91 protein-coding genes, 1 tRNA gene and 2 riboswitches (1 of these 94 cut by a window edge) are annotated in these 115343 nt (G+C 30.1%); of the genes, 54 read left to right on the forward strand and 38 right to left on the reverse strand.

The genetic code is table 11. From position 1 onward, the window contains the following. Positions 1 to 69 precede the first annotated feature (69 nt). The 6 genes from HALO113_RS06770 to HALO113_RS06795 all read left to right on the forward strand — a co-directional run bounded on the left by HALO113_RS06770 (position 70) and on the right by HALO113_RS06795 (position 6256). Complete coding sequence (locus HALO113_RS06770; RefSeq protein ID WP_159778296.1) at positions 70 to 837, forward strand: glycosyltransferase; 768 nt, start codon at positions 70 to 72, stop codon at positions 835 to 837. Between the two features lie 33 nt (positions 838 to 870). Beyond that, on the forward strand, positions 871 to 1950 hold the full coding sequence (locus tag HALO113_RS06775; protein ID WP_159778297.1) for a radical SAM protein: 1080 nt from the start codon (positions 871 to 873) through the stop codon (positions 1948 to 1950). A gap of 3 nt (positions 1951 to 1953) precedes the next feature. Beyond that, positions 1954 to 3477, forward strand: coding sequence for a radical SAM protein (locus HALO113_RS06780; protein ID WP_159778298.1), 1524 nt, complete (start codon positions 1954 to 1956; stop codon positions 3475 to 3477). 10 nt (positions 3478 to 3487) lie between these two features. Further along, positions 3488 to 4141, forward strand: a complete 654-nt coding sequence (locus HALO113_RS06785) for a methyltransferase (RefSeq protein WP_159778299.1) — start codon at positions 3488 to 3490, stop codon at positions 4139 to 4141. 73 nt (positions 4142 to 4214) lie between these two features. Next, on the forward strand, positions 4215 to 5525 hold the full coding sequence (locus HALO113_RS06790) for a serine hydrolase (protein ID WP_159778300.1): 1311 nt from the start codon (positions 4215 to 4217) through the stop codon (positions 5523 to 5525). Continuing rightward, positions 5525 to 6256 carry a nicotinamide mononucleotide transporter gene (locus HALO113_RS06795; protein WP_159778301.1) on the forward strand — a complete coding sequence of 244 codons (732 nt, stop codon included), beginning with the start codon at positions 5525 to 5527 and terminating at the stop codon, positions 6254 to 6256. The genes HALO113_RS06790 and HALO113_RS06795 overlap by 1 nt, the downstream gene beginning before the upstream one ends. Here the strand turns inward: HALO113_RS06795 and HALO113_RS06800 are convergent. Beyond that, positions 6251 to 7276, reverse strand: a complete 1026-nt coding sequence (locus HALO113_RS06800; protein ID WP_159778302.1) for a LacI family DNA-binding transcriptional regulator — start codon at positions 7274 to 7276, stop codon at positions 6251 to 6253. The genes HALO113_RS06795 and HALO113_RS06800 overlap by 6 nt on opposite strands. Before the next feature lie 270 nt (positions 7277 to 7546). On the opposite strand from HALO113_RS06800, the gene rplM reads away from it, so the two are divergent. The 6 genes from rplM (at position 7547) to HALO113_RS06830 (ending at position 14620) form a co-directional block, all read left to right on the forward strand. Continuing rightward, positions 7547 to 8002 carry a 50S ribosomal protein L13 gene (gene rplM / locus HALO113_RS06805; RefSeq protein ID WP_159778303.1) on the forward strand — a complete coding sequence of 152 codons (456 nt, stop codon included), beginning with the start codon at positions 7547 to 7549 and terminating at the stop codon, positions 8000 to 8002. After that, on the forward strand, positions 8002 to 8388 hold the full coding sequence (gene rpsI, locus HALO113_RS06810) for a 30S ribosomal protein S9 (RefSeq protein ID WP_159778304.1): 387 nt from the start codon (positions 8002 to 8004) through the stop codon (positions 8386 to 8388). The genes rplM and rpsI overlap by 1 nt, the downstream gene beginning before the upstream one ends. Before the next feature lie 189 nt (positions 8389 to 8577). Next, the gene (rpsB, locus tag HALO113_RS06815; protein ID WP_159778305.1) at positions 8578 to 9342 is read left to right on the forward strand and encodes a 30S ribosomal protein S2; all 765 of its coding nucleotides are present in this window, start codon (positions 8578 to 8580) and stop codon (positions 9340 to 9342) included. A gap of 141 nt (positions 9343 to 9483) precedes the next feature. Next, positions 9484 to 10308, forward strand: coding sequence for a translation elongation factor Ts (gene tsf, locus HALO113_RS06820; RefSeq protein ID WP_159778306.1), 825 nt, complete (start codon positions 9484 to 9486; stop codon positions 10306 to 10308). An 86-nt stretch (positions 10309 to 10394) separates the two neighbouring features. After that, the gene (locus tag HALO113_RS06825) at positions 10395 to 14066 is read left to right on the forward strand and encodes a TraB/GumN family protein (RefSeq protein WP_159778307.1); all 3672 of its coding nucleotides are present in this window, start codon (positions 10395 to 10397) and stop codon (positions 14064 to 14066) included. Further along, positions 14066 to 14620, forward strand: a complete 555-nt coding sequence (locus tag HALO113_RS06830; protein WP_159778308.1) for a DNA-3-methyladenine glycosylase I — start codon at positions 14066 to 14068, stop codon at positions 14618 to 14620. The genes HALO113_RS06825 and HALO113_RS06830 overlap by 1 nt, the downstream gene beginning before the upstream one ends. Before the next feature lie 396 nt (positions 14621 to 15016). Here HALO113_RS06830 and HALO113_RS06835 read toward each other — a convergent pair whose 3' ends face one another. Next, entirely contained in the window at positions 15017 to 15436 is a 420-nt protein-coding gene (locus tag HALO113_RS06835) for a hypothetical protein (protein WP_159778309.1), read from the reverse strand. 934 nt (positions 15437 to 16370) lie between these two features. Between HALO113_RS06835 and HALO113_RS06840 the strand changes: the two genes are divergently transcribed. From HALO113_RS06840 to HALO113_RS06860, 5 genes are all read left to right on the forward strand, one after another. Next, a complete protein-coding gene (locus HALO113_RS06840; RefSeq protein ID WP_159778310.1) occupies positions 16371 to 17810 on the forward strand; it encodes a hypothetical protein in 1440 nt (479 codons plus the stop codon). Positions 17811 to 17843: 33 nt separating this feature from the next. After that, positions 17844 to 19769 (forward strand): class I SAM-dependent DNA methyltransferase, encoded by a 1926-nt coding sequence (locus tag HALO113_RS06845; protein ID WP_159778311.1) that lies wholly within the window; start codon positions 17844 to 17846, stop codon positions 19767 to 19769. Between the two features lies 1 nt (position 19770). Beyond that, the gene (locus HALO113_RS06850; protein WP_159778312.1) at positions 19771 to 20817 is read left to right on the forward strand and encodes a restriction endonuclease subunit S; all 1047 of its coding nucleotides are present in this window, start codon (positions 19771 to 19773) and stop codon (positions 20815 to 20817) included. Between the two features lie 242 nt (positions 20818 to 21059). Continuing rightward, complete coding sequence (locus HALO113_RS06855; RefSeq protein WP_159778313.1) at positions 21060 to 21590, forward strand: hypothetical protein; 531 nt, start codon at positions 21060 to 21062, stop codon at positions 21588 to 21590. Further along, entirely contained in the window at positions 21574 to 21753 is a 180-nt protein-coding gene (locus HALO113_RS06860; RefSeq protein WP_159778314.1) for a hypothetical protein, read from the forward strand. The genes HALO113_RS06855 and HALO113_RS06860 overlap by 17 nt, the downstream gene beginning before the upstream one ends. 571 nt (positions 21754 to 22324) lie before the next feature. Here HALO113_RS06860 and HALO113_RS06865 read toward each other — a convergent pair. Both HALO113_RS06865 and HALO113_RS06870 read right to left on the reverse strand, forming a co-directional pair. After that, positions 22325 to 22942, reverse strand: a complete 618-nt coding sequence (locus HALO113_RS06865) for a recombinase family protein (RefSeq protein ID WP_159778315.1) — start codon at positions 22940 to 22942, stop codon at positions 22325 to 22327. Between the two features lie 171 nt (positions 22943 to 23113). Beyond that, entirely contained in the window at positions 23114 to 23362 is a 249-nt protein-coding gene (locus tag HALO113_RS06870) for a helix-turn-helix domain-containing protein (protein ID WP_159778316.1), read from the reverse strand. A 98-nt stretch (positions 23363 to 23460) separates the two neighbouring features. On the opposite strand from HALO113_RS06870, the gene HALO113_RS06875 reads away from it, so the two are divergent. Beyond that, the gene (locus tag HALO113_RS06875) at positions 23461 to 24051 is read left to right on the forward strand and encodes an SHOCT domain-containing protein (RefSeq protein ID WP_159778317.1); all 591 of its coding nucleotides are present in this window, start codon (positions 23461 to 23463) and stop codon (positions 24049 to 24051) included. Between the two features lie 156 nt (positions 24052 to 24207). Beyond that, positions 24208 to 24372, forward strand: coding sequence for a MerR family transcriptional regulator (locus tag HALO113_RS06880; protein ID WP_159778318.1), 165 nt, complete (start codon positions 24208 to 24210; stop codon positions 24370 to 24372). Between the two features lie 114 nt (positions 24373 to 24486). Here the strand turns inward: HALO113_RS06880 and HALO113_RS06885 are convergent. Beyond that, positions 24487 to 24559 (reverse strand) — tRNA-Phe (locus tag HALO113_RS06885). 120 nt (positions 24560 to 24679) lie between these two features. Between HALO113_RS06885 and HALO113_RS06890 the strand changes: the two genes are divergently transcribed. From HALO113_RS06890 to aat, 9 genes are all read left to right on the forward strand, one after another. Continuing rightward, complete coding sequence (locus HALO113_RS06890) at positions 24680 to 25417, forward strand: type III pantothenate kinase (RefSeq protein WP_159778319.1); 738 nt, start codon at positions 24680 to 24682, stop codon at positions 25415 to 25417. Beyond that, on the forward strand, positions 25410 to 26663 hold the full coding sequence (locus tag HALO113_RS06895) for a hypothetical protein (RefSeq protein WP_159778320.1): 1254 nt from the start codon (positions 25410 to 25412) through the stop codon (positions 26661 to 26663). Before HALO113_RS06890 ends, HALO113_RS06895 begins: the two co-directional genes overlap by 8 nt. A gap of 22 nt (positions 26664 to 26685) precedes the next feature. Continuing rightward, positions 26686 to 28056, forward strand: a complete 1371-nt coding sequence (locus HALO113_RS06900) for a lipopolysaccharide assembly protein LapB (RefSeq protein ID WP_159778321.1) — start codon at positions 26686 to 26688, stop codon at positions 28054 to 28056. Position 28057: 1 nt separating this feature from the next. Continuing rightward, positions 28058 to 28621: an LPS export ABC transporter periplasmic protein LptC gene (gene lptC, locus HALO113_RS06905; protein ID WP_159778322.1), complete on the forward strand. Its 564-nt coding sequence runs from the start codon at positions 28058 to 28060 to the stop codon at positions 28619 to 28621. Positions 28622 to 28858: 237 nt separating this feature from the next. Next, a complete protein-coding gene (locus HALO113_RS06910; protein ID WP_159778323.1) occupies positions 28859 to 30127 on the forward strand; it encodes a hemolysin family protein in 1269 nt (422 codons plus the stop codon). A 97-nt stretch (positions 30128 to 30224) separates the two neighbouring features. After that, complete coding sequence (locus HALO113_RS06915) at positions 30225 to 32318, forward strand: peptidylprolyl isomerase (protein ID WP_159778324.1); 2094 nt, start codon at positions 30225 to 30227, stop codon at positions 32316 to 32318. Between the two features lie 371 nt (positions 32319 to 32689). Further along, positions 32690 to 33565: a flavin reductase family protein gene (locus HALO113_RS06920; RefSeq protein ID WP_159778325.1), complete on the forward strand. Its 876-nt coding sequence runs from the start codon at positions 32690 to 32692 to the stop codon at positions 33563 to 33565. 11 nt (positions 33566 to 33576) lie between these two features. Beyond that, positions 33577 to 33954, forward strand: a complete 378-nt coding sequence (locus HALO113_RS06925) for a DUF3127 domain-containing protein (RefSeq protein WP_140999188.1) — start codon at positions 33577 to 33579, stop codon at positions 33952 to 33954. A gap of 80 nt (positions 33955 to 34034) precedes the next feature. Beyond that, positions 34035 to 34691, forward strand: coding sequence for a leucyl/phenylalanyl-tRNA--protein transferase (aat, locus tag HALO113_RS06930; protein ID WP_159778326.1), 657 nt, complete (start codon positions 34035 to 34037; stop codon positions 34689 to 34691). On the opposite strand, the gene HALO113_RS06935 is transcribed toward aat, so the two are convergent. From HALO113_RS06935 to HALO113_RS06985, 11 genes are all read right to left on the reverse strand, one after another. Then, complete coding sequence (locus tag HALO113_RS06935) at positions 34680 to 35390, reverse strand: HesA/MoeB/ThiF family protein (protein WP_159778327.1); 711 nt, start codon at positions 35388 to 35390, stop codon at positions 34680 to 34682. The two genes, aat and HALO113_RS06935, sit on opposite strands and share 12 nt — an antisense overlap. Positions 35391 to 35437: 47 nt before the next feature. Next, entirely contained in the window at positions 35438 to 36574 is a 1137-nt protein-coding gene (gene thiH, locus HALO113_RS06940) for a 2-iminoacetate synthase ThiH (RefSeq protein WP_159778328.1), read from the reverse strand. 39 nt (positions 36575 to 36613) lie between these two features. Next, a complete protein-coding gene (locus HALO113_RS06945) occupies positions 36614 to 37384 on the reverse strand; it encodes a thiazole synthase (protein ID WP_159778329.1) in 771 nt (256 codons plus the stop codon). Next, positions 37371 to 37994 (reverse strand): thiamine phosphate synthase, encoded by a 624-nt coding sequence (locus HALO113_RS06950; RefSeq protein WP_159778330.1) that lies wholly within the window; start codon positions 37992 to 37994, stop codon positions 37371 to 37373. Before HALO113_RS06950 ends, HALO113_RS06945 begins: the two co-directional genes overlap by 14 nt. Continuing rightward, a complete protein-coding gene (locus tag HALO113_RS06955) occupies positions 37987 to 38742 on the reverse strand; it encodes a hydroxymethylpyrimidine/phosphomethylpyrimidine kinase (RefSeq protein ID WP_159778331.1) in 756 nt (251 codons plus the stop codon). Before HALO113_RS06955 ends, HALO113_RS06950 begins: the two co-directional genes overlap by 8 nt. After that, positions 38709 to 39302: a thiamine phosphate synthase gene (locus tag HALO113_RS06960; protein ID WP_159778332.1), complete on the reverse strand. Its 594-nt coding sequence runs from the start codon at positions 39300 to 39302 to the stop codon at positions 38709 to 38711. The genes HALO113_RS06955 and HALO113_RS06960 overlap by 34 nt, the downstream gene beginning before the upstream one ends. Positions 39303 to 39384: 82 nt before the next feature. Further along, the gene (thiC, locus tag HALO113_RS06965; RefSeq protein WP_159778333.1) at positions 39385 to 41208 is read right to left on the reverse strand and encodes a phosphomethylpyrimidine synthase ThiC; all 1824 of its coding nucleotides are present in this window, start codon (positions 41206 to 41208) and stop codon (positions 39385 to 39387) included. 41 nt (positions 41209 to 41249) lie between these two features. Beyond that, positions 41250 to 41456 carry a sulfur carrier protein ThiS gene (gene thiS, locus HALO113_RS06970; RefSeq protein ID WP_159778334.1) on the reverse strand — a complete coding sequence of 69 codons (207 nt, stop codon included), beginning with the start codon at positions 41454 to 41456 and terminating at the stop codon, positions 41250 to 41252. A gap of 65 nt (positions 41457 to 41521) precedes the next feature. Continuing rightward, positions 41522 to 41619, reverse strand: a riboswitch (TPP riboswitch). A gap of 874 nt (positions 41620 to 42493) precedes the next feature. Continuing rightward, positions 42494 to 43033 (reverse strand): STM3941 family protein, encoded by a 540-nt coding sequence (locus tag HALO113_RS06975; protein WP_159778335.1) that lies wholly within the window; start codon positions 43031 to 43033, stop codon positions 42494 to 42496. A gap of 80 nt (positions 43034 to 43113) precedes the next feature. Beyond that, on the reverse strand, positions 43114 to 44190 hold the full coding sequence (locus tag HALO113_RS06980) for an RHS repeat-associated core domain-containing protein (protein ID WP_255477917.1): 1077 nt from the start codon (positions 44188 to 44190) through the stop codon (positions 43114 to 43116). A gap of 181 nt (positions 44191 to 44371) precedes the next feature. Beyond that, positions 44372 to 44803, reverse strand: a complete 432-nt coding sequence (locus tag HALO113_RS06985; protein ID WP_159778337.1) for a hypothetical protein — start codon at positions 44801 to 44803, stop codon at positions 44372 to 44374. Between the two features lie 153 nt (positions 44804 to 44956). Between HALO113_RS06985 and greA the strand changes: the two genes are divergently transcribed. Together greA and HALO113_RS06995 are read left to right on the forward strand one after the other, a co-directional pair. After that, positions 44957 to 45433 (forward strand): transcription elongation factor GreA, encoded by a 477-nt coding sequence (gene greA, locus HALO113_RS06990; RefSeq protein ID WP_159778338.1) that lies wholly within the window; start codon positions 44957 to 44959, stop codon positions 45431 to 45433. Between the two features lie 2 nt (positions 45434 to 45435). Beyond that, on the forward strand, positions 45436 to 45825 hold the full coding sequence (locus tag HALO113_RS06995) for an HIT family protein (protein WP_159778339.1): 390 nt from the start codon (positions 45436 to 45438) through the stop codon (positions 45823 to 45825). A gap of 32 nt (positions 45826 to 45857) precedes the next feature. Here the strand turns inward: HALO113_RS06995 and HALO113_RS07000 are convergent, their stop codons facing one another. Further along, positions 45858 to 47012 (reverse strand): PAS domain-containing sensor histidine kinase, encoded by a 1155-nt coding sequence (locus HALO113_RS07000; protein ID WP_159778340.1) that lies wholly within the window; start codon positions 47010 to 47012, stop codon positions 45858 to 45860. An 846-nt stretch (positions 47013 to 47858) separates the two neighbouring features. Here HALO113_RS07000 and HALO113_RS07005 point away from each other — a divergent pair. Next, positions 47859 to 48293 (forward strand): hypothetical protein, encoded by a 435-nt coding sequence (locus HALO113_RS07005; RefSeq protein ID WP_159778341.1) that lies wholly within the window; start codon positions 47859 to 47861, stop codon positions 48291 to 48293. Between the two features lie 625 nt (positions 48294 to 48918). Here HALO113_RS07005 and HALO113_RS07010 read toward each other — a convergent pair. From HALO113_RS07010 to ahcY, 5 genes are all read right to left on the reverse strand, one after another. Then, the gene (locus tag HALO113_RS07010; protein WP_159778342.1) at positions 48919 to 49959 is read right to left on the reverse strand and encodes a GMP reductase; all 1041 of its coding nucleotides are present in this window, start codon (positions 49957 to 49959) and stop codon (positions 48919 to 48921) included. A gap of 133 nt (positions 49960 to 50092) precedes the next feature. Further along, the gene (locus HALO113_RS07015; protein WP_159778343.1) at positions 50093 to 51016 is read right to left on the reverse strand and encodes a GYDIA family GHMP kinase; all 924 of its coding nucleotides are present in this window, start codon (positions 51014 to 51016) and stop codon (positions 50093 to 50095) included. A 95-nt stretch (positions 51017 to 51111) separates the two neighbouring features. Continuing rightward, positions 51112 to 52428, reverse strand: a complete 1317-nt coding sequence (locus HALO113_RS07020) for a hydroxymethylglutaryl-CoA reductase, degradative (protein ID WP_159778344.1) — start codon at positions 52426 to 52428, stop codon at positions 51112 to 51114. 33 nt (positions 52429 to 52461) lie between these two features. After that, the gene (locus HALO113_RS07025; RefSeq protein WP_159778345.1) at positions 52462 to 55725 is read right to left on the reverse strand and encodes a PAS domain S-box protein; all 3264 of its coding nucleotides are present in this window, start codon (positions 55723 to 55725) and stop codon (positions 52462 to 52464) included. Positions 55726 to 56154: 429 nt separating this feature from the next. Continuing rightward, the gene (gene ahcY, locus HALO113_RS07030; RefSeq protein WP_159778346.1) at positions 56155 to 57471 is read right to left on the reverse strand and encodes an adenosylhomocysteinase; all 1317 of its coding nucleotides are present in this window, start codon (positions 57469 to 57471) and stop codon (positions 56155 to 56157) included. Between the two features lie 187 nt (positions 57472 to 57658). Here ahcY and HALO113_RS07035 point away from each other — a divergent pair, with 187 nt between their 5' ends. The 13 genes from HALO113_RS07035 to HALO113_RS07095 all read left to right on the forward strand — a co-directional run bounded on the left by HALO113_RS07035 (position 57659) and on the right by HALO113_RS07095 (position 69990). After that, the gene (locus HALO113_RS07035; protein WP_159778347.1) at positions 57659 to 58279 is read left to right on the forward strand and encodes a 4'-phosphopantetheinyl transferase superfamily protein; all 621 of its coding nucleotides are present in this window, start codon (positions 57659 to 57661) and stop codon (positions 58277 to 58279) included. A 5-nt stretch (positions 58280 to 58284) separates the two neighbouring features. Further along, positions 58285 to 59004: a geranylgeranylglyceryl/heptaprenylglyceryl phosphate synthase gene (locus tag HALO113_RS07040; protein ID WP_370519345.1), complete on the forward strand. Its 720-nt coding sequence runs from the start codon at positions 58285 to 58287 to the stop codon at positions 59002 to 59004. Then, on the forward strand, positions 59001 to 59609 hold the full coding sequence (gene pnuC / locus HALO113_RS07045) for a nicotinamide riboside transporter PnuC (RefSeq protein ID WP_159778348.1): 609 nt from the start codon (positions 59001 to 59003) through the stop codon (positions 59607 to 59609). The genes HALO113_RS07040 and pnuC overlap by 4 nt, the downstream gene beginning before the upstream one ends. After that, on the forward strand, positions 59585 to 60550 hold the full coding sequence (locus HALO113_RS07050) for a DUF4301 family protein (protein ID WP_370519346.1): 966 nt from the start codon (positions 59585 to 59587) through the stop codon (positions 60548 to 60550). The genes pnuC and HALO113_RS07050 overlap by 25 nt, the downstream gene beginning before the upstream one ends. A 50-nt stretch (positions 60551 to 60600) precedes the next feature. After that, positions 60601 to 61104: a DUF4301 family protein gene (locus tag HALO113_RS07055; protein WP_370519377.1), complete on the forward strand. Its 504-nt coding sequence runs from the start codon at positions 60601 to 60603 to the stop codon at positions 61102 to 61104. Next, on the forward strand, positions 61097 to 61498 hold the full coding sequence (arfB, locus tag HALO113_RS07060) for an alternative ribosome rescue aminoacyl-tRNA hydrolase ArfB (RefSeq protein WP_159778349.1): 402 nt from the start codon (positions 61097 to 61099) through the stop codon (positions 61496 to 61498). The genes HALO113_RS07055 and arfB overlap by 8 nt, the downstream gene beginning before the upstream one ends. Before the next feature lie 105 nt (positions 61499 to 61603). Then, a riboswitch (TPP riboswitch) is annotated at positions 61604 to 61698 on the forward strand. 100 nt (positions 61699 to 61798) lie between these two features. Beyond that, positions 61799 to 64030 (forward strand): TonB-dependent receptor, encoded by a 2232-nt coding sequence (locus tag HALO113_RS07065; RefSeq protein WP_159778350.1) that lies wholly within the window; start codon positions 61799 to 61801, stop codon positions 64028 to 64030. 132 nt (positions 64031 to 64162) lie between these two features. After that, positions 64163 to 64558 (forward strand): hypothetical protein, encoded by a 396-nt coding sequence (locus tag HALO113_RS07070; protein ID WP_159778351.1) that lies wholly within the window; start codon positions 64163 to 64165, stop codon positions 64556 to 64558. Between the two features lie 5 nt (positions 64559 to 64563). Further along, on the forward strand, positions 64564 to 65235 hold the full coding sequence (locus HALO113_RS07075; RefSeq protein WP_159778352.1) for a hypothetical protein: 672 nt from the start codon (positions 64564 to 64566) through the stop codon (positions 65233 to 65235). A 12-nt stretch (positions 65236 to 65247) separates the two neighbouring features. Continuing rightward, positions 65248 to 66930 (forward strand): hypothetical protein, encoded by a 1683-nt coding sequence (locus HALO113_RS07080; RefSeq protein ID WP_159778353.1) that lies wholly within the window; start codon positions 65248 to 65250, stop codon positions 66928 to 66930. A gap of 52 nt (positions 66931 to 66982) precedes the next feature. Beyond that, entirely contained in the window at positions 66983 to 67624 is a 642-nt protein-coding gene (locus tag HALO113_RS07085) for a hypothetical protein (RefSeq protein WP_159778354.1), read from the forward strand. Positions 67625 to 67636: 12 nt separating this feature from the next. Continuing rightward, positions 67637 to 68800, forward strand: a complete 1164-nt coding sequence (locus HALO113_RS07090; RefSeq protein WP_159778355.1) for a hypothetical protein — start codon at positions 67637 to 67639, stop codon at positions 68798 to 68800. A gap of 83 nt (positions 68801 to 68883) precedes the next feature. Further along, a complete protein-coding gene (locus HALO113_RS07095; protein WP_159778356.1) occupies positions 68884 to 69990 on the forward strand; it encodes a hypothetical protein in 1107 nt (368 codons plus the stop codon). A 19-nt stretch (positions 69991 to 70009) separates the two neighbouring features. On the opposite strand, the gene HALO113_RS07100 is transcribed toward HALO113_RS07095, so the two are convergent. The 3 genes from HALO113_RS07100 to HALO113_RS07110 are packed head-to-tail and all read right to left on the reverse strand — an operon-like array spanning position 70010 to position 75619. Continuing rightward, positions 70010 to 72181 carry a hypothetical protein gene (locus tag HALO113_RS07100; RefSeq protein ID WP_159778357.1) on the reverse strand — a complete coding sequence of 724 codons (2172 nt, stop codon included), beginning with the start codon at positions 72179 to 72181 and terminating at the stop codon, positions 70010 to 70012. Between the two features lie 3 nt (positions 72182 to 72184). Further along, positions 72185 to 72775, reverse strand: coding sequence for a hypothetical protein (locus HALO113_RS07105; protein ID WP_159778358.1), 591 nt, complete (start codon positions 72773 to 72775; stop codon positions 72185 to 72187). A 30-nt stretch (positions 72776 to 72805) separates the two neighbouring features. After that, the gene (locus tag HALO113_RS07110; protein WP_159778359.1) at positions 72806 to 75619 is read right to left on the reverse strand and encodes a leucine-rich repeat domain-containing protein; all 2814 of its coding nucleotides are present in this window, start codon (positions 75617 to 75619) and stop codon (positions 72806 to 72808) included. Positions 75620 to 75749: 130 nt separating this feature from the next. On the opposite strand from HALO113_RS07110, the gene HALO113_RS07115 reads away from it, so the two are divergent. Beyond that, positions 75750 to 76754, forward strand: coding sequence for an ankyrin repeat domain-containing protein (locus HALO113_RS07115; RefSeq protein ID WP_159778360.1), 1005 nt, complete (start codon positions 75750 to 75752; stop codon positions 76752 to 76754). Positions 76755 to 76764: 10 nt separating this feature from the next. Here the strand turns inward: HALO113_RS07115 and HALO113_RS07120 are convergent, their stop codons facing one another. The 7 genes from HALO113_RS07120 to HALO113_RS07150 all read right to left on the reverse strand — a co-directional run bounded on the left by HALO113_RS07120 (position 76765) and on the right by HALO113_RS07150 (position 84996). Continuing rightward, entirely contained in the window at positions 76765 to 77400 is a 636-nt protein-coding gene (locus tag HALO113_RS07120) for a response regulator transcription factor (protein WP_159778361.1), read from the reverse strand. A gap of 6 nt (positions 77401 to 77406) precedes the next feature. Beyond that, the gene (locus HALO113_RS07125; RefSeq protein WP_159778362.1) at positions 77407 to 79533 is read right to left on the reverse strand and encodes a tetratricopeptide repeat-containing sensor histidine kinase; all 2127 of its coding nucleotides are present in this window, start codon (positions 79531 to 79533) and stop codon (positions 77407 to 77409) included. 62 nt (positions 79534 to 79595) lie between these two features. Further along, entirely contained in the window at positions 79596 to 80039 is a 444-nt protein-coding gene (locus HALO113_RS07130) for a LexA family transcriptional regulator (RefSeq protein ID WP_159778363.1), read from the reverse strand. Further along, the gene (locus HALO113_RS07135) at positions 80033 to 81295 is read right to left on the reverse strand and encodes a Y-family DNA polymerase (protein ID WP_159778364.1); all 1263 of its coding nucleotides are present in this window, start codon (positions 81293 to 81295) and stop codon (positions 80033 to 80035) included. The genes HALO113_RS07130 and HALO113_RS07135 overlap by 7 nt, the downstream gene beginning before the upstream one ends. A gap of 66 nt (positions 81296 to 81361) precedes the next feature. Continuing rightward, positions 81362 to 82306, reverse strand: a complete 945-nt coding sequence (locus tag HALO113_RS07140) for a DUF3078 domain-containing protein (protein ID WP_159778365.1) — start codon at positions 82304 to 82306, stop codon at positions 81362 to 81364. 2 nt (positions 82307 to 82308) lie between these two features. Next, on the reverse strand, positions 82309 to 84081 hold the full coding sequence (locus HALO113_RS07145) for a 1-deoxy-D-xylulose-5-phosphate synthase (protein ID WP_159778366.1): 1773 nt from the start codon (positions 84079 to 84081) through the stop codon (positions 82309 to 82311). Positions 84082 to 84117: 36 nt separating this feature from the next. Further along, positions 84118 to 84996: a hypothetical protein gene (locus HALO113_RS07150; protein ID WP_159778367.1), complete on the reverse strand. Its 879-nt coding sequence runs from the start codon at positions 84994 to 84996 to the stop codon at positions 84118 to 84120. Positions 84997 to 85056: 60 nt separating this feature from the next. On the opposite strand from HALO113_RS07150, the gene HALO113_RS07155 reads away from it, so the two are divergent. The 7 genes from HALO113_RS07155 to HALO113_RS07185 all read left to right on the forward strand — a co-directional run bounded on the left by HALO113_RS07155 (position 85057) and on the right by HALO113_RS07185 (position 101480). Beyond that, the gene (locus HALO113_RS07155) at positions 85057 to 85497 is read left to right on the forward strand and encodes a nucleoside deaminase (protein WP_159778368.1); all 441 of its coding nucleotides are present in this window, start codon (positions 85057 to 85059) and stop codon (positions 85495 to 85497) included. 66 nt (positions 85498 to 85563) lie between these two features. Beyond that, entirely contained in the window at positions 85564 to 91068 is a 5505-nt protein-coding gene (locus HALO113_RS07160; protein WP_159778369.1) for an alpha-2-macroglobulin, read from the forward strand. 20 nt (positions 91069 to 91088) lie between these two features. Beyond that, entirely contained in the window at positions 91089 to 93452 is a 2364-nt protein-coding gene (pbpC, locus tag HALO113_RS07165; RefSeq protein WP_370519349.1) for a penicillin-binding protein 1C, read from the forward strand. A 72-nt stretch (positions 93453 to 93524) separates the two neighbouring features. Then, positions 93525 to 96437 carry a histidine kinase gene (locus tag HALO113_RS07170; RefSeq protein WP_159778370.1) on the forward strand — a complete coding sequence of 971 codons (2913 nt, stop codon included), beginning with the start codon at positions 93525 to 93527 and terminating at the stop codon, positions 96435 to 96437. A gap of 2 nt (positions 96438 to 96439) precedes the next feature. Then, positions 96440 to 97192, forward strand: coding sequence for a LytTR family DNA-binding domain-containing protein (locus HALO113_RS07175; protein WP_159778371.1), 753 nt, complete (start codon positions 96440 to 96442; stop codon positions 97190 to 97192). A 95-nt stretch (positions 97193 to 97287) separates the two neighbouring features. Further along, a complete protein-coding gene (locus HALO113_RS07180; protein WP_159778372.1) occupies positions 97288 to 99861 on the forward strand; it encodes a LamG-like jellyroll fold domain-containing protein in 2574 nt (857 codons plus the stop codon). 518 nt (positions 99862 to 100379) lie between these two features. Next, positions 100380 to 101480, forward strand: coding sequence for a DUF4407 domain-containing protein (locus tag HALO113_RS07185; protein ID WP_159778373.1), 1101 nt, complete (start codon positions 100380 to 100382; stop codon positions 101478 to 101480). Between the two features lie 91 nt (positions 101481 to 101571). Here HALO113_RS07185 and HALO113_RS07190 read toward each other — a convergent pair whose 3' ends face one another. The 6 genes from HALO113_RS07190 to HALO113_RS07215 all read right to left on the reverse strand — a co-directional run bounded on the left by HALO113_RS07190 (position 101572) and on the right by HALO113_RS07215 (position 111435). Continuing rightward, positions 101572 to 101787 carry a hypothetical protein gene (locus HALO113_RS07190; protein WP_159778374.1) on the reverse strand — a complete coding sequence of 72 codons (216 nt, stop codon included), beginning with the start codon at positions 101785 to 101787 and terminating at the stop codon, positions 101572 to 101574. 7 nt (positions 101788 to 101794) lie between these two features. Further along, positions 101795 to 106354 (reverse strand): T9SS type A sorting domain-containing protein, encoded by a 4560-nt coding sequence (locus HALO113_RS07195; protein WP_159778375.1) that lies wholly within the window; start codon positions 106352 to 106354, stop codon positions 101795 to 101797. 128 nt (positions 106355 to 106482) lie between these two features. Further along, positions 106483 to 107658 (reverse strand): glycosyltransferase, encoded by a 1176-nt coding sequence (locus HALO113_RS07200; protein WP_159778376.1) that lies wholly within the window; start codon positions 107656 to 107658, stop codon positions 106483 to 106485. 14 nt (positions 107659 to 107672) lie between these two features. Further along, positions 107673 to 108836, reverse strand: a complete 1164-nt coding sequence (locus tag HALO113_RS07205; protein ID WP_159778377.1) for a glycosyltransferase — start codon at positions 108834 to 108836, stop codon at positions 107673 to 107675. Between the two features lie 33 nt (positions 108837 to 108869). Continuing rightward, positions 108870 to 110069, reverse strand: a complete 1200-nt coding sequence (locus HALO113_RS07210; protein ID WP_236554616.1) for an oligosaccharide flippase family protein — start codon at positions 110067 to 110069, stop codon at positions 108870 to 108872. A gap of 190 nt (positions 110070 to 110259) precedes the next feature. After that, positions 110260 to 111435, reverse strand: a complete 1176-nt coding sequence (locus HALO113_RS07215) for a glycosyltransferase (RefSeq protein ID WP_159778379.1) — start codon at positions 111433 to 111435, stop codon at positions 110260 to 110262. Positions 111436 to 111618: 183 nt separating this feature from the next. Here HALO113_RS07215 and HALO113_RS07220 point away from each other — a divergent pair, with 183 nt between their 5' ends. Both HALO113_RS07220 and HALO113_RS07225 read left to right on the forward strand, forming a co-directional pair. Beyond that, positions 111619 to 114708, forward strand: a complete 3090-nt coding sequence (locus HALO113_RS07220) for a hypothetical protein (protein WP_159778380.1) — start codon at positions 111619 to 111621, stop codon at positions 114706 to 114708. Beyond that, a protein-coding gene (locus tag HALO113_RS07225; RefSeq protein WP_159778381.1) for a hypothetical protein crosses the window boundary here: on the forward strand, positions 114705 to 115343 show its 5' portion. The gene runs 600 nt beyond the window's last position; 639 of the gene's 1239 nt are visible here — the first part of the coding sequence; the start codon lies at positions 114705 to 114707; its stop codon lies off the right edge, out of view. The genes HALO113_RS07220 and HALO113_RS07225 overlap by 4 nt, the downstream gene beginning before the upstream one ends.

The following is a 115343-nucleotide window of genomic DNA, read 5'->3' on the forward strand; positions in this document are numbered from 1 at the left end:
ATCAAATACAATCGCTTTATTAATTAATTACATTTTATTGCGTATCTACTTTCATAAAAAAATGAAAAAATGAAAATTAGTATTATCACCATAACATACAATCGCGCAAATTTGATAGGAGAAACAATTGAAAGTGTTTTAAATCAAACTTATCAAAATTTTGAACATATTATTATTGATGATGGTTCAACTGACAATACAGAAGAAGTTGTAAAAGGTTATAATGATGAGAGAATACTATATTTCAATTATCAAAAGACATCTAATTTGAGTACTTTAAGAAATTATGGTTTAAAACATTCCTCAGGTGATATAATTTCAATTCTTGACTCTGATGATTTATGGTTAAATAACAAACTTGAATTAATTATAAATATTTTTAAAAAAAACAATGAGATAAAGGTTATAACTCATAATATTAAATATTTCAAAAATATAAATTCTCCAAAAAAGGAGTATTACAACTATGAATCAGATTTCTTTAAAAACATTTTATATGAAGCAATGATGTTTAAAATTTTACCCTTCCCAATTATTATTTTTAAAAAAGAAATTTTAAATGAAATTACTTTTTTAAATAATTTTTATAAAGAAGGACTACAAGATTTTTTATTTAGAGTTGCTGCAAATTACAAGGTTTATTTCATTGCTAAACCATTAACTTTAATGAGACTTCATAATGGGAATACACATAGTAATATCAAAAACATTCCTTACTATTCAAATTATTTCTTTTCAACGACAAAGCTGCTTCTAAATAGAAAAATTAACTTAAATTTATTTATTAATGGAAATTACTTGAATTTAAAAAATTTAATAAAATATTTAATAAAGTAGACTAACATTAAATTCAATAATCTAATTTAAAAAATGATTCTAAAATCCTTTAAAAGAATTAATCAAGAGCTATCTCCTAAAAACTATTTTTTTGGACCAGAATGGATTGTACTTGGTGTAAATAATGTATGCAACTTACATTGTAAAATGTGTGATGTAGGAACGAAAACTTTAGAAACAAATTTTGCTCAAAATTTAATTGGAACGCACCCTTTAAATATGCCACTTGATTTAATAAAAAAAGTGATTGATCAAGTAGCAATACATTATCCAAAAGCAAAATTAGGTTATGCTTTTACTGAACCATTAGTTTATCCCCATTTAGAAACTTCATTACAATACGCTAAAGAAAAAAATATAAAAACTACAATTACAACCAATGCATTAACATTAAAACAAAATGCAAAAAGATTAGTTGATGCTAATTTAGGAGAATTATACATTTCATTAGATGGACCAGAAGAAATACACAACAAAATAAGAGGTCATAAAAAATCATTTCAAAAAGCAATTGAAGGAATTGAAGATATTTTTAAACTTAACCCAAAACAACCTGTCTCAGTATTTTGTGTAATTACTGAATGGAACATTGGTTACTTAAAAGAATTTATTGCGTTTTTTAAGGATTTTCCATTAAAAGAAATTGGTTTTATGCATACAAATTTTACTCCTCAATCTGTTGCAGACAATCACAATTTGATTTGGAAAACAAAATATAAAGCCACCGCATCAAATATTGACGAAATAAATATTGATAATTATAATTTAGAATTGCTTTGGAATGAAATTCAAGAAATAAAAAATGAAAAAACTTCCTTTAAAGTTATATTTTCTCCCGAAATTAGCTCTAAAGATAAATTAATAGAGTTCTATCACAACCCTGAAAAAATTATAGGAAAGAGATGTAATGATGTATTTTCAAATATTATGATTAAATCTGATGGAAGCGTAATTCCTTCTCACGGAAGGTGTTACAACTTAAATCTTGGCAACATTTATAACAATTCGTTGAAAGAAATTTGGAATACTAATGTATTAAAAGAATTTCGTTCTGATTTAATAAAAAATAATGGACTACTTCCTGCTTGTAGCAGATGTTGTAGCGCTTTTTAAATTATGGGAAATAACAAAACCATTATATTCAACCCTAAAAGTGCCAATGCGAAACATCGCATTCCAAATTCTATTTTACAGGTAGGTGCTTCCATTCATGGAAAATATGATTACGTTTTTGTAGATGGAAATTTAGAGAAAAATCCGTGGCAAACCATTGAAAACTATCTAAAAACAGGCGAATTTAAATATTTTGGTGCTACTGTAATGCCTGGTCCACAATTACGTCAAGCCATTCCATTTACAAAAAAAATCAAAGAACAATTTCCTCATATTGTTACGGTTTGGGGCGGTTATTTTGCATCCAACCAATATAAAGTTTCTTTAGATTCTGAATATGTAGATTATGTTATTAACGGTCCTGGTGACAATACTTTTCCAGAATTAATTCAAACTTTAGAAAATAATCAAAAGGAAAATTTAATACTCATCAAAAACTTAATCTTTAAAAATGAGAAGGGTGAAATCGTAAAAACTGCTGTTGAAGCACTACTCGATCAAGATACTTTGCCAAAATTTCCTTATGAATATCTCAATACTTTTTATCCTGTAAGAAATTATTTAGCAAAAACGTTTATGGGGCATAAAACATTATCGTACCATTCTAGTATGGGATGCCCATTTTCCTGCTCTTTTTGTGCAGTTGTGCCCATATATAATGCCAAATGGAAAGGGATGTCTGCTCAAAGAATTTATGAAGATGTACTTTATTTTAAAGAAAAATACAATATTGATGCCATTGAATTTCACGACAACAATTTCTTTACCTCTAAGAAAAGAGTGTTAGAATTTTCAGAATTAATTTTAAATGATAACATTAGTTATTGGGGCGAGGGAAGAATTGACACCATCAATATGTATAGTGATGAAGACCTAAAACTCATGCGAAAAGCGGGTTGCAAAATGATTTTCTTAGGTGCTGAAACGGGTAATGATTTGATTTTAAAACAAATGAATAAAGGTGGAACACAAACGGGACAAATGATTAAAGATTTTGTACTTCGAATGAAACATGCCGACATTGTTCCAGAGCTTTCTTTTGTTTTAGGTATGCCTGCCAAAACAGAGCAAGAAGTGTACAAACAAATTTTATGGGATATTAATTTTATCAAAGAAATTAAAGTAATTAACCCTAATGCGGAAATAATTATTTATTTATACAGTCCTGTTCCTACTGAAGGTTCAGAATTGTACCAACAAATTTTAGATGCTGGTTTTTCTTTTCCTGAAAAACTTGAAGATTGGATTTCACCAAGTTGGGAAAATTTTGATTTAAGGAAAAACCCTTTAACTCCTTGGTTAAAACCTTATATGATTGATACCATTAAAAATTTCGAAACCGTTTTAAATGGATATTATCCTACAGCTTCTGACTTTAGGATTAAAGGCTATAAAAAAAGACTACTAAAATTAGTGTCTGGGATTCGCTATAAAACCAATTTTTATCATTATCCTTACGAAATAAAAATACTCCATAAACTTTGGAAATACCGTCAACCTGAAATAGAAGGATTCTATTCAGAATGATACAAATCACATGAGAAAATTTATTAAAAAAATAACACATCCGTTTTTAAAATATGCTTTAAAAGTATATTATCATAAACCTAGAAAATATTGTTATGATTCGATTTGTGTTCAAGTCCATCCAAAAGTTTTTCCTCCTCATTTAACCTTTAGTACTAAAATACTATTAGATTTTATTCAACCACTAGATTTAAAAGACAAGACGTTTTTAGAATTAGGTTGTGGAAGCGGTATTATTGCTCTAATCGCAGCAAAAAAAGGTGCATTAGTTACTGCCACAGATATCAATCAAACGGCACTTAATTATTTGGATAAAAATGCAAAAAAAAACAATTTAACTGTCGAAATTACCTATTCTGATTTATTTGATTCGATTACAAAACATTCTTTTGATTATATCATAATAAATCCACCATATTATCCAAAAAAACCAAAAAATATAAAGGAAAATGCTTGGTTTTGTGGAGAAAATTTTGAGTATTTTGAAAAACTTTTCCACCAATTGCGTAATCGGAATAATTTACAAAACATTTTTATGATCTTATCAGAAGATTGTGATTTAAAAAAAATTAAAAGCATTGCCTCAAAAAACAATTTTACATTTCATCTCGTTGAAAGCAAAACTGTTTTTAAAGAAAAAAATTATATTTATTTGATAAATTAAGAGTATAATTTCAATTTAAAAGTAACATTATAAGCATTACCTTTACTAATAATAAAACTAGCATTACACACTCATGAAAAAAATAGTATTCCTTTTTCTATTTATCAACGTTTCTACTTTTGCACAAATACAACCAAGATTACAACGCATAGATAGTTTACTGCATTATTTAGAATCAAATAATAAATTTATGGGTTCGTTAGCTATTCGTGAAGGAGAAAACATCGTTTTTTCAAAGGCCTATGGATATCGTAATCAAGAAATAAAAGAAAAAGTCGATTCAAATACAAAATATAAAATTGGCTCTATTAGTAAAACTTTTACAGCCATTATCATTATGCAACTTATAGAAGAGAAAAAGTTAAAATTAGAAACTCCTCTAGCTACTTTTTTTCCTAAAGTAAAAAATGCAGAGAAAATTACAATCTCTCAATTATTACATCAGCGCACAGGAATTCCAGATTATATTAATCAAGATTCCTTAACAAAAGAAGAATTAACCGCTCCCGATATTAAAGAAGCCATCTATACTAAAATAGAAAATTACGATTCTTTATTTGAACCCGACAGCAAATTTCAATACAGCAATTCCAATTATTATCTTTTAGGAGGTATTATTGAAAAGGTAACCAAAAAGTCATACCGCGAAAATATTGAAAAAAGAATTTGCCATAAAATAGGTTTAAAAAACACCTATTATCCAACAGAAAAAGTACAAACTAATTTTAACGAAAGTTATTCCTATATCTTTAAAGATAACCAATGGAAAAAAGTAGAAGAATGGGATTTTGATACCGCTTTTGCAGCTGGTGCTCTCATTTCAACTCCAAATGATTTAACGTTATTAATGGAAGCTTTATTCCAAGGTAAATTAGTAAAAAAGACAAGTTTAGAAGCTATGATTACTATTAAAGAAGGCTATGGGAAAGCGTTATTCCAATTTCCCTTTGGAGAAAGACGTTTTTATGGTCATTCAGGTGGTATTGAAAGTTTTCGTTCCAATGTAGGTTACTATCCAACAGAAAAATTAGGTATTTCGTTAATCGTTAATGGAGATAATTACAATATCAACGACATTATGATTGGTATTTTAAGCATCTATTACAAAATACCCTACCCTTTTCCAAGTTTTGAAAAAATCAATCAAACGCTCATAAATAAATATTCTGGCACCTATGCTTCCAAAGATATTCCTCTAAAAATCACCATTTTTGAAAAAGAGGGAGAACTTTTAGCACAAGCTACAGGACAAGGTTCGTTTCCACTGACTCTAAAAGACGAAAAAACATTTATTTTTGCACAAGCGGGAATAGAAATCATATTCAGTGAAAACACGCTTGAATTACATCAAGGCGGTGGAAAATTCAACTTTACAAAAGAATAATGTTTATAAATCTACATTTATCAAATAATTTAATTACAAAAATAAAAGCAATTACTAATAGTAACTATCTAGATATTATTGGTCTTGCTATTGTTATAACCGCATCGTTAACACTTAACTATCACAAAACCATCTTTAATTTTACTTTTAATCATAAAAATTATACTTTTTTCTTAGGATATATTTCTATTGTTAATACTTGTCTTTCAATGATTGGTAATAGATTAGTTACTAAGAAAAATAATATTGGTAATTTTATAACCACTTGTAATACATTCTTAAGTGGTTCTATTGATTATTTATTAGGAAATGTAGGGGCTATTTTAACTTATCCTGTAAGTTTTATAGGAAATTATCTTGTTTTCAATGCTTGGAAAAAAAGTAAATTTCTTAGAAAAATAGATTTTATTTTTTACAAAAATATCATTCTAGGTTTTATTTTGTCGTTTACTTTAAATTTTTTAGCATTCAAATATTTATCCTCAACCGAATTGAATATCAAACTATTTTTTGCCGTTTCAATTCCAGCCGGACTAACATTTGGAGGAACATTTAATACGGCAAGAATGTATCCAGACAACTGGTTATTATGGCAAATTTATAATTTCACTAAATTAATCCAAAACCTATTATTATTAAATATAGCCAACTCGGCAAAGTATATTTTTTATTTATTCAATGCAATTATTGGATATATAACATGGCGAGATGATAAAGCCAAACAATTATAATTTTCTAGTAGAATCTCTTTGACGCAACTCTGTTTTTATAACTATTGTTTTATAGTCAAAGGTTTCATCCTCCTTTGCATTCAAACGATCAATTAATAAGGTAGCCGATTTTTCTCCTATTTCAGGTGCATGCTGACTTACAGTAGAAAGACTTGGCGTTAATCGACGCGACCAAGTACCATCTGCAAATCCAATTATATTTAATTCGTCAGGAATTTGATATCCATTTTGAAGCGCTAACTTCATGGCTTTAGTAGCAGAATATTCATCAACAGCAAAAATGCCATCTACATCTTTAGATTGCAACAAGGTTTTTATTCTTTCATCAAAATTCTCATCTTCATCTCCAATAAGGATTAAACTATTCTCCAAAGCTACTTGATTTAAATCCAAAGCTTTTCTATAACCTTCAAAACGTAATTTACCAACACTTAAATTATCAATTGTTGAAAGTAAAGCAATTTTTTTACATCCAATTTTTATCAAATGTTGCGTGGCATCAAATGCAGAATCTAAATCATCTACTATAACTTTATCCGATTTAACCAAATCAGTAATTCTGTCAAACATAACAATGGGAGTCCCACTTTTAATAATAGAATTATAATGTTGAAAGTTTTTTGTAGTTTGTGTTTCTTCAGCCATCGACAAAATAAAACCATCTACAGCACCATTATTCAACATTTCCATTAATTGTTTTTCTCTTTCCAATGATTCATTTGAAATGGCAGTCACAATATTATACCCTCTTTTTCGAGCCACTTCTTCAATACCACTAAAAACTTTAGCAAAAAAAGAATTTAAAATATTAGGAATAATTACTCCAATCGTATTTGACTTTTGATACTTCAAATTTTTCGCCATCAAATTAGGCTTATAATTCTTTAGTGCTGCAAACTCTTTAATTTTATCTTTTGTAGCTTGACTAATTTCTTGGCTATCACTCAATGCCTTAGAAACAGTAGAAACACTTACTCCTAATTCTTTTGCGATTTGTTTTAAAGTTGCTTTAGCTTTCATGAATACAAAAGTTTTTTTAAGTACAAATTATTTATTTAATAAATATCAAATTAATTCAAAATATGAATTAAAAATTACTTTGTAAAAATAACAATTTATATCAAGTTAACTAATCCTATTTTATTCAATTACCAAATTGATTTACTATCAACACATTAGTTATTAAATAAAATAAAAATATTATTGCAAGACCATTTGCATTTATAAGAAATAATTGTACTTTTGCACTCCCTTAATTGGGAATGGAATGTTTAATTTAAATAAATTATTGTGAACACATTAAGCTACAAGACAGTATCAGCTAATAAAGCAACTGCTCAAAAAGAGTGGATTGTAGTAGATGCTGAAGGTCATAACTTAGGTCGCTTTGCTTCTAAAGTAGCTATGCTATTAAGAGGTAAATACAAACCAAGTTATACACCACACGTTGATTGTGGAGATAACGTAATTGTTATCAACGCAGAAAAAATCAACCTTACTGGTAACAAGCTAGACGACAAAATCTATTTGCGTCATACAGGTTACCCAGGAGGTCAAAGAACTTTAACTGCTAAAGTACAGCAACAAAAAAATCCAGCTGTATTAGTAGAAAAAGCTGTAAAAGGAATGTTACCTAAAAACAAATTAGGAGCTGAATTATTCCGAAATTTAAATGTATATGTAGGTACTGAGCACAAACATGAGGCTCAAAAACCTAAAACCGTAAACCTAAACGATCTTAAGTAATGGCAGTTATTCACAAAATCGGTAGAAGAAAATGTGCTGTTGCACGTGTTTATGTTACAGAAGGAACAGGAAAAATTACTGTAAACAAAAGAGAATTTACAACTTACTTCCCAACTGCTACTTTACAATATAAAGTAATGCAACCTTTAGCAATGACTGAAAATGCAGGAAACTTTGATGTAAAAGTAAATGTATATGGCGGAGGAACTACAGGACAAGCAGAAGCTGTGAGAATGGCTTTAGCAAGAGTAATGTGTGAAGTTGAAGCTGAAAACAGAGCTATTTTAAAACCAGAAGGATTATTAACTAGAGATCCTAGAATGGTTGAGCGTAAGAAATTTGGTCAGAAAAAAGCACGTAAGAGATTCCAATTCTCGAAACGTTAATATTCGAATATTATCCGAATATTTTTTTCAACAAATTATTACAATTAAAATTGAATTTAAAAACAAGTTGTCGATATTCCTTATTAAAAAGGGAATTAGTTTAGCATCTAAATGAAGCCTAAAGCCTAAAGCTGAAAGCTTGAAGCCAAACGGAACATTGCTATAACACGGAACGTAAACTATTACACAATGGCAAACAAAATTGACGTTAAAGAATTATTAGAAGCAGGTGTACACTTTGGACACATGACTCGTAAATGGGATCCAAACATGGCTCCTTACATTTATATGGAACGTAATGGTATTCACATTATCAATCTATATAAAACTGCAGCAAAAATCGAAGAAGCTAACGAAGCTTTGAAAAAAATCGCTGCATCAGGAAGAAAAATATTATTCGTAGCTACTAAAAAACAAGCTAAAGATATCGTTGCTGAAAAAGCAGCAGCTTGTAACATGCCTTACATCACTGAAAGATGGCCAGGTGGTATGTTAACTAACTTCATCACTATTCGTAAAGCGGTTAAAAAAATGGCTTCTATCGATAGAATGAAAAAAGATGGTACTTTTAATACACTTTCTAAAAAAGAAAAATTACAAGTAGATCGTCTACGTGCTAAATTAGAGAAAAACTTAGGTTCTATCGCAGACATGTCTAGACTACCTGCTGCTCTATTTGTAGTAGACGTTAAAGCTGAACACATCGCAATAAAAGAAGCTCAAAAATTAAACATTCCAGTTTTTGCAATGGTTGATACAAACTCGGACCCACGTCCTATTGATTTTGTTATTCCAGCAAATGATGATGCTTCTAAATCAATTGAAAAAGTTCTAGGATTAGTTTCTAGTGCTATCATTGAAGGTCTTTCTGATAGAAAGTCTGATAAAGATGAAGAGCAACCAGTTAAAGAAGTAGAAGCTGTTCAAGCTCCTAAAACTGAAACTGAAGAATAAATATAACAAATTCCAATATTAAGATTCCACATTCCAAAAAATCGAAAACAATTGTTGATGATTTAATAAAGTTGGAATTTGGGTTTTGAAATTGGAATTTCTTTTTTTTACAAAAAAATTTAATCTTAAAATAAAAAACATATGGCAACAATTACTGCTGCAGACGTAAATAAATTAAGAACTATTACAGGTGCTGGTATGATGGATTGCAAAAAAGCACTTGTTGAAGCAGATGGAGATTTTGATTTAGCTATCGAAAACCTTCGTAAAAAAGGACAAAAAGTGGCTGCAAACCGTTCTGATAGAGAATCTACAGAAGGTGCTGCAATTGCTGTTGTAAATGCTGACAAAACTGCTGGTGTTGTAATCACATTAAACTGTGAAACAGATTTCGTAGGTAAAAACGAAAGTTTTATAAAATTAGCTACAGATTTAGCAAACCAAGCTTTAAATTATGCAACTAAAGAAGAATTATTAGCTTCTGATTTCAATGGAATTACTGTTGCTGAAAAATTAATTGAGCAGACTGGTGTAATTGGAGAAAAAATCGAAATCGGTTCTTTTGAAAGATTAGAAGGTGCTTTCGTTGGTTCTTACATTCATGCTGGTAATAAAATTGCGGTTTTAACATCTTTATCTGCTAATGTAGAAGGTGCTGAAGAAGCTGCAAGAAACGTTTCTATGCAAGCTGCTGCAATGAACCCAATCGCTTTAAACGAAGCTGGTGTTGATGCTGCAATCATCGAAAAAGAAATTGAAATCGCTAAAGAACAACTAAGAGCTGAAGGTAAACCAGAAGCCATGTTAGATAACATTTCTAAAGGTAAAATTCAACGTTTCTATAAAGATAACACTTTAGTTAATCAAGATTATATTAAAGATAACTCAATGAATGTAGCTTCATATGTTAAATCAGTAAGTGGAGATTTAACTGTTACAGGATTTAAAAGAGTAGCTTTAGGTTAATATTTTAACTAACTCAATAATACAAAACCTCAATCTAACTTCTGATTGAGGTTTTTTTATGATATATTTGTTTAAAATATATTATTTTGAAAAAAATTACCATTATAGTTACATTCTTTATTTATTGTTGTTTATTTAGTCAAACTGAAAATAGCATGCTATGGGAAATCAGTGGAAATGGTTTACAAAAGAAATCCTTTCTATATGGTACTATGCATGTAAGCGACAAAGTATCCTATAACTTATCTGATTCTTTTTTTGATGCATTATTAAATTCAGATATTGTAGCCAATGAAAGCAATCCTGAAACTTGGGGAACCGTTTCTAATTTAATGAAAGAAAAAGAATATTTATATTCGGGTCAATTATACAGTTCTTTTTACATAAACCCTATTAGCAAAAGTAAAATTATTGCTATGTTTAATAATAAAAGTCATTTCTTTTATAATTATTTATCATTATCAGAAAACAAAAATGCTGATTATGAAGAAAACGCTGTATTAGACATGTTTATTAGTCAAGCAGGCAGAAAGTATGGAAAAGAAATTACAGGCCTAGAAGATGCTGTAGAATCTATGATTCCACTATTACAAATTAATGCTACCGATGCCACACCTAAAGAAGAAAATATTCAACTGTTATACAAAATTTTAAAAAGAAAATCATTTGGTGAGGCCACAGTAGATTTCTACAGAGAGAAAAACATTACCATTTTAGATTCTATTTATAAACTTGCCTTTTCTAAAAAAGCTCATGAAGCCTTAATTATTAATCGCAATAAAGTTATGGCCGACAGCATTGCTTCCATTTCAAAAAGAGGTAGTCTTTTTGCTGCTGTAGGCGCAGCACATCTAGCCGGTAAAGAAGGAATTATCAATCTATTAATTCAAAAAGGATATACCGTAAAACCCATTTTTAGTCAACTTACTGCAAAGGGAGAAAAACAAAAAAAACAGATAGAAACGTTTTTTAAAAAACCTATTTTTACCCTTTTTACCTCACCAGACAAAATGCTAGAAATTCCATTATTAGCCAATGAAATTACTGAAGAAGGTGTCATAGGTTCACCAGATTATGCAAATGGAGGTTTAATTAGAATTATTAGAAATAATCACAATTATTTCATAAAGCCTAAATCCGATTTTTACAATCCTAAATCGTTAGACAGCCTATTTTATGAAAACGTTCCAGGTACTATCTTAAATAAAGAATATGTAGAAAAAAACAGTTTATCTTACTACGATATTAAAAACAAAACAAAGACAGGTAATTACCAACATTACCGTTTTTATATTACTCCATTAGAAATTATAATGATTTCTATGTCGGGATTAAATAATTATACTACACTTTTTGAAAATGAAGTATTTGAAAAGATTAATATAAAACCTATTTCTAACACTTGGGAAGAATTAAATATACCTAATAGTTCATTTACAATAAATTTACCCAGTTTTTATACTATTAGCGAACATGAAAAAAACAAAAGCAACAATTACAACGTCCAATCCTATCTAAAAGAAGATGATAGCTATTATTTTGTCATGGAACGCAATTTAAATGATAATCGCACATTGGAAAATAATGAATTTGAACACAAACAAATTCACTATCAATTTTATTTACAACATGATATCGATTCTACACAAACACGCTTTGAAAAGGAGGCTTTTCTTTCAGAATCTCAAATTGGTTCCAAAAAAATACAATTAAAATCAATTATTTTTGGAAATAAATACTATCTATTAGGAACGGTTAAAGCTTCAGAAACTAACAAAAACTTATTTTTTAATTCATTCCAATTAAAAAAACCTGTTAATAATGAGAATTTCATCATTTATCAGGATAGTATTGCGAATTATAAAATTAATATTCCCGAAAAGGAAAACAAAAAATTATTCTTAAATATCAGAAAAGATATTGCTCCTGATTCCAATCCTTTATCAGCTCAATTTAAAGATTTTACTTTCAAATCTGAAACAGGAAAAACAGTTTCGTTAGAAATAAATAAATTTCATACCTATGAGACTATTAAAAATTTAGATTCCATCAAAAAATTTTTCAAAAATTACACCTTGAATTTGCAAGATAATATGTATCAATACGATGATTATAATTATGATGATTTTGATTATGATGATGATTATGCAAGCAATGGAACTTCTCTATTAAGCTATCATATGTATTCCAAAAAAGGTTTTAAGATGAGTAACTGGTGGAATTTATTTAGAAAGGATAAACCAATTTCATTTGTTCTTAATGAAAAAGAAACAACATCCAAAAATAAATATACTTATGAAGCGCTAGTTACTAATAAAAAAGCCTCACAAGCAGTAAAATACAAACTAATATTCGATACTGATCGATATTATATTTTACAATCTTTAGTACCCAAAGATTATAAAAATGATGATGTTTTTATTGAGAATGCTTTTAATAGCTTTGAGATTTTACCTTTTGAAAAAAAGAATAGCCTCTTTGAAACAAAAATTAATCGTTTCATTACCGATGCTTCCAGTTCTAATGACACATTAAGAAAAAATGCTTTAAATTCTATCTATAAACTGGAATTTGAAGAATCAGATTTTGATGTAATTACTTTTTTTATAAATAAATTTAACTTTAAAAAAACAGAATTATACGCAAAGAATCATCTAATTAAAAAAATTGGATTCTTAAAAAATGAAAGAGTTCTACCCTATTTAGAAAAAATTTACAAACAGGATAATAGTAATTCAGAAACACAAATTAATGTTTTAATAGCGTTATCTAATAATAATACCAAAGAGAGTTATCAAAAAATAATTGAATTACTAGAATACGACTTACCCGTTTCTGACAATCAATATGATATTACAAGCATGTTCAACAACTTCAGCAACAACCCTGAACATGCTAAAGAATTATTTCCTAATATTTTTCAGTTTTACAGTATTAAAGAATATCAAAATCCTTTACTCTCATTTTGTCATGAATTATTAGAGCAAGACTTTATAAATATCAAAAAAATAAAAGCGTTTAACAAAATGATTTTAACCAATGCAAAGTTAGAGTTTAAAAGAGTTAAAAGCTGGAAAACAAATAATTTATTAGAAGAAGACGAAAAAGATCCAGATGATTATTATGAAGAGAATGCACCCGTTGAAGACATAATTATTTTCTTAAATATTATTTACAAATACCCTAAAGACAAAAACACTATCGATTTTATTGAAAAAATTAAAAACCTAAATATTCCTGAATTAAACATAGAATTGTTGCGTCTTAAATTTGTATCCAATACAATTGAAAATAAAGATATTAAAGACGGATTATTAGATAAAAATTTGGCTTTTATAACTATCCAACTTATGGCCAACAAAAACATGCCTATAGAGCTAGAAAATGACAGTATTGCTTTAGCCGCTTTACACAATTTTTATACAATCAAAAAAACAGATTCTATAGCCTTTATTTCTAAGAAAATAACAGATTATGAAAACAAGAAAATAATTTTCTATTTTTATTCTGTTAAAGAAAAAGAGGACACTTCCTTTTCAAAAAACATAAGAACTATTGCCTTTTTCATGAACAATACTAAAATTGACCCTACTGCTTTCTCTACATTTTATGTAAAAACTATTGAAGAAGATGAAAATGAAGAAGACAAACTAGAAGCAATCATTAAGGAATCTTTAAATAGCCATCATTTTAGAGCTAGTTATGAAAAAGAAAAAGAAGAGCTTTATAATCCAAATAATTTTTACGAAGATTTCTAATGAAAACAAGATGCGCTTGGTGTGAAAAAGACGATTTATATCGTGCTTATCACGATAACGAATGGGGAAAACCAGTTTATGACGACCCTACACTATTTGAATTTTTAATTTTGGAAACGTTTCAAGCAGGCTTAAGTTGGTACACGGTCTTAGCCAAACGTGAAAATTTCAGAAATGCTTTTGACCAATTTAATCTAACCAAAGTAGCGCAATATGATGAAACAAAAATCGAAGCACTTTGTCAAGATACAGGTATCATTAGAAACAAATTAAAAATTAAAGCAGCTGTAACCAATGCGCAAGCTTTTATAAAAATACAAGAAGAATTTGGTAGTTTTTCCGAATACATTTGGGGCTTTGTGGATGGCAAACCCATCGATAACAAACCGAAAACCTTAAAAGAGGTTCCAGCCACTACTCCATTATCAGATGTACTAAGTAAGGATTTAAAGAAAAGAGGTTTTAAATTTGTGGGTTCTACTGTAGTGTATGCCCACATGCAAGCCACAGGAATGGTTAATGATCATATAGCAGATTGTTTTACTAGGAAATAACGTATTTTTTTTAAAAAGTCTTATCTATGAAAGAAAATGACTTTGTTATAAATAGCCAAAATCAGGCTGTTTTTTACTTAAAAAGGCTTCAAAAGCATCAAAAATAGCAAAAAAAGCGCCATTTTTATACATTTTTAAATCGCATGATATTATAAAAAATAATATTTAAAGCAATTTGACTATTATACCAACTGCGCAAGGTCTCCCTACTTAGAAAACCGGAATAAAGTAACGACACTACAAAATAAAAGCAACTCGTCAAAAGAGTTGCTTTTTGTTTTTATTATTTAGCGCAAAGTGAGGACACTTTGCTCAGCACCAAACGTTTTTAAGGAACACTTCGCTCAGCTGGGGTTTATCATATATTTAAATCTTTAATTTTTTCAAAGGTTACACTCAATGAAGATGAGTTTCGCTATTGTTGGGTAAGTTTTCAATAAATATAACAATATCGTTATTTATATAGGTTAACTGATTATTAATAGTTAGCTTATAATTGTTATTATCTCCATAAATTTCGAAGTAAAAGCTTTCATACGAAACATTGTTGTATAGCTTACAAAGATAATGAGTAAAAGTATCTCTATTATTAATTTTGCTTGGAGTATCAATTTCTTTAATTAAATTAACTAACTTTCTTAAAGCCTTTTTGTCTCTAATATCCCACGAATGTACTTTTTTATGATTATCATATTTGACTACTTTGAAATTATCATAATTCCTTTCATCTATATTGATTAAAAATTTATAAGTTCTATAAGTATTATAGGATAAAACACAAAAAGAACTTATACATAAAATGATTAATATCATCATATAAATATTAATATGTTTAATCTTACTATTCTTAAAAACACTTTTTTTTAATGTCAACAATAGTAGCAAAAAAATGAAAAAAGCTAAAATATAACTAATAATATGATACTTCATTTTCAATAAATTTAATTTTTACAATTTTTCTTTATCAGATTGATTGATTTGTTCTTCACTTTTATGAGGTGTAAAAATTGTAGTTGTGGTTCCTGAGGCAGAGTACCCTACTGATGTACTTAGAGGAGAAATACTTAATCCATAACCATTATAAGTATGTCCAATAATATAATTCCCTCCTACATTTACTCCTGCTTCAGTCGGAATATTTACATTAAAAGAGTATTCAACACCTTCTAAATCAAAAAGATGAAGCTCCTTTCCGTATTCTTTATTATAAAATGCATTAATATTGAAAGCGTCTAATGAGAAAATTTTTATTTCATTAGAAACTTCTGTACCTAAACTATAACCAGCACCAAAACCGTCATCTGCATGGAAAATTGATAAACTATATATTCATTTATTTTTTATTTTATAAATCCAAACCAGTATTAACCCAGCTGAGATAAGTATTGAATGAAAACGTTAGGAGCTACGCATTCTAAGAAAAAATAAGTAAAAATAAGTAAAAATATAAAATAATCAACAAACAAACTTATACCTATTTATGTATGGATTTTTGGTTTTTTGTGCCATAAATTCTACCGTTAAATAAAAATCCCTTGAAAATCATTATATTTTCAAGGGATTTAATTTTTTAAAGTGGTACCTCCAGAAATACACTACTAAAGTTTCATTTGGTTACAAAAAACTACAACAAGTATCATTTACAGCTTGTTACATAAGGGTTTGAAAAATTACAAGTTTCAAATAATTTCAAATAATTTCGTTTTATATTACAAAATTACGCCGTAAATTACGCCGTTATTTTTGATGTATGAAAAATATAAAAATAAGATACTACTTAGAACCGAAGGCAAAAATCGTAGAAGAAAGAACTAAGCTAGAACTAATAATGGCAGAAATCAACTACGGTTATGCTGAAATTAATAAGAGCGGAAAAAAAAGACATAAACCTGCGCGGTTTTCGTTACAAGAAAGTATTAAGCCGTCCAATTTTGGAAAACCAGAAACAAATTTCAAATTTGATGACGCTGTTTTCAAAAAGGCAAATAAAAATAATGCTACGGTAAGGAATAGAATATTGAATTTTGAAACTGCTCTGAACGAAATAGCTAGTAGTCACATTATAGCAAATACGTTGCCTACTCCAACTGAATTAAAAAAAAGTTTGGCTGAACGTTTACGAACTGAAGTGATACAAGAACCAAAAGATGATATACTAAGCTATTTGTATCGTAAAATTGAAAAAGAAAAAGCCGATAGTGAAAAGTCAAAAAAGAACAGTAAAAGAGAAAACACTATTAAAACTTATGCTACTGTTAGTCACTTATTAGAAAAGTATCAAATAGCAACTGGAGAAACATTACTATTTGAATCGTTGGATGAAGCTAAATACTGGAAAATTTGGGATACGCTGGATGATATATTAAAAGGGGATGTAGAAGTTTACAATCCGAATCAACCTAAAAAGCAAAGAAAACAAAGTTACGGTTATTTAGTTTCAAGTATAAGAAAACATCAGCGAACACTATTAACAACTTTGAAAGAAGCTATGGAAGACGGTAACAAAATAGCTTTAGACGTTTATAATAAAAATTTGATGTTAAAAAATGTTGAGGCTTCAAAAGATTTTTACATAGAGATTGACGAATTAAAAAAGATTATATCTACAGATGTTTCTTTTGACAGCAAATTACAAATTGCTAAAGAATATATAATTATTGCATGTTTATCAGGAATGCGTTTTGAAAGCATGTATGAAGCTCAAAAGTCTAAATTACAACATTGTAATGATGTAGGCTATAATTTTAGTTATATACATAGTAAACAAAACAAAACCTCAACAGAAGTTTATGTTCCTTTACTAAAACCAGTTCAAGAAATTGTTAATTTGAAAGACGGTTTTCCAATTATACCAAAAAACGCAATAATTAATAAGCATTTGAAAAAACTTTTCAAGCACTTAAAATTTAATAAATTGGTAGAGGTAAAAAAGGTAACGTATAGAAATGGAATTTTAACTTCAAAAAAACCAATAAGCGATTTAATAAGTACACATGACTGCAAAGGGACGTTTTATACTAATTTGTATTCATTGAATATATCCGAAAGAGTTATAGATAATATAACGCATCCTGATAAAAAACCAAAAAATGCGATGGCTCGAGTTTACAATAAAACATCGATGCTATCTAAGGCAAAAATGTTTGTTGATGAGGTTTCTAAGGCTAGTTCTGATGTTTACACCTTTTAGTTTATATTTGCATAACTCTAACCATTATTTACCATGAGTAAAAAAGAAAAAAACCTTGATATTTTTATAAGTAAACTCTTAGATAATGCTAAAATTAAGTATAGTGCTGATGGAAGCAGTATAAAAGAAATTAATGATGCTTTAAAAACTGCATCAAAAAAAGGGACAGGTAGAGTTGGCTTCCCTGAGTTTGTTGGAATTTCAAATGATTTTATTATTGTTATTGAAGATAAAGCTGAATTAGATAAACAAGCAAATTATTCTGATGAAGATGAAACTAAATTAGCGACTGATGTAAAGTCATTAAAAGATTTTGCAGAAAATGGAGCATTACACTATGGTAAACATATCGTTGAAAATACTAATTTTAAAAGAATATTTGCTTTTGGTTGTTCTGGAGATGAAAAGCACCATATTATTCGCCCTATCTTTATAGATCAAAATGGTTATAAACTTTTAAAACCAGTTGAAAATTTTGAAAACTTTTCTACAGAAAATATTGAAAAATATTATAAAGAACAGGTTTTAGAAGAAACACCAGCAGAGATTTTAGAAAAAGATGCCTTAATTGCTAAGGCAAAAGAGTTACACGAATTTTTAAGAAATTACGGACAGCTAGGTGATGATGAAAAACCTTTAGTGGTTTCTGCAATTTTGTTAGCATTAAGCGATCCTAACTTTAAAACTGAAAATCTAACAGGTGATACAGTTAGAACAGATGGGCAGAAAATATTTTCTGCTATAGAAGATTATATGAAGCGTGTTGAAGTTACGCCTGACACCAAAAAAGAAAAAGTTTTAAATCAGTTTAATATAATAAAAGATAGAACCCTACTAAATCAGGTAGATGATAGACTGAAAAACAAAAATCAGAAGGAGGAATTAGCTAAAACACCATTAAAATTTTTTACCGAATTTGTTGAGAAAAATATTTTAGCTTCGGTTAAAGCCAATACAAGTGAAGACGTATTAGGTTTATTTTATGGTGAATTTATTCGATTTAGTGGTGGAGATGGACAAACTTTAGGGGTTGTTCTTACTCCAAGTCATATAACAGATATTTTTTGTGATTTAATTGATTTAAACTCTAACGATAGAGTTTTTGATCCTTGTTGTGGCACCTCAGCTTTTTTAATTTCTGCATTACACAAAATGTTGAAACAAGTTAAGACTAAAGAAGAGCAAGATAATATCAAAAAAAATCAATTGCACGGAATAGAAATTAGAGAAGATATGTTTTCAATTGCTACTACCAACATGATTTTAAGAGGCGATGGTAAAAGTAATTTAGAAAATAAAGATTTTTTAAAAGTAGCTGTTAGCGATTTACGCAGACAGAATTATTCTGTTGGCTTTATGAACCCTCCTTATTCCCAAGCCAAAGGAAAAGATACAGCACATTTATCAGAAATTCATTTTATCGAGCATTTGTTAGATGGGTTGGCTGATAATGGGCGTTGTGTAATTATTATACCGCAATCTACTATGGTGGGTAAAACTTCCGAAGATAAAAAAGTAAAAAAACGTATTCTTTCAAAACACACTTTAGAAGGAGTTATTACTCTTAACAAAGAAACTTTTTATGGTGTGGGTACAAACCCTTGTATTGCAATTTTTACAGCACACAAGCCACATTCAGAAAAGAAATTTTGTAAATTCATAAATTATGAAGATGATGGTTTCGTAATTCGTAAACATGTTGGATTGGTTGAAACGGAAAGAGCGAAAGAGCGAAAAGCACATTTACTTAATTGTTGGTTACACGATGCTCCAGCTGAAACTAAATTTATGGTAAAAACTACAATAGATCCAGAGGATGAATGGTTACATTCGTTTTACTATTTTAATGATGAAATACCTAAAGTTGAGGATTTTGAAAATACTATAGCAGATTATCTTACTTTTGAGTTTAATATGATGATGCAAGGAAAAAGTTATTTGTTTGAAAATACTAAATAATATGAATTTAGATATTAAAAGCGTTAAGTGGAAAGAATTTTTGATTAGTGAAATATTCGATATAACTGGAACAGTAACAACCCATCCAAGTTTATTGAAAAAAGGAGGCACAACACCAAGAATAACATGTGCAGCTACTAATAATGGTTTTGATAACACTTATAAGAATGCCCCGACAGAAAAAGGAGGTGTAATAACTATTGATTCTGCTACAGTTGGTTATGTTAGTTATCAGCCATATGATTTTATTGCAACTGATCACGTTGAAAAGATTACACTCAAGAATCAAAAAATAATTAACAAATATCTGGGGGCTTTTTTAGTTGGAGCAATTAGCTCTGCTACATTAAATAAATATGGTTATGGTTATAAATTTTCTCAAACACGTATAGCTAAACAAAAAATTTTATTGCCTGTAAATGTAAAGAAAGAGCCTGATTTTGAATTTATGGAATTTTTCATAAAACAAAAAGAGCAAGAAAAATTTCAAGAATACCAAAATTATTTGAAGAGAAAACTAAAAGAGTTAAAAGGCTATAAAGAAGTTCCATCTATTGATAAAAAAGAATGGGCAGAATTTTATTTAAAAGAAATTTTTAATGAAATTCAAAGAGGAAAACGTTTAAAGAAAGCAGATCACAAGAAAGGTAAAATTCCTTATGTTTCTTCAACAGGACTTAATAATGGAGTTGATGGTTATGTGGGGAATAAAGAAAAGGTTAGAGTTTTTTCAAACTGTTTAACTATAGCAAATAGTGGTAGTGTAGGAGCCTGTTTTTATCAGCCTTTTGAATTTGTTGCAAGTGACCATGTAACTCAATTAAAAAATGATGCTTTTAGCCCATATACGTATAAATTCATTTCTTCTATTATTAAAAGATTGGGAGTAAAATACAGTTTCAATCGAGAAATGAACGATACAAGAATAAAAAAGGAGAAAATTATGTTACCTACGAATAAACTAGGAGAACCTGATTACGAATACATGGAGAACTACATAAAACATCTAGAATACATTAAGTTAAAGGAGTATTTGAATTTTAAATAGAAAATTATAAACAGTTTAAAAACCAGTAATAAAAAAATTACTGGTTTTTTTATGCTTAATGCTTTCCTTTTTTTGATTTGTTATTATGTTCTAATTATAGCAATTGAAAATTATTTTCAACTTTTTTGAAGTTTTCTGGCTTTTTGGAATTTTCCAACTATTTATTTAGAAATAAGGATACATACAGGGAATTAGGGATGTTTTCTAATAGGTATGGTTATATAATTAAAAAAGATAAAAGTATGATAACAAATGATTATTTGAGAGTTGCAGAGGTAGCAAAGGAAAAAAACATAACAACTAGAACAGTTAGAAATAAAATTAAAAAGTTAATTGGTGTTGTGGGTGATAACAAAATTATAAGAGAGAGTAATGAAGAATACAGAATTCATAAGTCTATTATAAATATGTTTGAACCTGAGAGAGTTCATCAAATAAAGTATTCTGCAATTACAATTGATCCGATTTTCAAATATACAGTTGAAGATTTGAAAAAAATTATGGATTGGATTATGGAGTTAATTAATGAAGATGAGGTAGAGATAAATTACAGCATCGAACAAAAAAAAGCAAATGGTAATAATCATTTGCATATCTATACGGAGAAATCCGTAAGCACTAAGTTTCTGAAGTGTGCAAAGTTTGCTATTCCTAAAATGAGTTATCACATCGCTGAAGTTTATGATTTAGAGGGATGGAAATCTTACATGCAAAAGGAAACCGATATAATAAAGTTGTTAAAAAAAAATGAAAAAAATGAAAAAAACAATTGAGATTAATGATTTAAAAAAAAATCAAAAACTAAGAAAAAAACTGGTTAATTATTGTTTATTAATGTACGAGCAAAATGCAATAATTCAAGATGATTACTTGATAATGGAGTACAATTGGTTGTCTAAAAATAATAAATTAGAAGATTTATTTAATGTAAAGTAATGGAACCGTTTCCGCTTATTAATTCATTCTTTTTTAAGTCAAAAAAGTATATAACCAGCATGTTATGTGTGAAATTTCTGGTATTTTTTTGTCTTTTAAACAGGTTTAATAACACGTTAATAATCAATGAGTTATTGATTTTACTATGTGTTTGATAGAGTAATGTTGAAAAAAGTTGCTTTGTCAATGAATTTTGAGAGATTTTAAAATTTTTTTTAGAAAAAATATGCAAAATACTGAGATAGAAGGTAAAATTCAGGTTCTACAAAAAGAAATTTCTGTAACAACAGATCCAGTTAAAAAATCAATTTTGCAAAAAGAATTGCAAATATTAAATTTTAGAAAACAAATTGATTTTTGTAAGAATAAAATAAAGCAAATTAGAAATAGTATGTAAAATGAAAGAGTTTAAGGTTAAAATTTGGGTAGGTGGTCGCCGTTCGGAGGTTAATGTTAAGGCGACTAATGGAACTAGTGCGATGAGTGTAGCAAAACGCTTGTTTCCTGATGCCCGAGTGATTACAGCACAGCAGTTAAAATAATAAATCCCGAAGCAATTCGGGATTTTTTTTTAAGCTACTAATTTTCTTATTTTTTGAATAGTTCCGTTTGACTTTCCTGTCAGCTTCATCGTATTTCTAACACTTTGCCCTTGTTTAAGGAACTTCACTACATCGGCATGTTCTTTTAGGAGTTGATTATTGTCCTTAGTTGAGCCTTCTTTTCTGCCAAGTTTACCACCATCTCTGATAAATTTCTCACGACCGCTATTCAATCGCTCTTTTATCATTGAAAGTTCTAAACTCGCAAAAGTTGAAGCAATACTTAACATAGTTTGAACCATACCGTTAATTTCTCCTGATGGTAAAAGTGTATGTAGTTTAAAGTTGTCGATTATGATGTTAATCTTGTTTTCGTTGCATTTTTCTAAGAATAAGGCAAACGAAGAAATTTTACGAGAAATTCTTGAAATTTCGATTGCAATAATATGCTTAACATTGTGTTTGATGGCATAATCCAAAATTTCAGCATTAACTTCATCATTTTTCGTTCCACTTTTATAGTAAGTGAATTCCTTTACGATTTCGTATTGACTAGAATATGTTGAGGTTAATTGTTCCGATTGACGGTAAACGTCCTGACGATTTTCGTTTGTTGAACAACGGCTAATAATGATTGCTTTCTCCATGGCTTATAAATTAAAATAGTTTATGTTTATATGTATATCAAAAATAATAAATAAAATTTATTATACAAAATAAATCAAAGAATAAAAATGATACAAAAAAGTGTACTAATTAAAGTTATTATAGATTTAAAATGATACACTTTAAGGAGTGATACAATATTTAAGTAGTTTTTATTCTGGTAAATCTATTTCTTTAAAAAATTCTGCTAAACTTACTTTTAAAAGTTTGCAAATTTTGATTAGGGTTTTAATTTCAAAATTAACTCCTTGTTCTAATCTCCAGTATGCGGATCTACTCATTTCTAAGTCATAAGCTATATGTTCATAGTTTTTATAACCTTTTTCTTTACGCAGAGATTTTAATCGGTTTGCAATTGCAATATATTCTGGTTCCTTTTGTGGACTTGATTTTTTTTCCATAATCAAATCTCAAAATTTTGTAGTTTATGAGGTACTCTAAAATATAGTGTACTATATATTAGAATTTTTATATTTTTGTCTTAATCAAATTTTAAAAAATGGTAGTTAGAAAAATTAATTTCGGGAATGGTTACATTAATGTTACTGAAGATACAGTTTCATATTATTTAGGCAATAGTCACCAATCAATTGATCGTAAATGTATTGGTACAATAAAGTCAAATAAAAAAACTTTTTTACTCAAAAATTCATGGACTTATTCTCTAAGAATCGTATTCTTTGGTGTTATCGCTTTAATTTTTAGTTTAATTACAAGTATTAGTTTTTTGACTTATGTTGGAATAGCGATATGTGTTTATGGCTTTTTGGCTTATTTAATTTTTATTTTATTTAGTATGCTTGGTATGCATCAAATTTCAAATTTTTTAATCGAAATTATTTTTGGGGTAAGAGGATATGAGGTAATGATTGAAAATACTTGTGGAGGTAAAAATATTTTATTCAATATACATAAAGAAGACAAAAACAAAGTTAATTCAATTGAACAATACAGATTAGATAAAACAATTATTGAAGATAAAAAAGATAACCCTTTAGAAGAGTTGGAAAAATTATCCGAACTCTTTAACAAAGGAATTTTAACAGAAGAAGAATTTAATGCTAAGAAGAAAATACTTTTGAATCTTTAAAAGTTAAAACTTGGGTTTGTCAAAATATTAAAGTATTTTTGTTAGGGTCTGTTGTCTTTATGAAATGTATGCAAGGTTTTTGAATTAACAACAGAATATTACCTGAAACTATTTCAGATGCAATAATGTACTTGCATAAGCTAATTTCTTAATTGTATGAATTCATTACTAAATAGTAAGCAAGTAATGGAATTATTAAACATTAAAAGTGAAACTACTCTAATTAAGTACGAACGTGAAGGAATAATTAAAGTAGCTCGTAGGTTTGGTAATCAAAAAAGATATTCTTTTAAACATATTCAAAAAATATTAGGAGAATGAAAAAGGGAGCGAAGGCTCCTTTTTTAGTACATGGAAATTACGCCGTAAATTACACAGTTAAAAGAAAAAACCCTTGATAATCATTTGAAAATCAAGGGTTTGTAAAATTTAAAGTGGTACCTCCAGGAATCGAACCAGGGACACACGGATTTTCAGTCCGTTGCTCTACCAACTGAGCTAAGGTACCTTTTGTATTCGGAAGAATTACTTCCTGAATGCGGGTGCAAATATAGAACCCTTTTTGTAATTTCCAAAACATTTTTTTAAAAAAATCAATTTGTATATTTGTCAATTCAAAAAATAAAAGATGCTTTTAACTATCGATATTGGAAATACAAGAATTAAATGTGCTGTTTTTGAACAAAATACGCTTCTTGAAAAATTTGTTTTTGACGAAAATGAAGCTTTAATTTTTTTTAAAAAAATTTTTAAAAAATTTAATAAAATCACTTTTTCTATCTCCTCTTCGGTCGGAAAATTAGAAAAAGAGTGTTTCGATTTCATAGAAAAGCACTCTAAATTAATTGTTATATCACATACAACATCATTCCCATTTAAAAATTTGTACGCTACACCTACGACCTTAGGAATTGACCGTATGGTTTTAGTTGCTGGTGCTTGCCTAACATTAAATGATAAAAATTGTCTAATTATTGATGCTGGCACCTGTATCACTTATGATTTTATGGATTCAAATAAAAATTATTATGGTGGTGCAATATCTCCTGGATTAAAACTAAGATATAAAGCCTTGCACAATTACACGGCAAAATTACCGTTATTAGATAAAGAAGAAGTAGATTATTTTATTGGCAGTTCTACAAATGAGGCAATACATTCTGGTGTAATAAATGGTGTGGTTTATGAAATTGAAGGTTTTATATCACAATATTTTCATAAATATCAACATTTAACAATAATTTTAACAGGTGGAGACGCAGATTTTTTGGCTAAAAGATTAAAAAGCACCATATTTGCCAATTCAAATTTTTTATTAGAAAGTTTGAATCAATTATTTAATTATGTACAAATAAAAAATGATTAAAAAATTTATAGTTTGTTTAACACTATTAAGTGGTGTTTTGGCTTTTTCTCAAAGGAATACTTATTCCCCATATTCTTATTATGGTTTAGGTGAAGTTAAATTTAGAGGCACTCAGAATGCTCGTGCTATGGGAGGTTTGGGGATTGAAGGAGATAGCATAAGTCTTAACTTGTTGAATCCTGCTTCCTATTCGCACTTAAAATTAACCTCTTTCGCTGTGGGAGCAACTACCTCATTTGCTAACTTAATTAATGAATCTAACACAAGTAAAGCAAAAAGTACTAACTTAGATTATTTAGCGATTGGAATTCCCATGGGTAAATTTGGAGCTTCATTTGGCTTAATACCTTACAGTGCAGTGGGATATAATGTTTCTAATGTAGGCGAAGATGAGTTTGGAAATCAAACCATAAAAACTTATACAGGTACAGGAAATATAAACCGTTTTTTTGCAGGTGTATCTTATTCAATTAACAAAGATTTAAGCATTGGTGCCGATTTTCAATATAATTTTGGAAATATTGAGACTCAAACTATAGAAGGCATATCAACAGTTCAGCTCTTAACCAGAGAGAAAAATTCATCTCAGATTTCAGGAACCTCATTTAATTTTGGAGCTCTTTACAATAAGAAAATTTCTGATAAATACCATCTTTATACAAGTTTGACATATTCTCCTGAAGCAAATTTAACTTCTAAAAATCAGAGAAATCTTGCAACAGTTGGCTATACCGCAAATGGAGCTGAAGTGATTTATAACAATCCACTTGATATACCTGTTGGCAATACAACTCAAACTATCCCTTCAAAATTTGCTTTTGGACTTGGTGTTGGTGAGAAAAACAAATGGATGATTGGTTCAGAAATAACTTTTAGAAACACTAGCTCTTTAACTAATAGATTTGAAGATTATACTTCTGGGACTTATGAAAATTCACAAAAGTACAGCATAGGCGGTTATTATATTCCTAAGTACGATTCTTTTTCAAGTTACTTAGAAAGAGTGGTTTACAGAGCGGGATTTAGATATGAAAATACAGGCTTAATTGTAAAAGAAAAAAGTATTAAAGATTATGGCATGAATTTTGGATTTGGATTACCACTTGGTTATTCAAAAATCGATTTGGGTTTAGAATACGGAGTAAGAGGAACCAAATACAATAATCTTATTAGAGAAAATTACTTTAATATTAGTGTAGGGTTATCATTAAGTGATAAATGGTTTAAAAAACGTAAAATAGATTAATAATTTTTAGAATAATTATAAAATGAGAACTAAATTATCTTTGTTATTTGTAGTTGCTGCAGGATTTTTTGTTAATGCTCAAAACAACGAAGCTTGTACGGAAACATTAAGTTTAATGGCTTCATCTGTAAAAGCAAAAGACCCATCTGGATATGAATATTTGACAACTTTAAGAAAAGATTGTCCCTCTTTTGATAAAAGAGTATACTCTTATGGTGAATTTGCAATTAAACAAAAAATTGATCAAACTTCAGGTGCTGAAAAAGAAAAATATGTGCGTGATTTAATGAAATTTTATGATGAAAATTATAAATATTTCCCTTCTGAAGGTGTTGGAGCTGATATGAAAAAAGGTTTGGCTTTATTTAATTATAAGTTAGGAACAAAAGAAGAGATTTTCGGTCTTTTCGATAAAGCTTTTACTTCTGATAAAGCAAACTTTGATTCTACAAGAGGTTTATATGCTTACTTTGAAATTTTCGTAAAAGATTACGAAGCAGGTAATAAAGGTATTGAATTACAACAAGTATTTGATAAATATGATGATATTTTAGAAAAACTAAATGAATTAGAAAAACAATATTCTGAAGAAAAAGATATTTTAATCTCTAAAGAAGAATCTGGACAAACATTAGACAGTAAAGAAGCTAAAGCTAAAAGCAGAGTGGAAGCTAATTTAGAAGATATTGCAACTGTAACTTCAAGTATGGATGCTATTATTGTGCAATTATCTACTTGTGATAAGTTAATTCCTTTCTATCAAAAATCGTTTGAACAAAACAAAACAAACAAAGTTTGGTTATTAAGAGCTGCTGATCGTTTAGAAGCGAAAGAATGTGATAGCGATCCGTTATTCTCAAAAATCTCTGAAGCCCTTTTAAAAGTTGATCCTAGTGCAGCAGCCTATGAAAAACAAGGAATTGTAGAATACCAAAAGAAAAATACGGCTAAAGCTGTTGAATATTTAAACCAAGCAGCAGAAATGTATACAGATAACACTAAAAAAGCGAATGTGTACATGAAAATTGCTACAATTTATTCAAAATCAAATAAGAGCCAAGCAAGAAATTATGCTAAGAAAACACTTTCTGTAAAACCTTCTTATGGTAAAGCTTATTTATTAATTGCTCAATTATACGGTAGCAGTATTAACGACTGTGGTGGTGATCAATTTGAAAAGAGAGCAATGTATTGGTTAGCTGCAAACTATTGTGATAAAGCAGCTGCTGCAGACTCATCTTTAAAAGCAACGGCTTCTAAAATGGCTGCAGGTTACAGAGCTTCTGCCCCATCAAAAACAGAAATATTCACGCATCCTAGTGGAAATATGTCTGGAAAGAGAATTGCTTTCAACTGTTGGGTTGGCGAAAGTGTAACAGTTCCTTCATTGTAAAATGAACAAAAGAAAAATAAATAAATTACTTAATATAGTCATGATACTTGGTGTCATGGCTATATTTTTTTCTTGTGAAGGCTCAATAAAAGATGTCCAAAAAATTAAACGATCCTCCTTTTTTCCCAGTGGTGAAGCAGATTCAATTAATTTAAAATACACCGATTCTGGAAAAATAAAATCTGTTTTAAGAAGCAAAAAGATGCTTGATTATAGCAATATTGAAAATGGATTTACTGAATTTCCTGAAGGCGTTTTAGTAACCATGTTTGATGAAAACAATAAAACCACAATCATTGAATCGAATTATGCTATATCTTACAAAAAGACAGATATAATTGATTTACAAGGCAATGTAGTTATTACTTCTCATGATGGAAAAAAATTAGAAACTGAACAATTGTATTTTGATCAAAAAAACGAATGGTTTTTTACTGAAAAGCATTTTAAATATTCCGATGGGACTGGTGGTTTCTTACAAGGCCCAGGTGTTGATTTTAGCAAAGATTTTAAAATCTTTAATATGCAAACAACCAATGGGGAAATTAATAATGTAGAGGAGTAATATGTTTTGTTATTGAATAATTTAGTATTTTTGAAGAAAATTATTAAGATGAAATACACTAAATATATTCAATATGTTTACCTTTTATTTGCTGTTTTCTTTATTTATGATGCAATAACAAAATATCTGAATGGCAAAAATTATTTTTTAAGTCTTCTATTCGTTGGATTAGCGATTTTTATGTTTCTATTTAAAAGAAGATTTTATAACAAATACAATAACGGTCAAAAATAACAAATGGAAATAGCCATAATTGTTATTTGTTTATTGCTTTCAGCCTTTTTCTCAGGTATGGAGATTGCTTATGTTTCTTCCAATAAGGTATTCTTATCTATTGAAAAGAAGCAAAACAATTTTAATTCCAAGATTCTATCAAAACTTATAGAAAAGCCGTCTCAATTTATCACCTCCATGTTAGTAGGAAATAATGTGGTATTGGTAATTTATGGAATTTATTCAGGAGACATACTAATGGATTGGATTGGCATGTTAAAATATGAATTTTCCCCATTTGTAAGTTTGCTGATACAAACCATTCTGTCAACAGCAGTTATTTTAATGACAGCAGAGTTCTTACCAAAAGTATTTTTTCAAATCTATGCTAATTCCTTTATAAAATTATTTGCTGCCCCAGCATATTTGTTTTATTTATTGTTTTATTGGGTTTCAAAATTTATAATTTGGATTTCAGATTTTATATTGAAACGATTTTTTAAAACGGATGGAGATCAAGTACAAGATTATTTTAGTAAAGTAGAGCTTGGAAATTACATTAGTGAACAAATGAATAGTATTTCCGATGAAGATGAAATTGATTCTGAAATACAAATTTTTCAAAATGCTTTAGAGTTTTCTGATCTAAAAGCTAGAGATATTATGACTCCAAGAACTGAAATTTCTGGATTAGATATTCTTGATTCGGTAACTGATTTAAAGGATTTGTTTGTTACTACGGGCTATTCTAAAATTGTAGTATATCAAAACTCTATCGATGATATTATTGGTTATGTACATTCCTTCGAATTGTTTAAAAAACCAAAAACAATAAAATCAGTAATGATTCCTATCGAATATGTGCCAGAGACTATTTATATTAAAGATTTATTAGATATACTCACAAAAAAAAGAAAAAGTATGGCTGTCATACTAGATGAATATGGAGGAACATCGGGTATTGTAACCGTAGAAGATATTATTGAGGAACTTTTTGGAGAAATAGAAGATGAACATGATTTAGATGAAGAATTAATAGATGAAAAGATTGAAGAAGGTGTTTATCTTTTTTCTGCACGATTAGATGTAGAATATATTAATGAGAAATATAATCTTGAAATTCCTGAAAACGATTCTTATAGTACATTAGGTGGGTATATTGTTCACAACACGAAAGAAATACCGCAAAACAAAGAAAAAATTAAGATAGAAAACTTTGAAATAACCATTCATTCTGCCTCAAATAAAAAGATAGAATTGGTTCGACTTTCTATCCTAGAAGAAAAACAATAAAAAAAACATAAAATTTTAATAGAAATTATAACTTTTCTATTTTATTATTAAATAGATAATTGTATTTTCGCCCACTGAATTAAATTAATATATAAAAATGGCAGTTTTAAATAATATTAGAAAACGTTCTGGATTACTTATCATTATTATTGGTCTTGCACTAGTTCTATTCTTACTTCCAGAGTTATTTAAAAATGGTTTTAGCTCAAACGACAATAACGTTGGTGAAGTAAATGGTACTGATATTGTTGCTCAAGATTTTATGAGAAAGACCGCTCAACTTGAAAAGCAAAGTCAACAAGGGCAAATGAGTGCTACTCAAGCAATGAATTCTGTTTGGGAACAAGAAGTGAGAAGCATCATTGTAAAAGAACAAATTGAAAAAATTGGTTTAGGAATTGGTAAAGAACAGTTAATTAATGTTATTAAAGCTAATCCTTATTTCGCTCAAAATCCTCAATTTTTAAATGAGGCAGGTAAATTTGACGAAAATAAATTTAAAGAATTTGTAAAGTCTATTAAAAATGATCCTAATCAAGATCGTTGGGCACAATGGCAAGAATTTGAAAGAGAAGTAGAAAAGTCAACAATTGAACAATTATACTATAACTTGCTAAAAGGTGGTGTTTATACAACCCAAGCAGAAGGAAAATTTAAGCATGTATTAGATACTAAAAAAGTAGATTTTGATTATGTTACCGTTTCATTTGCAACTGTAAATGATGATCAAGTAAAAGTGTCTGACGATGAAATTATGGCTTACATGAAGAAAAATTCAAAAAAATACAAATCAGATAATACAAGAAGTATTGATTATGTATTCTTTGAAAACAAACCTTCAAAAGAAGATGAAAAAGCTTTAGAAACTCAATTTTATGGTTATATTAATGGAAAAGTAGATGGAACAGATACTGTACCGAGTTTTAAAAACATCAAAATTGAAAATGTAGCTCAATTTGTAAATGCTGAATCTGAAACACCTTTCGATTCTACTTATGTTACTAAAAATAATCTTCCTATTGAATTTCAAGAGCAATTATTCAATTTAACTAATGGTGAAGTATTTGGGCCTTATGTAAACAATGGTTACCAATCTTTATCAAGAATGATGGGGAAAAAATCTAATGCAAGTGCAAAAGCAAGTCACATATTATTAGCATATCAAGGAGCTCAAAGCTCATCTGCTACAAGAACTAAAGAAGAAGCTCAGGCTTTAGCGAATAGTTTATTAGCTCAAGCAAAAGCTAATCCAAATGGTTTTGCAGCTCTTGCTCAAGCTAATTCTGATGATCCAGGATCAAAAAATAATGGTGGTGAGTATGACAATATTACTCCTGGCCAAATGGTACCTAAATTTAACGACTTTGTATTCAATAATGGTGTGGGTACTATTGGAGTGGTTGAAACTGATTTTGGTTTCCACGTAATTAAAGTATTAGCTAAATATGATGCAATACAATTGGCAACCATCACTAAGAAAATTGAGCCATCTGAAAAAACAATAGATGGTAATTATGATAAAGCTAGTAATTTTGAAACAGATGCAGCAGGTAAAAACTTTGAAGAAGTTGCTAAAAAAGCAAATGCTACAATTGTACCTGCAACTAACTTAAGACCTTCAGACGAATATGTTCAAGGATTAGGTGCACAAAGAGAAATTGTTCGTTGGGCATTTAATGAAGATACAAATAAAGGAGATATTAAACGTTTTGAAACTGCTAATGGTTTTGTTGTAGCTTCTGTAAAAGACAAAAACGAAACAGGTTTATTAAGTATGGATATCGCTAGACAATCTGTGGGAGCTATCTTAAGAAATGAGAAAAAAGCTGAAATCATCAAAAAGAAAATGAGTGGTGCTTCATTAGAAAATATCGCTAAAGCAACTGGTGGTTCAGTAATTACTATTACAGATGTTGCTTTAGGAAATCCAAGCATTGCAAATATTGGTTCAGAGCCAAAAGTAATAGGAACAGCTTTCAATTTAGAAGCAGGAAAAACTTCTGGATTAGTAGTAGGTAACAGTGGTGTGTTCATGGTGAAAACTAAAAAAATAACCAATGCTCCTGAGACTAAAGATTTCTCTACTTTAGTAAGCCAAAAACAAATGCAGGAAGCAAATTCGGCACAACAAAGAGCTTATCAAGCGTTAAAAGACAAAGCTGATATAACAGATAATAGAGGTAAATTCTAATTTACTATTTAGTTAAAAATAACAAAAGCCCTTGTATCTTTTATACAAGGGCTTTTTTATTAATATTATTTTCAACCCAAGAATTGCTTTATATTTTGTTATAATATCCTAAAACAGGATAAGATGGCTTAAAATCATTTTTTTAATAATAAAAGAACTCTCGTTTGTTTTTTACTTGTTAAAGTATAGTTTAATTTATTTGGGTATTCTTCTCATTAAATTACTGCTCTAAATATTTTTAATTATAAAATTGTTTGTGTGATTATTAATTAAGTAGATTTAATACTTTTCTGTATTTTTAAAGAGTTAGTTCAAAAATCCATTTGGGTTGGTCTTAAAAATATGTAAATTTGTAAAAATCTTAGTTACGAATGATATCCATAAATCCAAAAGACGTTACACCTGCTAAATTACAAGGCTATTTGCAAGGAGCGGTAGCACCTAGACCTATCGCATTTGCAAGTACTATTGATGAAAATGGCAATCCAAATTTATCACCATTTAGTTTTTTTAATGTTTTTAGTGCCAATCCACCGATATTAATTTTTTCTCCAGCAAGAAGAGTACGGGATAATACGATTAAACATACTCTTATTAATGCACATAGTACCAAAGAAGTAGTGATTAATGTGGTAAATTATGATATAGTGCAGCAAATGTCACTTTCAAGCACCGAATATCCTGATGGTGTTAACGAATTTGAAAAAGCGGGTTTAACAATGCTTCAGTCTGATATGGTAAAGCCTTTTCGAGTAGCAGAAAGTCCCGTGCAATTTGAATGCAAAATAAACGAAATTATAGCATTAGGAAATGAAGGTGGAGCTGGAAATTTAGTGATTTGTGAAGTAGTAAAAATACATGTTTCGGAATCGATTTTAGATGCAAATGGAGGTATCGATCAGCATAAAATTGATTTGGTGGCACGATGTGGAGGTAATTGGTATTCAAGAGCCAATAGTGGCTTGTTTGAAGTTGAAAAACCACTTTCAACTATGGGAATTGGAGTAGATGCTATTCCAGAGTTTATTAAGAAAAGTACAGTTTTCTCTGGGAATGATTTAGGAATTTTAGGAAATGTCGAAAGTATTCCAAACGAAGAAGAAATTACTATCTTTGTAAACGAAAATTTCGGAGTAAAAGCCGTTTTGAGTAGTGATGATGAAATCAAAAAACACGAACTTGCCAAGCAATATATTGATAAGAATGAGGTCTTAAGCGCTTGGAAAGTATTATTAGCAAATAAATAAATTTATAAGAAATGGAAGTAACAGGAAGAGTAAAAGTGATTAACCCAGTGCAACAGGTTAGTGCAACATTTAAGAAAAGAGAGTTAGTGGTTACCACAGAAGAACAATATCCACAACATATCATGATTGAGTTTACTCAAGATAAAACAGATTTATTAAATAATTATACACCTGGGGAACAAGTTAAAGTATCTATTAATTTAAGAGGTAGAGAATGGGTAAATCCACAAGGTGAAACTAAATATTTTAATTCTATTCAAGGTTGGAGAATTGAAAAATTACAAGCTGAAGCACCGGTAACTGGGCAAATGCCTCCAATGCCAGCTGCAGATGCTTTTGAACCAGCTACCAATTTTAATGAAGAAGAACACGACGATCTTCCTTTTTAAAAACAATACTATATCAAGTACAAGTCAGAAGTTTTAGTGAACACTATAATTTCTGACTTTTTTAATACTACCTTTTTAACATGCATTTTTTAACAAAAGACATTTATTTTCCACCCGTAGAGGAAGCTTCACCTGAAGGCATATTGGCTGTAGGTGGAGATTTATCCTTAGAGCGTCTTTTGCTAGCTTATAAAAGTGGTATTTTCCCTTGGTTTGAAGAGGATGAACCTATTCTTTGGTGGGCACCTGAGGAACGTATGGTGTTATTTTTTGAAGATTTGAAAATTTCAAAAAGTATGCGAAACGTACTCAATCAAAATAAATTTAAAGTCACATTTAACACGGCTTTTAAAGAAGTGATTTCCAATTGCAAAAAAATAGTTAGAAAAGACCAACCGGGCACTTGGATTACAGATGAGATGGTGGAAGCCTATTGTAAACTACATGAAATAGGAGTGGCTAAAAGTGTCGAAGTATGGTTAGATAAGGAATTAGTAGGTGGTTTATATGGTGTCGATTTAGGGCATATCTTTTGTGGTGAAAGTATGTTTTCCAAAGTTTCCAATGCAAGTAAAGTTGCGTTTATTCATTTGGTAAAGTTTTTGGAACAAAACAACTATCGCATTTTGGATTGCCAAGTCTATAATGATCATTTAGCCTCATTAGGTTGTGTGGAAATCGATAGAGATGATTTTATGATGGTTTTGCAGCATGGTATTTCCAATTTAAAAACGTAGCTTCCTAAATTGCCATTCCAAAGTATTCAACACAATCAATTCATTAGTTAAACAAGGTAAATTGGTAATCACCTTTAAGGTTTCATGAGCCATCATTGTACCAATAATACCTGGTAAAGTACCTAAAACACCATTCAAACTACAATTAGGAACATCTTCTGGATTGGGTGGTTCTGGGAAAATATCCCTTAGGTTTTTACTTCCTTTATGATTGAACACAGCAATTTGTCCTTCAAATTTTAAAATGCTACCATAAACTAATGTTTTTCCTAGTTTTACACATGTATCGTTCACCAAATAACGCGTACTAAAATTGTCACAACCATCTATAATTATATCAAAATTGGAAAGAATGGGTTCACAGTTAGCTATTGTCATTTTTTCATTAAAAACTTTATAGTTTATGTTCGGATTCAACTCTTTCAATAGTTCTAAGGAAATAGTAGCTTTAGGAGAACCAATCTGATTTTCGCGATATAAAATTTGACGGTGTAAATTGGATAATTCAATCACATCAAAATCAACAATACCAATTGTACCTACACCTGATGCTGCCAAATATTGTAGAATAGGGCAACCTATGCCACCAGCTCCAATTACTATTATTTTTGCTTTTTTAATTTTTTCCTGACCTTCGTTTCCTATTTCAGGAAGTTGCATCGGTTTGGTGTAACGTAAATAATCTTGAATAGTAAGCATTTTTCACTCTTAATTTATTGGTTTTTTTATATCGTAATGTTAACACTTTAGACTTTAAGACTTTCTTCTTGATGACTATAGGTTCTATCCCAATCTTTCCAAACTGGTTCGTATCCTTTTTGTTTGATGATAGCAGCGATTACATCAGCCGAACGCTCATCGCTGGTTTCAAATTGTTCCAACGATTGTTTGTCTACACTATAACCTCCAGGATTGGTCTTTGAACCCGCGCTCATAGTAGTTGTTCCAATAGGAATAATATGATTTCTGAAATTCTCATTTTCTCGAGTTGAAATGGAAATTTCTAAATCGGGATTCCAAATACGATAGGCACAGATTAATTGCGTAAGGTCTTTATCATACATGATAAAATTAGGTTCAATAATACCTTCAGCAGGTCTAAGTCGAGGAAAGGATACCGAATATTTAGTTTGCCAATAGGTTTTCTGTAAATAATCGATATGTAAAGCATTAAAGAAACTATCGGTTCGCCAATCTTCCAAACCTAATAACACTCCTAATCCTATTTTATGAATGCCTGCTTTTCCAATACGATCGGGAGTTTCTAAACGAAATTCGAAATTCGACTTTTTCCCTTTCGGATGATAGTGCTTGTACACTTCTTGATGATAGGTTTCTTGGTAAACCAAAACAGTATGCACACCCGCTTGATGTAAACAATGATATTCTGATTCACTAAGTGGCTGTACTTCTACCGAAATAGTTGCAAAGTGTTTTTTAATAATTGCGATGGCATTTAAAAAATAGTGGATGTTAACGGTGTAATTGGCTTCTCCTGTAACTAATAAAACATGATTGAAACCGGCTTCTTTTAAGACTTCAATTTCTGCTTTTATCTCATTATCCGTTAATGTTTTTCTTTTAATCTTGTTGTCCAAACTGAAACCACAATAGGTGCATATATTCTGACATTCGTTGCTTAAATATAAAGGAGCATACATTTGGATGGTTTTTCCAAAGCGCTGTTTGGTTAACAAATGGCATTTTTGAGCCATTATTTCTAAATAATCGGAAGCAGCTGGAGCAATAAGATGCAAAAAATCGGTTAGTGTGCACTTTTCTTTCGAAAGGCTTTTTTCCACATCAGCAGCGGTAGTTTGATATATCTTATTTTGAATGGTTTCCCAATCATACTGTTTGAATATTTCTGTAAAGTTGCTCATCTGTTTTGGTTTAGAATAGATAACGAATTGTATAGATTTTTATTCATTTAAGAATGCCGTTAAGGGGCTCGAAGCTTGCGCTAGATTAGAAATTTGACCTAATTGAGCCTCATATGCTTTTCTACCAGCAAATACAGCTTCTTTAAAGGCTTCGGCCATTAGTTTTGGATTTTGTGCCACCGCAATGGCTGTGTTTACTAAAACCGCATCGGCTCCTATTTCCATGGCTTTTGCTGCATCTGATGGAGCACCAATACCCGCATCTACAATTACAGGGACTTTACTTTGTTCGATAATAATTTCTAAAAAATCAATTGTTTTTAAACCTTTGTTGCTTCCAATTGGCGAACCTAAAGGCATAACAGCTGCTGTTCCAGCATCTTCTAAAAGTTTGCATAAAACAGGATCAGCATGAATATAAGGTAACACAATAAAACCATCTTTTGCCAAAGCTTCAGTAGCTTTTAAGGTTTCAATGGAATCGGGTAATAGGTATTTGGGATCGGGATGAATTTCTAATTTTAGAAAAGAGGTTTCAAAGGCATCTCTTGCCAATTGAGCGGCAAGAATAGCCTCTTTTGCATTTCGTGCACCAGAAGTATTGGGTAATAAATGAATATGCTTGTAGTTCAAATGAGAAAGAATGGCATCGGTTTCTGTTTCAAAATCGACTCTTTTTAACGCTACAGTTACTAATTCGCTTTCGGAAGCCAAAATAGCTTCTTCCATTTGTTGGTTGGAACCAAATTTACCCGTTCCTAAAAATAAACGGGAAGAGAAGGAAGTAGTTCCTATTTTAAATGTTGACATATATTTTTTCGTTTAGTGTTGTTATAAGTGATGGGTTTTGGGTAAGTAAACCAGAAAGTGCCACTCCATGAAGACTTGTTTCCATTAGTAAATCGATATCTTCTAAAGTAATACCACCTATGGCTATTACTGGTGTAAAAATGTTTTCTTGTTTCATTCTCTGAAGCAGTTTTTCATAGCCTTCTAATCCTAGAATGGGACTTAATTTTTCTTTGGTAGAAGTAAAACGGAAAGGACCAAGTCCAATGTAATTGCAGTTTTCATTTACTCTTTGTTGCATATGTTCCCATGTATTAGCCGTACCGCCAATAATTTTTTTATCTCCTAAAATATTTCTTGCAACCTTAATGGGCATATCATCTAATCCTAAATGAACTCCGTCTGCGTCTAACTGATAAGCCAAGTCAACCTTATCATTAATAATAAAAGTGGCTTCATACGATTGACAAAGAACTTTGGTTTGTTCTGCAACGCTATAAAAATCTTGGGCATTGGCATTTTTAAAACGCAATTGAACCCATTGACAGCCATGATCTAAAACATTTTTAATGTTTGAAAGTTGTTCTTCTATGGTGTTTCCTTGTGAAATATACTGTAGTTTGTTATGCATAATGATATCCTAATAAAGTGGGATTGGAATTGAGATAGTTTTCAATATATAATTTGGCTTTTTTACAGGAAAAGTATAGATCTTCTCCTAAAGCAAGATGTGCGGCAATTGCAGTCGCTAAGACACACCCAGTACCGTGTTTTTCATAAAAGACCTTATGGGTTGGCGGTATACTTATTTTTTTATTTGCAATGAATAAATCATCTGTACCCGTGTTTTCTTTGTTATGACCTCCTTTTAAAAGTACAGCACAATAGGCTGAAAGTGTGAATGTTCCGTTTTCGATGCTGCATCCAAAAGGAATTAATTTTACAATCTCTTGATAATTCGGTGTAATTATATCTACTTGTTTGAGTATATGGTGCAATTGCTTTTGATTTTCAATCTTTAAAAAGTCAAAAGCAGTACTGGAGCGCAAAACCGTATCCCAAACGATTTTTACTTCTGGAACCCATTTTTTGCAACTCAATACGACTGCTTCTAAATAGTCTAAAGAAGGTACAATGCCTATTTTAATTACGGAAACAGGATAAGTTTCTAAAAGTAAACGTATCGATTCCAGCACAAAATCTAGGGGTATCCATGTGGTTTTTATAAAGGTACTTTCGGTTTGAATTGTATTTGCTGTTAAAACGGATAAACCATATACTTGAAGTAGTTCCAATGTTTTAATGTCTGCTAAAACACCAGCCCCTCCAGAAGGATCAAAACCCGCTATGGTAAGTAAGTATGGACAATTTTTTGACATTTTTTGAAATTTTGAATAGGGTTGGTACTGTTCCAAATTGTGCCAAGCAAAGCCACGTCATCGAAACCTTGTGTAAGGGTTGCTACTATATTTTCGGCTGAAATTCCTCCTAAAGCAATCCATTTGGTTTTCCAATTGTTTCGTTCTTTTGTTTGCTTTAAGAGGTTTTGACTAGGTTTATAATCGGTTTTAGAAATACTAGGATAAATCGGACCTATAAAAGCATAATCATAGGATTCAGCTAAGTTGTTAAAATCAGTTATTGTATGTACGGAAGTAGATAAAAACGGAACTGGTTTTTGATAGGTATCGGAAATTGTTTGTCTTACTTTTTCTGTAAAATGTAGCCGTTCCAACTGAAATTCTGCAACTAAATTATAGTGTTGATGCAATACCAATTTAGAATGGTATTTTGAATCAATAGCAGCTATATAGCAACGTAATTCTTCTTCTGAAGCATCTGGTTTTCGAATGTGAAACAACTCCATGCTTTCTTCAAAAAGAGCATGGATGATGTTTATTTCATTCACTATTTCCGTTGGATTTGAAATTACTATCATGATTTTTCTTTTATTAAATCTAAGTTCTCGATACATTTTTTATTCCGTTTCTCTCCATAAAAAACACACGAACTGACGATTGCTACAAATAAAGTTCCTTTCCGTTTTCGATAAATTCTTCCGACATTTCTTGCATGCCTTTCTCGGCTGCTGCGGTATCTCTAATTTCTTGAGAAATCTTCATAGAGCAAAATTTGGGACCACACATCGAACAAAAATGGGCTACTTTAGCACCGTCTGCAGGTAAGGTTTCATCGTGAAATTCTCTAGCGGTGTCTGGATCGAGTGCCAAATTGAACTGGTCTTCCCAACGAAATTCAAATCGGGCTTTACTCAAAACATTGTCACGATATTGTGCTCCTGGATGTCCTTTAGCTAAATCGGCTGCATGAGCGGCAATTTTATAGGTAATTACACCATCTTTAACGTCTTTTTTATTAGGTAAACCTAAATGTTCTTTCGGAGTTACATAACACAACATGGCACAACCATACCAACCAATCATAGCGGCACCAATAGCAGAAGTGATATGATCATAACCTGGAGCAATATCGGTTGTTAAGGGACCTAAAGTGTAAAAAGGAGCTTCGGAACAATGTTCCAATTGTTTGTCCATATTTTCTTTTATCAGGTGCATGGGTACGTGACCCGGACCTTCAATAAAGACTTGGACATCATGTTTCCATGCTATTTTAGTCAATTCGCCCAATGTTTCTAATTCAGCAAATTGAGCAGCATCATTAGCATCAGCAATAGAACCCGGACGGAGACCATCTCCCAAAGAAAAGGCAACATCGTATTGTTTCATGATTTCGCAAATTTCTTCAAAATGCGTATATAAAAAGTTTTCTTGATGATGGTACAAGCACCATTTGGCCATAATAGAACCGCCACGGGAAACGATACCTGTTACCCGATTCGCAGTAAGGTGAATATAACGGAGTAAAACACCTGCATGAATGGTAAAATAAGAAACGCCTTGTTCTGCTTGTTCAATTAAAGTATCTCTAAATATTTCCCAAGTTAAATCTTCAGCCACGCCTTTTACTTTTTCTAAGGCTTGATAAATAGGTACTGTTCCGATGGGAACTGGAGAGTTACGAATAATCCATTCTCTAGTTTCATGAATATTTTTACCTGTGGAAAGATCCATAATGGTATCGGCACCCCAACGACATGCCCAAACTGCTTTTTCAACTTCTTCTTCAATGCTAGAAGTGACCGCACTGTTTCCGATATTAGCATTAATTTTGACCAAAAAATTTCTTCCTACAATCATAGGTTCGCTTTCTGGATGATTGATATTGTTTGGAATAATGGCACGCCCAGCGGCTACTTCACTGCGTACAAATTCGGGAGTAATTTTGTTTTTAGGCGTATTGGCACCAAAACTTTCGCCTGCATGTTGGCATTGTATGGCTTTGGATTGGTTTTCTTGTTGTTCAATGCGTTGGTTTTCGCGAATTGCAATATATTCCATTTCTGGAGTAATGACGCCTTTTTTAGCATAGTACAATTGCGTTACATTGGCTCCTTTTTTAGCACGCATGGGTTTGTGTAAGAATTCGAAACGCAAATGGTCTAGTTCAGGATTGTATAAGCGTTCTTTACCATATTCAGAAGAAATTTCGGTTAATTCTTCTACATCACCTCGGTCTAAAATCCATTGTTCGCGTAAACGCGGCAATCCTTTTTTAACATCGATTGTTGTATTCGTATCGGTATAAGGACCTGAAGTATCATAAACGGTAATGGGTGGATTTTTTTCCACACCTCCTTTGGCTAATTTAGTATCAGACAACGTAATTTCGCGCATGGCTACTTTTATAGGGTGTAATTGTCCATCGATGTATACTTTTTTAGAGTTGGGAAACGGGGTACGTGATATTTTTTCTTCGTTTGTCATAATTTATTTAGTTGAAAGATTGAAAGATTGGAATAACGCTATTAACCACCTTGAGTAGCTGTAATAATTAGAATTGTATCTGTTGGAGAAAGAAAATAATGTTCCCATTGATTTTTGGGGACCACCATTTCGTTTACGGCAATAGCAATGCCGTTTTGTTTCGTAGGAAGTTCGGCATCGATTAATTCTTGAATGGTAAGCGATGGGCGATCGAAGGTTTTGTTTTTGTTGTTGATTTTTAATTCCATTCCTGAGTGATTTTAGTATATAGGTATACTTTAGGAATGGCTATAACGGTACAAAAATATGTACCAGAAGTCATCTTACTTTTCCCTACGCTAGTATGAACTAGATCAGGTTCAGAGGGTAAAATCTCAGCCTGTAACATTACAGACACCCCTAAAGTGTGAAACAAATGTAGTGAAATGAAATGAAAAAAAATGGAAAACGAAATAAAATAACAAAATAATAGCAAGTGGTTTTATTTGTTTTGTAAGTACCAATTTTAAGTTTTTATAGAATTACAAGTGCAACAAGGCATCCTCCTATAGTATTTTTGAAATATACAAGTGCAACAAGGTACATTACTATAGTGAAGGCTACTATTACAAGTGTAGTAGTATATACTCCTATAAGAAGTGCTTACAAGACGGTTTTACTTTAGATAGGTGTTGATGACTATTTTAAAATAACAAAAGCCACTTGTTATGTGGCTTTGTCTTTTTATTGTGCTACGAGGTCTCCTGACCTCGTAGAGCGTGTACGTTTTATTTAGAACTCTTCGGAGAGCTGGTCTTATCTTCTCCTTCTTTAGAAGTTGTGCAAAAAATAGCAGAAGTTTTAAATGTCTCTATAGATACTTTAGTATTTGGACAAAAAAATGCCGAAGACGATATAAACGATAAAGAATTAGCTACTTTGTTTAAAAAGTACAGCATTTGTCTGATAAACAAAAAGAAACCGTTAAAGACCTTATTACTACATTTGTCTTTCAAAAAGATATTCAAAAACAGTTTTCTTAAAACTTTACAACAACACTATAAAACAACAAAAGCCACATTGCTGTGGCTTTTTGTTTTTATATTGTGCTACGAGGTCAGGAGACCTAGTAGAGCGTGCAACTAGTTGTCAAAATGTTCAGAAAAATATATTCTTAAAAAAACAAGAATAGCCATTATTAAGACAAACCATTTAAAAAATTTTAAATTGTTAATATAACTTTTTAATAAATGGTTATTGACGTTTTCTTCCATTTGAAAAGACTTTTCTGGGTATTTCTTTTTATTTAATTAGAACTCCTTGGAGAGTTGGGTGCTCTTTTAGATTTTTTATAAGCCTGCATAATTTTTTTTTCAAGATAATCAATATCACATTCTAGAAGAGCACTTGAAATTATAATACTATTTTTATAATCCCAATTATGCGACCATCGAAGAAATTTTTTTAACAAGTTATTGTTGACTCTTTGAATAATACCTTTTTTTAAAAAAATTTGAATACAATTTTTCTTAATTCTTTTGATTTTATAAATTTCGTCCCATCGTATTTTTCCAATAGTTTCATATTTTGAATTATCAATAAAAAATTCTTCAGTAATGATTAGTGCATAACTTCTTGGTACGAGATTTAAAAAAGAATATAATAATGCCAAAAAATACATCATTGCAATTATTCCAAGCAGAGTTATGTGCCATTCTTTCATTAAAAAATTTCGAATAAAAATCTTTGGTTCTAATATAAACCAGATGGATATAGATAGCATTACTATAATAAATAAAATTCCAAAAACAATTCTTTTCTTATTAAAATTAATTCTATTTTCCATTTTTCTTATCTAAATAAATTATTCCAGCGAGAGCAAGTTATTAAAAATAAATTTTACCATTGTTAAACATTCTACTAGAATTACCAAACTGGCATAGCAGTTGTAAATGTGCCTTTAACCGTTCCGCTTTTAGGTTTAGAAAGATCTTCATAAATCTCCTCCATTTTTTCTTCCCCAACAGCACTACCAACAACAGCTCCAACAAATACAGTAACAATAACTCCAGGACCTGTTTTAATACCTAACAATCCTAGAGTTCCTCCTGCTATAGCTCCACCTAGCCATCCTCCTCCAAGATTTCCTACGGCACCTGCTACTTGTTTATTTCCTTCATGTGTGTTTGTTTGATAACCATAATAAATTTCAGGAACTTCTAAAGCAGCAGAAACTCCCCATGATCCCCAATTAGTACCTTTTGCGGCAAAACCATAACCAGTCGTCCCATTAAAATAAAATCCCTTTAAATTATGTAGCCCTCTCATATTTGGTTTCCAATAAAATCCATTTCCGTATTTTGCTGTACTAAGAACTACATATCCTCCTTTTTTTGATAATCCTTTAAAATTTTCACTTAAACCAGCAAGTAATTCATCGAGATATTCCAAATCTCCTTGACCTCCATATGTATAGACTGTATATGGTACTGCTAGTGGTAGTGGTACAAGTTTATTTTCAAAATTATTAAAATCATAAGGTTTCATCCACTCACAACCATAACCATAACCGCTTAAAGAGAAATTCGACATCAAATCTGTAAAATTATTCTGACTGCTTCCTCCATAAACTGTAATTTCAGGTAAGTTTATTGTGCCTCCGTTTAAAGCTCCTGCTTCTGCACTAATCCAAGGACCATACACAGTTCCACTTCCATTGCTCAATTGATGTTCTTCAAGACCTTCAAGCTCAATAGAATCTATTAACCTATTTCCGCTAAACTGATACGGAGTATACCATGGATATTTTTTCTCAAGCGGATCCGTTGCAAAAAACCTACCCACTCTCGGGTCATGCATTCTAAAAGTGTAGTTTAAACTATTTCCTTCCCCTTTTAGCTCGTCATCTTTTTCTTGTCCTTGGAAGCCGTAACGGTAGGCTGGGCTTGAGTAAGTGCGGCCTGGCAAGGTCATTCCAAAAGGATAGTAGTCATTATGCTTGATACACTACTTTTAACAATATCTTAAGCGATTTTAAAAAGTATAAAAACGACACTTTTTAGCAATTTTCGACACTTTTTGAAGCACTTTTTAAGCAAAAATCAGGTCGTTTTTTAGGCTATTTATAAGAACGTTTTGTCTCTCAAAGATTAGACTTTTTTTAAAATGGTTTACAGGTTTTAAACTAATTATAAACTCTTAAAGTAGAAGCGTTAACTTGTTGCACTCGGTATTGTTTCATTGGATATTCTTTTCCAGGTGCCTGACCAGTAAAAAAACTATATTCTGCATCATCACAAGCACAAACTGCTTTAATTCCATTTATAGTCATTGTAGAACAATTACTTAATGATTGATTTGGACAAGCTGCATCAAATGCTACATAATTATTACTTCCTGCATTAAATACAAAGACACCTCTTATACCAGCTATACCAGAATTGATATAAACAGAATTACTCACAAATTGTAGATTGTTATACTGTGGCAAATTAAGATTAATTGTCAAATCAACTGGGTAATCTGGCAAATAGGGATTATTGTTATTAATTGAATCGTCTTTATTGCAACTTAAGAGTAAAAAATATAAAAACAGATATAAAAAGTTTTTTTTCATTTTATAGAAATATTTAAAAACCAAATGTAATTTATTTAAATTTGACGAACTAATAAAGAATCATAAATTAATTTTAAAAAATAATTATTATCTTTGCATAAAGGAATCCCGCTTTTGTGGGATTCTTTCTATTTATATATAAACGATGAAGTTATGAGTACAGTATCTTATTATACAGCAGACGGTTTAAAAAAACTTAGAGAAGAGTTAGATCAATTAAAAAGTATAGAACGTCCAAAAGCATCTCAAGCAATTGCTGAAGCGAGAGATAAAGGAGATTTATCAGAAAATGCAGAATATGATGCTGCTAAAGAAGCACAAGGTCTTTTGGAGATGAAAATTGCTAAAATGGAAGAATTGGTTGCAAATGCCCGTTTGATTGATGAATCGCAATTAGATGTTTCAAAAGCTTTGGTTTTATCTACAGTTAAGATAAAAAATCAAACTAATGGTATGGAAATGAAATACACTTTAGTTGCTGAAAGTGAAGCCGATTTAAAAACAGGAAAGATTTCTGTAACTTCTCCAATTGGGAAAGGACTACTTGGTAAAAAAGTAGGTGAAATTGCTGAAATTAAAGTGCCAAATGGGACTTTAAAATTTGAAATTTTAGAAATTACAAGAGAATAGTTATGGCTTCCATTTTTACAAAAATCATTAATGGAGAAATTCCATGTTATAAAATTGCAGAAGATGAAAATTTTATTGCTTTTTTAGATGTGAACCCTAATGCTAAAGGACATACTTTATGTGTACCTAAAGTAGAGATTAATAAGATTTTTGATATGGAAGAAGAATTATATTTAAAATTAATGTCTTTTTCCAGAAAAGTAGCAAAAGCTATAGAAAAAACAATTGAATGTAAAAGAGTTGGTGTTGCCGTAGTTGGGTTAGAAGTGCCGCATGTTCATGTACATTTAATTCCATTACAAGACATGGATGATATGCGTTTTCAAAGAAAAGCTAGTTTAGAAAAAGTAGAATTTCAAAATATTGCACAAGCGATAACAGAAAATTTATAATATAAATCCCGATAAGTATCGGGATTTTGTTTTTATAGCACTTCTTTTTTATAACTCACTTGAATGGTAGTGCCTTTTCCGATTTCAGAATGAATTACCCTAATATTCCCTTTGTGATATTCTTGTACAATTCTTTTAGTAAGTGATAAACCCAATCCCCAACCTCTTTTCTTTGTTGTAAATCCGGGTTCAAAAATTTTATTGAATTGATTTTTAGGAATTCCTTTTCCTGTATCGGTTACTCTAATACGTACTTTGTTTTTGTCTTCCGAAATTATTATTTCTAATTTTCCTTTTCCCTTCATAGCATCAATGGCATTTTTAACTAAATTTTCAATAGTCCAGCTATGTAAAATGGGATTCATTGGAATAAGAATAGGATATTTAGGCCCTTTAAAGAAAAAATCAACATGATTGGATGTTCTCGATTGTAAATAATCGAAAGAATTCTTGGTCTCCTCCACAATATCTACTCTTTCCAAAACAGGTTCGCTACCAATTTTTGAAAAACGATCCGTTATCGTTTGCAAACGGTTAATGTCTTTTTCAATTTCTTGAATGGTTGTAGGTTCAATGTGCTCTAATTTTAAAATTTCTAACCAACCAATTAGAGAGGATAATGGTGTGCCTATTTGATGTGCTGTCTCTTTAGCCATACCAGCCCATAATTTGTTTTGAGTTGCCATTTTTGTAGCTCTGTAAAAATTATAAACAACCGCACCAAAAAGAATGATAATTAAAACTAAGGCAATAGGATAATATTTTAATTTATTTAAAAGTGGAGAATTACCATAGTAAATTAAGCGATAATCATTATTAGAAAGTGCCATTTTTATTGGCTGATTTTCCGATTTCATTTTTTCAAAAAGTCTTCTCAATTGAATACTGTCTCCTGCTATTTCAGGATCAATATTATTATTATTTAAAATGATTTCTTCGCTATTTACTTCAATCATAGGGTTAGAGCCATTAGAACGAATAATATCAAAAGGTAAATCTACATCTGTATTTTCATCAGCATTTGCTAAGGTTTTTTGGGCAGAAACCCATAACTCCATTTTTTTACGTTCATCATTTTTGAAAATTTGAAAGAACACATAAGTATTCCATAAAATAATGATAACGATTAAAAAAGAAGCTAAGATGATAAACCAACGAGTTATGTTTCTTTTTTCAGAAAATTGCATATTTAATATTTGTAAGTAAAAATACTAAAAAATGTTCTGACTATAATGTTTGAGAATCTAATAGATTTACATCTCACTTTAATTTTGAAATGTCTATTCCTGCGTGAAATAAATAATTTTTCATGAATTTGAGATTAAGATCATCAAAAATGTTGAACTTCTTTAGAGCCTTTATTAGACCACTATGTACATCATTCTATTTGAAGTAATTTAACTAAGTTTAAGGAGAAGACAGAGGACTAATGCGCGATATAAGTCACAAGCTTAGCGGAAATGTTAGTTCACCTCTGTTTTCCTTTGAATAAATTTAGTGATTTTTTAAAATGTAAAGTAAAGGCGGAAATGCTTTCCGTCCCCACAAAGTAAATAAAACAAAAAGCCACTTCACTGTGCTTTTGTAATTTTAAAAAAGTCATCTCTACCTATCTAAAGTAAACTTGTTTTTAAGCACTCACAATAGTAACCTACTTTACTACACTTGTACCTAGTATCACACACAGTTGTAACCTACTCTAATACACTTGTAATTAGTATCACTTACAGCAGTAACCTACACCCCAGCTAAGCTAAGTGTTCTTTAAAAACGTTACGTGCTGAGCTAAGTGTTTAGGCTCCGCAAAGTCTCCCGACTTTGCGGTCTAATTAATTATAGTTTTTAGTTAATATGCTACAATAAAAGAAAATGCATTAATTAAGTATTTAAGTCAATGATTTTTTTATAATTTAGCTCAAATTCGGGAGACTTTACGCAGCTGGGAAAATATGATGATAATGGAGTTGAAAAACGAAATATTCTGTTAAAAAAGAAAATATTGGGCGTGAAGTTGATATTAAAAATTATGTAGAATGATAAAATATTTAGCAGTATTGTTAATTTTCCTATTGGAAATTAATAACTTTAATGATGAATTTTATACTTTTCGTGTTTTTTTAAATAATGAACCTGTAAAAAACGGATATATCCATTTTTTATCTAACGACGAGTTAATAAATGATATTAGCACAATTGGTTTAGATCTTGAAGAAAAATATAATAAGAAATGTAAAATAGATAAAAATGGTTTTCTAAAAATTAATAAAAAATACTTACAAAAAAAACATAATAATATTGGAAAAGACTCAATGAGATGTATAGTTAGGTGTGGTCATGATTTTGGAGTTTGGGAAAAATTTAAAATTTCTGACGATACTATTAAAATCAATATTATTTTCTCAGAATATAAGGATTGCTTTATGTCAAGAAAAGAAAGTGATATTGTACTAAAAAAGTGTGTAAAGTAAAAGTTTAGTAATTTTAAATTACAGATAAAAACTTACAACTTTATGAACTTTACGCACAATTAAATTTCGGAATTATTACTGGATATTGCAAATTCAGATAACGGCAGTAATTTACTTTTTCAAATGACTTTAGAAACTGATGGCTCGGATATGCCCAGATAACTATGTTTTAACCCGATAGCTCGGATATATCACCACAACATTAGCGCGGATTTATAATCCGTGCCTACAATCAAAATAAAACAAAAAGCCACTTCACTGTGGCTTTTGTTATTTTAAAAAAGTCATCAAAACCTATCTAAAGTAAAACCGTCTTTTAACTAATTCCTATAGTAACCTACGCTACTACACTTGTAAATAGTACCACTTACCATAGGTGTATGCTTTGTTGCACTTGTAAATTTCAAAAATACTGTAGGTGTATGCTCTCTTGCACTTGTATATATAAAAAATACTGTAGGAGTATACCTTGTTGCACTTGTAAACAACATCACAAACTGTAGTAGTATGACTGTTGCACCGCTACTGCGTAATTTATTCGTGTGGTAAATGGAAATAAAAGAAGCTGAAACAAGTTCAGCTTGACAAGATTTTGCTTTTTGGATAGGCTTTTGTTATTTTGAAATCATGAATTATATACCCTATTCTCCTGCTCGGCTACGCGAATGAAAGTCGTGCGTTTGGTGAGCTCTTTTAGTTTAGCAGCACCTACATAAGTACAGGTACTTCGTAAACCTCCTAAAATGTCTTGTATGGTATCTTCTACTTTGCCTCTAAAAGGTACTTTTACAGTTTTTCCTTCACTGGCTCTATAGTTGGCCACACCACCTACATGCTTTTTCATAGCGGTTTCCGAACTCATGCCATAAAATTGCTTGTACTTTTCTCCTTTTATTTCAATCACCTCTCCTCCACTCTCTTCATGACCGGCAAGCATCCCGCCGAGCATTACAAAATCGGCACCTGCTCCAAATGCTTTGGCCACATCACCAGGAATAGCACAACCACCATCGCTAATAATTTGTCCACCTAAACCATGAGCCGCATCGGCACATTCTATAATGGCAGATAATTGAGGATAACCAACTCCTGTTTTTACGCGTGTGGTACATACCGAACCGGGTCCTATTCCTACTTTAATAATATCGGCACCGGCTAATAAAAGTTCTTCTACCATTTCACCTGTTACTACATTGCCTGCAATAATAACTTTATCTGGAAACTGCTTTCGGGTTTGTTTGACAAATTTTACAAAGTGCTCGGAATAGCCATTGGCTACATCAATACAAATGAATTGCAGTTTTGGGAAACGTTCGAAAATGGCTTGTACCTTTTTTTCGTCTTCTTTACCTGTCCCTGTACTGACTGCAATATAGGAATACAAATCATTTGGGATTTTGTTGAGAAATTGCGCCCAATCGTCTAAAGTATAATGTTTATGAATCGCTGTAAAAATATGGTGTTTTGCCAAAGCCAAAGCCATTTCAAATGTACCTACTGTATCCATATTCGCTGCCATGATAGGTACACCACTCCACACATACGAACTATGCAAAAATTTAAAATTGCGTTGCAAATCTACTTGTGCTCTACTGCTTAAGGTGGATCTTTTAGGACGAATCATTACGTCTTTAAAGCCTAATTTTAGGTCGGTTTCTATTCTCATTTTTGGAGTGCTTTGTTCAAATGTAGGTTTTTCTTTTGAGATGGACAAAAGCATTCATCCAACTTCACAACAAAGCCTAAATTGTTGAAAATCTTACACTTTTAGGAATAGAAAATATTTGACAAAAGAAACCTTAGTTACCCAATACCATGTCTTCGTAACTCAAAATGGTTGGATAGCCTTTGGCTACAAAATAATCGGTTGGTTCGTTTTTAGAGAGTACCATTACAAAATCACCTCCCCAAGCTCCTAGACTTTTAACCACACCTTTAAAATCGGGGAAGAGTTGTTCTTTTACCGTTTCGGTTTCTAACACATCGCTCATAATGGCTTGGTGTTTTTCCATAAGTAAAGCAAAATCGCGACCTTCTTGAACCGTTAAGGCTTCTTGCGTAATGGCATTGATTTTTGCAATTACTTTATCTACGCGATGTTGTTTATTGATATAATTAGAAATCGCCGATTTACTGCTTTGCTTTTTATTCAAATAAACAAAGTAAATGTTTTCTTTAAAAGGCGGATTAAAAGCAACCACCTCAACGGTAGGTTTACCATTTTCAATAGTGTACAATATAGGTTCGCCATTTTGAGCGCAGGCTACATCGTAACCACTACCACCAAAGCTTTTTTGTAATAATTCGAAAGCATCGATTTCTAGCCAAAAGCCAATATTATTTATTAAAGTAGAAGACGTTCCCAAGCCCCAAAGTCGTGGAAAAGTAAGATGAGTTGTAATCGTGTAGCCTTCACTTTCCAAGATAAAGCTTGGGTTTTGAAGAAAAGCTTGATGTAGAATTTCTAATAAGGTATTTTTAATTTTGGAATGAGACTCTTGAAGGTCTTTGGTTTGAATGGCTTCAAAAGTAAGTGTATCTTGAAACCAAATCGTACCGTCAGAATCGTAACTTGTCCAATGCATTTCTTTGTTGCTACCTTCATTTACAACTAAATTTTGTCCGAACTTAGTAGGTACAGCCAAAGCTTTAGCTCCATCCAGAACCACATATTCCCCTGTAAGGAGTAGTTTTCCGTTACTGTAAAATATTTTTTCTTGCATGATTGTGTTTTTAGCCCTGATGGAAGCGGCATCCTGTCATTGCGCGGAACGAAGCAATGACAGATATAGCGTACAGCAGGAAATAGCTCCAAAAATTAGTGGCGTAAACTTTCTAAATAATCCACCACTAAACTATGGGAAATCGTGGTGTTTTTGAAATAATCCAATACTTTTATTTTTTCTTCTTTTGTGGCTTGATGTTGATTCAAAATGTTATTAATATGCATTTTCATGTGCCCTTGCTGAATACCTGTAGTGGTTAACGAACGAACGGCAGCAAAATTTTGAGCCAAACCCGTTACCGCTACAATTTGCATGAGTTCTTCTGCACTTGGATTGCCTAACATTTCCAATGAAAATTTTACCAAAGGATGCAAACTCGTGAGTCCGCCAATGGTTCCTAAAGCCAAAGGTACTTCAATCCAAAAGGTAAAAATATCGTTTTCAATTTTAGCATGAGACAAACTGCGATATTGCCCAGACTGACTTGCGTAAGCATGCACTCCTGCTTCCACCGCTCTAAAATCGTTTCCAGTAGCTAACACCACCGCATCGATTCCGTTCATGATGCCTTTGTTGTGCGTTACTGCTCGGTAAGGTTCGATTTCCGCAATATTGACCGCTGTCACAAACTTTTCAGCAAATTCACGAGGGTTGATGTTGGCATCCTCACTCATTTGATCAACCGGGCAAGAAACCTCAGCACGCACCACACAATTCGGCACATAATTACTTAAAATACTCATGATTACCTGAATGTTTTTTTCAGTTTCAGTAAACGCTTCGTAATCGTGGGCTTCGTTTTCTAGTGTTTTAGCAAATTGCTCTAAGCAAGTGTTGATGAAATTGGCACCCATACTATCTTTGGTGTTAAAAGTAGCATGCAATTGATAGTAATTCGGTAATTCGTGTGTTTTATTTTTTAATTGGATATCCAAAATACCACCACCGCGTTTTTGCATATTTTTGGTAGCATTTTCGGTAGCTGCAAAAAATTGAGGTTTAATCGTATTGAAAAAAGTTTCTAATTTTTCAAATGCTCCTTGGAACAAAAAATGCACTTGTCCTATCTTTTCTGTATTGATAACCCTTGCTTTAAAACCTCCTCTTTCTCCCCAAAATTTAGCTGCTTTAGCAGCAGCAGCCACAACCGAACTTTCTTCAATAGCCATAGGAATCGTGTAGCTTTTACCATTAATACTAAAATTAGGAGCTACCCCATAAGGCAAATAGAAATTGGTAATGGTGTTTTCAATAAATTCGTCGTGAAGCTTCTGTAAGGCTTCATTAGAATTCCAATATTGGGTAACAATTTGTTTAGCTTCTTTAGGATTTACAAAATAAGCACTTGCAATCCATTCGATTTTTTCTTCTTTAGTAAGCTTAGAAAAACCTTTTATATTTTGCGTCATAAATGATTCATTCTTTTTGTAGAGACAAAGATACTAAACGGAAATATTATGCACGGTTTTTATCCATTTTATTATCGTTTTTTCAAAATATTCTTTATCGATTGGTTTTAGTATAAAGTCGTTCATTCCAATGTCTAAACATTTTTCTTTTTCACCTGTAATAACACCAGCGGTTAACGCAATAATAATGACATCTTTATTTACTTTACGTATTAATTCTGTAGCTTCATAACCATTCATTACAGGCATTTGTATATCCATTAAAATAATTTCTGGTTTGGCTATTTTGAATACATCTACTGCATGCAATCCATTAGAAGCTTCAGAAATAACCGCGTTTGGAAAGGCCTTAGAAACTAAGGTTTTTGTCAATAACATATTGACTTTATTATCTTCTACAATAAGGATATTAATTTTATTTTTGTCTGAACTTACCAGATTTAAATTATTCATATCCTTATCTGAAAATGGATTATTTATTTTGTTAAGATAATTATGAAGAACACCTATTTTTAAAGGTTTAATAATATTATGCACATTCTTAAAATCTTTATTAGAAATAAAATCTGAAGTGGAGTTTTGCATAATAATCAGATGCTTGTTTTCATTATCCCCTACCATTTCGATTACTTGATTAGTATATTTTTTATTTAAAAATTCATAGTCGATAAGTATGAGGTCGTATTTCTCTTCTGAAATTTCACCAAATAGTTCTTCTTTAGAAGAAATTACTTTACAAGGCAAATGTAGAGAAGTAAACATTTTTTCAATTACAATAGAAACTAATGGATTGTCTTCTAAAATAAGTGCATTCTTAAATTTATTGTTAAGTAAAATGTTTTTGTTTTCACAAGCTTCCGTTTTAAGTTCAATCTCAAAACTAAAGCAACTTCCTCTCTCTACTTCACTACTAATTTCGAGTTGGCTATTCATTAGTTTTAGTAAACTATTTGTAATGGACAACCCCAGACCTGTTCCTCCAAAATTTCTTGTTGTAGAGCTATCTTCTTGTGAGAAAGCTTCTAAAATTTTCCCTCTGTTTTCTGGTTTTATTCCAATTCCTGTATCTTTTACTTCAAAACGAATTTTAGATTTTCCTTTATTTTTTTTCTTACAGGTTATATTTAACTCAATTTGTCCTTTTAAAGTAAATTTAACAGCATTACTTAAAAGATTTTGTAAAATTTGTTTTAAACGAACCTCATCTGTCCAAATGTTACATTCTATATGTTCATCTACATTAATAATTAATTCGATATTTTTTTGATGTGCCGTAAATTTTACCATATCTACCGATTGATTGATGATGGTATGCAAGTTGGTTTTACTATTTTCGAGAATAAGTTTTCCTGCTTCAATTTTTGATAAATCTAAAATATCATTTACTACATCTAATAAAGATTCCGCGGATTGATTCACTGTTTGCAAATATTGTTTTTGCACTTCAGTAATACTTGTATTTAATAATAATTTACTAAAACCAATTATTCCATTTAACGGGGTTCTAATTTCGTGACTCATGTTAGCTAAAAACTCCGATTTAGCCTTATTAGATGTTTCTGCTAATTCTCTAGCAAGTATGGCTTCTTCTGCTTTTTTTCTTTCCGTAACATCAATTAACACACCTTCTAGATATTCTACATTTCCATTTACAGTAACGGCTTCTCCATGTTCTTCAATCCAAATAATAGAGCCATCTTTTTTAATCAATCTACTGGTTACTAAAAAAGATTTTTTATCTCTAATAGCATTACCTATTTCAATTATAGCCTTTTCTTTATCATCTGGATGATACAATTGATGCAATTTGACTTTTTCAGAAAAGAAATCTTCTTTAGAATACCCTGTTAGTTTTTCAAATTCATCATTTAAAAACACTTTGGTTCTTTTTTCATCATATTTTACTAAGTAAACACCACCTGGGATATTATTAGCTAAAAGCTTAAATTTTTCTTCACTTTCTTGAAGTCCTTTTTTATTTTTTATTCTTACAATAGAAGTTGCAATATTATTAGCTAAGGTTTCTAAAATGGTAATTTCTTCATTATTCCAAATTCTTTCTCTGTCAAAATTATCAAACCCAAGATAACCTATTAATCTATTAAAGTAAATTAACGGCACTAATAAAGCTGATTTTATTCCTCTATTTTCTAGTCTGTTTTTTAGCTTTTCATTTGTTAAGTTACCGACGATAATTTGAAAAGATTTATTCTCTTTTAAGGAATTAAACATTTCTGGATAATCAAAAGATTCTAAGGCTTGAAAATCTGGATTATTTATATTCAATTTATTTTCTTTTGCAAACCATTCAAATTTTTGGTTGACAATACTTGTTGATTCGACAAATTCGTAGAAACATACTCTATCAGCATGTATTTCTCTTGTAAAATCTCCTAAAGTATTGTCATAAATTTCATCAATATTTTCTTTTTGCAGTAACTTATTTGTGTATTTAGATAAATGTGTTAAAATATCATTCTTATAAATAATTTGTTCTTCCAGTTTTTTAGTATTCGTAATATCTCTCATTACGCAGGAAAAACCAATTAATTTATTATCTAAATCTCTTTTTATTCTAACTTTCTGAGAAAACCATACTAATTTGCCAGATTTAGCAATAACGGGTAATACATAAGCATCAAAATCATTTTGTTTATTATTTTCAGCCACATAAAACTTGAGTGCTTTTTCTTTTTCATCTGAGGTTAAAAAATGAGTAAAATGATATCCTATTATTTCTTCTTTCTTGTAACCTAAAATTCGCAATGTTGCATCATTTATAAGGGTAATTACTCCATATTTATTTGCATCATAAATAATATCTGGTGCGTTCTGAATCAAATTTTGATATTCATGTTCAGCGATAATTTTTTGAGTGATATCATGTCCTGTAGCAATAAACAAATCGTCTGAATATTTAAAATCGCTCCATTGAATGTATTTGTATTCGTTGGTCGCTGTCTTTAATTTTCTAATATGAATTGTATTAGGCTGAAATTTAAGATTGTAATCAATGTTTTCAAATTCTTTATCTTCTGTTAATTTCCAAAAATTATATCCTAGAACTTCATCTGTTCCATAACCTAAAATATCTTTAATAGAATCACTACAAAAAACAACACTACCATACTTATTGCATGCTATAGTAAGTGAATTGGATTGATTAATTATATTATTTGTAAAAACTAATTTATCATGCGTATTTAAAAAGTTTATTCTTCGATAAAAATTAATTACAGAAATTATAAAAGAAGCACTTAATAATTGAATATAAATTCCTTTATTTTCATCTTCCAATATGAGAAAACAAAGTACAAGAGAGACTATAATAATGGTATAAATAATATAATTTCTGAATTTTTTAAATACATTATAAGAGAAAAAGAGAAGTAACAAAAATTCAGAAAAATTAACAAAATTAATTTCTGAATAAGTTAAATTATTTAGAACAACGAGAGTAATTGCTATAAAGAATACTCTAAATATCCATTCTAAATTTTTCTTAATCCTTTCGATATAAGAAAATAGATACAAGAAAATAGAACAAAAACCTAATAACTGGACTTCCTCCTCTTATTCTCAAATCTCGTGACGCTTACACGTACCTTGAATATCATTTCTTTGATAAACAAGGAAATCAAATTAAATAAACTAAAAACCGCCTATCTTTAAATGGGCGGTTTTAATAAATAATCAAAATTTAACTTTTCAATTCAAAAATATAAATTAATATCTATAATATTCTGGTTTGAAAGGACCTTCTACAGCAACACCAATATATTTCGCTTGTTCTGGGCGTAAGGTTTCTAATTCTACTCCTAATTTTGCTAAGTGAAGTGCTGCTACTTTTTCATCTAAATGTTTAGGCAACATATATACTTCATTTTTATAGGCAGCGCTATTAGTCCATAATTCAATTTGCGCTAAAGTTTGATTGGTAAATGAGTTACTCATTACAAAACTTGGGTGACCTGTAGCACAACCTAAATTCACTAAACGACCTTCCGCTAAAATGATAATGTCGTTTCCATTGATAGTGTATTTATCAACTTGTGGTTTGATTTCAACTTTACTCGCTTTGTGGTTTTTGTTTAACCAAGCCATGTCAATTTCATTATCAAAATGTCCAATATTACAAACGATTGTTTTGTCTTTCATTTTTTCAAAATGAGAACCTAAAACGATGTCTTTATTACCTGTAGTTGTAATAACAATATCTGCATTTCCTACAACAGTGTCTAATTTTTTAACTTCGTAACCATCCATTGCCGCTTGTAAAGCACAAATAGGATCAATTTCAGTTACTGTTACAATCGATCCAGCACCTCTAAAAGAAGCTGCTGTTCCTTTACCTACATCTCCGTAACCACAAACCACTACTCTTTTTCCAGCAAGCATAACATCTGTAGCTCTTCTGATAGCATCTACCGCCGATTCTTTACAACCGTATTTGTTGTCAAATTTAGATTTTGTAACCGAATCGTTTACATTAATAGCAGGAATGTGTAACGTACCATTTTGCATTCTTTCGTATAAACGGTGTACACCAGTAGTCGTTTCTTCTGACAAACCTTTAATACCTTTGATTAATTCTGGATATTTATCAAAAACCATATTGGTTAAATCACCACCATCATCTAAAATCATATTTAATGGCTGACGGTCTTCACCGAAAAATAGCGTTTGTTCGATACACCAATCAAACTCTTCTTCATTTAAACCTTTCCATGCATATACTGGAATTCCAGCAGCAGCAATTGCCGCAGCAGCATGATCTTGAGTAGAGAAAATGTTACAAGATGACCAAGTAACATTAGCACCTAAAGCAACTAAGGTTTCAATCAAAACAGCAGTTTGAATAGTCATGTGAAGACATCCTGCAATACGAGCACCTTTTAAAGGCTTGCTTGCACCATATTCTTCTCTTAAAGCCATTAAACCTGGCATTTCAGCTTCTGCTAATTCAATTTCTTTTCTTCCCCATTCAGCTAGAGCAATATCTTTCACTTTATAAGGAACATAAGGGATGGTTTTTGTACTCATCTATTCGTATATTTGTAATTATAATTTCAGACCGCAAAGATACTGAATTCCTTTTTATTTTTTTAGGGATTTTAGTTTTTTTGTGAAATGTCTAACAATATAATATTTTGAAATTCAGTTTTTTAATTGAATGATTTAAACATAAAAAGAAACAAATTAACCAGTTAAATATAAAAATAAATCCTACATGTCTTTTTATAAGGAAATAGCCATTCATCCTACTGCTACTATTTATCTTTGGAAAATAGAAGAAGAATTCACTGCGCTATTTCGTCAAGTACAATTAAAAGATACTTCTTTAGCTCGTTTAGAAAGCATGAAATCGGAAAGTCATCAAAAAGGTTTTTTGGCGGTTCGAATGTTGTTGCAATACATAGGTTATACCGATTTTGATTTGTTTTACGACGAATTTGGTAAGCCACACTTAAAAGATGGGAAGCACATTTCAATCAGTCATTCTAGTGATTTTTCAGCAGTATTAATCAGCGATGCACTTATGGGAATCGATTTAGAAATTTTAAAAGATAAAATTGTAACTATTGCACCTCGTTTTATGGATATCAATCATCTAGAAAATTTAAATCATTTAGATAAAATAAAGAAAGCTACTGTGATTTGGGGAATTAAAGAATCCATTTTTAAAATTAAGAATGAAAAAGGAATTAGCTTTCCAAAGCATATTTTTGAAAAAGAGTTCTGTTTGTCGGATAAAAAAGGATTGGCTCAATTAAAATTTAATAATGTAACGGAAGAATATAGTTTTCAATTTGAATTTGTAGATAATTATGCCTTAGTTTGTGCTTTTTAAAATTAATGATGACAGCTATTTACCAAGAAATACTACATGCAAAACTGCAAAAGCGAAAACTTTTAGCGATTCTTTTAGATCCTGAAAAACTACAGGTGGCTTCAATCCAAGATGTATGTCTCAAAATAAAAGAAACTCCAGCTACTCATATTTTTGTAGGAGGAAGTACTTTTAATGGTTCTCATTTAGATGCATTAATTTTAGAATTAAAAAAACATATACACTTGCCTGTTTTACTATTTCCTGGAGATTATAAACAGATTTCTGCTCACGCAGATGGAATTCTGTTTTTAAACCTAGTATCTGGTAGAAATCCAGAATATTTAATTGAGCATCAAGTGAATGCTGTGCCTTTATTGGAAAAAACCAATTTAGAGGTTATACCTACGGCTTATTTATTAATTGAAAGTGGTGTTGTTACAGCTGTTGAAAAAGCAAGCGCAACGAAACCTTTAAATCGTGATAATATTGGTTATGTGAGTCAAACGGCAAAAGCAAGCGAATGGATGGGAAACCAATTAGTGTATCTAGAAGCAGGCAGTGGAGCAAAAAAAGCAGTACCATTAGAAATGATAAGAGAAACAGCTTCAAAAATCTCAATTCCAATAATTGTGGGTGGTGGGATTACTACTTTTGAAGGAATTCAACAAGCTTACAAAGCGGGTGCTACTCTCGTAGTTATTGGTACCGCTTTTGAAAATAATACATCTTTTTTTGAGCTATGATTGATTTTTTATTTTCTCAATATAAGGATTACTCTACCTTACAAATTATTTTAGAGGTTATTGCTGTACTATTTGGTTTAGTAAGTGTATGGTTTGCTAAAAAAAACAATATTTTAGTATATCCAACAGGCATTGTTAGTACTGTAATTTATGTTTATTTATTGTACAAATGGGAATTAATAGGGGATTTGCTTATTAATATTTATTATACTTCTATGAGTATTTATGGGTGGTGGCTTTGGTCTCAAAAAAAAGAGAATCAAGTAGAATATCCTATAGCCAAGGTTAGTAAAAAAGAAATAGGTTTGGGAATTGTTATTTTTATAATAACTGTAGTATTTGTAGTGCTAGTCTATCATTTTTTTAATAAATTTACGAGTTGGACAGCTTATGTAGATACGTTTACAACAGGTGTGTTTTTTGTAGGAATGTGGCTAATGGCCAAACGAAAAATTGAGAATTGGATATTATGGATTATTGGTGATTTAGTTTCGATTCCCTTATATTTTTCCAAAGGATATACTTTTACAAGTTTACAATATGTGGTTTTTACAGTTATAGCAATTTATGCATATAAAGAATGGAAGAGAAATTTAGTGAATTAGATTTAAAACAAATTAAAGATAAAGGAATTTCAATTGATAAATTAAAGCAACAATTTCATTTTTTTGAAAAAGGAATTCCAAAGGTTAATTTAGTGCGTTCAGCTACTAAAGATGATGGTATTTGGGTGTTAAGTGAGGAAGATAAACAGCATTTTATTGCTGTTTTTAATGATAGAAAACATCTGTTTGAAATTCAAAAATTTGTACCTGCCTCGGGGGCTGCAAGTAGAATGTTTCAGTTTTTATCAGAATTTGTGAATGAATATGATTACAGGAACGAAACAATTAATGCTTATATTAATAGAAAGAAAGGAAGCGAATTGTCTGTTTTTTTAATTGGATTGAAAAACTTTCCTTTTTACCTCGATTTAAAAGAAAAAACAACCTCTATTTACCCTGAATATTTTACTTATGATAGAGATACCAAAGATTATTTTTTAATAAAGACATTGTTATCAGAGAAACATTTTGATTATGCTAATAAACCAAAAGGAATTCTTCCATTCCATAAAAAAAATGGTAAAACTTATTCTCCAGTTGAAGAACATTTGGAAGAAGCTCTTTTTTATAAATCTGGAAATAGCAAGCCAAAAATCCATTTTACAATCTCAGAAAGTCATTTAGAAAATTTTAAAAAAATTGTTGATAATTATGAATCAATAGAAGTAAGTTTTTCTTATCAGAAAGACCATACAGATACTATTGCGGTTAATAAAGACAATACTCCTTTTAGAAAAGAAGATGGTTCTTTGATTTTTAGACCTGGTGGTCATGGCGCTTTGATAGAAAATTTAGATCAATTGGAAGCAGACATAGTATTTATTAAAAATATTGATAATGTTTCTCAAAATCATGTAAATGAAATTATTAGTTATAAAAAAATATTAGGAGGTATTCTAATTACTGTTCAAGAACAAATCTTTAACTATTTAAAGATTTAAAACATACAAATTTAATACAAGTAATAAATTTTGTAAAAGATAAATTAAATATCAATTTACCATCTGATTTTCACAAATATAAAGAATCCTACCAATCTGAAATTTTATTTACTATACTAAATAGACCCCTACGAATTTGCGGAATGGTTAAAAATGAAGGAGAGCCTGGTGGTGGGCCTTTTTGGGTCAAAAATGAGAATGGAATAATTTCTTTACAGATTATTGAAAGTAATCAAATTGATTTTTTAAACGAAAAACAGGTTGAAATTTTCAAAAAATCCACTCATTTTAATCCAGTAGATTTAGTTTGTGGAATTAAAAATTATAAAGGATTAAAATTCAATCTTTTAGAATATGTTGACGAAAATATGGGCTTTATAGTTGAGAAAACCAAAAATGGAAAACCAATAAAAGCATTTGAACTACCTGGACTTTGGAATGGTGCAATGGCCTATTGGAATACTATTTTTGTAGAAGTACCTTTAACAACATTCAATCCTGTTAAAACTGTAAATGACTTGTTAAAACCAGCACATCAATCTGAAAATGAATAAAGAAATTATACTTACAGAAGTAAAATATAAAGCAGTACGAAGCAGTGGTGCAGGTGGTCAAAATGTAAACAAAGTATCTTCTAAAGTGATACTAAGTTTTGACTTGACACATTCAAAAGGTCTAAATGAAACTGAAAAAGAAAGATTAAAAGAAAAAATAGCTTCAAAACTAACTCAAGAATTCCATTTAATATTGACTTGTGATGAAGATCGAAGTCAGCTTAAAAATAAAGAAATAGTTACCCGTAGATGTATTAAAATCCTAGAAGAAGGTTTAAAAGTAGAAAAACCAAGAAAAGAAACAAAAATCCCGAAAGTAGCAAAAGAAAAAAGATTATTAGCAAAAAAGAATACGGCTCAGATTAAAGAAAACAGAAAAAAACCTGATTTATAGATTTATGACTATAGTATTAAGAATTAAGACAAATGTCTCTAGTGAAAATTTCAAAAAAATCTTAATACTTAATATAAAAATCTTAATACTTTACCTTACATTTGCACCGTCTCAAAGGGGTGCTCTAAATAACGAGCTGAGATTATACCCATAGAACCTAGAACAGGTAATGCTGTTTAGGAATGAAAAGAGAAATTTTTTATTTTGCTTATTTTGAGTAAAATAAAACCATCTCGAGTGTATCAATTTAAATTTTAACCAAGAATAATGACCCCTTTTATTCGTATAATTTTTTTACGAATGAAAATTTTATTCAAAAGAAGTACAAAGCAAAAAGCACAAAGTACAAAGTCTTTTCTAAGTCTATCTTCTAATATAAGTCTATTGAAGACTTTTATTCTATTCTCATTTTTCTATTCTCTTTTCTCTTTCTCTCAAGAAACAGAAAAAGATTCAACAAAAATTACCCAATTGAATGAAGTGGTGCTCTCTTCGGTAAGAGCAAAAGAAAAAACCCCCATCACTTTTACCAATATTTCTAAAGAAGAAATTGCAAAGCGAAATTTAGGGCAAGACATTCCGGTTTTATTAAATTACCAACCTTCAGTAGTAACTACAACCGATGCGGGTAATGGTGTAGGTTATACTTATATGAGAGTGAGAGGCTCAGATGGGTCTCGAATAAATGTGACTCTAAATGGTGTTCCTTTTAATGATAGTGAAAGTCATGGTACTTTCTTTGTAAATCTACCTGACTTTGCTTCTTCCATACAAAGTGCTCAGTTGCAAAGAGGTGTTGGAACATCAACAAATGGAGCAGGTGCTTTTGGAGCAAGTTTAAATATGGAAACCAAATCGCATCAAGAAAAAGCGCATGCCGAAATTGCGAATTCAGCAGGTAGTTTTGGTACTCGAAAACATACGCTTTCTTTTGGTAGTGGTTTGCATAATAACTTCGAAATTAACGGACGTTTGTCTCAAATTGCTTCTGATGGTTATATCGACAGAGCTTCTACAAATATGTTTGGTTATTTCTTTAATGCCAATTATGTAAAAGAAAATACCATTATAAAGTTGATTGCTTTTGGTGGAAAAGAAAAAACCTATCAAGCTTGGTATGGTTTAGAAGACGAAGAAATGTTAAAGAATAATCCTACCTATAATATTGCAGGAATGTATTATGATGAAAACGGGAATGTACAATTTTATGATAATGAAACCGATAACTATTGGCAAAATCATTTTCAATTGCATTGGTCCGAAAAATGGAATTCAAAATGGAGTTCTAATGTTTCTTTACATTATACAGCAGGAAAAGGTTTCTTTGAGCAATACAAAGAAGATGAAGATCTTACTGCATATAATTTACCAGATTTTAATGGGAACGTTATTTCAGATTTAGTAAGACGCAGATGGTTGGATAATGATTTTTTTGGAGCTACCTTTTTCTTAAACTATAACAGTCAAAAAACAGATTTCCAAATTGGAGGAGCGGCTAATAGATATTTAGGGAAACACTATGGTGAAGTTATAAAAACGCAATACTATATTCCAAATGCAAATCGATATTATGATAACTTTGGAAATAAAGATGATGTAAATGTTTATAGCAAAATAAGTCAGGAAATTATAGATAAAGTAAATGTTTTTGCCGATTTACAATATCGAATGGTGTTTTATCAAGCAGACAGTTTTAAATTTAATGATGTAAATGACACGTTTCGTTTCTTTAACCCAAAAGTGGGGTTAAATTATCAATTCAATGCGAATAACATGTTCTATGGATACTTTGGTATCGCTAACAAAGAACCTCGAAGAGATGATTATGAAAATGAAAACGCAAAACCAAAATCGGAACGTTTAAATGATTTTGAGTTGGGTTGGAAATACGCTTCTAAGAAAATAAAAGTGAATACCAATCTTTTTTACATGAAGTATAAGAACCAATTGGTTTTAACGGGAGCTTTAAATGATGTAGGTGCACCTGTATTTACAAATAGTGGTAAAAGCTATCGTTATGGAATTGAAATCGATGCCCAAATTCAACTAGTTGAAGGCTTGTTTTTTCAGCCGAATGTGACTTTAAGTCAAAATAAAAACCAAGATTTCTTTTTTCAAAGAGATGGTGAATTACAAAATTTAGGAGATACCAATATTGCGTATTCTCCAAATATTATCGCTGGAGGAAACATCACATATTTACCTTTGAAAGGGTTGCAAATTTCACTATTGTCTAAATACGTTGGAAAACAATACATGGGTAATATTGATGCTGAAAAATCGGAATTAGAAGCTTATTTTGTTAATGATTTGAATGTAAATTATGAATGGAAAATTAATAAAGGAATTCAATCGATTGTTTTTTCTGGTTTAGTTAATAACATCTTCGATGTAAAATATATTTCGAATGGTTATTTTTATACCTATGATGATAATCTTTCAAATCCACCAGCGATTACAACTATTGAAGGAGCAGGTTATTATCCACAAGCAGGCATTAATTTTTTAGCAGGAATGACTGTGAAATTTTAGGCAAAATAAAAAATAATTTATAGAAGCTAGTTAATAATTAACTAGCTTTTTTGTTTTTTGAAAATCACTATTTATAATGATTTTCTGAACGATAATTGAACCTAGTTTTGTTTGAAATTAAAAATTAAAATTATGGGACTAGCAGAAAAACGTTTAGCAGAACAAATTAAAACAGATTCATTACCAAGATTTGAATCTGATCTTCAAGAAATAACAGGATATTCGGTTAAAGTAGACATAGACTGGAATACTTTTACAGCATTTGATTCTTATCCTTTAAGTCGATTAGAAAATTATGTTTTTAGTGATGTAAAAGACGCTATAAAAAAGATTTGTCAAGACGAGATGGGCAAAGAAGCTTTGAAAGAAAAGTTAACAGCTATTCATATCACTAACACAGATAAAGATGAAGAATTCAAAATGGAATTGAAAGATTCAACTTTGTTTCTTACTGAACGATTATATGGTGACACCTTTAGTAACCACATGGGCAATATGATAGTAGATTATATTGAGCCACAATTGTAATGGAATTGTCATTAATAAAAGAATTGCCAGCTATTTCTATTTCAGATATATGCAAGCAATTGACTAATTTTTCAAAGACAACAGTTGATAGCTCCGGTCTACCCAGTCTGGAGCTGTTATTACATAATGGAACATTCATTATTGGAAAAATTGTAGATTTTCAAGAAAATTCTGGTAAACAATATATTTGGATTGAAAATAATATAGATTTTCCCGAAAAAACAAGTGTGCTCTTTTTAGAGGTTAATCAAATTATAGGAATTAACATTGTAGATTTTGAGTCTTATCTTAGATATAAAGAATTAAGTAAACCTGCTGAAATTATTGGTGCTTTGGAATTAAAAAGAACAAAGAAAAGTACAGAGGAACTGATTGAAGATCTTTTGGGTAAAACGATAACGATAAATCTTGATATAGATAATTTAATGGAAGAAGAACGTGCTGTAATTTATAAAGGACTTCATTTAATAACAACTGTCTTTCAACAGATTTTAAGTGAAGAAATCAATAAGTTAATTATTAGTCAAAATTTAAGCACCATAGACCTCACAATTTCAGATTCTTTAGAAGTAACTCTAAATAAAGAGCTACTTTCTATTTCATTGCAAAATAAAACTTTTGAAACAACTGTAAATCAAATTAAAATATTAAAAGAAAAAATAGAAAGTATCTTTTAGTTATATAAAAACATGAAGTATAAGTTAATAATAGAAAGAGAAGGCATAAATCAAGTAAAAGTATTTGAAAAACAAAAAGAGGGCTTTTATGCTAATAATTGGAATTTCCCTTTAAAAGGTGATGACGAACCTATTATTTTAAGTGAATTTTATAATGAAAATCAATTTGTAATTATAAATTGGAAAGGTTGGATACGCTTATTTGATGCCAATTCGAAAACAGTATTATTAGACTATAATTTAAATGGAAATATCGATGCAAAAGCTGTTTTTTCGATTGATAATTCAAAAGTTTATATTGCTTTAAACGATAAAGAATACAAAACATTTTTAGCTACCCTATGTTTAGCTACTCATAAAATTCAATTGCAAGAGTTAGGAAATTTTTTTAGTTCCTATTTGCAAATAAGAAATGATGGTTGTTTGCTTTTCTATAAACAAGATTGGAAATTTGAAAATAATAAAAAAATATATAGTCACGGTTTTACGGTTTATGATCCCTTAACTCAAAAAGAAAGCTATTATAATTTACCTCATGTTCCTCATTCTTCTTACGATATCGTTAAACCTTTTATCGGTACTCAAAAAAACATAGGCATAATGCCTTTCTATGGAAATGTAGCAGTTAAAAAAGGAGTGAATAAAAGTACTCTATTTGAATATAAAATAATACTTTTCGATTTACATTCTTTTGAAATAGAGCTCTTAAACGTAAGAGATTTTGAAGAAAGCCAATTAGGATGTTTTGATTATAATTCTAAAGAATTAGCGAATCAATTTTTAAATCCGAAAGACGATGAAGAATATCAAGAAGCTTTAACCGAATTTTGTGACAATCTAAATGCTGTATTGTTTTTAAATGATGGTTTTTGGTTGTGCTGGAGAAGTGGTATTATGAGAAAAGTATATGAAGACAAAACGCTTTCCCCTTTATTAGTAACATCTTCAATGTCCAATATGTCTATTGTAGGTATGCACGAGTTTACTACATTTCATTCTTATTTACATAAAATAGAAGATAAAAAAGTAGTCCTTTATGAACATTCAGATTATCATATTTTTGATCTTCCAGAGATTGCAAATGTAAAAAGTGAAGTATCAATACCTATCCAATTAAAAAAAGTTACGATAGAAGAAATTGAAGAACTAAGTTATAGTAAAGAAAAAAGTAAAGAAATTGCTAATCTTGGAAAAATAATAATTCAAGCAGATGACTTATTTGATGAGGAAAATCTTATTTACATCTTAAAACAAATTGAAAGTAAGGTTGCTAATATAGCAGAATTAGGAATGGGAACTAAACTCGTTTTCCATATTGAAGATAAAAAAGGTAAGATTTTAAAAGAACAAGATTTCTTTGAAAAGGTAATAATACTAAAAAATGCACCTAAAACAGTTCAATCAATAATAGAAAAATTTTGTCAATATCCTAAAGCCAAGTATGTTTATAGAAATGACGAACAAACAGCGCTCTGTTTTGCCGTTTTAGAATTAGCAAAACAAGGAGAAGCCTATTTAGAAACCGTATTATTTTATTTAACCACAATCGATTTAGATCATGATGTTTTTAATAGAGAAAACTTAATTCCTTATCTAGATGAAAAATATCCTAGAGATTTTTTATTAAAAAAGGTAAAATCTGTTTCAGAAGATTTATTAGAATGGTTAGAATATTACTGGGATGAAATGGATTAATGATTATTTAATGGTTGATATAAGCGTTCTATGAAATACAAATTAGAGAAATATGAATCAATCTAATTATACAATTGAAAAAGTATTTAAAAATGCTATAAATCAAATAAATGAATTTACAAAACATCATAAAGAAGAGCATTTTTATGCCTTTGCGATAGATAGTGGTATGTTATGTTTAAGTAGCGAAGAAGGATTTCAAAAAATTGTTGAACAATATAGTAAAGATTGGTTAGAATCAAATAAAAAGGCAAAATCAAGAGAACATCTACTAGATGATGAAATTGAAATTATAAAAGACGAATATGAATTTTGTAAAAAAAGTACCATTGGTAAAAATCAATTAGATAGTAATAAAATTACTAACCTAGAGGAGTATATTGAATATTGGCTAAAAATTGAAAATAAAGTAAGAGAACGTAATCTAAGAAAAGGAAATCCATATATTAATGAAGAGCGTATTGAAGCAATAAAATATAATACAGGAAATTGGCCTTATCAAGGTTTTGGAAATTTGAATTTTGAAAGTGATGAAACCTCTTATGAAACAAAAGAAAAAACTTTTAATTATCAATCCTATAGAGAATTTACAGATAAACTTCTTGACCTTTTTGATAAAAATAAAGATATGGCTTTTTCACAGCTAAAACGAACACCTGATTTTAAAATAATTAAAACGAGGCATATTTATTAATACTTTAATAGGATGAAAAAAAATATTTTAGAAATTGAAAATGAAGTAAAGAAATATAGTTCTCAAAATAAAGGAAAATACAATCTTATTTTTGAAAAGATTAGATCCTATAAATCTTCTGATTATACTGAAGATTATTATGAGTTCCAATCTTATATGCGTGGAATAACTAACAGCTATTTTGAGCAAATGATTCATGAATATAATGAATCTAAAAATATCGAGTTAAAGAAGGATTGTATTGCTATTGCTGATTATTTCTTAGATAGAAGGTATGATGTTTTGATTCGTTTAGATGACGAGGAAGCCTTTGAAATTGTTTTGCAATACGCAGAAGACTTTTTAAAAGGAGAAACTTTTTTATTTGATCAACAAAAATATGTTAATGGTCAGTCTTTATTGGCATTAGCACAAGCCTATTATAACCCAAAATTCAAAGAGCGTGTTGTCGCTTTCTTTATAAATGCATTTGAAGTTGCCAAAAAATATGCTAAAGATAAAGATAAATATGGACTAAGTAGGACTAGAGAAGAGCCTGATGGTACAACTCTTTTAGAACTAGTTTCTGCCATTTCATCTTTAAACCATAAGGATAGAAATCAATTTTCTGATTTAGTTTTTGAAATCTATTCATTTAGTTGTAAAGAAGAAAGAACTTATGAAATGAATCAAGCATCAGGTTTTATAGCGCTTTTATTGCCTTTTTATAAAGCTTCATTTGATATGAAAATTATTGATGAAGCAATAAACGTAACAGGAAAGTTTTATAAAGAAAATACTTTTGTACATCAAACACTATATACAAAATGGATTTTAGAAAAAAATGCAGCAGAAGCATTGGATTATTATTTGAATAAAGAAAATGAAAAATGGCCAAATTTTGCAATAATGGCATTAACCGATCTCTCTTGTAAAGAAGCTTTACCATATTTTATAGAAAAGCAAAAGGAAACAAAAGATCCACTACTTTGGGAAATCTATGAAGAAGCTATACAAAGATTAAAAAACAACTACAAACCTTTACAAGTTGAAGACAGAATGATTCTATTAAATGGAAATGTAACCCCAACGCAACGTGCATTAGGTGCAGAATCGAATAATGTTTTTGTACAACGAGTAAAAAAGAAAATCAGTTATGATGATACTGTTTATGAAACCGATGATGATTCCAATTGAACTCTAGAAGATGAAACTAAATGAAAACCAACGGGCTACTTTTAATACTATTCTTAACAACAATATATTCTCAAAATAAAAATATGGAAAATTATCAATACGATAGAGAATTACTAAATGAAAAAGGTCAACGACATGGTACACTAGTATCGACAAGTTATTTGTTTGATGGTTTGGCTTACAGTCATATTTATGAAAATGGTGTCTTGATGCAAACAACCGATTCTCGTTTTCAGATTGGGAATGAAAAAGAATTAGTAGGCAAGTATAAAGAGGGTATGCCATTTGAAGGTTATTTCGTTTCTGAAAATGAGCTTGAAATTCCAGAAATAACCTATTATGAAAAAGGAGTTTTTCAAACAAAATATACGACTACAATAATGGCATTAATGGAAGTAGAAATGACAGGAATAAAGCCAAAAATGATTAAATCTACTTATAAAGACCAAAAACTTTGGCAAGGAATACATCATAAAGGTTTTAAAATGGATGGTTCAAGTCTTCTAGCAACCGAATACTATGAAAACGGAGTAATTACAAATGTTGATCTTTGGATCTTAGCCATGCATTATGCCGAACTTATAAAAATTAAGTTTTTACCCAATGGTTACGAAATTTATAGTGAAGGTAAAGATGACCCTGAAGGTGATCCAGAAACAGATACAAGACCTGCGAGTATTGCAGTACAATTTACTGATACAAATAATGATAATGGAAACGTAAGTTTTAGTATAGCTAATAAATTGGTAGCAAAGTATCAATTTAGTAAGCAAGATCTTTTAAGTAAAATAGATTGGGTTCAAAAAATGATAATTTATTCTTTATCAGAAGATGATACTATTTTACTAACTAACAAATTTAATTTTGAAGGCGATGATAAATTCGAGAAAGAATATCCCTATTCCAATAAAAATATGATGCTTGGGTTTTATACCAACTTAATCTATAAACCCATTCCTATCTTTACTCCTAAAAAGGATAATGATTATTTGAAAATTTTTGATTTTAAAGAAGAAACGATTGAAAATACTTTTTTAATTATCAATGAAGAAGGAAAACCATTTATGGGCACTTTTATTGAAAAAGAGACAGTCACTTATAAGCTTTCCAAATATGAAAATTATAAAGTTGTAGAAACAAAAGATCAATTATCATTTGAAGATATTAAAAGAATATGGTTTGTTGAATAACTATTTTCCAACGAAATAGTTACTCAACTTCTTTAGTATATTGATTTTTGTTTATAAAAAAATCAATATACTCTTTTGGCATTACGTTATCTGGCAATTCGGCATCTGGATCCAAAGCAAAAATTTCTTTTTCTATTTTCACCATTTTATAAAAGATTTTATGATAGTGTGCTATAATATTTTTTGTCGCATTTTCATCAGATTCTGAACGATACATCACTGCGAGCCGACCTAGTTGTGTTTCTAAAAAATCTACTTCATTAATTTTACCCTTGTTCATTAAAATCTCTTGAACTATCTTTGAATTATCGCCTTTTTCTTGTGCTTCTTTAGCAAATGAAATAGCTTTTTTTCTATTTTTTAATTTGTAATGAATTTCAGCTTTATTAGCCACATAAATTGCCATTTCAGGAACTAATCGATTGGCTTTTTCAAAATAGGGCAATGATGCCTTGTATTCTAAATCATCATCAAGCATGCAGCCATAGCAGTTGTAAATGTGAGCCAAAGCGCTAGAATCATGAGATGTTTTTTGAATAAAATAGGCTTCTTTATCGTAACAAACTTTTTTGCCATGAAGGTAGAATAGTAATCGCACTTTGTAGAAATAAAGCATGCTTTCAGTTGGGTTTTCTGCAATAGCTTTATTGCATAATTCTTCTGCTTTAGAATATTCCTTTTTTTGCATTAATTCATAAATATCTTTATAAATGCTATTTCTCTCAAATGATTTTTTCTTTTCTTTAATCTTATTTTGAATTTCAAGAAGAGTCTCCTTAAATATGTCTTTTTGCCAAAAGTCAAATTCGATAGATTGGTCTTCAATTTTTAGAGTTAAAGCAATTGTCCCATCTTCAATATTTACGGTCAACAAGAGTTCAAAAGTAGAACTCTTGTTTTTGCATATAATCTCGTATAATTTTTCAGTATCTATCGCTATTTCTAGCCATTTTGTTCTATCAAAAGCATCACAATAGAAGAGCATTTCTTTTGGTAAACTATTTTGAAAGATGTAATGCTCTGTTTTTGCAGCATCAAATCTATTTCGCAACGATTCATTATTATTACAATCATAAATACATACTAAATGATTGTGTGATAAATCTAAGTGTAATGTCCAATTAAAAAGTGTTTCTTTTATTTTTTCTCTTATCTGTATTCTTTCTCGGGTTTGATTGTCTAGAAGTAATGTAGAAAAAGCTTCTTTTTTTTCAGAAGAAGTCATTATTTCATAATATTCATTATTGTTTTCCGTTTTTTCAAAGTTTGTTTTCAACTTCTTTTGCAATAGTAATTTTGTACCCGAAAAAATTTTAATTTCTCCTTTTTCATGAAAATTAATAGACAAAGGGTTTGTTGTTTTACCTCTAAGTATTTTGGATTTATTTAACGGATATCTGTTTTGCTCAAAAATGAGTTGCTTATAAGGAAAAACAATTTCATCTTGATAATATAGGTCTTCAGAAATAGAATAATAGGCAATCCTTACTAAACTTGTATTTACAGGAACAGACATTCTTTCGTTAAAAGCTGGAGAATAAAGTATTCTATTTCTTTCAGTAATATTTAGAGATGCTAGTGTTTTTTGAGACTCAAATTCTCTACCTTTTTTAAAAGTACACTTTGCTATTCTTTTTTTAGTACAATTAATAAAATGGATTTCATCTATTTTAATTAAAAATTCTGGATCAAATTTAATGTGCAACGAAATTTCAGTATAATTCAATGCTTGAGAATACACCAAATAATAGTATTTCGTATATCTAAACACATAATAAAAAATTGGTAATCCAAACATAATAGAAGCCCAAATATAAAAGACTGTATGATTAAAAACAGCTGTCTTTTGATACTGGACTATTAAATAGACACCTACATTAGCGATAGTTAGTATGGAAAGGATAGCTAAATAACTAGGTAATAAAGACAATAAGACTAAGAATCCAGGCATACCTGTAGAGCGGCCATAATTATTCCCGTTAGGTGTAGCTCTTTTTAAACCATGATATATAGCGTTAATAAAGAGTACTCCTACTCCAATAAACAAACAAGTAAATGTAAATCCTAAAAATAACAAGCTAAAATAGGCTAGTATCATACTCACTAGAATAGGCGCAATAGGAAAGACAAGAAATTCCGATAAATTGAAGTAAGGAGCTTCAACTTTTATATACTGCTTATAAGTATTCATATATTAGAATATTTCAATTACTGAATTTTCATCATCAGAACAAGGCTTTTGAGTTGGCAAATATGAAGTTTCCAATTTTGAAATTACTTCTCCCGTTTTTTTATTTAAAGTATAAATCCCAAAAGAATATGCATTAGTGCGTTCTATATGATATTCATTTTCTGTTTCAGTTATGGTATGTATAAAATCAGGATTAAAAGTACCAAAATGCTTTTTCACAAATGCGATTGCTTTTAAATCATATACTGAAGGTTTGTAAAGTTGACCTAACAATGAACTAACGTAAGAAACACTTTGCTTTGTAACTAGATTTACAGTAATCTCAAAGATAGCACTTTCTTTTTTCGATGAAATAAACCTTACAATTCTTTCAAATTTGACAATTACTTCTTTCGAGTTTTTATAAGCACTAATTTTATAATCAGCTTTATTTATTTTAAAAGTTGGATTTTTTTCTTTTGCCAAGTTAAAAACAAGTTCAACTAATTCTGATTTATTTTTTATTTCCAATTCTTTTAGCGTGAAATTCATCGTTTTTTGTGCATAACTTAAAAGCATAATAAGGATAAATGTATAGGATAGTCGGTTTTTCATAAAAAAATTTCGTACTGAATTATAAATGATTTACTCTTCCTCAATAGCTTTTAAAAAATCCTCATCTTTCCAGTATTTTTTAAAATCGGTATCGTCTAAGAATTGTTGTTTTGTTTTTCCTAAACGAATGGATTCTTTTATGTATAGTAACATTTCTTCTTTTCTATCAAAATGAGCATAACCACAAGCGAGATTGAATGCTAGCAAAACTTGTGTAATTTCTTCTAGTTTTCCTATTTCTTTTAGAAGCAGATTAAAATAAGTTTCATCATTCAATTTGATTGCCGCAATTACGTTCAAATACAAAATATCTTCATCGAGATAATTTTTAATTCTTGGAGATAAAGTATAAAATAATGTACGACACCTTTCATTTTCGCCATTATTAACTAAGTAATAGATGTCATAATATAAATTGTCGTATGAAAATTGGTTTTCCGAGCGATCGAAAATTGCTGTTATTTTTTCTAAAACCCAATCAGAATTGTTTTTGTCTTGATGATTTGATAATCTGTTAAAATAGAAAGAAAGTAAATTTCTGATTTCTCCAGAATATATCTTACTCCTTTCCTCTTTACAAATGGTTATCGCATAGTTTCTATAAATTTGTAAATCTTCAAATGTATAATTTTCATTTCTATTTAAATGTAGTAGTAACAATCGTATAACTTCAGAAATAAGATCGATTGTCTTTTCAGAATTGTTTTCAGCAAGCCAATTGTCAAAATATAAAATTATTTTTTCAGGATTTGTTTTATGAAATTTTGATTCTAAAATTTGTGCCATATAAGAGGCTTCTTCTTTGTTTCTTAAATAAGAAACACATTGAGTTATCCACTTTTCATCGAGCGTATTTTTTTGTATTGCTTTTACAACATTATAAAGGTATTCGTCTTCTAATTTCTTCGAAATTCCATTACCTAACATCGCAATTATTTTTGGAAGATTTTCAGTATTTAGATTCTCTAAATCAGAAATTAAGGCTTCTTGTAGTTTGTTTTTTTCTTTTGTTTCAGTAAGGAATGTATTCAATTCAGGTAAAGCCACAGCTTGAATTTGGGTTAAAATAGTATCAAAATATTCTTTCCCAAAGTAAGTTCGTGCTTCTTCTTCATACTTAAAGAATACTTTCAGTAATTTTTTCTGTAAATCCACATCAGTAGTATTTTCGAAAGCTGGAATAAATAATTCTTCCATTTGATCACCACCTTCACTATTTAATAGGTCAGTAGATGCTTTTTTAAGGAGTTGGTACAATGCTTCTGAAGTAAATTGAGGGAAAAAATTATCTATTAACTGATCCTGAACTGTGTATCCCCAATAGCGATGTCCTGCATCATAATATTCACATGCCTTGTAGAATTGTTTAACAATCTTTTTTTGAGTGGTACAATTTTTTCTTGAAATAATTTCTTCCAAAACTAGCAAAGTTGCATTATAATTATCGTATACCGATTTAAAAGCCATCTTAAAAAGCGCAATTAATGTTGCGTCAGAAAGATTATTGATATGCCTTTGAATGGCTTGATCTAGTAGTTCAATTTCGGTAATTTCTTCTCCTTTGACTTTTAGGTTAAAATAACTCGCAAGTGGATTTTCTTTGTTATTATAATTGAGCTTTATATGTTTTGATAGTTGTAAAATAGCTTCCTCAAATTTTAAAATGTCTTTTAATTCTAATTGCTTTTTAATTAAATCAATAGATGGAAGAGTTTTAAATCGATTTCTTTTTTCCCAGTTTCTTAAAATTTTATAATCTGCTTCTAATTCTTTAAGTGTTGGATGATTGTAAATAGGGTTAAAGTCGTTAATATAGCGGCAATTTTCGATATCTAAAGTTTCTAAAAAATTTAAAGTAGCAATTACTTCAATGGATTTCATATAATTTGAAGAAAGATCTAGTTTTTTTAAATGTAAATCTTTTAACCCTTCCAAGTCTTTTAATTCATAAGAGGTTGATAAGTTTAAATCTTCTAAACAAGAAAAGCTAGAAAAAGCATCACAATTTTTTAAAGTTGAATATCGTAAACTAAGTTTTTTTAATTTTTTAAGAGAAGTGATAGGAGTAATATCAAAAACACCACAGGAATTCAAACTTAATTCTTCTAAATGCTCAAATGTTCCAATAATTTCAGGAATTGGTTTTAAATACTTGGACTCTTGTTTATCTCCATGATTTAAAGAGTTGTCTAGATTGAGTTTTTTTAATTTTTTTAAATTACCAAAACTATTGGGTAATTTTATTAAGGAGTTACTAATTTCTAAAACTTCTAAATTTTCTAATTGTGTAATAACCTCAGGAAAAGATTGTAAGTCAAGACCTCTTAAATTCAATTCTTTAAGTCCTTTTAAATTGGATATAGAATTAGGTATATTGCGCAATCCACACTCAACTAAATTTATAGATTCTAATGAAATAAGAGTCTCTATTTCATTAGGTAATGTTTGTTTTTTTAAGAAGTTACCCCAAATTTTAATCTTTTTCAAATTAGGAAAACAAGTAATTATTTGTTTAGTTTCTGTTTCTACGTTTCTTACACTTACATATAGTTCTTCTATCTGAGGCATTGGCTTCATTTTTGTAAAATCGCAATTTCCCCATAGACATAAATCTTGAATATGGATAAGTTGTTCTAAATTATTTGGAGTTTCAAATAGATTTTCTTTAGATAGACCATGAAAACTTAATTTTTTAATATTAGGGTATTCATTTATGATTAAAGGCAATTCTATTTTTTGATTGTAATTATCAAAACGAATGGCAGTGATATTTTCAGGATGATTTATTTCAGAAAAGGTAAACTGATTTTCTGCTAAGTCGATTCTTATTTCTGTTGTGTTCATAATATACTTGTTTAGATACAAAAATAAGTGCTCTAAAAATGTAGACTTTCACTATTTATAGTGATTTTAAATTTTTTGAACGATAGTATCTTTACAGAAGTTGTAAAATGGAAATTTAATTTTTTTTAAGATGAATAAAAACGACGAATTATCAATTGAGCTTTTTAATTTATTAGATACTTATAAATACACTCTTGATTTAGTTGAAAAGGCCGTTGAATTAGTGAAAAAAGGAGCCGATGTAAATTATAAGCAAAAAGAGTATCCGTATGAGACAAGTTTATATAGGTGTTTGTCTTCCGGTAAAAATGAATATAAACTAAATATGGTTGAACTTTTGATAGCAAACGGAGCTGATGTTAACTTAGTAGCTGATATTTTTTCTCCATTAAGTCAGGCTGTAACGAAAAGTGATGTTGAGATTATTCAACTTTTACTAAAAAATGGAGCAAATGACTTTAGTTATTCTTTAAAAAATGCAATTGAACAAGATAAAATTGAAATAGTACAATTGTTAATTAATTATGGTGCAAAATGTAATTGTTTTGAAGACTATAATTGTTCATTCTTGGAATTTTGCAATGAACCATTTAGAGTTAAAAAAGAGGATTACCATTATGAAAAGACACCAGGATTAGCAATAGCAGAATTGTTAATTAAAAACGGTGCAAATCCTAATGGAGTTGAAAATGCCTCATCGAGTCCTATATCAGAAGCGATAAGGCATGATTTTATTGAATTAGTAAATTTATTACTACAAAACGGAGCAGATTTTACAGATGAATTGATTTTTTGTTGCAACACAGTAGAAATGACCAACTTCTTATTGGAAAAAGACATATTTGATAATACGTTTTGTAAAAACCATATAGGGCAAAATGTACTTATCTATAATGTAATGCAATCCAATTATGAATTAGTGCACTATTGGATAAATTCTGGAATTGATTTGTATGATTTTGACAAACAGGGTTTTACTGCTTTTCATTATTTGATTATGAAAGAAAACAGGGATGTTTTTGAACATTTTTTACCGTATTTCGATATTAAGAAATGTAATACAATACAACCCATCTTAGATTTAATCGACCATAAAAAAATGAAAGCACAAATAGAAGAAATGTTAATTGATTGAAAAACAAAGACTAATCTAATAAGCCAAGTTCAATAGCAAACTTTACTAAACCTGCTGTATTCTTTACATTGAGTTTAGATAATAAATTTCTTTTGTGCGTATTTACCGTATTCAAGCTGATAAAGGTTTTTTCAGCAATTTCAGCAGCCGTTAATTGTTTGGCAATTAGCACCAGAATTTCTTTTTCTCGATTGCTTAATTCGGTGGTTGATGAAAGATTTTTTTTCAGGTTGGTTTCATATTCTTTATGAATAGCAGCGACTTCTTTAGAAAAATAATGTTCTCCTGATTGTACTTTTTTAATAGCATATAAAAGTTCATCTTTTTCTGCATTTTTTAAAAGATAACCATCTACGCCTAAACGATTTAACTTAGCGATAATGTGTGCGTTGCTGTGTGTAGTTAGAATGATAATCTTTAAATCGGGATAATTTTTTTTAAGAATTTTTGTTGCATCAACACCATCCATTTCGGGCATACTAATGTCTAATAAGAGTACATCGGCTGTATTCTCTTCGAGTAATTTTAGCAGTTCTTTTCCATTGGAAGCTTTTCCTGTTACAGTAATTTCAGGAACGTTTCTTAATAAAGAAATCAATCCTTCTAGAAACATAGTGTGGTCGTCGGCTATGATAATGTTTGTCATGTTTGCTTATATTATAGGTATTTCAATGTTAAAAATGGCACCTCTATTAGGTGTGGAATCAATTTGTAAATTACCATTGAGTTGCTGGATTCGGTTTTTAATATTGGTTAAACCAATGCCTTCTTTATTATTTTCCACAGCAAATCCTTTTCCATTATCTTCAAAAATAATATTAAATAGGTTTTCAATCAAATTGAGTTGTAATTCAATACTATTAGCTTGAGAATGCTTAATAGTATTTGTAATTAATTCTTGAATAATATGGTACACTTCATTAAGAATGGGTTCTTCAATTTTATTGATTTCATTTCTTGGGTGTGCCGAAAAATAAGATTGTAGATGACTGGCTTCTGCTAATTTGTTTTGGTATTCTTCTACAAATTCACAAAAATTATCTTGGTGAAAACGTTTGGGCAATAAGTTGTGAGAAATGCTTCTTATTTGATTATAAGTATCATTAATTTGGGCATTTATACGTTTAATTTCATTTTCTTTACCATAAGTTGAATTGTTTAATTGGAGCTTAATGGCTGCTAAATTTCCTCCTACGGCATCGTGTAATTCTTGTGCTATGCGAATGCGTTCTTTATCCTGACCTTCAATTTCAGCTTTCACTAATTTTAATTCCTGATCTTTTAAAAGCGCTTTGTTTTTTTGTTCGCTAATCTCTTTTTGCTTTTTGTTAATTAAGATTTGCGCTTTTTGTTTTTGATAATATACAAATGAGAGTGCAATCACAGGAATAAGAAGTACTAGAAAACCTATAATAATGATGTTACGAACTTGTTTTTCTCTTAAAATTTCAGATTCTTTCAACTGTTTGTCTTTCTGCAACAAAGTAATCTGGTTGGCTTTATTTTGGGTTACTTCTTGTAATTTTAAGACTTCATTTTCACTCTGTTTTTTCTCAATTGCTTTCTGTAAATTAAGGTTTTCAATGGCTCTTTCTTGGTTTTTCAATAAGAGCATTTTATTATTGTTTTTTAACGTCAAATCTTTGATTTCGTTTTCTTTTTGTAAGGTTTTAAACTTAATGTCCAATTCGTTTATATCTTGATCATTTTGTCTTTTGGAAATCGAATCACTAATTTCTGCATAGCGAGTCATAAGTGCATAAGCATTTTTATAATTGCCTTGTGCTACGGCTATTTCTTTTAATTTAAGATAAATGCTTTTTTGTTGGTCTAAAAAATGATATTCTAAAGCGACATGTAACGCGTTTAAGTAATGGAGTTCCGCTTCTTGAAGTTTATTCTGAGAATATAAGATTTCACCAATATTTTGATTCACAATAACTTCGATATTGTATAGTTTTCCTTTTTTAGAAATCGCTAAACATTCCTTATAATACTTTAATGCTTCTGGGATATTATCGATATAAACATAGTTTACACCAATATTCAATGCACTTATGGCCTGACATTGCCAATTATTTTTTTCTTGGCATATACTTTTTACTTTTTTGGAGTAGTTGTTTGAGGTTTCATAATCTTTATTTTGAACATAAATAGAGCCCAAATTAATATAACTACCTATAACAATTTCTTCATCTTCTGTATATTTTAAGCATTGATTGAAGTATTTCTCAGCATTTTTATAATCTGATAACTTATTATAGATATTAGCTAATCCATGAAGATTCGAATAATAAGGATATGCTTTTTTTTGATTTTCAACAATTTCAATTCCTTTTAAGTGGCATTTTTTGCTGATTTCAAAAAGTCCTTGTTTGTTATTCGCTAATCCTAATAAGTTATAACCACCAGAGGCTAATACTCTTCTAATGGAATCGTTTTTAATAGATTCGGAGCCTTTTAATGCTTTGTTCGCATAAAACTTCACCGAATCGAGTATCATTTTTTTATTGTAATAATGAGAGAGCAAGAGTTGTATTCTTACATAAGATTCTTTGGTTTTTAATGTTTGAAGCAATTTTTGCGCTCCTTCTTTGGCTTCTTTTGCTTGATTGTTATTTAATAAGTCAAATAAGGGATTGATTTCTTGTTTTTCTAATTCCGCTAAGTTGTCATGACTAAGCGTAAATGATTTCTTTCCTATTTCTTGACCTGTAACAGGAATAAAAAAAAGAAGGAAACAATAAAAACAAAAAAATCTTAGTAATAATTGTATCATTAAAGTGGTAGTAATTTGTACTTTGTGATAAATGAAAAGTAAATATAATATTTATTACCAAATTAATAGTTCATTTTTTTAATAACATAGGTAACAATACCCCAAATCATAAATTCGTTTTCTTCAATGACCTCAATCGGTTTGTAAGAATCATTTTCAGGGTAGAGAAATAATTTTTGATCGATTATTTTTATTCTTTTTACGGTAAATTCCCCATCGATAAAACAAATAGCAATTTTATTATTGCTAGGCTCTAAACTTCGGTCTATTACTAAAATGTCTCCATCATCAATACCAGCACCTATCATAGAATTGCCACTGGCTTTAGCATAGAATGTAGCTTCTTTATTTTTTATTAAAAAAGCATCTAAGCTAATTCGGGTGCCTTCAAAATCGGCAGCAGGAGAAGGAAAGCCTGCTTTTATACCTGCAGCAATATAGGGTAACTCGATGTTTGAATCGGTTTTTGGAATAAAAAAATGAAGTTTTTTATTATGTTCTAACATTTTACTGTAAGTATTTCTTTAATATCGGTAGTGTATTTTCTTGACAAATGATTTTGTTTCATCTTCCAAGTTTTTTCTAAATCTTGATTCCCCAATTTTATTTTTCTTTCACCTGTTTTCACTAGAAAATCATCCATTACTTTCATTATGGCTTGATGTTTTGGATTTTCTTCTTCAAACAAATGAAATTGCTTTGTTTCTTCAGGAATAATTTGGGTTACAATAACGCCTGCTTTTTTATAAATAGTATTTTCTTCAAATATTTCGTTAAGCATTTTTATAGCTGTAGTACTAATGGTTATACCCGAATTGGTCGCAAAAGGTAAAGTATACATACGAGAAAAATTATAACGTGCATTTTCTTCAATATATTTATCTTTTCGGAGGTAAATTATAACATTATAACAACACGATTTTTGTTTGCGTAATTTTTCTGCACAAACCATAGAAAATGTAGAAACTCGCTCTTTTAGTTCGTTGTAATCGGTAATGTTTTTTTCAAAACTTCGAGTAATCGCGATGCTTTTTTTATTTTTTGGTTCTTCAATGTCAATAACCGATTTTCCTTCTAATTCATATTTTAAACGAAGTCCAGTAACACCCATTTCTTTTTTAATGAAAGCTTCATGGTAGGGTTGAATAAAATCATACGCTGTCAAAATATTTTTGGCTTTCATTTTTTTACTTAAACGAAAACCAATGCCCCAAATATCTTCAATTTTTGTCCACTTTAAAGCTTTGATTCTTTTTTCATCGGTATCAATTACATATACTCCATTAGTATGTTCTGGAAATTTTCTAGCAATTTTATTAGCTACTTTCGAAAGTGCTTTACTGGGTGCAAAACCAATACTTGTAGGAATACTGGTCCATTTCTTAATTCTATTCCTAATTTGGAAACCATACTCTTGGTAGTTAGCAATCTGCATGCCATCAAAATTCATAAAAGCTTCATCAATACTGTACACTTCTACACAAGGAGTAAATTCTTCTAATATTTTCATTACGCGATGGCTTAAATCACCATATAAAGAATAATTGGAAGAAAATACTTGTACTTGATGTTCTTTTAATAATGCTCTTACTTTAAATTCAGGAACACCCATAGGAATACCTAATTTTTTAGCTTCATCACTACGCGAAATGATACAACCGTCATTATTAGATAAGATGGCAATAGGTTTTCCGTTAAACTGTGGTTGAAAAACACGTTCGCAAGAAGCATAAAAATTGTTACAATCAATTAAAGCATACATACAGTAAATTTACCTTATAATTTTTATACTATAAAGGAATCAAAAGTTAATGTTGATAAATTAGTTTTAAAAGCTATAAACTAATCCAACACCTAAAATTTGTTTTAATTGCATTTTTGGACCTACAATAACTTGTTCGCCATCGATTTCTTCTTTTGCTTTGATGTCGTCGTCATAAATAATATGGGTACCAATATTGGCTCTTACATATTCATTAATGGTCATATTAAGTTGTAGTTGCCAATCCACATCAATATTTCCAAAATTGTTAAGGTAATCCGTATATAAACTAATGCGGTGTTCTAAATTGATATTTTTATAAATTTCTTTTTCCCATTGATTGGTAATTAAGATACCTATTTCAGTACGTGATCTTTTTCCATTTTCAAGTATTTCTCCTGTAACTTCGTCAATAATTGCTTTATCCACACCAAAAGCACCTTGATTTGCTAACCGTTCGTCTAAAACTAAAGTTGTTTTTTGTGTTAATGGCGAAAGGTATAAATTTAAATTCAGGTCTTTTCTAGAATACTCGGCACCTATCCCAAGGAAAATATAGGCAGGAGCAAAAGGTTTTGATATCGCTAATTCGGTATTTGGATAAGCATAACCATTTGCAAATTGGGTATTAAAATTAAATTTACCACCATAAAACCAATTAGAAATTGTGTCTTTTCTAAAACCAATTGTGGAATTAATTTGCAATTGATCATCTGTTTTTCGCACTTCTTGACCTTCTTGTTTGTTTATCCCATATCGGAAAATTAATTCGTTTTTCCAGTTTAATGTCTTTTTAGAATACTCTCGTACAAAGTTTCCCTTCAATAAACCTGAAATGGAATTATTTCCACCCGCATTCCAGTTTACAAACGTAATTTGGGAAATATCTAAACCCACTTTATTGGTTTTGTTCCAATACGAAATCGTATCTGGTATTTCTGTTCTAATAATTTGAGCAAAATTGGTTTGAATAATAAAAAATAAAAACCCTAGTAGGAAGGCTTTTTTCATAATTAAAGTAATAAATTGATTTGGTTAATAATATAAGTAACGTCTAATTTACTAATATGTTGTAATTCTGGAATACTCCCCTGTTCTATAAAAGCATCAGGAATGCCAAGATTTACAACTGTTATAGCATGTTTCTTTTCTAAAATATGTTGATTTACAAGAGAACCGAAACCACCAATGATAGTTCCGTCTTCTATTGTTATTATTTTTTCATATTCTTTACAAATGGCATTTAAAGTAGCATAATCTAATGGTTTTATAAATGGAAAATGAAAATGCCCCACAGTTTCTGGTTGTTTGCATAATGAAATAGCTTTTGTCACATTAGTTCCAATAGTTCCAATAGAGAGAAAGGCAATTTTTGAGCCCTCTTTTAATACTTTGGCTTTACCAATTTCAATTTTTTCAAAAGGTTGTTGCCAATCGATAATTTCTCCACGTCCTCTGGGGTAACGAATACTGATGGGATGCTCTAATCCTAATTGTGCAGTGTACATCAAATTGCGCAATTCTATTTCATTTAAAGGTGCAGCAATGATTAAATTGGGAACGCAACTCAAATATGCAATATCAAATACACCATGATGCGTTGCGCCATCTTCACCTACCAAACCCGCCCGATCTAAGCAAAAAATAACTGGAAGGTTTTGTAGAGCAACATCATGAATTACTTGATCATAAGCACGCTGTAAAAAAGTTGAATAGATATTGCAAAACACAATCATACCTTGCGTAGCCATTCCAGCAGATAAGGTAACGGCATGTTGCTCTGCGATACCCACATCAAACGCTCTTTCAGGAATGGCTTCCATCATATATTTCATAGAAGAGCCTGAAGGCATAGCAGGTGTTATACCAATTATCCTTGAATTTTCTTTAGCTAATGTTACCAAAGTATGTCCGAATACATCTTGAAATTTGGGAGGTAATCCTTCTTCATTTTTAGGATGAATTTTACCTGTTTTAGCTTCAAACTTACCAGGAGCGTGATATTTTACTTGGTCTTCTTCTGCTAACTGTAATCCTTTTCCTTTCGTAGTAATAATGTGTAAAAATTTAGGGCCTTTTACTTTTTGTAGTCGCCTTAATTCTGAAAGCAATTTGGGTAAATCATGTCCGTCTATAGGACCAGAATAGTCAAAATTCAATGACTTTATAATGTTGTTTTGTTTTGGATTTCTTCCTTCTTTTACCGATGTTAAATAGTTTTTTAAAGCACCCACACTTGGATCAATCCCTATAGCATTGTCATTTAAAATAACTAATAAATTCGCATCAGTTACACCAGCATGATTTAAGCCCTCAAAAGCCATTCCGCTAGCAATGGATGCATCACCTATCACGGCGATATGTTGTTTCTCGGTTTCGTTTTTTAATAAGGAAGCCATAGCCATTCCTAAAGCAGCAGAAATAGATGTAGAGGAATGTCCCACACCAAAAGTATCATAAATACTTTCACTTCTTTTTGGAAAACCAGAAATTCCATTTAAATCTCTATTCGTATGAAAAAGTGTCCTTCTTTCGGTTAAGATTTTATGACCGTAGGCTTGGTGACCAACGTCCCAAACTAATAAATCTTCAGGTGTATTGAAAACATAATGCAAAGCAATGGTTAATTCAATAACGCCCAAACTAGCACCTAAATGACCTTCTTTCCGAGAAATAATATCAATAATAAATTCGCGCAACTCTTTGGCGAGCTGCGGTAATTGATTTTCAGAAAGCTTTCTTAAATCGGATGGGTTATTTATAGCGCTAAGAAGATTATTTTCCATTAACAACAAAATGCAAATTTAAGCTTTTGTTTTAACTTATTGTAGTTTTATTCTAAAGGGATAATACATTTTAACATTAACTTTTTTATTGTTAATTTCTCCAGGATTCCATTTTGGAGAACGTTTTAAAACGCTGACAATTTCATTATTTAAATCGTTGTTTTTTCCTCTATGAATAGTAATGTCTTTTATAAAACCTAAGGAATCAACTATGAAGGAACTTAAAACAACTTCGCTATTGTTTAAACTATCAGGCAATGTAACATTATTTTGAATAAAGTGTGAAAAATCGGTGTTATTATCTTGGAAAATGGGCTTTTTAGTCACTTCATGTAAGTCATAATAAGATCTGCTTTGTTCAAGTAGCGTTTCATACTCAGGTAAAGCAGGTTTTCCCATAATAATATCACCAGTCACTGTTGGCGGTTCAATTGCATCTGGTTCATTTAAAAGATTATCCTTATTAGAAAAACTGCATTTCTTTTGTTTGATAGTATCGTTGTTTTGTTTACCGTTTTTTTGTGTAGTATCATCTTTTGAATACATAGTATCTTCTACAACAACTACTTCTCCTAAAGTTTGATAATTGTTATTGTAATTTTTACAACTAAATAAAGTAGTTCCCATGACTACAAATAAAGCTAATAAAAAAATCTTTCGAAAAGATGTTTGGTTATATAAAACTGTTTCTGGAATTTCAATTTTTAGATTTTCTAATTGATCTGTTCTAAAACGACCGCAGATCTTTTCTGTTCTATTATTTTCAAATACAGTAGTAATTTCTTCAGTATTACTTTTAGTAAAATCAAATACAATTTTTGAACAGGATTGACAAAATTTACCTTTTTCATCTGGAAGCATTTTTTCCCAATTTTCATGACAAGGTTTTGGAATAGAAATGTTTAATTTTTGCATACTAAAAGCTTTTTGAAAATGACATCAAGAATTGTTCCAAAGAAATTGTAATTTTGACAAATGGAAAATATTTTTACCGACGAATATTTTATGAAAAAAGCGCTATTAGAAGCAGAAATTGCTTTTGAAAAGGGCGAAATACCTGTAGGTGCCGTAATTGTAGTCGATAATAAAATCATTGCAAGAACACATAATTTAACAGAATTACTTCATGATGTTACAGCTCATGCCGAAATGCAAGCTATTACAAGTGCGGCTAATTATTTAGGAGCAAAATATTTAAAAGATTGTACGTTATATGTAACCTTAGAGCCTTGTCAAATGTGTGCTGGAGCATTATACTGGAGTCAAATTTCTAAAATAGTGTATGGTGCTTCTGATGAAAATAGAGGTTTTGTAAAAATGAGAACGCAATTACATCCAAAAACCAAAATAATATCAGGTGTATTGGAAAAAGAATGCTCCTTACTTATGCGTGCTTTTTTTCGTTTAAAAAGATAGTTTTTTGTCGGATTTTTTTTATCTTTAAAACAAAAATTCTTTTACTTTTCCAAAACACTTATTTCTATGAAGATTTATCGTATTTTGAAACTTTTTTTAGTTTTAATTCTGCTTTTTTCATGTTCTAAAGACAGCAAAAATTTTAATTCTGATCCTTCTCTCTTTAAAGAATACATCTTGAATTTTAGTTCTGGACTAGTATCTGCCAAAAGCGATATTAGAATAGTTTTGGCTTTTGACAATGCAAATTGGACTCCGAATAAACAGTTGGACAACGATCTTTTTACCATAAATCCTAAAGTAGACGGAAAAGTAATTGCTCTTTCTACTAATACACTTGCTTTTGTACCTAATGAAGCATTAGATTCTGACAAGGAATATCAAATCACTTTTCATTTATCTGAGGTAAAAGATGTAAAAGATGAATTGGAAGAATTTAATTTCACAATAAAAACAATCAAACAAGATTTTATTGTATCTACACTAGACCTACAGTCTTACAGTAAAGATTATATGTATCTAAATGCTGTTTTAGCAACTAGTGACGTTTTAGATTTAGAAAAAGCAAAAAAACTGATTAAAGTTACTCAAAATGGAAAAGATATTCCAGTAAAATTTGATAAAGAATTGAGTAATAGTAAAGAATTTAAATTTGTAATAGACAGCATTCAACGTTTCGTAGAAGACAGCAAGATTATTATAAATTGGGATGGCAAAGAAGAAGGGATCGAACAGAAAGGAAGTTTAGAATATGATATTCCTGGAAAGAATAACTTTAAAATAATTAATGTAGAAGTCCAAGAGGATGACAATCAAGTGTTATGGATTAATTTTTCTGATCCTCTAAAAAAAGGACAAGATTTTGATGGATTAGTAGAAGTTGAATCTACATCAGATTTAAAATTTTCTACTGCGGGCAATCTTTTAAAAGTGTTTTTTAATGAACCTCTAAAAGGTGAATTATTAATAGAAGTGTTTCAGGGAATTCAAAGTGAGGATGGCTACAAAATGAAACAAAATTTCTCACAAAAGGTCTCTTTTGAACAAATCAAACCTGCTGTACGTTTTATAAAAAGCGGAACTATTTTACCTAGTTCTAATAATTTAAAGATCAATTTTGAGGCGGTTAACCTAAGTGCTGTTGATGTTAAAGTATATAAAATTTTTAAAAACAATATCCTTCAATTCCTTCAAGATAATGAGATTAATGGAAATAGAAATCTCCAAAAAGTTGCAGCGCCAATAGCAAAACAAAAAATACTTTTAAAAACTAACAATCTAACTAATTATAGTAAATGGGGTGCCTATGCTTTAGATTTAGCTAAAATTATTTCTCCTGAACCAGGCGCTATTTATCGTGTAGAAATAGGATTTAATAAAAAATATTCCTTATATAAATGTACCTCTTCCGACGACGAAGAAGCAATTGAAGATGATGAACAAGAAGATGAGGGGGAAGTAAGAAGTGCTAATAATTATTATTACGATGATTATTATTATGACGATTATGATTGGTATGAAAGAGAAAATCCTTGTGATAATTCCTATTATTATAGAAACAATATTGCTACTAATGTTATTGCAACTGACCTTGGTGTAATTGCAAAAAGAGGAGAAAATGGTTCTTATGTATTTGCTGTTAATGATATTATTTCCACTAATCCTATTTCAGGCGCAAATATTGATTTATATGATTATCAACAACAAAAACTAGCTTCAATTTCTACTAATGGAGATGGAATTGCAACCACTGAAATTAAAAGATATGCTTATTTTGCTATCATTACTAAAGATAATAACACGACTTATATAAAACTAGATGAAGGCCAATCTCTATCGGTAAGTAACTTTGAAGTAAGTGGTGAAGCATTACAAAAAGGATTAAAAGGCTATATATATGGAGAAAGAGGTGTTTGGCGACCAGGAGACACCTTGCATATTGCCTTTATGTTGAATGATAATGAAAATAAATTACAGAATACACATCCAATAAAGTTTAAACTGTCTGATCCAAGAGGAAAACTAATGTATCAAGCAGTTCAAAAATATAATGAAAACAATCATTATAAATTTAAAGTTGTAACAAAAGAAACGGATATTACTGGAAATTGGGAAGCAAAAATAAGTGTTGGAGGAGCGCAATTTTTTAAATCCATTAAGATTGAAACTATTAAACCAAATAGACTAAAAATCAAAAATAGTTTTGCAGATGCTCAAATATCGGGAAGTAGTCCAAATAAAGGGAACTTGCAAGTTAATTGGCTTCATGGTGCAGTTGCTAAAAATTTAAAAGTAGAAATGCAAGCTAAGTTTATGAAAGAGCAAACTAGCTTTAAAGGATATAGTAATTTTGATTTTGATGATGAAGTAAGAGATTTTTACACAGAAGAAGTAAATGTTTTTTCTGGCAAAGTTGATGAAAATGGTAAGACAGAAGTAGTTTTAAAACCAGAAATTACCAGTCAAGCTCCAGGAAAACTAAAAATAGTAATGCAAACTAAAGCTTATGAAAACGGAGGCGATTTTAGTACGGATGTAGTAACAGCTAGTTTTTCACCCTATCAAACTTATGTTGGATTAAAAAGCCCTGAAGCAAATAAATATGGAATGCTGGAAACAGATAAAATAAATCGTTTTGAAATAGTTACTCTTTCAGAAAATGGAAAACCTAAAGCTGTAAAAAATTTAGAGATTAGAGTGTATAAAGTGGAATGGAGATGGTGGTGGAATAACGATGGAGATAACTTGTCACGATATAATTCTGACAATGTTACAACTGCTTACAAAAACTTTACGGTTTCTACAAATAGTAGTGGAAAAGGAAGTTTTCAATTTCTAGTTCCTGAAGAAGATTGGGGAAGATATTTAATTAGAGTGGTAGATCCAAATGATGGTCACGCAACAAGCACTACTGAATTGATAGATTGGCCTTATTGGTCTGGAAAAACAAAATCTGGTCAAGGTGATATGGCCAATATGTTAGTATTTACATCTGACAAAGAAAAATATGCAGTTGGCGAAAAAGCAATTGTTTCATTCCCGTCTAGTGAAGGAGGAAGAGCTTTAATTTCTTTAGAAAATGGTTCAAAAGTAGTACAAACACTTTGGACAAATACCACAAAAGGAGAAACAAAAGTTGAAATACCTGTTACACCTGAAATGGCTCCAAATGTATATGTAAATATTACTTTATTAAAGCCTCATGCTTCAACTATTAATGATACACCTATCAGAATGTATGGGATCATACCTATTGAAGTGGTTGATAAAAATACAATTTTAGAACCACAAGTAGTGATGCCAGAAGTTTTACGCCCTGAACAAAAAGCAACCTTGAAAATTAGTGAGAAAAATGGCAAACCTATGACTTATACTGTCGCCATTGTAGATGAAGGCTTATTGGATCTAACCCGATTTAAAACACCAAATGCTTGGGATAAATTTTATTCTAAGCAAGCATTAGGAGTTAAAACTTGGGACATATATGATGATGTAATAGGCGCTTATGGCGGAAAAATAAATCAAATTTTTAGTATTGGTGGTGACGAAGATTTGGGAGGAGGAAAAGCGAAAAAAGCCAACCGTTTTAAACCTGTTGTAATCTATTTAGGACCTTTCAAATTAGAAAAAGGACAAACTAAGTCTCACACAATTGAAATGCCAAATTATGTAGGATCCGTTCGTACTATGGTCGTTGCTGGAGATATTACTGCAAATGCTTATGGTAGTACTGAAAAAACAACACCAGTTAGAAGTCCTTTAATGGTTTTAGCTTCTGTACCAAGAAAAATATCTCCTAACGAGAAAATCACTTTACCAGTGACCGTTTTTGCGATGGAAAAGAATGTGAAAAACGTGACGGTTCAAGTGAAAACGAATAACGGAATTCGAATTTTAGAGTCAGCAAAACAACAAATAAACTTTAGTTCACCTGATGAAAAAATGGTATATTTTAACTTAGAAGTTGGAGATATCACGGGAATAAGTAAAATTGAAGTAGTGGCTACTTCGGGCTCAGAAAAAGCATCTTTTCCAGTAGAATTAGATATAACTAATCCTAACCCAGAAACAACAGATTTCAAGGATTTAATTTTAGAACCAAACACAACAAAATCTGTTAGTTGGGAAACCTTTGGCGTTACTGGGACAAATAATGCTAGAATTGAAATTTCTTCTTTCCCAACTATCGATTTTAATAGACGATTAAAATATTTAATCCAATATCCTCATGGTTGTGTAGAACAAACTACATCTAGTGTCTTTCCACAATTGTATTTAGCTGATGTTGTTGCTATAGACGATGAACGAAAACAAAAAATACAATATAACATTAATCAAGGCATTCAAAGATTAGGTAGGTTTCAAGTTTCAAATGGTGGTCTTTCCTATTGGCAAGGCGATGGCTCACCAGATGATTGGGGAACTTCATATGCTGGTCATTTTATGATTGAAGCAGAGAAAAAAGGATATGTACTACCTTCTGGATTTAAACAAAAATGGGTGGCTTATCAACAAAGACAAGCTAAACAATGGAGATATAATGTAAGCTATTACAATGATTTTGCTCAGGCCTATCGTTTATATACATTGGCTTTAGCAGGTGCTGCCGATTTAGGCTCTATGAACAGATTAAGAGAAACTGTTGGAATTTCAAATGAATCTAAATTACGTTTAGCAGCTTGTTACGCCATTGTAGGACAAAATACCGCTGCACAAAAATTAATTACTTCAGTAGGCACATTGGATTATAATTCTAAAAATTATTATTACTATTATGGTTCTGAAGACAGAAGCAGAGCCATGTTGTTAGAAACCTATCTTTTAATGGATAACAAAACAAAGGCTTTTGAAATTGCTAATATCTTAGCTAAAAATCTTTCTTCTGAACAATACATGAGTACACAAACAACTGCTTATTCGCTTTATGCTATGTCAAAATTTGCTATTAAGAATGGTGAAAAAGGAGTGAATGTTGGTATAAATTTTGGTGGAAAATCCGAAAATTTAGCTACTCAAAAATCGGTTATAGATAAGAAATTAGAAGTCAATAAAGGAAAATATGCGGTAACAATAAAAAATAATAACAAAGGAACTGTGTATGTTAGAGTTTTAAATAGTGGAGTGCTACCTATTGGAGAAGAAAAAGAAATTCAAAAGAATTTAACAGTGGTTGTGTCTTACAAATACAAGACAGGAGGAACTATTAATTTTAATGCTATTGAACAAGGATCTGAGATTATGGCACAAATTACGATAAGAAATAATGGTTCTGAAAGAATGGATAATATTGCTTTAACTCAAATAGTTCCTTCTGGGTTTGAAATTATGAATTCTCGTTATACCGATTTTGGTAGTCAAACTGACAATAAAGCAGATTATATTGATATTCGCGATGATAGAACTAATTTTTACTTTAGTCTTGGAATAAATGAAGCCAGAACGTTTACTATTTTATTAAACGCTTCATTCTTAGGGAACTATTATTTACCAGGAATCCAATGTGAGGCAATGTATGATGATAATTATATCGTGAGAAATAAAGGACAGTGGATAAATATCATAAAAGACTAATCTTTAAACCAAAAAGGTTTTTGAAACTAGTTAAACATTTAATAACATTTCTAAAAAAGCATAAAATTAAAACAACCATAGGAGTACTTCTTATGGTTGTTTATTATTTTTCTTTGCCCAAAGTTCTATTTGCCTCTAATTATACAACTGTCATAGAAAGTAAAGAAGGGCAATTTATAGGTGCTAAAATCGCAGATGATGGTCAGTGGCGATTTCCTGAAAGTGATAGTGTACCAAAAAAGTTTAAAGAATGCATAATTGCATTTGAAGATCAACATTTTTATAATCATTTTGGGTTTAACCCAATTTCAATGTACCATGCTTTTCAGCAAAATAGAAAAGCAAATAAAGTTGTTAGAGGAGGCAGTACTTTAACCCAACAAGTCATTCGTTTACATAGAGAAGGCAAAAAAAGATCTTATTTTGAAAAAGTTCTCGAAATTATTTTAGCAACTCGTTTGGAATTTCGACACTCAAAAGACAAAATTTTGCAATTATACGCTGCTCATGCTCCTTTTGGAAGTAATGTAGTAGGATTAGAAATGGCTTCTTGGCGCTATTTTGGTTTGCAATCCCATCAACTTTCTTGGGCTGAAGCTGCAACATTAGCGGTACTTCCTAATGCTCCTAGCTTAATTTATCCTGGTAAAAATCAAAAGAAATTATTAGCTAAAAGAAATCGTCTATTGAAAAAGTTGTTTCAGAATAAAATTATAGATAAGGAAACCTATGAATTAGCTTTATTGGAATCATTACCTCAAAAACCTTTTGCAGTTCCTCAAATTGCACCCCATTTATTGCAAAAAATTGCAAAAGAGCATCATGGAAAGAAAATCAAAACAACTTTACAATTAAATATTCAAGAACGTGTAAATGAAATTGTTACACAATATTACAATTTGTACAAACAAAATCAAGTGTACAACATTGCTGTTTTAGTAGTTGATGTAAAAACGAGAAATATAGTTTCCTATGTTGGAAATAGTCCAACAGATAGTAATCATCAAAAAGATGTCGACATTATTGAAGCACCTCGGAGTACGGGCAGTATTCTAAAACCCCTTTTGTATGCTTCTATGTTAGATGATGGCGAAATTTTACCTAAAACATTAATTCCAGATATTCCAACACAAATCTCTGGGTATACACCCCAAAATTATGATTTGTCATATGACGGAGCAGTAGAAGCCAATAGAGCCTTAGCAAGATCTTTAAATATTCCTGCCGTTTTGATGCTACAAGATTATTCTGTAACTAAATTTTATGAGCAACTACAGAAATTAAAATTACGTAATGTGAATAGACATCCCTCTAATTACGGACTTTCTTTAATTTTAGGTGGTGCCGAGACCAATCTTTGGGATCTATGTCGTGCTTATTCTTATATGTCTAGTACACTAACGCATTATACAAAAACGCAAGATGAATTTCGAACAAATGAATTAGCCAATTTGAATTATAATGATGATTTGCAAATTGATTTTGGAAAACCGAAAACAAATAAAAATGTTTTTAGTGCAGGTGCTATTTGGCACACATTAAATGCAATGAAAGAAGTGAATCGTCCTGAAGGAGATGAGGCATGGCGATTTTATGATTCATCTATTGAATTAGCATGGAAAACAGGCACTAGTTTTGGAGGAAGAGATGCATGGGCTGTAGGAGTAACCCAAGATTATGTAGTAGGTGTTTGGGTAGGAAATGCAACAGGTGAAGGACGCCCTCTTCTTACAGGAGTTGAAAGTGCAGCACCTATCTTATTTGATGTTTTTCGATTGTTCCCAAAATCAAATTGGTTTACAATTCCTTATAATGATTTAGAGGAAAAACTAGTTTGCAAACAATCCGGTTACTTGGCACTAGAAAATTGTGATGGGCAAAAACAATGGATACCTAAAAATGATAAAAAAACACAAAATTGCCCGTTTCATCAATTAGTTCATTTAGATAAAACCGAACAATTTAGAGTGAATAGCACCTGTGAAAACATAGATGAAATACATAATAAATCATGGTTTGTACTACCTCCTGTTATGGAATGGTATTATAAAAGTAAGCATATTAATTATAAAACACTTCCTCCATATCGAAGTGATTGTTTAGAAGGAACATTAGAAAAGAAGATGGATTTTATCTATCCTAATGCAAATGCTAAAATTATATTAACCAAAAATTTTAGTGGTGAAATACAACCTGTCATTTTAAAAATTGCTCATACAAATCCTGATACAGAAGTATTTTGGTATTTAAATGAAACTTATTTAGGGAGTACTAAGACTTTTCATGAAAAACAAGTAATTGCGCCAACTGGAGATTACATTCTTACTGTTGTAGACGAATTTGGAACAGAAATTAAAAGAAAAATCACTATAGAAAAAGAATAGTTTAGAAAGTCGGAAACTGTTTTCAGAAATAGTTTATCATTTTGTCTGTCCAAAAGTTTTATTTTTGAATAATTGAAAACAAGATTCCTATATAGTATTTTACTTTCTTTTGTAGTAAGCTTTTTGTTTGCTCAAGATCCTATTGCTTTAAAACTCTCCGAAAAAGAAGATCTTCCAGATGTGGAATTTTATGACATAATTGAAGATAACAAAGGCTTCATTTGGTTAGCAGCAGATAAAGGTCTCTATCGATTTGATGGCAAGCGTTATTTATCTTATGAACACACCGATAAACGTGGCTTATCCGTTTTTGGGTTAAAGTTAGACACAAAAAATCAACTGTGGTGCAATAATATTTCTGGGCAATTTTTTTATATAAAAGAGAATAAACTTACCCTATTCTTAGATTTAAAAAACGAACTTAAAGGAGAATTAGCAGAGTTTTTCATTATTGAAAATAAGTTATTCATTTTTTCTACAAGTGTTATTTTTTCAGTTGATTTAGTTACCAAAAAAAGAGAGAAAATTGATTTAACAATGCTACCAAAATATCCTATAATTAGAGCTCCTTTTCAATCTAATAATAACATTTTTTTTACAGCTAACAATTCTGTTTGTAGCGTTTCTAAATCAAATAAAGTAGAAGTTTTAAATTTTAAATTAAAAAAATATGGAAATAATGTTTTCCCCAAATTTTTTAAGCTACAAACCAAGAACTACATTGTCCTATATGATAATCTCACTAATATTAATGATTTTTATCTAATTAAAGACAATGAACTTATCAAAACTTCGTTTCCTGAAGAATTACAAAATGTAAAAATCATTAAAATCCTAAATTACCAAGATAATTTATGGTTTTGCACTTCAAATGGTATTATTTTAGTAAACCAAAAACAGCAAAAATTAGAATTAAAACAAGAGTATTTTAAGAAAAATTTTATAACAAATGCCATTCTTGATACTAATCAAACATTATGGGTATCAACTCTAACTAATGGAGTTTTTATCGTCCCTAGTTTACAAATTAAAAAATATGAAAGTATTGTTTCTGATGAAGTAATCTCTTCATCAATAAAAATCAAACCGAACAATTTACTACTTGGCACTACTAAGGGACATCTTTTTCTGTTAAATTTAAAAACAGGCAACCGAGAAGAAATTAAAATAAATAGCAATAGAAAAATTGCTTCATTATTATTTTTATCAGAATATAATACCGTATTAATTAGTATAGAAAATGATTCTTACACTTACAATTTAGACAACCACAAGCTTAAAAAAAATTCTAATTTTAACAATGCTAAAAATTTGCATTATATAAAAGATTCAAATCAAATTATTTACTCAGGATTTGATAGAGCATCTATATATGATTTTAAAAATGATGCTTTTTTAGAATACAAACAACTCAACACAAGTAGAGCTTATGCCTCTTTTTTTGATAAAAAAAACAAAGAGATTTACGTTTCGTATGTTGATAATTTAATAGTGTACGATAGCATTTTTAATCCAACAGTTTTAAAATTCAAAGATAGAAGCATAACGGCTAAAGATATAAAGCAAACATCCGATGGAATAGTATGGATAGCAACTTTTACGGATGGCGTTTTAGGGTACAAAAAAAATAAAATAGTAAAAATAATAAATCAAAAAAAAGGCTTAAAATCAAATATTATTCAGAAAATAGAGTCAGATGAAGATGATTTATGGATAGTTACAGATAAAGGAATTCAAATATATAATTCAAAAAAACAAAAAGTAAATCCTAATCATATTAATTCTAGCAATTTAGGCAAAAACATTAAAGATATTATTATAAACAAAAGAAATGCTTTTTTGATTAGCCCACAGGATATTTTTGAAATAGAAAAAGATATATTGTTTAAAAAGTATTACCCAAAGGAAATTTCAATCACATCTGTATCCATAAATGAAAAAGACACCCTTGTTCAAAACACCTATGATTTACCCTATGATAAAAATAGAATTAAATTTACTTTTCATACCAATGGCTATTTTCCAGATGATGAATTGCATTTTTCTTATCGATTGCAAGGTTTAAGTGATGAGTGGATCCCTATAGATTCAAAAGTAGATTTTGTTAGTTTTACTAGCTTACCTTCAAAATCCTATGTCTTTGAAGTAAGAGCTCAAAATTCAAATCAAAAACAATTCTTTTCAAAAAAAATACTTTTTCAAATTAATCTTCCCTATTGGAAAAAGTGGTGGTTTGTATTATCTATCTTTTTATTATTATTTGGTTTAATAATAATTTTTTACAAAAATAAATTGGCCATACAAGAAAAGGAAAAAGAATTAGCTTTAAAAAATGCAAAATTTGAGAGTGAGCTAGCTACTTTAAAATTAGAAAATCTAAAATCTCAAATGAACCCTCATTTTATCTTTAATGCCTTAAATTCTATTCAAGAATATATTATCTTAAATCAAAAACAATTAGCCAGTTCTTATTTGGCAAAATTTGCCGATTTAATCAGAACTTATTTAGAGCACAGTTCAAAAGGGTATATTTCAATAAAAGAAGAAATGGATTGTTTAAGTATTTATTTAGAATTGGAAAAATTACGTTTTGAAGATAAATTCTGCTATCATATTGAGAACGACAATATAAATGAAGAGTTAAAAATTCCAACTATGCTTATACAGCCTTATGTTGAGAATGCTATTAAACATGGATTACTGCATAAAAAAACAGATAGACATTTACATATTTGCTTTTCTTTATTCCAAAATAATGAAATGATCCAATGTGTAATTGTTGATAATGGTGTGGGAAGACAAAAAGCTGCACTGTTGAGAGATAAAAAATATACTTCTTTTGCTACCAAAGCCAATCAAAACCGACTTGAATTGTTGAATTTTGGAAAAGAAAAAAAAATCGGAGTAACCATAGAAGATTTATATAATGAATATAACAAAGCAAATGGAACACGAGTAACATTGCTAATCCCAATAATAAAATAGAAATGAAAGCAATAATAATTGATGATGAACCTAAAGCAAGAAATCTTTTGGAAATCTTAATTCAAGAGAATAATTCAAAAATCACGACCATTTATCAAGCAGAAGATTTAGTAACTGGTGTTCAGTTAATAAAAGAAAAACAACCTCAAATAGTATTTCTAGACATCGAAATGCCAGAACATTCCGGTTTAGAAATAGTAGATTTTATAAATAAGGAAGAATTCAATTTTGAAATTATTTTTACTACAGCATATAGTGAATATGCAATTAAAGCATTTCAACTTTCGGCAATAGATTATCTTTTAAAACCCTTACATGCAGAAAGTGTTAAAGAAGCTATTGAAAAAGCAATTTTGCAAATTGGCAAATCAGAAATCAGTACAAAATTGGAACAATTGAGAAAAAGTTTAAAATCGGCTAATTTTAATAAAATTGGCTTGCCATTTGCTGACGGCTTTAAATTTGTAAATTTTGAAGATATCATTCTTTTTGAAGCGGACGGTATGTATACAAAAGTAAGCACCACAAAAGAAACAGAGTTGTTAGTATGTAAGCCTCTAAAACATTTTGTTGAAGTTTTAGAGTCTCAAACTAATTTTTATAAGCCACATCGTTCTTACCTAATTAATTTAAAATACATTAAAGAATATATAAAAAAAGATGGCGGTTATATCATAATGGATAATGATAAAACAGTTTCAATTTCAAATGATAAAAAAGAAGAATTTTTGACCATAGTTCAAAATATAGGTTAGGGTTTTAGCAAGTCAAAACCCAATTTCAGAAAGTCGTTTTATAAAGAAAATACAAATTGTAGAATTTTGTTCCTATAAACTATAAAAGATTTATTATGAGAACAAAATTACTTTTTTTAACTTTCCTATTGGCATCAATAGTTTCGGCTCAATATCCAACTAATGGACTTGTAGCACAGTATGGATTTGAAAATGGAAATGTTTTAATTGACGGAGCTAATGGAACAAATTTTACGCAAACGGGTATGGCTTTAATTGAAGTTAATAATCGCTTTGATATGCCTCCAACAAGTGCTGTTAATTTAAATGGAGATTATTTAACCCGTCCAGATATTAATTTTCCTGCAACTGGTTCATTAGGGGATTATATCTCTTTAAGTTTTTGGATTAAAACTACCACAGACGACAATAACACAAGGATTATCCTAGACGATAGTAATCGACCAGATTTTTCAACATCTACTTGGGCAGGTTATTATATTTATTTACAAAATGGTAAAATAGGTGCAACATTAGGAGTGCAATATAATGGAGCCTTTTCATATAAAAGTGGTGGTTTATTAGCTAATAGATTCATTAGCGATGGAAATTGGCATCATGTTGTAGTTACGTTATCTCGTTCAGATAGTTTTGGAGGCTGTTGTACTTATACTTTGATTAATAGTTTGTCTATTTATATAGATGGTGTAAACTATGGTAGTGGAGGCAATAGTGAATCTACTGCGAGTGGAAGTTTGAGTTTATTACAATCTCATGATACTACTGGTAATATTACTATCGCTAATAATAGATCAAATTCCCTAGCTAATATAAACAGGTATTCAGATATTATAGATGACGTTTTAATTTATAATCGAATTCTTACTCCTGCTGAAATAACTAGTATAGCTTATGAAAATAGTTTTTGTTTTGTACCACAGTCTTCAGTTATATCCACTTCAGCAATTACTGAAACTAGTGCAATGGTGAGTATTTCAAATATTGGAACGTATAACTTAGCCTATCATAAAACTTCTGAACCTTTTGCAAATGCGATTATTATAAATGGAATTAACTCTGGATCAGTAAGTTTATCCAATTTAGATGTATTCACAGATTATAATGTATATATAAGTGAACAATGTGTAAATAATTTAACGGGCTGGTCTTTACCTATTACCTTTAAAACGACTAGAACATTTGGATATATATATGTTAATGCTAATGCAACTGGAAACAATAACGGAATATCTTGGATAAATGCGTATACAAATTTAAATGATGCTCTTGCTATAGCTCAAAACAATGAAGAGATTTGGATTGCAGGAGGAATTTATACTCCTAGTGTTTCAGACAGAAATGCTACATTTACTCTTACAGCTTCAAATTTGAAACTTTATGGTGGTTTTATTGGTACTGAAACGCAGCTTTCTGATCGCGTTGTAGGTTCAAATGAAACCATTTTATCTGGAGATTTATTAGGGAATGACAATACTTCTATTTCTTTTGTCAATCCTACTCGATCAGATAATAGTTACACTGTTGTATCATTAATTGGAGAAAATCCATTATTAGATGGATTGACAATTACAGGTGGACATGCTAATGCTACTTCTGGAGCAACTGAAACGAGATATGGTGGCGGAATCAATAAAAATTCAAGTATTAGAAACGTAAGTCTAAACAATTGCAAATTGACTAAAAACATTGCTACTGAAGCTTCAGGTGCTATTGCTGGAGGTTATAATGTTTTTGGAGGAACAGGCAGTATGGTAATCAGTAATTGCGAGTTCTCAGAGAATTTATCAGCTATTGGTGCCGCTATTTATTCTGCTAATTTAAGTACAGCTGTAATAAGTTATACTATTTCAAATACGTTATTTAGTAAAAATAAAGCGACTAACACCAGTAGTGCCACTAATGGATATGCAGGAAGTTCTATGTGGTTACGTTCTTATGGTTCAGGAGCAAATATTGTAACGACTATTTCGAATTGTACCTTTGTAGATAATGTAGATGATGGAGCCAATGCGGCAATGAATAACTTGAACCGTGTAACTTTGGCTTTAACCAAAAATACCAATTCCAACCATACAGCTACTATTTCCAATTGTTTGTTTTGGAATAATAAAGCAGCGTCAGGAACTACAGCAAGACCTATAGGTGGTTTTATAGAAAGCGGAATTCCTTCAGCAACTGTAATTAATTCTACTGACGAGACCAACTTTACAGGAATTACTCTTTCTGGCACATCAACAAATAATAACAATTCCGATCCCTTATTTACAAATTCAGCTAGTGGAGACTATACTTTAAGTTTGGGTTCACCTGCTATAGATTCTGGAGATAATGCAAGTGTATTTGGTACAACTGATTTATTGGGTAATCAAAGAATTTTTAATACAACAGTCGATCGTGGTGTTTATGAGTTTGGCTCTTCTGTATTAAATTCTACTGCCTTTCAAGAGTTTACTAGTTTTCAAATTTACCCTAACCCAGCAACAAATAACTTAAATGTTGCAAGTTCACAAAAAATAAACGTATTAGAAGTATATACTTTGGATGGAAAATTAATATTAAAAGCAAATGGAAATGAAGTGGATGTAACACCTTTGCAAAATGGATTGTACCTTATTAAAGTAATAACGCTTCAAAATGAATTTGGAGTGAAGAAATTTGTAAAACAGTAATGTTGTTTTTTATAGTTTTTTAAATATAAGACCATTATTTTAATAAAATAATGGTCTTATTTCTTTTACACAAGGATTTTTAATTATGTACACATTCTATATTTATCAAAAAAGAAATACTATTTGATGAGTTTGAGTATTAAATAATAATTAGTTCTAAAAAGATATCAATCTATAACTAAATTACAATTACTAAATACTCGTATGAACTCTCTTGAAAAAGTTTACATTAGGCGTTACCTTATTGCACTACAAAAAATATAAAAACAAAAATACAATTACAACAAGGTCAGGCTGTCCACTATATCTTTTAATTTGCTTAAAATCCAAGCAAATTAAAAGGATGCCGTTCCCATCCTTAACGCTAAAAAAATGAAAATAAAACACTTACACTCTTATTTTTTAACTTTTTAACACTATTGTGAAACATTTGGCGTTATATTTGTACTAATCAATCATCACCCGAGGTGTAGGCAAATTTTTGTAACGCATCGGAGAAAATCAAAAAATCAATCATCATGTTAAAAGACTTTTTTATCCTTTGTTCTGGTGCCGACAAAGATATTATTCAATCCTCCTCAAATGGCGAACAAAACAAGTATGCAGGCATTGGTGCTACAGTATTCTTTACTGCTGTAATGGCATTTATAGCAGGTTCGTATGCACTTTATACCGTTTTTGATAACATTTTTACTGCTATAGGTTTTGGTTTAGTTTGGGGATTACTTATTTTTAATCTTGATCGTTTTATTGTTTCTACTATTAAAAAGAGAGACAGTTTCTTAGACGAATTACTTCAGGCTTCGCCCCGAATTATATTGGCCATTATTATTGCTATTGTAATTTCAAAACCCTTGGAAATCAAAATTTTTGAAAAAGAAATCAATACCGTTTTATTAAAAGAAAAAAATGCCATGGCTTTAAACAATAAAAAAGAGGTGGCTAATTATTTTCAAAGTGATTTGGATAAAAACAAAGCTCAAATAGACAGTTTAAAAAGCGATATTCTAAAAAAAGAAAAAGAAGTTAACGATTTATATTCGGTTTATATTACCGAAGCAGAAGGAACAACAGGAACTAAAAAATTAGGAAAAGGACCCGTTTACAAAGAAAAAAGAGACAAGCATGATGCCGCTTTGCAAGAACTTACCTCATTAAAAGCAATTAATCAGACTAAAATTACCGAATTAGAAAATAAAGCGAAAACTATCCAAACGGATTTGGATAAAAAAATTACAGAAACACAACCCATAATTGAAGGTTTTGATGGCTTAATGGCTCGTATCAATGCTTTAGACAAATTACCATGGTTACCTTCGTTTTTCATTATGTTATTATTTTTAGCCATAGAAACCTCTCCTATAATTGCAAAATTATTGTCTCCAAAAGGAGAATATGATTTCAAGCAAGAAGACAATGAATTAGCACTTAAAAGTGTTTTGGCTCAAAATAAATATCAAAGTGAGTTACAACGAAAAACGGATGCTGAAATTTATGATAAAGTTTATGCAGATATTAAAGAAGATCAAGAGTTGTATAAATATAAAAAACAAAAAGCTACAGAATTACTTCAATTACAAGCTGACGGTTTTGTAGAAAAACAAAAAAAATCTATGTAATCAAAAAGCTTTACTATAAAACATGAGTAAGAAAACTGTTATAAATTATAAAATCATATTCCATAAAAAAAGCCCAATCAAGGGCTTTTTTTTATAAATCTCTTTGCGTATTTTTAAGTTTACTAATTTGCTTTATTCTTATGTATCCTAAACAAACTGCCACACAAGTTGCTATTACTAAATGGTTGTTTATTGGTGCAGCTGGAGTTCCCACATCATCAACATCATCATCAAAACCAGTTTGCGCAGTTACTTCTAAGATAGAGAAAAAAAACACTAAGAGTAGCACGATAGTTTTTCTTGCCATTATATTTTTATTTTATTATTAATTTTTGAATACTTGTTTTTCCATCAGCTTTTAAAGTTACATAATAGATTCCTGAAGCTAATTTATTTTCAGTTTTTATACTTATATGTTTACCTGCATTTGTAAATAATTTACTAAACGTTTTTTGTCCTAAAGCATTGTAAATCTCTACCATTGCATTACTCATTGAGAATGAAGTTGTAATCGAAAATGCATCATCAAATTTCAAAGGATTTGGAAACAGAAAGAATCCGTTATCATTTTGAGAATTAGGAATTGATAAAATAGTGTTTTGGAATACAATTTTAAACCTATCACTATTCATACTGCCCGTATTTGATGTAGAAACCGAATAATTATATGCTATTGATTGATTGGCAGGAATGAGTGTGTAGGTTTGATTATACATATCATACAAATAAGCATCCAACCCATTGTCTAAAGTAGATTCTGCAACAATAGTATAATTAATATTTCTATATTGATTTACGTGAATAGGTAATTCTTCCATATCTAATGGATAATTACGATTTTCTATACTTAAAATTTTTGTGTTATTTTTTAATCCAAAATTTTCATCTTGATTGATTGGTTTCTCAGCATCATATTCATCTACAGCGTTGGAAAAAGAGTTATCAAAATTAAGTAAAAAAGCATCTGTTTCCGATTCAGCATTTAGAAAAGCTTGGCTTTCAAATAAAGACAATTTTAATTGTGCTACTGTTGAAGCATTTTTAAAAACATTAGATGAAGAAGTATTTACTATTTTATCCGTTTCTTTAAACAGCATCTGACTAGTTCCATTCGTTAAAGTTTGCACAAAAAATGCTTGTCCAGGTTGTACATACTTATCTGCGGTAGAACTTGGAAAATTATTAATATTATTAACAACATCAACTGTTACATATGCACCTCTAGTATTTCTTGTTGGATCCCATAAATAATAAAAGTTTTTATTCAAATTTGTAGAACCTTGTAAAACAACATTCATATCTACTGGACATTGATAAGGATTACCAACAAAACTATAGCCATTTGCAACTGTGCTTAAATTTGATATAGGATAATTTCCAGTTACCAAACTTCCTTTTACTCTCAATGTCGTATTGGTAGGCGTTGGCGTATTTGTAGCTAAACTAATGGTTCGATCACCTCGCACTAAAATTCGATAAGGTGTTCCTGCGGCAATCGTTGAAGACGTATTGGAAACCGAATTCCAAATTTGATTACTATTATCATAAGTAAATAAAGACGGATTTCCTGTATTAGTAACATCAAAACCACCCGCAATCTGATTGGCACTTATATTTCCTCCTCCAGTTATATGTGTACCCCATCCAGCAACATTAACACCGTTTTCTTGCCAATTTTCTTTAATAGATGTCGTAGAAGTAACAGGAGAACTTAAAAATCTAAAAGCCCTTCTTCCTGGAATAAATCTTTCTACTTCAACAATTCCTGAAATAATACATCCATCAACTACAGGAGCAACTACAGCAGTATTCAATGCGTTTGATTTCATGATTAATTTTTTACCTGAATCTATAGTTAATTGACCTAAAGTCATAGTAAGAACTCCGCTTATATTGGTATCTTGTGTTAAAACCACTTCACTTTTTGAATTTATTTCTAAACCATAAAGAAGGTTGTTAACTAATTTATTTGCATCAATCGATTGAGTTGTTAATCCTTTCATTATTAAAGTTGATCCATTTACTGTAGCATCTATTAACCCATCGGTTATACCACCTGTTAATAATAATTGGTCATTTATCGTAATCTTATATCCATTCAATTTTAATTGTTTTGCAGATGCATTTCTTAATGATCCAATTGTTCTATTGGAAAGTAATATGCAATCGTTTAAAGGAGTAGTTGCAAATTGTATGTCAGCCCCAGAAGCAGGAACTATATTTCCAACCCAATTAGTTGCTACATTAAAATCTGTGCTAGCTACGGCTCCCATCCAAATAGAAGAGGTAACATCAATTGTAGCTGAACCAAAAGCGGTTGGGTCGAGTGGATTAATGACATTAATTTTTATTCCTGTACCTATTGTACCTAATGTAAGTGTATGTGATGTTACTATTCCATTTACAAACGAAATGGTTTCTCCTCCTCCAGACAATATAGATGTAGAACTACTAACTACAACCTTACCTGTAAAAGTAGTTACTACAGCACCTGTACCGTTTAAGCCATCCATCGCACTTATTTTAATATTAAAAGGCACTCCAGAAATTTGATTACCAAGTACTCCATCTGAAGTGGTAGTAATTTTAAAACTAGCCACTCCAGTTACAATTACATCTGCTGACCGTAAAGAAGTTACCCCACTAACTGTATTGGTTGCAGATATTCTTGCTCCTCTATATATTTCGGAAGTACTATAACCTGTTAAACCTACTGCACTATTCCAATTTGTTGCTGTTGTTGTCAATACCGTTGTTCCTGCTAAGTTCCTTAAAGGTGTCCCGTCCACATAAACAGTAACATCACCTTGTCCCAAAGTTCCTTTTATTAAAGGAGCATAAGCATTTATTGGAGCAGAAACAGTTGGCGCAGCGGGTAAACTAGCTGCTACAGTGACTGAATTAGATACAGCACTTATCAACTTACCTTCTGCTTCCGCTTTAGCCGTTAAAATATCACCTGCAACCAATGTAAGTCCAGAAATGCTCCAATTCCCAAATGAATTTACCACAGCTGTACCTATTTGAATTGTTCCTGCTTTAAACAATGTTATTACAGTTCCTGCTACTTCTGTAGATGTTCCTGTTACTGTTTTATTTGTACCTGCAATATAGTTTCCTGTTATTACAGGACTATTAGAAGGTGTTACAGTATTAACAGTAACTTTAATAGTATTTGAATTATCAGATAAAACAAAACTTCCAGTTGTGGCTACAGCTCTAGCTTTAACAATATCACCTTGTATTAAACCTGTTACACTAATGTTTGCTGTTGCACCAGCTGCAAATGTAGTACCTGCTAAAGGCGCGACTATTTTCCCGTTAACATAAAAATAAATTTTTGCAGTTGCGCTATGATTATTAGTCACACTAATATTTTGACTTCCGGTCGAGGCATAAATTGGATTTGTGTTCACCGTTGGAGCAGTTGTTGTAGGTGATCCATTTTTAACGGAAGCATTAGAATAATCGGAAGTACAACTCACCGATTCAACCGTCGCAAAATAATCTGAATTATTAAATGTATTTTGTGGAGCATCTACATCAAAACTCCAAGTCCCATCGAGACCTACATAAGAAATGGCTCCACCTAATGCAAAAAACTCGGTAGCCACTAAGCCATTATTAGCTAAAGCATATAATCTCACACGATAAGTAGTTGCTGTAGGAATAGGACTTCCATTTGACCAAGTTCCATTTATTAATTGTGTTCCATTGGTACGAGAAGTAATAATAGGCTCAGGTAAATAACAACTTTGGACTCCAGTTACTATTTTAATATTTGAAGATGCAGATTCTGATTTTCCAATAGCAGTTGCTTTAGCTGTTATTACATCGCCCACAATTAATCCAGTAACACCCGTTAAATTCCAAGTTCCTGATGTAACTGTTGTTGAACCCATTTGAATGCCTCCCTTGTAAACTTTAATTATCGTTCCATCAATTTCATTTGAAGTACCAGAAATTGTGCTACTGGCAATAGTAATGGAGCCTAAAATACTAGGTGCAGTTGAGATACTGGGTCCAAAACTAGCTCCTTCAACCAATGTTGACAAATCTGTAGGAGGAAAACTACTTATTAATGCATTATACATGGCAAGAGCGTTGCCACCAAATACATTTCCATCTACTCCATTCACATCAGAAGGTGTGGTTGTTGCGCCATTTTGGGTATTCGAATTTGTAGTGGCAACAAAACGTACTGGTCCAGTAAAGCCTAAATCGTCTAAATTAACAAAAAAATCATAAAAATAATCCGCATCACCATTATTGGTACTTAATGCTACCTCTTTTTGATGGCGTTCCTCCACATCATAAGTAATCGTATTTGTAATTGTGCCTAATGCCACATCATGAGTATGAATTTTAACTCCTACACCTGTTTCTAAAGTAATTTCTTTTTCAAAACCTGGATTAGCAGAAGTAGTAGAGCCAAATTGATTATTGGTATCTATTAACAAAGAATAACTCTTACGAGCTGTAGATGATTTATCTAGTCGAAAACGAACTATAAAATAGTTAATCCCGCCTACATTTTTTGTAAGTACAAAAACGGAGTTTCCACCATTAAAACTAACAACATCTAAGTATCCACTACTCCCACCAGAAATTAAATCTAAGCTAGCATCACCTGTAATTTGAGGGACTGGTATCATTTGCAATTCACTATTAACTCCATAATCGGTTACAGAAAAACCAGATGTAGTTAATGAGGCAAAGCCATCTGCATTGGGGTCTAAAACTGTTTTTCCAAAAACGGTTGAAGAAGGTTTATAAATTAGACCAGGGGTTTGTGCATTAAGGTTTATTAGATTTCCTAAAATAAGAAATAAAAAAATGCATTTTTTAATCATAAATAAAGTATTAGTTCTCATACATGAATCCGCTATTAAAATAAATCAATACAATTTCTCAAAGATACTATGTATTTTAGATTTATCATAAGTTTTAATTATTTAATTTTGCTTTAATAATCTAATTGTCAATTTGTTACAAAAAATTATTATCGATACTTAAGTGCAATTTGTCCTATTTGCCCTATTATTTTAAATGAATCTTTCATACTTAGTTTAGAACCATCTGCATGAATCCATCGGTTCAAAGGTTTTTCAAGAATTAATGCTTGTGTTTCTTTTGAACCGTATATTTTTTTCATTCGCATAAAAATTTCAACATCAAAAAGCCATTTGGTAATAAATTTCTCTTGAAAAGTCTTTTCAATAATTTCTTTGGTCATAATTTTAGCTCCACATTGCGTATCGTTGATCTCCATTCCTAACGTTTTTCTAATAATAAAATTAATTGTTTTGCTAATAATTGCTCTAGCCGATTGTTTGGTTATGTCTGCTCCCATCCTGGCCATTCTAGAACCAAAAACTAATTTATATTTTGAATTATAAATGGTTTCTGCCAATCCTTGAAAATCTTCAAAATTGGTAGATAAATCTGCATCTAAAAAACCTATATAATCAAACTGACTACTTTCAGATAAATGCAACATACCTAATCTTACCGCTTCTGCTTTTCCTCCATTTTTTTCACAATCATAAATACTAATATAATCTTCTTTTCCTTTTCGCAATTCTTGTAAAACTTCTAATGTTCTATCTTTACTTCCATCATTTACAAAACATAAATGGTAGCCTAAATTTTTATGCACAAAGTTTTTAAAATCCTCTCCTAATAATCTTTTTTCCTCATTATAACAAGGGATAACAATCCCTACACATTTATTTTGTATATATTGCTCTTTGGTAACAGAACTTGCATTTATTTCTTTTTCAGTAGGTACACCGATTAATCTTTTTACTCTTGCGGCAATTTCACTTAAACTCAGAGGCTTTTTCATGTAATCATCAATTCCCAAATCATAACTTCTCACGATGACTTCTTCATCTGTATTTCCAGACAAAACCATAATTGGCGTTTTTGTGTCCATTTTAGTCTGCCTTATATATTGCACCACTTCTAAGCCTGAAGATATTTCAACGGCCTCTTGTAAATTGAGATTTCCGGTTAAATTAATATCTACAATCGTTAGATTTGGTTTAATATCTTCATACAAAGCAATACCGTTTTCCACATTTTCTGCTTTTTGCACCTCATATCCTAAATCGGTTAGTGCTTTTTCCAGCGACAACAAAACCAGTTGTTGGTCATCAATAATTAAAATTTTCATAGTCAATTGGGGAATTAAATCGATTTAAAACAAGCTATATATTGATCAATAATTTTATCCATTGAAAGTGCATTAGCTGCTTCAAAATTAGCAATGGCCAATTCTTTTCTGTAAGCATTATTAGATAAAATTTTAGAAATTGCCTGAGCTAAGGATTCTTTGCTTTCTGGATTAAAAAATTCACCTCGATAACCTTCATCTTTAATCAATAGAGCTAAATCACCTAAATCGGGTAAAACAACGGCTTTTCCATAACTACCCGCTTGATGCAACACTCCTGAGCTTCCAGTGGTGGATGTATAAGGAAAAACAACTATTGTACTTTCGGTAAAAATACGTTCTACATCATTTTCTTCTACATAACCTGTAAAAATAAGGTTCGGAACTTCTTTATATTTTTCTGCCACACTTTCCAAATAACCTGGTGTATTTGGGCTATCTGTTCCTGCAATAATTACCTCAATAGTTTCGGAAGTAGTTTTTCTAACCATTTCGACTGCTTCAATAAGAATTTCTACTTTTTTATACGTTCCAAATTTCCCAAAAGCCATTACTTTTTTTGATCCTGATTTGTCTTCAAAATCTGGATTTTTTATAGACTCAAAGCTACCATGAGGAATTTGTATTATATTTTTTGATTTGTATTTATCTTGTAAGACCTCAACATACTTTTGAATTGTTACTACTAATTTATTTGATTTTAACAAGCACCGTGTAAGATTGGTACCAATAAAATTATAAATTTTTTGCATTGTTTTACTTGAAGTAAAACCTGCCTTTTCTAAATCTACTTGTTCTAAAATATTATGTAATAATACCACATTTTTGTAACCCATAAGACGCAAAAACATGGGTAATAATAATCCCATCGCTGAAGGAATTTTTTTATCGCCAAATTTTACAAACTGAAGGTTAAATAAAATATAATCTGGCTTTACTTGACGAACAGCATTTATAACTGTAAAAAAAGAAAAATAACTATTAAATTTCCAACATTCTTTAATTTGAATTTTTTCCTTATTAGGAAAATCTAATTGTTTTGGCTCTTTTGTTTTATCAGTTAATAATGTTAGTTGTGAAATTGATTCATGTAGAACAAAATTTTTTGCTAAATGATAACCATATTCGTTCAGTGTAACTTTGCTTGGTGGATAAGCAGTGAGTAGCGCTAACTTCATATTCAAATTTAATATTTCGTTTTATAACAAACATTAGACTTTCTTTAAATGGTTAATAGCAAAAAAAGTAATTTGAAATAGCAACAAAACGAGCATTGCAATAATTTGCATTAGTACAACTTGCTCTAACGACTCGTGAAAAAATACAATTAAAATAACTTGTGTTAATCCTAAAACACCTGAAATAATAACTGGGATATATTTACTAATTGATAAAAAATAATAGGCAAAAATATTAGCTATAGCAAAGATTGAGGTTGCTAAAGCGTATTTCCATAATAAAAAAGCAATAGGCAAATATTTTTCTCCAAACATTAATTTCACGACTAAATTAGGAAATAAATAAGTTACTAACACTATAAAAGTAGATAAAAATGAAATATACAACACATATTTAGCCAAAATTGGAAATGTATCAAATCCATCTTTTTTTAACTGTATTACTTTAGGCAAAAGCAACATTACAAACATCCAAGCGACAAAATAGACTACCCTACCAATTAATGCTAAAGAGGCATACAAACCAGCTTCATGGTTTTCAAAATAATGCTTCACTAATAATACATCACTGTTATTTATTATAATTTGTGTAAGTTCATAGAAAGCAGTTAAAGCAAAAAATTGAATGATGGATTTTGTATTTAAAATCTTATCTTCATTATTCTCCATCTCAATTTTAGAAATAATTTTTTTCTGAAAAGGAAACAATCCAAAAATGAATGAAATTAAAATACCAATAGCAATAACTACAGATGATTCTAAACTAGGAATACAATATAGAATTGAAAAAGTTAAAATTAATCGACAAAGCATTTCAAAATAATAAGTCTTCGAAAGCCCAATTAACTCATTTTTTCCTTGATACAAGCCTCTATTAATACTCATTGTAATGTAAAGAGGCAATCCTAAGCCAAAAATAACAAACATGGAACTGGTTTGAGTATGAAATATATCTTGTAGATTTTTACTAAAAGTCACAATAGCAACTGCAAATAAAACACCTATATACAAAGCGTTTTTATAAATAAAGTTCAAAAATAATTGTAATAGACTCTTTTCATAAAGAACAGCATATTTGGCTGTTACTATTTGGAAGGTCATTCCTATGAAAGAAAGCACTAAAAGTAAAGTAATTAATATAGCGGCATCTGCAAATTGTGAAGGCCCTAAGATTCTTCCTAAAAGTAAATTATAAACATAATTCCCTCCATTAACAAGAAGAATGGAAAGCATAAAAAAATGTTCTTTGGTTAGATTTTTGGGGCTAAACTTTAAACTCATTGCTCATCAATTGCAAACCTAATTTACTTATATTTTTTTAATTGAAAAACTTTTATGGTTTAATTCTTAAAAAAATGTTAAAAATAAAAAAGGATGGTATTTTATAACCATCCTTCTTAAAACAAATAAACAAAAAAAAACACTATTTATAATTCAATGCTATTTGACCAATTTGGCCGATTATTTTCACAGAATCTTTCATACTAAGCTTAGAACCATCTGCATGAATCCATCTTTTTAAAGGCATTTCACATATTAACTCTTTAGCTTTTTGAGTGCCATATGCTTTTTTCATTCGCATAAAAATCTCCACATCAAAAAGCCATTTGGTCAAGAATTTGGTCTGAAAGGTATTTTGAATAATTTCTCTCGTCATTATTTTGGCTCCACATTGTGTATCATTAATTTCCATCATTACTGTTTTTCTAATGATATAATTAACGGTTTTACTTATAATTGCTCTTGAAGATTGTTTTGTAATATTTGCCCCCATTCTTCTCATCCTCGAACCACTCACTAGTTGAAAGTTAGAATTAGAGATGGTGTTTACTAAATCCTGAAAATCATCGAAATTTGTTGATAAATCAGCATCTAGAAATCCTATGTAGTCATATTGATTATTTTTTGCAAGATGCACCATTCCTAATCGAACGGCTTCCGCTTTTCCTACATTTTTTTCACAATTCAAAACACTTATTCTATCTTCATGGTCTTTGGCTAATTGATTCACAATATCTAAAGTAGAATCATTACTCCCATCATTTACAAAACACAAATGATATCCTAAATTTTTTTCAACAAACTTTTTATAGATTTCGGTTTGCAATCTTTTTTCTTCATTATAACAAGGTATGACTACTCCTACAACCATTTTCTGCAAAATTTTATCACTTTGTTCTACCTTATAAATACTTCCAGAACCTATTAAATGTTTTACACGCAAACCTATTTCAGTTAAACTAATAGGTTTTTTCATATAATCTTCAACTCCTAAAACAAACCCTTTCTGAATTATGCTTTCATCGGTATTACCTGATAAAATCATCACGGGAGTTGAAGCTCCTCTTATTACTTTAATATGTTCAACAACATCTAACCCTGAAACAGTAAAATCAAGTCCATGGTTTGTAGTTAAAATTTCATTTTCATTTTCAGGAATATTAATATCGACAATAACTAAATCTGGCAAATGATTTTCATATTTTAAAATTCCGTTGTTGACACTTTTAGCGGTTATCACTTCGTAGCCTAAATCTATAAGACATTTTTCTAACGATAACAATACCAATTCTTGATCGTCTATTATTAAAATTTTCATAGTTAACACATTTTAATTGTTTGCTTGTAATTCTATATCAAAATTAGACATAGGAAAAAAGAAAAAAATTAGTTTTAGATTAATGGATACTATCTATCGATGAAAAAACCATTTCTTGAGACGGTAAAAATTCATCGATATTATCTTTATTCTTATATTTACAATAGAAAGATTACAAAATTTTTGAAAGAAAGATCAAACAAATACCTAATTGTTGCATTACTATTTGGAATAACCTTCCATGGAAGCGCTATTTTCTTTACTTTAGAAAATACCTATGATGCATTAATTCATCTCTTTTTTGGAAATCATTATGCTACAAGTTGGTTTGAACCATGGAATTATAGTTGGTACACTGGTTTTACCGTTATGGGTTATCCTCCATTAGTGCATCAAACCATAGGCATCTTATCTTATATAGGAGGATTAAAATTTGGATTATTTACAGTAGCGATTGTAGCAACCATTCTCTTTACTACAGGTGTTTTTAGATACACCGTTTTAATTACTGGAAATAGAACTGTAGCAGGATATGCCTCAATTGTAGCCATATTATCTTCGTCTTTTGTTGAAACCCTTCATGTTTTTGGACAATTACCCAGCATTGTTGGAATTTCTGTCTTAATGCATGCTTTACCAGAAATTTATCTGTACATTAAAACAGGAAAATGGAAATATTTTTTCACCTCTTGTTCTTTAATTGCAGTAACTGTTTGTTCGCATCATGTTACGCCATTATTTGGAATGGTCTTTTTTATTTCTCCATTAATAGGAATGACCATTATGGATGTTTCTAGAGAAAAAGTTAATTCGGAAAAAGAAATAACTTTTATTGTTTTTTTTAAAAGTTTTATATCATTAGTAAAGCGAATTGTTCTCTTTTGTGGAACGGCAGTTTTCTTAATTGTGTTTTGTATTCTGCCTTATTGGATAAATTCGAAAGCTAACCCTATTAACCAAGTACCTATTCCTCATGGGAGTAGAGATAATTTCCTAGAAACTACTTCTTCTGGATTGGTTTTTTTCTTAATTCCTTGGGGCATTCTATTATTTATTTTACCTTATATTTTCTATCGTTATTTTTCTAAAAGATACATTTTTTTCGGCTTATCTCTAACCTTATTAACCATTTTAGGAACAGGAGGAACAACTCCAATACCCATAAAAATATTAGGAAATAATGCTTTTAATATTCTTACTTTAGACCGTTTCACTTTATGGGCATCCATTATGAGTTTACCCATTTTTGGTGAGTTTGTTTATCGATTTGTAGAAGGAGATTTAAAAGTAGCTTTACAAGAAAAATATGGAACTGTTTATCATCGCATTTTAGGCGGTATATTTGCAGGTTGCTTTTTATTTTTTTCGATTTTTACCATCACATTAGGCTATTTTAGACCTTTACAACCCGATAAAATTAACTTTTTACCTATCGTAAATTTTTTGAACCAAGACCAGCACGATCAATGGCGTTTTTTACCATTAGGTTTTGGAGATCAAATGGCATTTCTATCTACGCAAACAAAAGCCATGACTGTTGATGGAAATTATCATTCTGCTCGAAGATTACCAGAACTAACTTCAAGAGCAGTTGAACGATTAGAAAATTCAAAATTTAGAGGAATTGAAGGAATTGGTTCTCTTCAACAGTTTTTGACCGTTCCTGAAAAATACAATTTAAAATATGTTTTTTCTAATGATAAATTTTATGATCCTATTCTTTATTTCTGTGGTTGGCATAGATTATCTCAATTAGAAAATGGCATTATGGTGTGGGAAAAATTAAATGTTCCTCCCATCTCTAAAATTTTACCTAAAGAAGACGTTTCAATTGTATTAAAATTAATGTGGGGAATTGTTCCTTTACTCACAGTATTAATTGCTTTTATTCTAAATATTCAAATGATATGGTACCAAGCTTTAAAAATAAAACCAATTGAAAGACCCGCTTTTCAATATCATGGAATTGGTTATATTAATTTTAAAAATGGGCTTATTAAATTATTACACATTTGGGCCATATTTATGACGCTACTTTTTTTGTATGGAATTTATAGAGCCTACATTAAACATGCCTATCAAATCAGTCCAGAAAATGTAGTAAAATCCTATTACGATGCGCTAGACTATAAGCATTTTGAAAAAGCACATTCCTTTGTTGTCCCAGATAAGCATTATCCTTTATCGCAATTTATGCTAGAGGTTTCAGTATCCGATGGAATTTTAAATTCATATGGAAAATTAGACGCAATTAAAACAGAAATAAAATATATTTCTAAAAATAAAGCAGTAGTAATTGCAGAAACAAAATGGATAACACCTTTAGAAATTATCGAAAGAAAATATAGTCATGAAGTTGTAAAAATAAAAGGAAAATGGTATCTCATCCCAGAAAAGAAAGATACCGATATACCACCTGACGAATTTATGTCTAAAAACAATACTTTCTATTACAAGCAAGGTAGAAGAAAAATTACTACACAGCAAACCTATCATGAAGATGTGCTTCGTCAACCCGATTTAGAAATAATTAAAGCTAATTTAATCTATTTTGAAAACCAATATATGCTTATAGGAGAAGTACAAAACATAGACAATGTACCCGCAGATGTAGTATTAAAAGCTACATTATATGACAAAAACGACAAAACTTTAGCTTCCTTCAACTCAAAATATGTTATCAAACATAAATTAATGCCTAAAGAAACTACAAGTTTTAAAGTGAATTTTGAAGATATTGCATGGTTGAAAAATACAGAAACTAAACCTACCAGTTTTAATCCAAATGAATTTACAAATAAAGCATTAAAGACTACACCTGTTACCTTTGATATTCAAAGTGCTGGAAATGTAGTAACAACCGATTTATATACTTCTGTAGCACTTTCAGAATTAGCAATAGATAAAAAAAGAATTCAAGGCACCTTATTTAATTATGGTATTCAAGAAGTTACTGTTCCTGAAATTTTAATCTCTTATTATAATTCTAAAAAAGAACTAATTTATGTAGATCATAAATTTATAAAAGAAGGTATTCGCATTCAAAGAAAACAATACTTTACATATGAATTCTTAGACCTTTCAAAGTTACTAAGTATAAAATATAATGTAGAAAATTGTTTTGTAAATGGCATTTCTAACCAAGCAATTGCAAGAGACGTGATACCAAAAAGAAATACTATATTAGAGGATAATTATTTGCAAAAAATAGACGGCAAAGGCTTTTCATATATAAAAATTGAATTAAACAACTATATAGGTAACCCAAAATGAAACTGAAATACAGTTATATTACTTTTTGTTTATTCTTTTTGTTGTTCTTTGTTTCAGCAACAGAACAAGGTATTTCTTTTGCAAAAAATGAAAAATTTACGTGCCTCACTTCGCAAAAGCAATTTATTGCAGGAAAACCTATAATACTCGAATTTACAAACAACCATTACAAACAAATGCAACTTGTCGTTTTACATTCGTATGGAAAAACTTTAGTTAACGGAATTGCAACAAACAATAAAATTCAGTTCGCACTACCCAAAAATTATTATAACAAAACCGGATTAGTGAGCTGGTTTTTACTTATTGGAAAAGAAGAAAAAGCAAAAGGAACATTTCAAATCCTTCCAAATGATCAATCATCCACTCAACTAGAAACCTATCTTGGACCACCAAGTACATTAGTAGGTGATGGGCATTTTGTAATGTTTGTAACCATTCCTACTGATATTTTAGACAATCCCAAATTACCCAATACGGAAGTAACTATAAAAGACCAATTTTTAAGCAATATTCGTTCTGAAAACACTAAAACTAAAGATTTTATTGCTTGGAAAAACATCTATTCTCCCACTAAATCGGGGATAGTCTTAATTTCTGCCAATTGTAATGAAACCCAAACTAAGGAATTTGAT

It is taken from the genome of Flavobacterium sp. 9AF (genome assembly GCF_902506265.1).
Classification (GTDB): domain Bacteria; phylum Bacteroidota; class Bacteroidia; order Flavobacteriales; family Flavobacteriaceae; genus Flavobacterium.

Coding starts and splice junctions, on each gene's coding strand:
- HALO113_RS06770 (WP_159778296.1), top strand. CDS start 70: ATGAAAATTAGTATTATCACCATAACATACAATCGCGCAAATTTGATA.
- HALO113_RS06775 (WP_159778297.1), top strand. CDS start 871: ATGATTCTAAAATCCTTTAAAAGAATTAATCAAGAGCTATCTCCTAAA.
- HALO113_RS06780 (WP_159778298.1), top strand. CDS start 1,954: ATGGGAAATAACAAAACCATTATATTCAACCCTAAAAGTGCCAATGCG.
- HALO113_RS06785 (WP_159778299.1), top strand. CDS start 3,488: ATGAGAAAATTTATTAAAAAAATAACACATCCGTTTTTAAAATATGCT.
- HALO113_RS06790 (WP_159778300.1), top strand. CDS start 4,215: ATGAAAAAAATAGTATTCCTTTTTCTATTTATCAACGTTTCTACTTTT.
- HALO113_RS06795 (WP_159778301.1), top strand. CDS start 5,525: ATGTTTATAAATCTACATTTATCAAATAATTTAATTACAAAAATAAAA.
- HALO113_RS06800 (WP_159778302.1), bottom strand. CDS start 7,276: ATGAAAGCTAAAGCAACTTTAAAACAAATCGCAAAAGAATTAGGAGTA.
- rpsI (WP_159778304.1), top strand. CDS start 8,002: ATGGCAGTTATTCACAAAATCGGTAGAAGAAAATGTGCTGTTGCACGT.
- rpsB (WP_159778305.1), top strand. CDS start 8,578: ATGGCAAACAAAATTGACGTTAAAGAATTATTAGAAGCAGGTGTACAC.
- tsf (WP_159778306.1), top strand. CDS start 9,484: ATGGCAACAATTACTGCTGCAGACGTAAATAAATTAAGAACTATTACA.
- HALO113_RS06830 (WP_159778308.1), top strand. CDS start 14,066: ATGAAAACAAGATGCGCTTGGTGTGAAAAAGACGATTTATATCGTGCT.
- HALO113_RS06835 (WP_159778309.1), bottom strand. CDS start 15,436: ATGATGATATTAATCATTTTATGTATAAGTTCTTTTTGTGTTTTATCC.
- HALO113_RS06840 (WP_159778310.1), top strand. CDS start 16,371: ATGAAAAATATAAAAATAAGATACTACTTAGAACCGAAGGCAAAAATC.
- HALO113_RS06845 (WP_159778311.1), top strand. CDS start 17,844: ATGAGTAAAAAAGAAAAAAACCTTGATATTTTTATAAGTAAACTCTTA.
- HALO113_RS06850 (WP_159778312.1), top strand. CDS start 19,771: ATGAATTTAGATATTAAAAGCGTTAAGTGGAAAGAATTTTTGATTAGT.
- HALO113_RS06855 (WP_159778313.1), top strand. CDS start 21,060: ATGATAACAAATGATTATTTGAGAGTTGCAGAGGTAGCAAAGGAAAAA.
- HALO113_RS06860 (WP_159778314.1), top strand. CDS start 21,574: ATGAAAAAAACAATTGAGATTAATGATTTAAAAAAAAATCAAAAACTA.
- HALO113_RS06865 (WP_159778315.1), bottom strand. CDS start 22,942: ATGGAGAAAGCAATCATTATTAGCCGTTGTTCAACAAACGAAAATCGT.
- HALO113_RS06870 (WP_159778316.1), bottom strand. CDS start 23,362: ATGGAAAAAAAATCAAGTCCACAAAAGGAACCAGAATATATTGCAATT.
- HALO113_RS06875 (WP_159778317.1), top strand. CDS start 23,461: ATGGTAGTTAGAAAAATTAATTTCGGGAATGGTTACATTAATGTTACT.
- HALO113_RS06880 (WP_159778318.1), top strand. CDS start 24,208: ATGAATTCATTACTAAATAGTAAGCAAGTAATGGAATTATTAAACATT.
- HALO113_RS06890 (WP_159778319.1), top strand. CDS start 24,680: ATGCTTTTAACTATCGATATTGGAAATACAAGAATTAAATGTGCTGTT.
- HALO113_RS06895 (WP_159778320.1), top strand. CDS start 25,410: ATGATTAAAAAATTTATAGTTTGTTTAACACTATTAAGTGGTGTTTTG.
- HALO113_RS06900 (WP_159778321.1), top strand. CDS start 26,686: ATGAGAACTAAATTATCTTTGTTATTTGTAGTTGCTGCAGGATTTTTT.
- lptC (WP_159778322.1), top strand. CDS start 28,058: ATGAACAAAAGAAAAATAAATAAATTACTTAATATAGTCATGATACTT.
- HALO113_RS06910 (WP_159778323.1), top strand. CDS start 28,859: ATGGAAATAGCCATAATTGTTATTTGTTTATTGCTTTCAGCCTTTTTC.
- HALO113_RS06915 (WP_159778324.1), top strand. CDS start 30,225: ATGGCAGTTTTAAATAATATTAGAAAACGTTCTGGATTACTTATCATT.
- HALO113_RS06920 (WP_159778325.1), top strand. CDS start 32,690: ATGATATCCATAAATCCAAAAGACGTTACACCTGCTAAATTACAAGGC.
- HALO113_RS06925 (WP_140999188.1), top strand. CDS start 33,577: ATGGAAGTAACAGGAAGAGTAAAAGTGATTAACCCAGTGCAACAGGTT.
- aat (WP_159778326.1), top strand. CDS start 34,035: ATGCATTTTTTAACAAAAGACATTTATTTTCCACCCGTAGAGGAAGCT.
- HALO113_RS06935 (WP_159778327.1), bottom strand. CDS start 35,390: ATGCTTACTATTCAAGATTATTTACGTTACACCAAACCGATGCAACTT.
- thiH (WP_159778328.1), bottom strand. CDS start 36,574: ATGAGCAACTTTACAGAAATATTCAAACAGTATGATTGGGAAACCATT.
- HALO113_RS06945 (WP_159778329.1), bottom strand. CDS start 37,384: ATGTCAACATTTAAAATAGGAACTACTTCCTTCTCTTCCCGTTTATTT.
- HALO113_RS06950 (WP_159778330.1), bottom strand. CDS start 37,994: ATGCATAACAAACTACAGTATATTTCACAAGGAAACACCATAGAAGAA.
- HALO113_RS06955 (WP_159778331.1), bottom strand. CDS start 38,742: ATGTCAAAAAATTGTCCATACTTACTTACCATAGCGGGTTTTGATCCT.
- HALO113_RS06960 (WP_159778332.1), bottom strand. CDS start 39,302: ATGATAGTAATTTCAAATCCAACGGAAATAGTGAATGAAATAAACATC.
- thiC (WP_159778333.1), bottom strand. CDS start 41,208: ATGACAAACGAAGAAAAAATATCACGTACCCCGTTTCCCAACTCTAAA.
- thiS (WP_159778334.1), bottom strand. CDS start 41,456: ATGGAATTAAAAATCAACAACAAAAACAAAACCTTCGATCGCCCATCG.
- HALO113_RS06975 (WP_159778335.1), bottom strand. CDS start 43,033: ATGGAAAATAGAATTAATTTTAATAAGAAAAGAATTGTTTTTGGAATT.
- HALO113_RS06985 (WP_159778337.1), bottom strand. CDS start 44,803: ATGAAAAAAAACTTTTTATATCTGTTTTTATATTTTTTACTCTTAAGT.
- greA (WP_159778338.1), top strand. CDS start 44,957: ATGAGTACAGTATCTTATTATACAGCAGACGGTTTAAAAAAACTTAGA.
- HALO113_RS06995 (WP_159778339.1), top strand. CDS start 45,436: ATGGCTTCCATTTTTACAAAAATCATTAATGGAGAAATTCCATGTTAT.
- HALO113_RS07000 (WP_159778340.1), bottom strand. CDS start 47,012: ATGCAATTTTCTGAAAAAAGAAACATAACTCGTTGGTTTATCATCTTA.
- HALO113_RS07005 (WP_159778341.1), top strand. CDS start 47,859: ATGATAAAATATTTAGCAGTATTGTTAATTTTCCTATTGGAAATTAAT.
- HALO113_RS07010 (WP_159778342.1), bottom strand. CDS start 49,959: ATGAGAATAGAAACCGACCTAAAATTAGGCTTTAAAGACGTAATGATT.
- HALO113_RS07015 (WP_159778343.1), bottom strand. CDS start 51,016: ATGCAAGAAAAAATATTTTACAGTAACGGAAAACTACTCCTTACAGGG.
- HALO113_RS07020 (WP_159778344.1), bottom strand. CDS start 52,428: ATGACGCAAAATATAAAAGGTTTTTCTAAGCTTACTAAAGAAGAAAAA.
- ahcY (WP_159778346.1), bottom strand. CDS start 57,471: ATGAGTACAAAAACCATCCCTTATGTTCCTTATAAAGTGAAAGATATT.
- HALO113_RS07035 (WP_159778347.1), top strand. CDS start 57,659: ATGTCTTTTTATAAGGAAATAGCCATTCATCCTACTGCTACTATTTAT.
- HALO113_RS07040 (WP_370519345.1), top strand. CDS start 58,285: ATGATGACAGCTATTTACCAAGAAATACTACATGCAAAACTGCAAAAG.
- pnuC (WP_159778348.1), top strand. CDS start 59,001: ATGATTGATTTTTTATTTTCTCAATATAAGGATTACTCTACCTTACAA.
- HALO113_RS07050 (WP_370519346.1), top strand. CDS start 59,585: ATGGAAGAGAAATTTAGTGAATTAGATTTAAAACAAATTAAAGATAAA.
- arfB (WP_159778349.1), top strand. CDS start 61,097: ATGAATAAAGAAATTATACTTACAGAAGTAAAATATAAAGCAGTACGA.
- HALO113_RS07065 (WP_159778350.1), top strand. CDS start 61,799: ATGAAAATTTTATTCAAAAGAAGTACAAAGCAAAAAGCACAAAGTACA.
- HALO113_RS07070 (WP_159778351.1), top strand. CDS start 64,163: ATGGGACTAGCAGAAAAACGTTTAGCAGAACAAATTAAAACAGATTCA.
- HALO113_RS07080 (WP_159778353.1), top strand. CDS start 65,248: ATGAAGTATAAGTTAATAATAGAAAGAGAAGGCATAAATCAAGTAAAA.
- HALO113_RS07085 (WP_159778354.1), top strand. CDS start 66,983: ATGAATCAATCTAATTATACAATTGAAAAAGTATTTAAAAATGCTATA.
- HALO113_RS07090 (WP_159778355.1), top strand. CDS start 67,637: ATGAAAAAAAATATTTTAGAAATTGAAAATGAAGTAAAGAAATATAGT.
- HALO113_RS07095 (WP_159778356.1), top strand. CDS start 68,884: ATGGAAAATTATCAATACGATAGAGAATTACTAAATGAAAAAGGTCAA.
- HALO113_RS07100 (WP_159778357.1), bottom strand. CDS start 72,181: ATGAATACTTATAAGCAGTATATAAAAGTTGAAGCTCCTTACTTCAAT.
- HALO113_RS07105 (WP_159778358.1), bottom strand. CDS start 72,775: ATGAAAAACCGACTATCCTATACATTTATCCTTATTATGCTTTTAAGT.
- HALO113_RS07110 (WP_159778359.1), bottom strand. CDS start 75,619: ATGAACACAACAGAAATAAGAATCGACTTAGCAGAAAATCAGTTTACC.
- HALO113_RS07115 (WP_159778360.1), top strand. CDS start 75,750: ATGAATAAAAACGACGAATTATCAATTGAGCTTTTTAATTTATTAGAT.
- HALO113_RS07120 (WP_159778361.1), bottom strand. CDS start 77,400: ATGACAAACATTATCATAGCCGACGACCACACTATGTTTCTAGAAGGA.
- HALO113_RS07125 (WP_159778362.1), bottom strand. CDS start 79,533: ATGATACAATTATTACTAAGATTTTTTTGTTTTTATTGTTTCCTTCTT.
- HALO113_RS07130 (WP_159778363.1), bottom strand. CDS start 80,039: ATGTTAGAACATAATAAAAAACTTCATTTTTTTATTCCAAAAACCGAT.
- HALO113_RS07135 (WP_159778364.1), bottom strand. CDS start 81,295: ATGTATGCTTTAATTGATTGTAACAATTTTTATGCTTCTTGCGAACGT.
- HALO113_RS07140 (WP_159778365.1), bottom strand. CDS start 82,306: ATGAAAAAAGCCTTCCTACTAGGGTTTTTATTTTTTATTATTCAAACC.
- HALO113_RS07145 (WP_159778366.1), bottom strand. CDS start 84,081: ATGGAAAATAATCTTCTTAGCGCTATAAATAACCCATCCGATTTAAGA.
- HALO113_RS07150 (WP_159778367.1), bottom strand. CDS start 84,996: ATGCAAAAATTAAACATTTCTATTCCAAAACCTTGTCATGAAAATTGG.
- HALO113_RS07155 (WP_159778368.1), top strand. CDS start 85,057: ATGGAAAATATTTTTACCGACGAATATTTTATGAAAAAAGCGCTATTA.
- HALO113_RS07160 (WP_159778369.1), top strand. CDS start 85,564: ATGAAGATTTATCGTATTTTGAAACTTTTTTTAGTTTTAATTCTGCTT.
- HALO113_RS07175 (WP_159778371.1), top strand. CDS start 96,440: ATGAAAGCAATAATAATTGATGATGAACCTAAAGCAAGAAATCTTTTG.
- HALO113_RS07180 (WP_159778372.1), top strand. CDS start 97,288: ATGAGAACAAAATTACTTTTTTTAACTTTCCTATTGGCATCAATAGTT.
- HALO113_RS07185 (WP_159778373.1), top strand. CDS start 100,380: ATGTTAAAAGACTTTTTTATCCTTTGTTCTGGTGCCGACAAAGATATT.
- HALO113_RS07190 (WP_159778374.1), bottom strand. CDS start 101,787: ATGGCAAGAAAAACTATCGTGCTACTCTTAGTGTTTTTTTTCTCTATC.
- HALO113_RS07195 (WP_159778375.1), bottom strand. CDS start 106,354: ATGAGAACTAATACTTTATTTATGATTAAAAAATGCATTTTTTTATTT.
- HALO113_RS07200 (WP_159778376.1), bottom strand. CDS start 107,658: ATGAAAATTTTAATTATTGATGACCAACAACTGGTTTTGTTGTCGCTG.
- HALO113_RS07205 (WP_159778377.1), bottom strand. CDS start 108,836: ATGAAGTTAGCGCTACTCACTGCTTATCCACCAAGCAAAGTTACACTG.
- HALO113_RS07210 (WP_236554616.1), bottom strand. CDS start 110,069: ATGCTTTCCATTCTTCTTGTTAATGGAGGGAATTATGTTTATAATTTA.
- HALO113_RS07215 (WP_159778379.1), bottom strand. CDS start 111,435: ATGAAAATTTTAATAATAGACGATCAAGAATTGGTATTGTTATCGTTA.